Here is a 115,343-nt window from a genome sequence, read left to right on the forward strand (position 1 = left end):
TTCAAGAAAAATTAAACCACCTATCCCCTAAAGAATTTAGGGAACAGATGGTTTAGGTGTTTTGATATGTGTCCCGTTTTCGGGGTTCACTTCAAAATGTAAGGGTTTTAATATGTTACACAACCAGCAATTACAATTCCGATGGAAAGTGATAAAAACATAAGGAAAAGACCAACTGCTTGATTATCTTCTTCAAGGCTTTTATTAATATTAAAACGTGGTGTAAGCCATTCCGCTAAATAAAAGACAATAATTTGAGCTAATATCCCAACAGCCCCCCATGAAACCATATCAAGAATTGAAATAGAATTAGCAGCCGTTGAATATAAAACGATAGCAAGGCCAAGTAGTCTTCCTCCAAGTACATAGCTTACCGCTTTATTTCCTTGAGCCATTAACTTAAATTCCTTAACTTTCGTTGTCACTTCCATAAGAAAAAGACCGATACATAAAAGTGCAAGTGATACTGCTAAATATAGTAAAAAATTAATCATTTATTTTCCTCCTTCTTAATACCTACCGGTAAATAATACGATTCATTTCCCGTAATTTTTTCTCCAGCACGTATACCGATGCTACTCGCTTTTCCAGCAATTAAAAACGCCCCAAACACGTACGAAAGCTTCTCAATTCCTTTTTCAGTTTCCAAAAATACAACTGGAAGATCTGTATATTTCTGAAATATAGGAAGTGATGATTTATACGTTTCATGTGCATTTCGAATCATAACATTCGTATCCTTATCACGAATCGTAATCGTGTCACCTTCTCTACCGAACGAAGGTTTTTGAACGAAAGGACTTTTCCCAAAAAATAAATCTGGCTCTAAATATGTAGGAAGCATATATTCTTTAATCCACTTTTGTTCCTCACTTGTGTAAAAAGCACCTTCTTCTGCTAATCCCCAAATAAGACATTGAATTGATTTTGGCTGAAGTAAAAAGGCTGACAAAGGATTTATAATACAAAGCTTTCCTTCTTTTACAAGTTGCAAGAGTTCCACTCCCACCAAATCCCCCGTTTCGGGATCTTGATCTTCAATCAAGTCTTCAATTGGATATGTTTGGCGATATAAAATATCAATTGGTACACCATCTCTATCTACTAAAGCATCGGCTGTAATTCTAAGTTCTGTCATTGGCATTACTTTATTTTCAACATGACATAACCCACTCAAATACATAGTCGTATTCCAATCTTCTATATGTTCATGATGAGCTGTGAAAACAACATTTGGATCTTCCATTCCTTTTGCAAACTCCATTACGGCTTTTGTAATACCAGAAGAAAGTAAGCGCTCTTGATTTGCATTTGGATTATCATATCCTAATTCTTCACAAACTTTTCCATTCATTTGAAAGCATTCCACAATAAAAGTCGGAGTGTCACTATTAAACTCAAGCATTTTAATACGATTATCATCTGTTAAAGCAAAATCAAATCGTGAAATAACAGATTCAGGATACATTCTTTTCAGTCTAATAAAAGGCAAGCTTGCAGTTGGAAAACCGAGTTCAAGAAGCTGTTCATTAGATAAATTCCGAAGAATTCTAGCAGTCTTAAAAAATATTTTCCCCATTCTTTCAGTTGCTACTTGTAATTGTTTCATCGTTTGCTCTGTTATCGGGAAAACATGAAACAAACTATATTCACATTCATATAAATCCGACCAGAAATGAGGATAATTCGAATAAAATTCTTTTCGTTTCTTTATGTATTGCGACATATTTTAACCTCCAAATCCACCTTTTGAACCGCTTCCAATTCCACCTTTAAATTCGGCCGAAGATTGATAAGTTTTAAACTCTGATGAATTTTTGAAGGCGGATTTATTTTGATAGTATGTACCACCATAAAAGTAATGTCCACGATAACCTGAACTACTATCATCACACTGCCAAACACCAAGCTCATCATCCCAATCCCAATCAGAACAACTATTATCATTCGGTTCAGGGGGAATATCTTGCGCGCAGCCAAATAAAGTGCCCGTCATTAAAGATGTTAGGACACCACCTACTAGCCATTTCGTTTTTGTCACCTTTGCACTCCCCTTTTAAAATTATATTTCTATTATATAAGATACCATGATAAAGTAGAAGAAAAAGGAAGGAGAGGGATAAAATGAGATTGGAATATCGGCTCAATGATGAAACTAACGGGTATCCGGCTTTATGGAACTACACAAATATTTCTAATTCTGAAATTGTCGCGCGCATGACTTGTGAATATTTTACAAAAGATAGAAATACATATGTCGTTACTGCAACTTCAGTAGATCCAGACGGGACAGCAGTGTTATATATACAAAAAGAAGTTTTTTTCAACGACCCTTCAGATCCTACATACTCGCACATAGGTTTTGAAATTAGGGAACTAAAGGAAACAAGCTCAATTATGATAGAAAGTAAAGATGTTTGGAATTACGAGGATATCTTACCCTCTCTCCATTCAGATATTATATATATTCAACAGGATGGAATACATTTGGAATTCACCCTAGATTCAAGAGAAATTGATGAAGACCGCAAGTGCTATATTTATTATGGGAACTTTACAGGTAAATCGAGATAACATGAGCATATATATTCAACAAAAAAACCTTACGTATAAAACGTAAGGTTTTTTATATAGTCCCACATATGCCGTTATCTATAGATGTCCATAAACCTGCTCTCACAGGTGGATGTTCTCACAAATGTTTGTAACTTCCTTCTTAAAAAGATGGCCTGCTATCTACATTTAAATATTGAACTTCCATATTATACTTATTGGTTTAAGACATACACAAGCTACGTACACCGTAGGAATTTTATATACTATTAGTTGAAATAAGACCCCCGCAAGTGCCGTCTCTCGTAAATGTCCAAAAACCCGCTACTCGCAGGTGGATGCCCTCACAGTTACCGTATATCTTCCTCCACAAGGAAGGCTTGATAATGGTCACTAAATATTGAGCTTCCGTAAAACTAACATCGGTTTTAGACATAAATAAGTTACGCACACCGCAGGATGTATTATTTACTTGTCGTTATATTATCACATTGTTTCCAATGTGTAAAATATAATATTTTTGAAGCAATCTCTTGCTTGTGACCTTATTTTAATACAAATTATTTTTGCATGCAAGTGATTAATCTTCTTCTTTTGCAATTTGATTTTCTGGATAAGAAATCCAATCACTCCAGCTACCTGTATACAACTTAACATTTTGAAAACCAGCTAATGTTAATGCAACTATGTTCGGACACGCTGTAACACCAGAACCACAATATACGATTGTTTCCTTCTCTTTATCAAGATTTTGGAAACGCCCTTGCTGTTCCTCTTCGTTTTTAAAGTGTCCCGATTCTAAAATCCCATCTTTCCAAAAATAGTTTACTGCCGTCGGAATATGCCCTGCCTTCGAATCAACGAGCTCTTCCGCACCAGCATAACGTTTTGGTTCCCTAGAATCAATTAATGTCATATTTGCACCTGCACGAATTTTCCCTCTCACATCTTCCATCGTTACAAGCATATTTTCTTGTATTTCCGGTATAAAAGGTTTTCGTGCAATAACTGGGATATTCGGCGTTGTGTGTAATCCATTCTCTTTCCAAGCTGGAAATCCACCGTCTAATATATACACTTTCTCATGTCCTACATAGTTTAATAACCACCATAAACGAGAAGCCATTGCACCAGCTTGACTGTCATACGCAATCACTGTCGTATGTTCATCAATCCCGGCCTGTGAAAGCTTGTCTGCAAACTCCTCAATATTTGGCAACGGATGGCGGCCACCATGTTCTGCTACAGGACTTGATAAATCTAAATTTAAATCAAAATATAACGCATGAGGAATATGTTCTTCCTCATACTTCTCTCTACCCCAATTAGGATTCGCTAAATCAAATCGACAATCGATTATACGGACATTCTCATCTTCTATATGCTCACGTAACCATTCGACTGTAACAACCATCTTTAACGACCTTCTTTCTCTTGCAAACGACCTACATACTCCATAACCATATCTTTTGTAACAAGTTTACGCTGCAGTGCAACACCATTTTTTGCAAGCTCATTAATTTGCTTTGTTACAACATTAATGACATCAACCGAAAATTCTTTCCCATTTGACGCAAGAGATACGGCTGCTTCAATAGCTGCTTCACGCTGCGCATCTAATTGTAAACATGCTTTTACACTTTCATTTTGTTTACGAGAATGTGCTGTAATTGCTTTATGTACTTCCATCTTCTCTTCCCCCTAAATAAGTTATACGTTCTTATTCAATTCCATTGCAAGCCGAATCATATCACGACATACAATCCCATTTTCAATAATCTCTTCTTCATAATGCTTTGAAAAGTAATCAAAATCAATAGAAAAAATACGAAATCCACATTTTTGATATAAAGCAAGTTGTGAAACACTAGAATTGCCTGTACCAACTTCAAGTTTTGACATACCATATCCTTTAGCAGTTTCTATGGCATGACTTAATAGCTTCTTTCCAATCCCTTTTCCTTGCAAATGCTCTACAACCGCAACGTTCATAATTTCCATCGTCTTCGGCCTTGTTTCCAAAAGAACATATACACCGATAACACTCTCCTCTTGCTTAGCTACATATGTTAAGCCTCTTTGTGTATATGCATCAATTTGGCTTTCACTTGGATCAGCAAGAAGTAATAAAGATTTCGGTATAGCTTCTTTCGAAATACGCTCTATGACAACAGACATAAAAATTCCCCCTCCTCTATTGTTCTAAACCCCCCTTGTCTACCATAGATAATAGAAAGGAGGGATTCACCATGGACAACAATGAGAAAAAATGCAACGTCATCTCTATTGATGGAAAGAAAAAGAAGAGCGACACATATTCCTATCCAAAATTAGTAGTAGAAAACAAAACGTATGAGTTTTCTTCATTCGTCTTATGCGGTGAAACACCAGACGGCAGACGCTTAGTTCTTACCCATATGATTTCTACTGATGAGTTTGCAGGGTTTGTAAAATCTTTAGATACTGTACTACAAAAGAAAATTGAACGAATCTTTTTTTCATAACAGCTATTTAATATAAATTTCTTTTTCAATTTCTACTAACTGCTTTTGTAGCTCTTCTTTACTTTGTTCGTATAGTGATACATCAATTGTTTCAGCTAAAGCGAATAATATACTTTCATAATAATTCTCAACATCTTGCTGCATCACTTTTTGGAATAGGTTCCATTTTGCATCCCACTCTTGCTTATAATGATGAACGAATAAATCTTCTTCATCAACTACATAGTTTGATACGAAAGGTTCTAACACTCCTTTAGCGTCTTCTTGCATAAAAGCTTTATCATTTTTTTCAAAAAAGCTTTTCTCATTTTTAAAATGTGCTAGTGCCTTTTTAAAATCTTTTATTTCTATTGAAGGAAACGGCTCTTTATGTGTAATAATTTTATATTCATAATCCACTGTTCCACCCATAGAAATCGATTCATTTTCCACTTTGCAATTCACAACAATTTCATCCTTTGCACGCTTCATCGCTTCATCTATCCATTTTTCAAGACGTAATGATGTCGCACGCATTTCTTGTAATAAATCATGTTGAATAAATGAAACTAATTCCATTACACATTGCTGCAACTGCATTTTCACATTCCCATCTGTTCGTAACGACGCCGGATTAATAAATTCAGTAAACACATCGTTATAGCGTAAAAATAGACGTTGGTGTACATAATAAAGCAATTCTTTCACTTCATTTTGCATTGCTTGCTCTTCAGCAAGTACACTATATGATGAAATAATATGAAGTAGCTGATTACGCTCTGCTTCATATTTTTTTGTTTGCTTCTCTTTCTCATCATTTCCCTGCTTTGCGCCATTTATCATATTTACAAGAAGCTGATTCGCTCCTTGCAATGCACCATATAAAGCATGCACAGATACAAGCATTAAATCCCTCATCATAAAGGACGTAAATGATTCTTCAAACTTAGTAATCCCGGAGTTTTGTAAAATACCATACTTTTCTTTATCAATACTTTTCCCTTGCTTTTCTTCAAGCGCACATAAACTTGAAATTGCAAATAAACGTGGATTTCTAATACCGTATTGCAGGAGCTGATCAGCAATATAACCTTTTACCATTTCAAGTTCTTCTTCAGATTGTGCTAAATCGGCAGCATTTATTAAGAAGAACATTTTATCAAGTGCAAATGTATCCTTTACACGACCGAGCTGAATTAAAAATTCACGATCTGCACGAGAGAAAACATGATTATAGTATGTTACGAATAAAATAGCATCTGCGTTTTTAATATACTGGAATGCAACATCCGTATGGCGCGCGTTAATAGAATCCGCCCCTGGTGTATCTACAAGAGCTACTCCTTGCCTTGTTAAAGCACAATCATAATAAAGCTCCATATACTCAACAAAGCATGATTTTTCTTCATTAGCTACATAATCAGAGAACTCCTCTAACGTAACTTGTAATTGTTCCCCTAAATGATTAGCAACTGCCTCATATCCTTTTTGTACCGCTCGCAAAAAGCTAAATGTTGTTTTTTGCTTCCCACTTGGTGAAGGGTATTTCATAATTTGATCAATTTTCGTTAACGCTTCTTCCAATGTAGCAATTTCATAGTGAAACATTTTATAAACAGCTTTCATATCTTCTAACAGCGCTTGCTCTGATTTAAACTGGACAATTACCGTTCCATGTTGTTTATCTTCTGTAACTGGCAAAATTTGATTTATTGTTGCTGTCGTTGGGTTTGGCGATACAGGAAGTACCTTTTCACCGAGCAATGCGTTAGCAAATGATGATTTCCCAGCACTAAAAGCTCCAAATAACGCTACTGTAAATTGCTTCGTTTCTACACGCTGTCTTTTGCCAACTACCTCTTGCTGTAGATGTTTCAGTGTAGGCAATGGATCTAATATCGTTTCAGCTTTCTTCACTTTTTCTAATATACGCTGAATATTTAAAGCTTTCGTTCCTTTAATCTCTTCTTCACTAGCCGCTACGTTATCATTTACAATTTCTTGCTCTTGTAGTGTAAACTTCTCACTAACAACTTGTTTTTTACTTTGTAATATTTCGTCTATTTGCAATCCATCTGGTATAGAAATATTTTCATTCCAAATATCTCCTAAATAGCTCTCATATTCCTCATACGTCTTAATGTACTGTAATTTTGTTTCTTTTGCTGTTTGTAACATCGTGTATTTTTCAATTTCTTCTTCAATACGTGCAACTTCTATCTTCACTTTCTTCTGCAATATACCCGTACTTTTTCCAAAGATTTGCTGAGATTTCATAAAGTATCTTTTCTTTAACTCATTTGCAACGTCAGCAGTATAAAGAAGTAAGTAATCACCGGTAAATCCAGCCCCCTGTTTAATTGTTTCAGCCAACACTTCCGGTCCGAAAGCAATTTCTAACGCATATATGTCTTTCCCTATTTCCTCTGTAAATAACCCTTCTTCTTTTAAGAAGGCTACAATAAATTCTTTCACATGAAAATCAAGTTGCGTTTCAACAGTCTTTTGAAGAGCAGAATAAAAAGCATCTACACGTCTCTGTTTTTCTTGCTCCGTCTTTCCTTTCGCAAATAACAAGCCAACTTTAAACTTCGTTAATTTCGTTTCTAAATATTTATTTGCCAATTCTCTCATTTCAAATGGCATTAAATACGCGTTATCTAATATGGCTTGTAAACCTTTTATAAATTCATTTCTCACATCAGATTCTTTACTAGCCACCCGATTTTTATTTTCAGTTAACTCTTCCTTTTTTTCAACTATCTCTGAAAGTGACAGTGGTGATGTTAATTCTTCTTCATATTTCATGAGATGTTTTTCATTTTCAGAAAGAATAAACGAACAATGTTCTTGCAGTAAATATTCTGTTTCTCGCTCCATTCCCTTTCTTACATACTGCTCTTTTTCTTTCATGATAGAAAAGATTAATGCTTCTAAACTTTGAATTTCATTGTATGGATGATTCATCATTCGCAATGATGTATAAAAAATACCATCTACTTCAATATCCCAGTTAGAAAACGACTGTTTTACACTACCTCTATACTCTTCAAACGATAACTCATTTGCTTTATGTTTATCTATTTGGTTTACAACGAGATAAACCGTTTTATTACGTTCTTTCAATTCTTTAACAAATTGTAAGTTAACCTCTGATTGGACATGGTTATAATCCATCATATAGAAAATAACATCTGCAAGATGGAGTGTTGATTCTGTTGCTAATTGGTGAGCATCATCTGTAGAATCAATTCCCGGCGTATCAACTAACATAACCCCATCAGGAATTGGCGCATCATTTCGATAAATATGAACACCAATTACTTCATCACCGTCTTTACATATTTGTTTTAATTCTTCTGCTGAATATGCGCCGTCATATTCATACTGTTCTCCAGACTTAATCGTTACAACAACACGATCAGATCCTCTTTCAATTTTAACAACGTTAGCACTCGTTGGAATCGGACTTGTCGGTAATAATTGCGCTTTATATAGGTGATTCATCATTGTCGATTTCCCCGCAGAAAAATGACCACAAAAAGCTAGCATAAGCTGCTCTTGTTTATATTTTTGAATCACTTCAAACAACTTCAAACTATTCTCTACATCACCGTTTTTTTGCCACTCTTCATAAAAACAAACAAGTTTTTTCATACCGTTTGTCTGTACTATGTTCGTCATCCCCTTGTTCCCCTTTATCCAAGATGTATATACTTTATCCCGCTATTTGTGGGCAGTAAAAACCCGTTTCGTACGGGATAGTAATCAGTGAGGGATAGACCTCCCCGCTGATTAAAGTTTCACTTTATTATCATACTAAATTTTCAGCATATTCACATCAAAAATAAAAAATCCCTTTCATTCTTTTTACAAATGAAAGGGATTTTATGTAATATTATTCATTTTGTTGTTCCTACTCCATTTAATACATACTTTGTAACACCAACATATATAGCAATCGTTCCTGCAACAAGTGCATATACCATATTAACACACCAACCTTTTTTGATAATGATTATCACTTTTGAATACATTTTATCATTAAAGAGAATCATTATCAACAAATTTATAAAAAAAGAAAGCTCCTTCGGGAAAAGGAGCTTTACTGCCTGTTTTAAAGAAGTTTAAAACTTGCTGTGCACTCTTATTATATCTCATAATACACATCTTAGCAGTTTTAAAAATTGGAAATTACCTATATACCCTCCTCTTTACATTTTGTATAATAAAAGGGAATTACTTAACAAGGAGGAAAATAATGACACAAAATATTTCACAAGGCGAGAGGATACATTCCATCGATATTATTAGAGGAATAGCTGTACTAGGTATTTTTCTTGTTAACTGGCCTGTTATCGCTGGGATTGATTCTCGAGACATTTCCGGCGTTTATGATGGATTAGACAGCTATATTCGCTTGTTTTATGACATGTTTATTCAAACAAAATTTTATACTATTTTTTCATTTTTATTCGGATTAGGTTTTTATATCTTTATGAGTCGTGCTGAGGCGAAAACAGATCATCCGAAAACTTTATTTGTTCGCCGCTTGCTCATTTTATTATTATTTGGGTTCTTGCATTACGTTCTTTTATGGGACGGGGACATTTTACATAGTTATGCAATCGCTGGATTTTTCTTATTGTTATTTTATAAGAGAGAACCTCGTACTATTTTGATTTGGGCATTAGTTTTACTAAGCATTTTTCAATTTTTAATGCTAATTACTAGCATTGGAATTGCCTTAATGCCAAGAGATGAGCTAGGACTCTCCTTACCAATCATGCCATTAGAGGACTGGATGTTACAAATACAAAATCGTTTCCATGCGTTTTATTCTGAAGCAATTGGGCTAAGTGCATTCATGCTTCCAGAAACAGTTGGATTATTTTTGCTTGGTTTATATGCTGGCAAAAAAGATATTTTCCGCCGCTCAAAAGAATTAGATCCAAAGCTTAAAAAATGGCAAATCATTATGTTCGTTTTAACATTACCAATGTGGTTCTTTATGGTTCGTTATTTCTTGTCAAAACAACCTTATGATCCGATTTACATGAGTGCCTTTACAATGTTTAGCGGAAAAACATTATTCATCTTCTACATTTTCACACTCATGCGTTTATTACAAAAAGAAAGATGGCAAACATTATTACGCCCATTCCAATATGTCGGACGAATGGCGTTAACAAATTACATCACGCATACGATTGTTACGTTACTTGTATTCGGCCTATTTTTCAAAAAGTATTATCCCGCTCCATTATGGGTGGGACCACTATTTTGCATCGGCTTTTATACGTTACAAATCTTTATTAGCCGCTGGTGGCTTTCACGTTACCAATATGGGCCACTTGAATACATTTGGCGCCTTGGTACGTACGGTAAGATGATGCCACTTAAAAAGAAAAGCAAGGTCTCATAATGAGACCTTGCTTTTTACGCTTCTCTTACTGCACTTTGCATAGAGACTGGTTCTTCTTTTACTTTTACTTTGCGATGCGGCACCATATTAAATACGATATTTAAAAGTACTGCTGACGCACTTCCAAGTACAATTCCGTTATCTGTTAAAATACGGATGTTTTCCGGAAGCTGTGAAAATAACGTTGGAACAACTGTAACTCCAAGTCCGATTCCGACAGAACATGCGACAATTAATAAATTTTCTTGTTTTCCAAAATCAACACTGCTTAACATTTTAATACCATATGCCATAACCATGCCGAACATTGCTAGCATTGCACCGCCAAGTACTGATTTCGGAATAATTGTTGTAATGGCTGCGATTTTAGGAATAAACCCAAGAGCAATTAACATACCACCACAAGTATAGATAATGACGCGATTTCTTACTCCAGTTAATTGAACAAGTCCTACGTTTTGAGAATATGTTGTGTATGGAAATGCGTTAAAAATACCACCTAGAACCATTGCCAATCCTTCTGCGCGATAACCTTTTGTTAATTCTTTTTCACCGATCTTCTTATTACAAATATCAGATAATGCAAAATATACCCCTGTTGCTTCCACAATTCCTACGCAAGCAACGAGAATCATCGTAATAATTGGCGTTAATTCAAATGTTGGTGTACCGAAGTAAAACGGCTGAATACCGTGGAACCAATCTGCCTCTCCAACCGCTTGCAAGCTTACTTTCCCCATAAATGCTGCGACGATTGTACCGAACAAAAGACCAAGTAATATAGAGATTGAACGGATAAATCCATCAAAGAAACGATACATAATAATGATAAATAATAAAACACCAAATGCTAACGCTAAATTTTCTAGACTTCCGAAATCTTTACTTCCAACTCCTCCAGCCATATCATTAATAGCTGCTGGAACAAGTGTAACCCCAATAACTGTAACGACAGATCCTGTTACAACAGGAGGAAACAGTTTTACAAGCCTCCCAAATAATTTCGCGAAAATAACAACAAATAATCCCGCAGCAATAATTGCTCCATATATAGAGGACACGCCGTATTGTTTACCAATTGCAATCATCGGTCCAACCGCTGTAAATGTACAACCAAGTACAACCGGAAGCCCAATACCGAAAAAGCGATTTGATAATGCTTGTAAAATCGTTGCTACGCCGCACATTAATAAGTCAATCGATACTAAATACGTTAATTCTTGTTGATTTAAACCAAGTCCCCCGCCGACAATAAGAGGAACAATAATTGCGCCAGCGTACATGGCAAGCATGTGCTGAATACCAAGCGATGCGATTTTAAATGGGTGCTGCTTCATCGTTAGTTCACCTCCGCAGTTTCTTGCTGTACAAATGTAACTGTGCCGTTATCAAGTGATGCAATTTCTGCTAGTGATTCAACACGAACACCCTGTTCACGCAGCTTCTTTCCTCCATCTTGAAATGCTTTTTCAATAACAATGCCAATTCCCGCAATACTTGCCCCGGCTTGCTCTACTAAACTCATTAAACCTAAAGCAGCCTGACCATTTGCTAAAAAGTCATCAATAATTAATACATGATCATTTTCATCAATATGATTTCGAGATAATGAAATCTCGTTCGTTTCTTGTTTTGTAAATGAATATACGTTTGCAACATACATATTATCTTGTAACGTTAACGATTTACGCTTTCTTGCAAAAACTACTTTTACACCAAGCTCTAAAGCAGCCATAACCGCTGGCGCAATGCCTGAAGATTCAATCGTCACGATTTTTGTAATGTTCTCTTCTTTAAAACGCTTAGCAAATTCTTTTCCGATTTCTTGCATAAGTACTGGATCAATTTGATGATTTAAAAATGCATCTACCTTTAATACATCACCAGATAAAACCTTTCCTTCGTTCAAAATCTTTTCTTGTAATACTTTCATGTTAGTTCCTCCTCTTATGCAAATAAAAAACTCCAAAAGCCGCCACCACTCGTTACAAGTGAGAGACGTGCTTTTGGAGTTTCGCAAAAAAGAATGCTAAACAAGCAAATATATTCGTCCTCACTCATAGTCAAAGTATTTACGGTACTTCGGTAGAAACTTGCAGGCCATATCCCCGCGATTATATGAGTGTAGCTAACTTATTTATTTATAGAAGGATTATAACGCACTTTTTTCACTTTGAAAAGCATTTATCGAAAAAACACGTACGAATTTTATGAAAATACCATTTTTGTTCGAGTTTTTCAAACTTTCACATTTCATATTACAACGTCGTTAATATGATAGGACCATCCTTCGTAATCGCAATTGTATGCTCATACTGTGCAGATAATTTCCCATCCATCGTCCGTGCAGTCCATCCGTTTAAATCTACTTTAGAATATCGCATACCGGCATTTACAATAGGTTCAATTGTAATTACCATTCCTTCTTGTAATTCTGGTCCTTGCCTTGGCTTACCAAAATGAAAAATTGCTGGTTCCTCATGAATTTCTTTACCAATTCCGTGTCCCGTAAAGTCTCTTGCAACAGAAAACCCTTCAGAGGCTACATAACTTTCAATTGCGTATCCAATATCTCCAACATGGTTACCACTTATTGCTTGCTCAATCCCTTTATATAAAGCACTCTCTGCTACTAACAATAACCTTTTTGCTTCATCAGAAATATCTCCAACTATATACGTCCATGCAGAATCCGAAAGCGCACCATTTAAGTTTACTACCATGTCAATTGTCACAATATCTCCTTCACTTAAAGGAACATCTGTTGGAAACCCATGACACATTTCATTGTTCACAGATGCACATATTGCGTATGGATAATCGTTATACCCTTTCTGTTCGGATCTGGCACCATGCTCTTCTAAATATGCTTCAACAAACGTATCAATTTCTTGTGTAGTGATACCTGGTTTCATCATTTTTGCAATTTCTCTATGACAAGAAGCTAGTAACTTCCCCGATTCATGCATCAAATCTATTTCATTTTTCGTTTTAATTATAATCATACTACCTCTCCTTACTAAACTTGCTATTTGCTACTAAACTTCAATCATACACATCCTCTTCCAAAATTTCAAAACTTCTAATTACAACAAGTACAAAAACAAACATCATTTATTTCTACATCAAAATAAAAAAACAGAAGCTCTCCTCTGTTTTTTAATCATTTTCACATATATAATTCATTTTCAAAAACTCAAAACAACTACCATTTGTTTTCTGTATAAACGTTCCAACAGCTTCGAATCCTGCTCTTTTATACACTTTAATCGCTCTTTCATTAAATGTCGCTACTGATAGTGTTATATAATTGCATCCGTATTTTTCTTTACTAAAATCTAATCCAGCTTTTACGAACTGTAAACCTAATCCATTGTCTGTTATATCAGGTCTCATTCCAAGTCCTATATCAACTGTTTGATTATTTATGTTACTAAAACTAAAGAAACCAATGAGAGTACCATTTTCCTTCACAGAAAATGTATGATTCCCTCTACTCTCATCCTCTAAAAACTCAGCTAAATCTTCTTCATCTGCCTCTATATCATAAAAGGAATACTCCCCTTCATAATGCCAGTTGTATGCAATTTCTTCTGCTTCCGCTTGCGACATTACTGTAAACATATAGCCCATTTCTCTCACTCCCTCATAAAAAAAAGCTGCAATTAAGCAGCTCCTGTTTTATAACTCATAAATCTCTTTATATTTAGCTTCTAAATAATCAGCTAAGTAGTTTGCATTTAAACCTTCACCTGTCACATCTTTTAAAATTTCAAGTGGTTTTTTCGTTTTGCCATATTGGTGAATATTCTCTGTTAACCATTCACGAATTGGTGTCACGTTTCCTTCTTCTAATAATGCATCAAAGTTTGGAATATCCTTTAGCATCCTATGTTTAAATTGCGCTGCATACATATAACCAAGCGCATAAGATGGGAAGTATCCAAATGAACCACCAGCCCAGTGAACATCTTGCAATACACCTTGTGCATCGTTTTCCGGACGAATTCCTAAATATGCTTCCATCTTATCATTCCAAGCCGCTGGCAAATCCTTCACTTGTAATGTACCATCAAATAATTCTTTCTCAAGTTCATAACGAACCATGACGTGAAGCGGATATGTAAGCTCATCTGCTTCTATACGAATAAACGATGGCTTCGATTCGTTAATCGCATCATAAAACTCATCTACTGATATATCATTGAATTGACCATCGCTATACTCTTTTAATAAATCATAATTTTTCTTCCAGAATGATTTATTACGACCGATAAAGTTCTCAAAGAATAATGATTGTGACTCATGAATACCCATAGAAGTTCCACTACATAGCGGTGTACCTTCAAATTTCTCTGCAATATTTTGTTCATATACAGCATGACCACATTCATGAATCGTGCCGAAAACAGCCATACGGAAGTCTTTCTCATCGTAACGAGTCGTAATACGAACATCCCCTCTATTTAATGTAATTTCAAAAGGATGTACCGTTTCATCAAGACGACCCGCTTCAAAGTTATAGTTCAATTGTTTTAATAACTCTAAAGTAAAATTCTTTTGTTTTTCTTTTGAAAAATGTTCAGCTAAAGCATTTGTTTTTAACTCTTTTTTAGACTCAGAAATTTCTTTCACAAGCGGAACGATACGTTCACGTAGTTGACCAAATACATGATCTAACACTTCTACTGTGATTCCCGGCTCATACATGTCTAATAGCGTGTTATATTTGTACGTTTCGTAACCCCAATATGTAATAAACTTCTTTTTGAATTCAACAATTTTTTCTAAATACGGACGGAACATTTCGAAGTCAGATTTTTCGCGAGCTTCTTCCCATACACTTTCCGCTTTCGCTTCTAATTTCACATACGCTTCATATTCCGCTTGTGGAATTTTCTTATTTCTATCATATTCTTTACGACACTCTTCAACCATTTTCTTTGTCGTTTCAGAAAGTTTATTTTCAATAATTAAAGATTCTAGTTCAGTTAAATAGTTCCCCATCTCATCTGAAGTCGACATCGCAAACACTTCGGATGAAAGCATTCCAATTACTTCTGAACGCTGGTCTACTCCTTGCTTTGGTGCACCTGTTCTTAAATCCCAAAACATTAAGCTTAATGCCTCTCCGTAATTCTCTATCTTCTTCACATATGTTAAAAATTGTTTTTCCACTTCATATGTAGCAACTGTCATAGTATAAAAAACCTCCTTTTTCTACCTCAAACTTATTTCGACACTGAAACATAAATTCCTTTTCTAATAGAAAAAAAGCTTGGCAAATGCCAAACTTTTCCCTACAACATTTTTTCGCTTAAAGTACTTTTCCTTCTACCGGAAGTACTTTCTTCACTGCTTCTATCACTTTTTCATCTTCATTATCTGATAAGAATAATGATATAGCACCTTTATCTTCACTTGTACGAATTAAACGTCCAATTCCTTGGCGAAGACGTAAAATCATATAAGGCACATCTACGTCCCAGAATGGATCATTCACATGTTTACGCTTCGCCTCAAACACAGGATCGTTTGGAGGGAATGGTAATGACCAAATAATAACATGTGATAATGATGAACCTGGAATGTCTAAACCTTCCCATAAATGAACGGCACAAAGTACAGTCTCTTCTTCATTTTGGAAACGAGAAACGAGCTGACTAATTTCTTGATCTCCTTCATATAGAAACGGCACTGACATTTGCTCTTTACTTACATATTCTTTAAACGCTGCAAGTTCTTGCGTTGTACGGAATAATACGAGTGTACGTCCATTTGTTTTTTGTATATTTTCAAGTGTATATTGACACTTTCTTTCCCATTCATTTTCTTTCGTATACGGAAGTAAGTTTACTGTCATTTGCTCTTCATAATCAAACGGCGAAGCAACTGAGAATGATAAGTAATCTTTTACCCCTAGACTATTTGCAGTAAATGCGAACGAATCATTGTCAGATAATGTCGCAGAAGAGAAAATATATGGAATCTTCTTCGAGAATACTTTTTCTTGTAACACTTCTTCAACTGCACGCGGCATAATAACTAACGTGAAAGCACCATCGCCTTCTTCACCCCACGTAATTACATTTTTCTCGTGCATGAAAAGACGAAGTGAATGCTCTAACACATCTAAATGCTCATCAACAATATTTAAATCGTATGTGTTTACTGTATGCATTTCACTTTCAAATACTAATGCATCACCGACTTCACCGATTTTCGCATAAAGTCTTTTCGCTTCTGCAGTTACCTTTTCTGTCACAGTAATTTCTAAACGATCAGAACCTTCAATTTCCTTTTTATTCTCTTGTAGTACCCCAAAGAATTGTTCAGTTTGCCAAATTGTTTCTTCTACTAAATGTGCGAACTCTTCACGAATATCATTTTGTAATAATCTCGTTAAAAGTTGCTCCATCATCGTTTGTTTTAAACGGTACGTTAAAGCTTTTTGAGCTGCATATTCTACAAGATGCCCTTCATCGAATACAACGCAGCTACTTTCTGGTAATAACGGAATTTGTCCTTCACGTTTGCGAGCTTCGTACGTCCAAATATGATCCATATAGAAATCTTGAGAACAAATGATTAAATCTGCCGCTTTACGATAATGCTCGCGCGAAAGAGTTTGACCACAACGATGACGAGAATCACAAGTGAAGCAATCTTGGAAGTAATCCCAGTTTACCTTTGACCATTCCTCGTCATTTAACAGTGGAAATTCTTTTCGATCACCATAGTGAGTAAAGTTCTGCATCGTACCATGATCGAATACGAACTGAGGTAATTCGTAATATACATCTTCAATTACTTCTGGAGCTCGTCCACTCATAACATCTTCAAGTTTACGTAAACATAAATAATTATCCATTGACTTCGCAAGTCTAACATCAACAGATAGCCCTAATGCTTCAGATAACTTAGCAATGTCTCCTTCTTCTTTCACAAGCTGCTCAATTAACGTTTCATCTGCACAAGCGATAATAGCCGGCTTCCCTGTATAACGTGCATAACAAATTGCATATAGAAGATATACAATTGTTTTCCCTGTTCCTACACCTGCTTCTGCAAACATAACTTTCTTCTCTTGGAAAGCGCGCTCTAACTGAAACGCCATAAAAATCTGTTCATCACGCTCTTCAAAACCTTTTTCCGGAAGAATGTCGTAAAACACATCTCCAATCCACTCATTCAACTTATCATAAAAATTATCTTGTTTTCCTACTTCAAATGGTAACCTATTCTCAGTAAACATCCTTAGCCTCCAACCAAACAGTTTTTCTATAAAAAGATATAGCAACTGCTACTCACATGTGTGCAGCCACTTTCCCCTGTTACAATACATAGAAATACACGAAAAAAAATTTTCCTTTCGAAAAAGGAAAATTTTTTTCTATATTAATGACCTTAAATAACGTTTATCAATCGCTGTTTCATGTGAAAGAGCTGACAAATATTCTTCCTGCGCTTTTTGTATTCCCTCTACAATTGCACCTTGACTATCCACTTCTTTTCCGAGCTCATCATACGTACGGTGAATAGCTTTTTGAATCATCGAGAATTGGAAACTATCCATATCACTTCCTCCTTTACGCATTACATAATAGCCAGTATATGCGTGCTGGAGGAGTTTTATACTATGAATTACGCGGTGGACGCTTTCCGAAGTATTGATAGTAATCTGTACGGATAAATCCGTTAAACAGTTTACGCTTTTTCGATGCATCTTTCCCATAACATTTCTCAAATGCTTCATAACTTGTTAATAAATACATTGACCACGTATCTAATGGGCGGAATACCTCTCCCATTTCTTTATATAATTTTTCAACAAGCGCTCTTTCACTTAAACGTTCTCCGTATGGAGGATTCGTTACAACATAGCCATATTCCTCTTTTGTCGTGAAATCTTTTACTTGCATTTGTTTAAATGATATAAGATCCCCTAATCCAACTTCTTCTGCGTTATCTTGGGCAACTCTTATCATACGGTGATCGATATCTGATCCAATGATTTGCAATGGTTGATTATAATTAGCTAAATCTTCAGCTTCTTGACGAGCTTCGCGCCAATTTTGTTTACCAACCCAGCCCCATTCATCCGATGCAAAACCTCGGTTAAATCCTGGTGCGATATTTTGTCCAATTAATGCAGCTTCAATTGGAATTGTACCAGATCCACAGAAAGGATCAACGAAAGGACGATCCGCCTTCCAGTTTGTTAACTTAATTAAAGACGCAGCTAATGTTTCTTTTAAAGGCGCTTCACCTTGCTCAAGACGGTATCCACGTTTATGAAGACCTACACCACTCGCATCGATTGTTAACGTCGCAATATCCTTGAGCATTGCAATTTCAATACGGAATAACGGGCCATCTTCTTCAAACCAAGTTGTGCGTCTATACGTTGTTTTTAATTTCTCAACAACAGCCTTTTTAACGATACGTTGGCAGTCTGAAACGCTAAATAATGTTGATTTCAAAGATTTCCCAATAACAGGGAATTCTCCGTTCTCTGGAATATAATCTCCCCAGTTTAACGCTTTTGTTTTTTCAAATAACTCATCGAATGTTGTTGCTTTAAATTCGCCGACTTTAATTTTCACACGGTCTGCAGTACGTAACCATAAATTCGTACGACAAATCGCTTTTTCATCCGCTTCAAACGTTACCTTTCCGTTTTCCACTTCACATTCATAACCAAGATCGCGAACTTCTCGGGCAACTAACGCTTCAATACCCATTGCCGCTGTTGCAATTAAAGTAACTTTTCCCATTTGCATTCACCTCTTATGTATAATCAAACAATAATTAATAACATGTTTTCCTATTAATTATCACATATTACGAAGAATATTCTCATTTACCATTTTAACTCACAATTTATAACTTCATACAAATAAAAAGCCCTCCTCTAACAAAGGAGAGCTGAGTTATTTCATAGTTGGTTCATAACGTTCTGTAAGCCATGTTCTGTTCCTTTGTACTGCAAACGGCCCACGCCTCGTACTCCGGTGGTAATCATCTATCTACAGGTTACGAAAACCTGTCCTTTCCCATCGTTCATTTCCTTGGAAAAGATTCCCCTACCATTATTTGGGTTTCTCGCTCGTGGGGTTTACCTCGTTCCACTCCTATCATTTCTTCAAGGACTTCGTCACTGTGGCACTTTAAAGGTAGTCAAACCATATCCGAAAGGACTTAGGTTTTTTCCCTGCCGTTAAACCAGCCTTGCAGCCAGAATACCCTAGCTTATGACTTGGCTAGGCACGAACACTACAGCCATCTCAGGCCGTGCGAGCATGGACTTTCCTCTACAACGTTGGCGTTGCAGCGATTACCCAAACGTTATGACAAACATTAGTATAGTGGAAACAAAAAGATTTTGCAATGTTTTTTTCTATGTAAAATACTTTAACCTTTTTGTTACCTTAATTTATTCGTATAACTTACTTCCAAATACAGCTTTTTCTAAATTAGATAGACGTTTTAAAATATCCGTATTCGTATTGTTATACACTGGTTGTGCAACTGGTGTTTGTACCGGTTGTTGCGGAACTTGTGTTGCCGCTACTTTCTGCTCTTCTAATTCACGTTTCAAACGAACGTTTTGTTGTTTTAATTGATCAAATTCCTTATGAAAAGCTTCATAATCTTTAATAATCATATCAAGAAACTTATCTACTTCTTCTTGTTGATAACCTCTCATACCTGTTTTAAATTCTTTTTCTAAAATATCTTTCGCTGTTAATTTAATTTTATCCGAAATCATTTTCTTCACCTCTAATTTTTGCCAAAGCTTTCATTAACTAAATTTTTTCAGAAACAATGCCTTTTGTCAATCAAATATACGAGTACTATATTACATATTACTCTGCATTATTCCACTGTTCCTCTTCCATTATATCTTGTAAATCAGAAAAAAGAATAAAATAACTGTGATAATTTTCTATTTCTCCTTTTTTCTTAGCTGCTTCTACAATATATTTAGGGCTCCCAGACTTTTCTTCATCATATACAGCTAAAAGTGCATCGCTTTTTTCAATAAAAAACTGATTCTTTAATTTAAATTGCTCTGGGCTTTCGTACTTCCGTTTCGTAATACTATCAATGTGATCTGCTTGCGAAAGAATAAATTCGTAATATTCACGGTTATCTTCCTTCCAATTTTCTTCTTGTTCTAAAAAAGGAGTAAATACCGCTAATTTTAAATCTGGATATTCTACTTGAATTTCAAAAACAACTTCAGCAGCCCATAGCTCTACTCCTAACTGGCCGCTAATAATAACCCATTCCAAGCCTTCTTCTACAAAAACAGTTAATTTACGACGCAGCGCCTTTTTTATACACTCTACTCCTGGATGATCATTTTTAAATATTCCAAGTTCAAACGGCTTATATCCTGTTACAGCAACAACCTTCATATCAACACTCCAATTACAAAAAAAGAACTAGCATTTCGCTAGTTCTAACATATCATTTACTTTTTAAACATTCCACCAACGTTTGGTCCGATATTTGGTCCAAATGGTGATACATTCGGTCCTGGTCCAAATGGTGATACGTTCGGTCCTGGTCCAAATGGTGATACATTCGGTCCTGGTCCAAATGGTGATATTTGATGCCCCTGGTGATGATGGCCATGACCGCATGGTCCACATCCTCCGCCGAATCCCGGATCACCAGGATCTACAACGTTTACGTTCGAGTTTGTTTGTGGAAAGAAGCTTTGATTTTTAATTTGTTGATGATGAACATGCGTTGTATGGGTTGGAAAAATGTGTGGCACCACCGTTGTTGAAAAAGAATGTGTTACGCATTGTTTTGTTGGATGAATGACAGGAGCTGTCGTACAAATAGGTCCTACAGGCTTATGCCCTCCAAAGCAAGGATGACAATGATGCATAGTTTTTTCTCTCCTCTCTCATTAAAAAAATCTGACTACACTTTACAATATGAGCGAGGGGGTAAAGCCGCTTGTTATATATACCCATTTATTTCATGGAAATTTGTCTAGTATCCAAATTCATACGTAATACCTATTATAGACAACCCCCTACTATTATTTACCAAAAAAGCCCCCGACTTGCTTAACAATCCCTGTTACTTGATTCATCGCGTTCATCATTTGTCCAGCTGTGTTCATCATTTTATTTACATCGTAGTTACCATCTGATGATTTAAATTGTGAAACAAAACTAGAAAACTGACTTGGTTGCTGTTGCTGTTGCTTTTGTTTATTTATCGTTGGATATGGTTGTTTTGGTGGATAAAACATAGCTTGTTGATTTACATATTGAGCTGGCGACATGTAGTTTTGTGAATTCATATACGCTTGCTGTGGTTGATTCGTATACATTTGCTGCGGCTGATTCATATGCGGTTGTTGCGACTGATCCATGTGCGGTTGCTGCGGTTGATTCGTATACGCTTGTTGCGACTGATTCATATGCGCTTGCTGTGGTTGATTCGTATATGCTTGTTGCGGTTGATTCATATGCGCTTGCTGTGGTTGATTCGTATATGCTTGTTGCGGTTGATTCATATGCGCTTGCTGCGGTTGATTCCCAAAAGACACTTCAAATGGTTGATAATAATTTTGGTTTCCATAATGAGGCTCGAAAGGATACATATTATATCGTAAATATGTATCCTCATTATATTGGTACATATTTTGCTGTGCATATGGATTTGCTTGCTGATATACATTAGGTTGTTGAAACATGCATTCTCTCCTCCTTGGCATAAGTTTCTACATATAGAATATGTACCTATAAAATAAAATGTGTGACGGATTACCTGTCTGTTTTTGTCGGAAGTTTAAATTTTTAAAAAAATTAGAAAGTAAACCCTTCCATGCTATGATAATAAGGAAGAAGATTCTCATGGGGGAGGAATCAACATGGTATTAGGGGATTTAAAACAAGCGTTTTCTCAAAAAAAGGGGTATTACACAGAAAATTCGAATGAACTGTTAGACTTTGCAAGACATTGTTATCTTGAAGGAAAAATATGCATATCAGATTACCGAACATTAATACGTGAATTAGAAATAAACGGTGCAACAAAACCTACAACAGTGACCGAGGCATAAAAAAACAAGAGGGTTTTCCCTCTTGTTATTTACATTGATCTACGATATTTTGCAAAGTATACGAAATAGCTTGATGAGTTTCAAAGAAACGTTTACCTTTTCCCTTATTAACAAAACATTGTAGCACATTAGTTTGTAAATTATCATACACTTGATCAATTTGTTGTACATGTATATACTTAGGTCTTTCTTCCTTTATCCACCTATAAGCTAATTCTTTCCACATCTCTAACTCAGCATCTACAATATCAACAAATGGCTTCATATCCTTATAAAAATCATATTCAGCCATCTCTCTTTTTTTCACATTCGCTTCATCATTATACTGCATTAACTTCTCCGAAGACTGGATTAATGCTTCATGTCCCATTTTGTTCCCACCTTATTATGCACTCACTACGACGTTTTGAAATGTCTTTACCCAGCTCCCTTTTTCTTCGTGATGCACTAATTTATTTTCCATATGTTCTATATGCATTTCTGTTATTTCTATCTTATTGCATATTTTTTCACCTTTATCCTTCAATGCATGATTCATTCTAATCCCAATCTTCATTTCCAGCAAATCGAGAGAACTTAACATTTGATCCATTTTTTTCATAACATCTTCCTTCTGAACCATCGCCATATTTAAAACGCCCCCTTCTTTGCCTTTCCTTTGTCATGTAATTTCGCCGATTGATTAATTACTCCTTCTCACATGACAAAACTAGTTGATATTCGTCAAAGAAATCATTTAGTATGCCATTTTTAGAAATGGTAACAATACAAAAAGGAGGTGTATTACGATGGCAAAAAATAAAAACGAAAAAAAGAAAAAGCAAAACAAACAACAAAACAAACCTGAGACTGGGAATCCAAAGCTTGATGGTCCAAATTTCCCCGCTACATAAAGTGAAACTTTAATCAGTGGGGTTTTGTTCATCCCCCACTGATTATTAGCCCGCACCAATCGGGTGTTTACGGGCAGCAGGGCTTCCACCTACCTTCTTTGCTCCAGCCGAATTTTGAGGTGGGAGTTTTACTGTCCGCAAATAGCTTGATAAAATGACACTTTAATCAAAGTGGCTTTTACAAACAACTATTTTCTAGTCTACCTTACCTCTTCGCTTTCGATAAGTGTTGAAGTTAAAGTCGTACTGCCGGCAAATAGCCGATTAGAAAGTAACTTGTTGTAGAGCATATTACTTTTAATAAAGAAGTCCCGCCTTCATTTAAGAAGGCGGGACTTCTTTATTATATCATGAACTCATCTATTCTTTTAACAAAACTACTTAATATAGAAAGAGTATGTATTTGCTCCCTCTTCTTTCTATACCATTCTGTTATATTAATTTCCCCCTTAGGTTTTTCAAGTAAAAATAATGAATCTATTTCCAACCCGTCACTAAACCAATCTTTTTCAATTAATTTTTCATGAGTGACAATAGAATACACATCCCGAAGAGCCGGCGTACATGATTTTCTAATTCCCCTTATATTACATTCATAATCCATCCTAGATCCTGTATGCCTAGTTTGCACTGCAAATTTATAAAAAGAAGCCTTATACTTTGAATGAAATAATAACCAAGCTAATTGCTTCCCCAGTTCTATACGTTTTTGCAACGTTTCAAATTGATAAACTGAAAATCCATACATTCCCCCTTCCACCATTGGAAAAATAACTGCACTAACGTGAAATATTTCTTGAAATTTGAATAGTGCAGTATCAAATACATGTTTTTGAAAGTATGCATTCTCAATTACTGGTTTTTGAATTTTATTTTGTTCATTAATAATAAGTGCCGTCATAAGCCTATTTATATCTTTTTTCTCCCAAAACGCGACCCATTCTTTTTCCATAAAAATTGATATGTTGAAAAATTGTAACAAATGAAAGAGCGGTGCACATCTCTTTTTACTTTCCTCATACAGTAATAGTTGAGGAAATGCATCTAAAAAAATGAGCCAATTGGCTTTCTCATACAAAAGAAATAATCGTCTCTTAACTGTTTGAGATAAAAGATTAGAATAATATTCTCCTTCTAAATCTGTCATGTTCCATCCCCCATTCCTTGAAACCATGCTTGCTAAAAAAGACCATCTAATTTCTCTATTTCTCAAATAATATTCTTGGTAAGATTGTGTACGTGAAATATTATCTACGTTAGCTACATCCGTGCTCTCCTTAATATTAAGAACTATAGCTTTTTCCTCTTCTGTACAAAAAATATCATTACGGGTCTGTTTAATTTTTTCGTAATCATTCCATCGAAACATGAGTAAGTCACCATACCTTTCTTGAAAAAGGTCACATCTTTTTTCATTTTTTGATATAATCACCTTTGTAAGTAAATCTTATCAAGTTGGGAGTGGACAAAATATGACCATTCGTTACCCAAATGGAAAAAGGTACGATCAAGCTTCACAACCTCATAAAACACCAATAAAAAAACATACTTACAGTAATAGAGGTATGTCCCTTGAAGAGGAATTGAATGACACCAATCAATATTACTTAACCCATAATATTGCATGCGTACATAAAAAACCTACACCTCTTCAAATTGTAAAAGTAGATTACCCCGCTCGAAGTGCTGCAGTGGTAAAAGAAGCGTATTTCAAACAACCTTCTACAACAGATTACAACGGTGTATACAAAGGGAAATACATCGATTTTGAAGCGAAAGAAACTAAAAATAAAACCAGCTTTCCACTTCAAAACTTCCACCTTCATCAAATTGAACATATGAAGCAAGTAGTCGCTCATAATGGAATTGCATTTGTTATTATTAAATTTACACTTTTTGATGAATTTTATTTATTAGATGCAAAACATATTATTGCATTTTGGAATCGTCAAAATACTGGTGGACGTAAATCGATTACAAAACAAGAAATAGAAGAGCATGGGTCTTTATTATCATGCGGTTATCACCCTCGAATTGATTATATCCGCGTACTAGACACGGTTTATTTTTCGTGATAGAGTCATCACTAAGGCTCTTTTTTCGACTTTTGGGGGAGAGAATGAAAGGTAGGAGAAAGTATAATGTCAGATAATTATCGTTCTCGTACAGAACGAAATCATGTAAAAAATCAAACGAAAGAAACAAATAATAAAGAAGAAAAACCAAAGAAAAAAGGTTCCTTTTTCAAGAGATTTCTTATAGGTTGTCTACTTCTTGGTATCGTCGGTCTCGTAGCTGGCGTTTCGGCCTTCTTTGTTATGGTAAAGGACGCTCCAAAACTAGACAAATCAAAGCTAGTCAATCCTTTATCAACAAAATTCCTTGATAAAAACGGGAATTTCTTCTATGAATACGGTGCTGAAAAACGAACCCATGTTACATACGATCAAATTCCAAAAGTAATTGAAAGTGCATTCCTTGCGACTGAGGATGCTCGTTTCTACGATCATAATGGAATTGATTTTAGACGTACTGGAATGGCAGTCATGGAAAATGTCACTGGTGGTTTTGGATCACAAGGTGGTAGTACGATTACACAGCAAGTAGTTAAAAACTATTTTCTAACGATGGACAAAACTGCAAAAAGAAAAGTGCAGGAATGGTACTTATCTTATAAGTTAGAGCAACAGTACTCAAAACATGAAATTTTAGAAATGTACTTAAATAAGATTAACCTCGGTAATCGCTCTTACGGTATTTCAACAGCAGCAAAAAAATATTACGGCAAAGATTTAAAAGACATACAACTACACGAAGCTGCAATGCTCGCTGGTTTACCCCAAGGTCCTAACATTTATGATCCAACAAAACCAGATAACGTTGATAGAGCAACGAAACGTCGTAATATCGTATTAACATTAATGAACCGACACGGGTATATAACGAAACAAGAAATGAATGACGCAATGCAAATCTCTGTAACACAAGGACTTCTTCCATCTTCAGAAGTGACTGAAATGAAGTATCAAGCATTTATAGATGCTGCTGTAAAGGAAGTTGAAAAAGAATACCCTGATGTAAATATCGGTTCAGATGGTTTAACGATTCATACAACACTTGATCAAGATGCTCAAGATTACGCTGAAAAAATTATGGATGGGAATCTCATCAAGTATCCAAACGATCAATTCCAAGGATCATTCGTATTTATGGATACTCAGTCTGGAGAAGTTCGAGCAATCGGCGCTGGTCGTAAAGAAAGTAAGTCTACTTTCAAAGGTCATAATATGGCAGTTGATTTAAAACGCCAAGTTGGTTCAACAATGAAACCAATTTTCGACTATGGTCCTGCAATTGAAAACCTTCAATGGTCTACTTATCATCAATTAAATGACTCTGAATATACTTACTCTGATGGCACAAAGATTAAAAATGCTACGGGTAATTTTAAAGGTGACGTTTCACTTCGTGAAGCATTGAAGAAGTCATTAAACATCCCGGCTTTAAAAACAGCTCAAGCAGTCGGTATTCCTAAGGCACAAGAGTTTGCTGAAGGTTTAGGAATGACGTTTAAAGATGGGAAAGCATATGAATCTACTGCAATCGGTAGTAATGAAGGCTCTCCGTTAGATGTCGCTGGAGCTTATGCAGCATTTGGAAATGACGGTGTATACAATAAACCTCATTTCGTTAAAGAAGTTATTTTCCCAGATGGAAAAAAGAAAAGCTTTAAACCGAAAGAACAACGCGCAATGCATGACTATACAGCTTACATGGTCACTGACGTTCTTCGTGACGTAGTAAAACCTGGTTCTGGCGGTACAGGTCCAACAGCATATGTTTCAGGTGTAGACCTAGCAGGTAAAACCGGAACACAAAACTTTGATAAATCTGTTATTAAAAAATACGGTATTCCAGCAGATGCCAACAGAGATAGTTGGTTCGCAGGATATACACCACAATATACAATGGCTGTATGGACTGGTTATGAAAAAGATAGCCCAGAAAATTACATTAGCGATCGTTCTACTAGAATTGCTCAGCAAATGTTCCAAGCAATGATGAGCAAATTTGCTACGGATAATTCTCGTTTCGAGCGCCCTTCTTCTGTACAAGAATTAAATGGAGAACTGTACATTAAAGGTGCGAAAAAAGATGCAGTTAAAGAAATTAAAGTAGATCCACCTAGTGGCCTTAATGTCGCTTTCGATGGCGCTAGCACAGTGACACTGAACTGGTCTGGACCATCATCAAATGTTGATGCATACGCAGCAAGCTATAAAGCTACTGACGGTTCTAGTGGTAGCTTATCAGTAAGCGGTACGACAGCTACTCTTGGTGGTATTAAACCAGGTGTTACTTACAGTTTCTCTGTAGTAGCGAAAAAGGGTACTGGAACAAGCCCTGCAGTTGGTGCATCCTTCACTGCCCCTGGTGGAACTCCAGATGCGAAAAAAGCTGACGAAGAAGCTAAGAAAAAAGCTGACGAAGAAGCCCTGAAAAAGACCAATGAAGATAAACTAAAACAAGAAGAAGCTAAGAAAAAAGCTGATGAAGATCAGCGTAAACAGCAAGAACAGCAGCAACAGCAACAGCAAGAACAACAACGTAAACAACAAGAACAACAGCAGCAACAAGAACAACAACGTAAACAGCAAGAAGAAGCTCAAAAGAAAGCCGCTGACGAAGAGGCTAAGAAGAAAGCTGACGAAGAAGCTAAGAGAAAAGCCGACGAAGAAGCTAAGAGAAAAGCTGACGAAGAAGCTAGAAAAAAAGCTGAAGAGCAACAACACCAACAAAATACCGGAGGAGATACACCTCACGCGGACGGAAATGTTGTTACAACAGAGTCTTAATAAACAAAAAAAGAAGTCGGTTTCTCTTAATGAGAAATCGACTTCTTTTTTGTTATCATTTTCTTTACATATAGCTTTTCTATTTCGATATACAACTGTACTAATTGAATATACGAATGGTAATTACTCGGTTTCTTTATAATAAATGAATATCGCTCCATAAAGTTAACAGGTTGTACTTCCAATTTATTCGTATTTACTTGCATCTCATTCAAACTATGAACAGGCTGCTCATTTAACCAATATATAACCGATAGAAAGTGCGCTGCAAAAAGAATCATCGGACCCTCAGCTTCTTGTTTTTTTCTGTTCCGAAATAGTATAGCAATTTCTTCATGCTTGCTTTTCCATATATTTAACACCGCTGGAATACTTGTTTCAATTTCATTCCATGGTTCATATTGTCTTTCAATATCAAATATAAAGTAAGTATTTTGTATTATTTCTTCAAAAGATTGGTCTGTGTGATACGTAATCGAATTTGCACTCTCTTTAAAAAATGGTACGCACCGAAACTCTTTCGGTATTTCTATAACTCGCTCCATCCTTTATTTCCCCTTCATTCGTTTCTTTCCTTCACGACATATTTCTAGTAATCGACACTCTTCACATTGTGGTCGCTGCGCCTTACAGTAATAACGTCCGAAGAAAATCATACGGTGGTGTGTAACTCCCCACTCATCCATTGGAATTTTCTTCATCAATGTCTTTTCCACTTCTAACACAGAATCTTTCCATCTACAAATTGCTAACCGTTTACTCACTCTCTCTACATGCGTATCAACAGCAATCGCTGGAATCCCAAATGCTACCGAAACAACTACATTCGCTGTCTTTCTCCCTACTCCTGGTAATTTCGTCAGCTCATCACGGTCTTCTGGAACTTTCCCGTTATAATCATCTAGTAACATCCGGCACAATTTTTGAATATTTTTCGCCTTATTTCTAAACAATCCAATGGAACGTATATCTTGTTGTAATTCTTCTAAAGGCACACTTAAATAATCTTCTGGTGTTTTATATTTTTGAAATAAGTTTTTCGTCACCTTATTCACAAGTGCATCTGTGCATTGTGCAGATAATGCCACTGCGATTACAAGTTCAAATGGATTATCATGAATTAATTCACAATGCGCTTCTGGATACATATCCGCCATTGTATCTAAACAATAACGAATTTGCGTTTTGTTCAACATATCTTTCCTCCTACACTACTGCTCCAACCAATTATAAAAAGGCACTTTCCCAGTAAATTTCGTCTCTTGTTTTGTCGTTTGTTGTGTGCGTTGTTGATTCGCTCTAAATTTCTGGCCTTGATTTTGCGCTTGATCTACCGTTTTAATTCCGTTCTTTTTCCACTCAAACAAAATACGATCAATATACCGGAAATTAAGTTTACCACTCATAACAGCTTCACGAAGAGCCGCTTGAATTAAATTCGGATGGTGTTGATCTTGATCTTCCCACATCCCTAATGTTTCACATTCAAATGGCGAAAGTGGTCTTCCGAATTCTTTTTCAAATACTGTATATAAATTTACTTGAATTTGTTTTTGTTCTTTTTGCTCTTCCTCTATAGATTCATTCATTAAAAAGTGCAATATTTTTTCCCACAGTGGTTGTAAAGAATAACTTTCACACATCATCGCTTCAGATCTTCGTCCACCTTCTAGTGCTAAAAAACCTTTTTGGATTAAAGTCTGAATCACTTCCATGCATTTCATTTCTGTTATCGTCATCCGTTCTGAAATCTCCGAAGGAGTCGGGAACGAATTACCTGATTCTAAAAATGTGTGTACATGAAGTACTACCATAAATTCCGTCTCATTTAAACCTAGCTTTTTATAATGCATCATAAGCAATTTAGGAATCGCTATGCTTCCCTGTTCAAACCATTGTAACATCATTTTCTTTTTCATCACCAAACACCTCGTTCTCTAGTATAACACACCTTTAGCCATTTCTTTTTGCCACAATTCGTCAAAAAAACCTCCCTATATATAGGGAGGTTTTTTACCATTTACTACAAGAAACAGACGATTAAGCCTGTACCTTACTTTTCATGAACGTATGAATTCGTTCTAATGCTTTCTCAACTTGCTCAAGAGATGTCGCATACGATAATCGAACGTTATTTGGTGCACCAAATCCTGTACCTGGAACAAGAGCCACCTTTTCTTCTTCTAATAATGCTTTTGCCCACTCATCAACTGTATCATACCCAGCTAACGCTACGGCTTCTTTTACATTTGGGAATAAGTAAAAAGCACCGTGTGGTTTGATACAAGTGAAACCAGGAATTTGAATTAATTTATCATAAATAATGTTCAATCTTTCTTCAAACGCTTGACGCATTGTTTCTACGGGTTCTTGTGAGCCTGCATACGCAGCAATTGCACCGTATTGAGCAATTGAAGTAGGGTTTGACGTACTATGACTCGCTAAGTTCGTCATCGCTTTAATAAGCTGCTTATTTCCTGCTGCATATCCAATACGCCAACCTGTCATAGAATGTGATTTAGATACACCATTAATAATAAGTGTTTGTTCTTTTAGTGCATTAGAAAGCTGGGCAATTGAAGTATATTCCGCGTCACCATAAATTAATTTTTCATAAATCTCATCTGAAACGATTAAGATATCATGCTCTAAACATACTTCTCCAAGCTGTTGTAATTCTTCTTTGCTGTAAATCATCCCTGTTGGATTGCTCGGTGAATTAATAATAACAGCTTTCGTTTTCTCTGTAATTGCCTCACGCAGCTGCTTTGCTGTAATTTTGTACTCATTGCCTTCTAGACCTTCTACATAAACTGGCTTACCACCAGCAAGCTTTACTTGCTCAGGATAACTTACCCAATAAGGAGTTGGGATGATAACTTCATCTCCTTCATCAAGTAACACTTGGAATAATGTATATAATGCATGCTTGGCACCATTACATACAATAATTTCAGATGGATCATACGCAATTCCTTGATCACGAGTAAACTTCTTCACAATTTCTTGTTTTAACGCTTGTAATCCACCTGTTGGTGTATATTTCGTATGTCCTTCTAACATCGCTTTATGCGCAGCATCCATAATATGTTTTGGCGTATTAAAGTCAGGTTCTCCTGCTCCTAATGCAATTACATCATGACCTTCTGCTTTTAATGCTTGTGCCTTTGCTGTAATTTCTAAAGTTGCAGATGGTGTTAAAGCAGCTACTCGCTTTGCTAATTTCATTTGTAGTTCCCCCTACATCTATTTTTCAATGCTATAGTGTCCAGCATAAACCCCATTTTGAAACTCTAAATAGTAATACGTATAACGATCTTCCTGATCAATATATGTAATTTCCCACAATGGAATATCGTTTTGAGCACCTAATTTTACTTTTATAATTTCTTTTGGTTTCGGCTTCGGCTCAGCACCTTCTCCTGTAGCTTGTTCAGCCAATTTTTGCAAAGCTTCTTTTTTAGAAATACCTTCGCTCTTTTTCTTCACAAGGACATTTCCTTTTTTATCAGGCACCCAAACGATAAGTTGTTCTCCTTTTTCATCTGCACCTTGTACGACTGTATATGAAGATTTTCCATTATAATAATCAACAGTATTTACCTTTGTAAGCTTTGCCTTTTCTTTCGCAATTTCTACAGACTTTGACTCTTTTGGAATTTTCTTTTCCATCGCTTTATTATAAACATATGCCCCATATATTCCGCTAGCAACGATAACGATAATGATTGTAAAGATCCACTTTTTCATTGTATCACTACGTTCTGTAAATCGTAAATACAGCTGTTTCTTTATCTTTTTCGTCTAATGCTAATCCGAACATGAGGTCCTGCTCTTTTAACGTACGATTCAAACCATCAACAATTTTATACAAGTCAGACGAATATTTAATACGCGTCGTTGATAGGACTTCGATTTTCTTATCCATGAAAAAACTCCTCCGTTACACAAAAATTTCTAATTATAGAAGAACGCAATGCGGTTACAATAAGAGTACATTCTTTACAACCCCTGCTTCATCACCCATCTATTATAGCAGGACATGTACAGCAAAAAAAGGTTTCAAATCGAAAAGCAATATATTTTGTATACAAGAAGTAAGAAAAATAAAATTCCTCCTACCCACATTTTTTACGCCTGAAGTTTAAATGTACTTCAGGCGTATTTTTCTTCCAATTTTATTCATTTGACGATTCTTCTAACTGTACTAACAATTCTTCTAACGGTCCTTCATAGAGCGGTACAGTTGGGACTGATTGTAAAAATCGTTTTCCATAAGAAGAACTTGTCAAACGACGATCTAATACAAATACAGTTCCCGTATCTGTATTTGTTCTAATAAGACGACCAAACCCTTGTTTAAAACGCAAGATTGCTTGTGGGAGCGCCAACTTATCGAATACGTCTTCTCCTTGATTTTTTAACCACTCTCCTTTTGCTTCCATCATCGGCTGATGAGGAGGGGTAAAAGGCAGACGGACAATGACAAGACAACTCAGAGCATCTCCAGGTATATCTATCCCTTCCCAAAAACTACTTGTTCCTAACAAAATCGATTTGTCGAACTCCTGGAATTTGCGGATTAGACGACTTCGGCTCTTATTATTCACACTTTGCGTTAATAATAAATATCCTTCTAATGTCTCATCATTTTTCAAATTCGTATACGCTTCTTTCAACATTTCATACGAAGTGAATAAAACGAGCATTCTACCTTTTGTAGCTTTCGCTATTTTCGCAATATGTGCCGATATAGACTCAATATATTCTTCATTACTTGCTTTCTTAATAAAAGGTACATCCGTTGAAACCATTAATTTCATTTGCTCTTCAAAACGGAATGGTGATGGAACCTTTAATGTATTGGGAGCAAAATCATGTAAACCTAGCTCCTCTTTTATATAGTCGAATGAATCATTAACTGTTAACGTTGCTGATGTGAAAATAACACTCTTTTTCTGGGTTAAAAATTCATCAGCAAATCTTTCACCAATATGAATAGGCTGCGCATATAGAACTGTTGAATGAATCGTTCCCTTCGTTTCAGTCTCCATCCATGTCACGTATGAATTTTTTTCTAAAATGAGTAATTGTAAAGATTGTGCCATCTTTCTCAACAACTCAATTAAATGCATAAATTCACCTGTAACGACATGCATCTCCCATTCTAATTTACTTTGCAATATTTCAACTTGCTTCTCAAGTGTAGTCAATAACTTTCTTACATCATACACAAATCGATTTGTTAACTCGGTAATGCTATCCCATAACTTACCTTTCTCTACTTCCGTGTTATATCGATAAATGAGTGGCATATTGCTCATCCCTTGTTCCTGCTTTGTTTGTTTAAATACGAAAGTCCGTAACATTTGAAATAGTTCATCCGCATCAAATTTCAATTCCTTCAAACTATGACTCACCATACGGAAAGTCGAACGCGATGCTTGCTCTGATTTTTTCATCATTTTATATACTTTAGAAAGTACATCATCTGTTTCTAGCGTACCAAGACGAGATAAAGCTACTTGAAAATACATGCATGAGAACTGTTCACCTAATGTTCTACTCGCCGCTTCCTCGATATGATGAGCTTCATCAAAAATAATATGTTCACATGAAGCAAATAGTGGTTCTTCACTTGAAAAATCTTGAAATAATAACGCATGATTTGTAATAACGATATCTGCAAATAATGCTTTATTCTTTGCTCTTTGATAAAAACAACGACTATACCAGTTGCTTTGCATCCCGCCTGGACTATGTACATCACTACAAATACGGTTCCAAAGTAACTTGCCGCCCTCAGGAATATTTAATTCATCACGATCGCCAGTTTCCGTTTGCAATAACCACACTAAAATTTTTGCTTTTGTGAGCGCCATATCATAATTTTTCTCTTCCTCTTGCAAAGCATATTCAAATTTATGTAGACACAGATAATGCTTTCTTCCTTTCAGAAGAGCTACTTCAAATGAAAATGGCATTATTTTCTTTAATAAAGGAATTTCTTTTTCTAGTATTTGTTGTTGCAATTGTACAGTTTGTGTACTTATAATGACAGGTTCTTCTTTTTTCTTTGCGAAATAAATACTTGGAAGTAAATATGCAAGCGTCTTCCCCGTACCTGTTCCTGCTTCAATCAGTGAAAACCTAGAATCTCTTAGCGCTGTATATATTTCCTTCATCATAATCTGTTGGCTTTCTCTTTTTTCAAACTTTGGCATATTCAATTCAAGTTTATCGATTGTCTTATGTAAGAAAGCATCAAATTTAGATGAGTATATTTCACTGAGGCTTAAAGAATAATTCCGCTTTCGAAGCGCAATATTTCGATACACCTCATAATCCTCTGCCTCTTCTTTACCATGCATCATTTTCTTTAAAATATTTTCAGAAAGTACATCAGCTATATCACTTTGGAAAACATCACTTAATTCATAAAGCGATTGTAATGTGACAAGTGGTAACTTTTCAATTTCACTTAAAAATTGTAAAAACAACTCCGCTGTTGCAAGAGCATCACTATCCGCACGATGTGGTTGATCGTGCTCTAGTTCATGCTGCTTAGCTAAATCACGTAATTTATAACTATCAGCTGTCGGCAAAAGAATTTGCGCCAATTCAACTGTATCAATTTTAGGACAATGTACTTCTGTATATCCAGCCTGCCTTAATTCTTCATTTAAAAAATTCCAATCAAAGTGAACGTTATGTGCAACAAAAGCCGCACCTTGTAATAGCTCAACAATCATCGGGGCTACATCTCGAAATAACGGGGCTTGTTTTACAAGATCTTCATCAATCCCAGTTAATTCTGTAATAAATAGGGGAATCTCTCTCTTCGGATTAATAAAAGATGAAAAAATCTCTAATATCTCTCCATCTTCCACTACAACAGCTGCAATTTGGGTGATTTTATCCTTCCCATCCTTCCAGGAGTTCCCTGTCGTCTCTAAATCAACAACGACATAACGCTTACTCATATATGTAACACCTCAATTTCTTACCTATCAAACACAAAAATTATATAATGTTACTATACCACGTTTTACCTCATCTTAATGAAAAGATGCACAAAAAAGCTATCTCCTTAATTAGAGATAGCCTTCCTACTTATAATATCGTGCCAGCTTTTTCAGCACCTAACATTTCAATAATTTGATTATCATCGTCTAATACTGCAATTTTCGGCTCTTGTTTATGAATATTTTCTTCTGCCACTAAACCATAGCAAATAATAATAACTTTATCACCCGGTTGTACAAGCCTTGCAGCTGCACCATTTAAACACACAACACCGCTACCGCGCTCTCCTTTAATAACATATGTCTCTAAGCGAGCTCCATTGTTGTTATTTACAATTTGTACTTTTTCATTTTCTACAATATTTACCGCATCCATTAAATCTTCATCAATTGTAATACTACCTACATAATTTAAATTTGCTTCTGTTACAGTTGCACGATGTAACTTCGCTCTCATCATTGTGCGAAACATAGATGCTCCCCCTTATTTCCCCATTAATGTTATATTGTCAATTAATCGTACATTTTCAAACTTAACTGCAATCGCTAAAATGATTCTTCCTTCAATTCTATTTATTGCTTTTAAAGAAGGATATGCATATAAATCAGCATAATCTACAGTGCCTTTCGTATACTTCTCAATATGCTCTTTCACAAGATTCATAATGATTTCCGGATTACGTTCGCCTGCCTCAATTCGTTCTTTCGCTATACATAGACTGCCGTATAAATGAGGAGCCTCTTCACGTTCTTCTAGTGATAAATACACATTACGAGAACTTTTCGCTAATCCATCTTCTTCCCTTACAATATCAACTGGTACGATCGTAACGGGAATATTAAAATCAGTTACGAATCCTTCAATTACAGCTACTTGCTGTGCATCTTTCATACCGAAATAAGCACGCGTTGGCAATGTAATATTAAATAGTTTCATTAGTACAGTCGCAACACCAGCGAAATGACCAGGTCTTTGTTTGCCACATAATACGTCGGTACGCTTCACAACTTCTACTGTTGTCGTTTGTTCTGCTGGATACATCTCTTCTACACTCGGATAAAATAAATAATCAACACCATTTTCTTTTGCTACATTTTCATCTCTATCAATATCACGTGGGTATCGATCTAAATCTTCATTTGGTCCAAATTGTAGTGGATTTACAAATACACTTAAAACTACAATTTCATTTTCTTCCCTTGCCTTACGTAGTAACGTAGCATGCCCTTCATGTAAATACCCCATCGTTGGAACAAAACCGATACTTTTTCCACTTGCATGCAGTTCGTTTGTAATTTGCTGCATCTCTTGCACTGTAGTTATGATTTTCATTATTGTTTTCCTCCGTATAACGCTAAGCACTCTTCCTCTTTCATTGTGAATGAATGTTTTTCTTCAGGAAATTGCCCTGTCTTTACTTCAGTAACGTATTGCGAAATCCCTCGCACAATCTCCTCTTGAACAGACGTATATTGCTTCACAAATTTCGGAACACGATTTACGCCGTACGAGATAAGATCGTGGTATACAAGAACTTGCCCATCTACTTTTTGTCCTGCTCCAATTCCGATTGTAGGAATTGCTAACTGCTCTGAAATAAGTTCTGCTAATTGCATTGGCACACATTCTAGCACAAGTGCTATCGCACCAGCTTCCTCACATTTCTTTGCATCTTCTATTAATTTTTTTGCACTTTCAGCATCTTTCCCTTGTACTTTATACCCACCTAGCACTCCTACAGATTGAGGAGTTAAACCTAAATGCGCCACAACGGGAATTCCCGCATTCGTTAAGTAGTGAATAGTTGATATAACTTCTCCAGCACCTTCTACCTTTAATGCATGTGCCCCGCTCTCTTGAACAATGCGACGTGCATTAATCATCGTATCTTGCAATGAGACATGATAAGACATAAATGGCATATCAGTTACAATAAACGTCTCTTTCGCTCCGCGGCGTACAGCTTTCGTATGATGAATCATATCCTCTACTGTTACTGGAACTGTTGAATCATACCCAAGTACAACCATTCCTAGAGAATCACCCACTAAAATCATATCGACTTTAGCTTCTTCTGCTAATTTAGCAGATGGATAATCATACGCCGTTAGCATTGTAATCGGCTCACCTTGCTCTTTCATTTTCAAAAAATCTGTTGTTGTTTTCAAAAACTACTCCTCCTTTATGCAGGAGAGAGGAGATGGCCGAAATCATATAAAAAACCCCTCTGGCCATAAAAGGGCAGAAGGGTTGTGTGTTAGTCGGCATTATTCATCCCTCTGTCCCAGTCCGTTATTGGATCAAGGCAGAATCCAAATTATTATTTTTTCATACTGCGTAAAATAATGGTGCAGTTCGCTTTGATACTGCCCATATTCGAACTAATTATAGCAAACTCTGAAAAGGAATTGCTACATTTTTTCGAAAAAATAATTTTCTATCCCTATTACGGTATGTGAAATTTATTAGTATCTAAATGACAAAAAGAAGCTCCAAAATAGGAACTTCTTTTACTTAATTTCTATATCAGCAGAATGAATGTGGTGCACTTGTCCTTGATGATCCTCAAGTAACAATACACCATCCTCCGTAATTCCTTTTGCTAGCCCATTAATAGTTTCCTTCATCGTTCGAGCTGTAATTTCTTTTCCGATACTTACTGCGTAACTTTCCCAAAGAATTTTAATAACAGAGAAGCCATTTTTTAAATACTCTTCATACAATTTCTCTAGTTGCAAGAAAATTTGTTGCATAAGTTCCGCACGAACAATCGGCTTACCCGATTCAATTGCTAATGAAGTTGCAATTTGCTGAATTTCCTCATCAAAATGTTCTTGTTTCTGATTTGCATTAATGCCAATTCCCATAATAACAGCATTAATTTTATCTGGATCAGCTTGCATCTCCGTTAATATACCGACAGCTTTTTTACCTTGAATTAAAATATCATTCGGCCATTTAATCCCTACGTTTACACCGGTACATTTTTCAATTGCTTGCGCTACGCTAACAGCTGCTAATAAAGTAAGCTGTGGTGCATGATGAACTGGAATCGAGGGACGCAAAATAATACTCATCCAAATTCCTGTTCCTTTTGGGGAATACCATTTTCTACTTAAACGTCCTCTACCTGCTGTTTGTTCTTCAGCAACGACAATTGTTCCCTCTTCTGCGCCTTCATAAGCAAGTCTCGCTGCAATATGCTGAGTAGACTCAACCGATTCTTCAAAATAAACCGTTCTACCGATACGCTCTGTTTGTAATCCTAATTGAATCTCATTCGCAGTTACTTTATCTGGTTTACTAGCAATTCGGTACCCTAAGCGGCGTACAGCTTCTAGTTCATACCCTTCATTACGAAGGTCCTCCATATGCTTCCATACAGCGGTTCTCGAACAACCAAGTTTGTCACTAAGTATTTGACCAGATACAAATGCACCATCTGCTTCAGAAAAAACTTGTAATAACCGCTTTCTTATAGTAGATTGCATCTTTGTAGCCACTCCCTTATATCCTCTTTCTTATTAACTAAATCTCCTTGTACGATTGCTTCTTCAATATTTCGAAGCATTTCGGCAACCCACGGACCTGGCTTTTTATCTGTCCAGCTTAATAAATCATTACCAGTCACATTCATTTCTTGACGATTTTTTATCGGCAATGCATGAAATAATGATTGTACTTGCTTAACAGATGCACTATTATAACTTTCTATTATCGCTTCATATACTCTTTCCGCCATCTCAGCGATGCGAATCCCAGTTTTATAAAGAAGGATTGTATCCCACTCCTTCTCCTTTCTAGAACGAATTGCTAATATAACCGCTACGATATCTTTAATCTTTTTATTCGAGAACTTCCATTGACGCAAAAAGACAGATGGATGCTCTTCTCCGATACAATATAAGAAAAATGCCCATGCCTCAACGTCTGTTTCAAAAGAATCCCATTTATACTGCGTAGCTTTCAAGAGTCTTTCTTCTGACATTTGCAAATATGGCAGATGAGAAAATAGCTTAGTTTCTACTAACTCTTGAAGACCATTCACACAATATGTACCGGTCAACAATTTTTCAAATTCAACTGTAATTCTTTCAATCGCTATATGTTCGAGCAAATGCCCATACGTTTCAATTGCTTGTTTCGTCTTTATTTCCAAAGAGAAACCTAACGTACTTACGAACCGAATACCACGCATCATTCGCAGTGCATCTTCTTGAAAACGGTCTGCAGCATCTCCAACCGTTGTAATTTCCTTCAGACGAATCGCTTCTTTCCCAGCAAATAAATCAACCATTTCGCCTTCCTCTGTCATTGCAATTGCATTCATCGTGAAATCACGTCGTTTTAAATCCTCTTCTAATGAACGGACAAATTGAACACTACTAGGTCTTCGAAAATCTTCATATTCGCTTTCTGTTCGAAAAGTAGTTACCTCATACGGTTCACCATTTTCTACAACAATTACAGTTCCATGCTCAAGACCAACCGGAACATGTCTTGGGAAAATAGCCATTACTTCTTCTGGTAAAGCAGATGTTGCGATATCGATATCTCCAATCGGTCTATCGATAATAAGATCGCGTACACTTCCACCAACGAAGTAAGCCTCATGTCCGTGCTGTTTTAACATCTCAATAATTGAACTAGCTTTTTTAAATCTTTCCATTCTTGTCATCCCTTAGTATGTCATAATAAATCGCCTCATACTGTGAAACGATTTTTTCCGAACGAAACTGCTCATATACAGATTTCATCGCTCGCTCTCCCATATTACGGTGAAGTTCTTCATTTTCTAGTAGCTGAATTGCTTGCTTAGCTATTCCGTCTGTATCTCCAACTTCACATATATATCCTGTTTCACCATGTTGAATGACCTCTGGAATGCCCCCAACCCTCGTTCCGATACTAGGCACACCACACGCCATCGCTTCTAATATAACAAGACCAAAACTTTCCTTTTCTGATAAAAGTAGCATTAAATCACTCATCGCAAGAAGCTCTGCAACATTATCTTGCTTTCCTAGGAATAAGACACGTTCCTCAATATGTAAACTTTTCACCAATTGTAAAATAGTACAGAACTCTGGTCCATCACCAACAAGAAGCAATTTCGCATCTACTTCCTTTACAATTTTGGCAAATGACTGCACAACATCCTGTACACGCTTAACCTTTCGGAAATTTGAAATATGAATCAACACTTTTTCATTTTCTCGTATACCATATTCTTTTTTTAATTGAGACATATCACGTTTGAAATAAACACGTTCATCTACAAAATTGTATACCGTCTCAATTTCTTTATCTGGTTTTACAAGTTCATTTGTTTCTTCAATTAACGAATGTGACACAGCTGTAACAACATCAGATTGTTCAATACCAAAGCGAATTAAATTATTTAACGAAGGGTCGGAACCTAACACAGTAATATCCGTTCCATGTAAGGTCGTAACAATTTTAATACGCTCCCCAATCATTTGTTTTGCTAAATATGCACAAATAGCATGAGGGATTGCATAATGCACATGTAAAATATCAAGGTTTTCTCTTTGAGCAACCTCTGCCATTTTACTCGCTAATGCTAAATCGTAAGGTGGATATTGAAAAACAGAATATTGATTTACTGTTACTTCGTGAAAATAAATATTCGGGTACACTTTATTCAACCGAAATGGTACACCCGATGTAATAAAATGAATTTCATGCCCGCGTTCCGCCAATTGCTTTCCTAACTCTGTCCCAACAACCCCAGAACCACCTACAGAAGGATAACATGTAATACCTATTTTCAATTTCATTTACATCCCCCTATTAAATCAGCATGTAATAAAACCGGTTTCTTACTCATAAATCCTTCGGCATACAGCACTCCAACTTCTTTCCCAAACATCTTCTCCCGAGCGATTACAGTTTCAACGTATCCTTCGGTTAATGGCGTCTTAACACCATCACTCCCTGTTGAAAACTGACTTTCATACGCTTCTAACGCTTCCACCTTTTTAGAAAGGTATTCACTAATATCTATACAAAAATTCGGTTTATGAAAACCATTAATCATATAATTATAAAAAGACTCTACACGGTGCGGCGGAAGTTCAGGCATATATTTACGAATTCCCGCTGAAAAGATAGCTTCTTCCACAAGTTTCGCGCAATTAGCATGGTCTGGATGACGATCTTCGTAGTATGGTGCGAAAATTAGTGTTGGTTTATATGTACGAATAATCTTTACAATTTCACGTATATATTCTTCTTTCATATACAAACCACGGTCTGGCATTGCTAAATTAATTCTCGTTTTTACTCCCATAATACGAGCTGCAGCCTTTGCTTCTTCTTTTCTTAGTTCTACCGTTCCATTTGAAGAAAGATCAGCTTCTGTTAAATCGCAAATGCCTACTTCATATCCTTGCTTCGTATACTTTGCAATGGTACCTGCCATGCCGATTTCAACATCATCGGCATGAGCACCAAACGCTAATATATGTAATCCACTCATAATTGTTCCCCTCATTTTCTTAACTTTCGGTAATCTAAATCTCCCCGCTCTAATGCATGCATTAGCATTTCAGCACTTGCCATATTTGTTGCTAATGGGATGGCGTATACATCACATAAACGAAGTAACGCATTAACATCTGGTTCATGCGGCTGGGCTGTTAGTGGATCCCGGAAAAAAATCACCATATCCATCTCATTTTTTGCAATCATTGCACCAATTTCTTGATCGCCACCAAGAGGACCGGATTGATATCTTGTTACAACTAAACCAGTTGCCTCCATAATACGAAGTCCTGTCGTTCCTGTTGCAAAAAGTTCATGTTTTTCAAAAATTGGTTTATATGCGTATGCGAACGAAACCATATCATCTTTCTTTTTGTCATGTGCGATTAAGGCAATTTTCATCCGTTGTCTCCCCTTTAGTCGATAATATTTTCTAAACCGTACACAAGATGATCAAGGTTCATTACTGTTTCAATTGATAGTTTTACACCTGACATAAATGATGCACGGTTGAATGAATCATGACGAACTGTTAACATTTGTCCATCTCCGCCGAACATTACTTCTTGGTGTGCAATAAGCCCTGGTAGACGTACGCTATGAATGTGAATACCGTCTACATTTGCACCACGTGCCCCTTCTAATTGTTCCGTTTCATTAGGATGCCCTTGCTCTTTTGGCACACGATTTTGACGGATTAATTCTACTGTTTTTACAGCTGTACCAGATGGTGCGTCTAATTTTTGATCATGGTGTAATTCAATTACTTCAACATCTTGGAAGTACTTCGCTGCCATTTGTGAAAATTTCATCATAAGAACTGCACCAATCGCAAAATTTGGAGCGATAATTGTTCCTACTTCTTTTTCTTTTGCGTTTTCTGTTAATTGCTTTAGTTCTTCTTCAGTAAATCCAGTTGTACCAATAACTGATCGAAGTCCACGTTCAACTGCAAGTGTCACATGTTTCTTTCCAATTTCTGGTGTTGTTAAATCTAACAATACATCTGCTTCTACTTCATCTAAACAAGTATGTAAATCCGCGTAAATAGGTGCATCTAGCGCTGGCATTCCCGGTAAATCAGAAATTTTTTCTCCGCCATGCTTATAATCAATTGCTGCTACTAAATTGAAATGCGCTGTTCTTTCCATAAGAAGGACTGCTTCATATCCCATGCGTCCTCGTGGTCCAGCGATAATTACTTTAATTTCTTTCATGCGTCTTTCTCTCCCTCATCAATACGTGTCCAACGATCTTTATCACGTGTATTAAATTTATTCATTACAATGTTATGCGCTGTTTCTAAATCAATATTTAAACTATTTGCCATACAAATCATAACAAATAAAACATCTCCAAGCTCTTCCTCAACACTTCGTTCTTTCTCAGTCGTTTTCTTTGGTTTCTCACCATAATAATGATTAACCTCTCTTGCAAGCTCTCCCATTTCTTCAGTTAAACGAGCCATCATTGCAAGCGGACTAAAATAACCTTCTTTAAATTGACCGATATATGCATCTACTTCTTTCTGCATATCTTTCATCGTTTTTGCTTCCATACTAGTCACCTCTTATTCCTTCCTCTTTCATGTTAGCCAATTCATCGCGATTTGACAAATATTATTCCCTCATATCACTATTTACGACTCTTTTTAGGATAGACTATAGTCAACTCCCTCCACTGAGTTGAAACGTTTCAGTAGAGGCTTGAGTTAGAAATCTAGGTCTTTTCATCTATCGCTAGACAGTTTGACGCTCTAGAATTCATGCCACCTTACGGTAACACCCCAAGTATGTTTTTGGTTGGTACTGGCAACGAACTATTGTTTTCTCACTTGCACCACCCTTTCGAAAAAGAGCAGTTCTTCCTTATAGAAGAAGCCACCACTCAGATGAATCTGGCGTGTGCTACAAGCCCCGACAAGTCGAGTACACATGGATGGTTGACACACCCACTAAGCTATGCGCGAAGCAACAGCCTTACGTTTTTGCACTTCTAATAGAATCGGCGTTTTCACTTTGAGATTTTCATCCAATTCTACAACTTTTGATTTTTGCAATGTATTCAATGCACCATTAATATCAGCATGGATACATGTTCCTGCTTTACTTTGGTACAGACCACGCGTGATTCGTTTGCCACTAAAGTGATAATGCATCCTATCATCCTTAGACCAAACTGGAACCCTATCTTTATCAAGAAAACTAGCTTTTGAAGTATAGCTTTCTTCTTGTTTCAAAAATCGGATGCCTTCTTTTACACATTTATTCTCAATTGCTGCAATCAGTTTATGAAATGGGATTTGAACAAATGTTTGATTATTCTTTTTTCCCATATCAGATTTTTGTTTCCAACCAGCGTTATACCCTACGACAACCGTATCTATGTTAAATGCTTTCACTTTTTTGAACAACAGGCCTACAGTTTGTGAAATGTAACCATTTATTTGTCGTTCTCGTTTATGCCAAAGTGCAGCCATTTTATTCGTTACAACTCGTTTTGAAAGTCCATTCCCCCTATTTTTCTTTTGCAGATTACGTATCATTTTGTTGAAGTATTGGTTAATGGATTTTAATTTTTTTCCATCAATTAAGAATGTATCACCTGCATTTGTTGCACACCTTAATAATCTGTCTACACCTAAATCGCAACTCAAAGCGTTACTAGTAGTCGTTGATTGTTTCTTCATTTGAGAAACGTGCATCTCATATGTATAATGCACCTCAAAGAACCGACCTTTTTGCTTCGGTACAATCTCAATGTAGGAGATTTTTTTATTTCTTACATTTTTAGGCATACGTATTTTAATGGAACCGAATTTTTTTCTGCATGCAACATTCATCGGAATCATCCAATACCCGTTATCATCAACTTTTGGAACTTGATAGATTTCAATGATTCGTTTGTCAGTTGAACCAGAATAATTCGGAAACTTAGGACGACCTGTGAATATTTCAGGGTTTTTCGTCCACTGTTCCAATGCTTTAAAAAAGCTCTTCACTTCTGTAAATAAGGCTCTACGAATCGCTTGAACAGAGTTTGATTGCATACCCGAGTAGTTCATATCGGCTTGCATGGCAGTGTCCACTTCTTTTACAGTAGCCATTTTATTATGGTTCAAAAAACTTTGTTTTATGGTGTACAATCCAACATTTCGCAACGCTTTTGAACTATGCGACATGCGTTGAAGTAAACGAAATTCTTTTGCAGTAAGGCAAGCTCGTCCGATATTTTGTTTTTGAGTGAATCGTTGCAGGTTTTCTCTTTTCTTTTGTTTACGTAATACTTTCACTGCTTTCTTTTTAGCCATTGTTTTCACCACCTTTCTTAGAAGGTTCATTACTATTGACAAATCAATATTGGAACTGAACGGAACAAAATGTGAACATGGTCTTCATCGTGATTCCTTTTGATTCAAGTAACCGAATGATTATTATTATCCAATTTCGTTTTCTTACGATATATTCCCTCTTTATCTACGACAGATTATATCGTAAGATAAAAAGAAACAAATATTCGCCCTCAAAAAAATTGTTATGAACGAAAAAAAGTGTTTGGTCTACCTTCTGACGGCAATTCCTCTCCACCTTAATTGTTGGGTTTCACCCGTAACACAAATCAGATGGAATCTTCTTGCCTAAAGGAATAAAGTGAAACTTTCTTTTGCGATTTTTGCAAAAAATTAGCCCGTACCAATCGGGTTCCAACGGCTGGTTCGCCTTTCTTCTTTGCTTTACCTCCTACCAGGCGTTGGAACGGGAGAAAGTGAAACTTCTTTTGCACGCTTTTCGCAAAAGATTAGCCAAAACCAATCGGATTTTTTTAGCCTTCACTATTTTTACTAACAACTAGAAATTACTTATTATTATGTCTTACCGTTTAAGCGGAGCAATTCCAATCATTACATAACTAGGGGGATTTCTATATGAAAGCAAACTTGAAGATTCGAAATATCATTTTTATTTTAATCGGTTCCGCTATTTTTTCTTTCGGTATTGTGAATATCAATATTGAAAACCATCTTGCAGAGGGTGGATTTACCGGCATTACGCTATTATTATATTTTAAATTTTCACTTGATCCTTCCTATACAAACTTAATTTTAAACGTCCCTCTATTTTTCATTGGCTGGAAATTACTCGGCCGAACAACATTTTTATACACATTAATCGGTACATTTAGCGTCTCTTTATTCCTTTGGGTGTTTCAGCGCTACGAGGTTCTCAACTTACATTTAAACTTGCAAAATGATATGACACTGGCTGCTTTATTCGCTGGGGCATTTATCGGCATAGGACTTGGAATTATATTCAAATACGGCGGGACTACTGGCGGTGTTGATATTATCGCAAGGCTAGCTCACAAATATGTTGGCTGGAGTATGGGAAAAACGATGTTTATGTTTGATGCGGTCGTTATCATTATCTCTATTCTTACATATTTATCATATCGCGAGGGCATGTATACGTTAGTTGCTGTTTTTATCGGGGCTAAGGTTATTGATTTCATGCAAGAAGGTGCTTATGCAGCAAAAGGAGCAACTATTATTTCTGATAAAAACGATGAAATTGCTTCAAAAATTTTATCAGAAATGGAGCGCGGAGCAACCTTTTTAAAAGCAGTTGGATCCTATACAAAAATAGAACGTAATGTACTATATTGTGTTGTTGCTAAAAATGAAATCGTAAAATTAAAAAATATCATTATTTCAGTAGATCCACATGCCTTTGTCGCTGTAAGTGATGTACATGATGTAGTTGGTGAAGGTTTTACGTTAGATGAAAATAAAAATCCGTTACATAATTAAATTCAACTAGAAAAGCTCTGTAGCTTTTCTAGTTTTTTATTATAAATCTTTTAAGTTTCTCCAAATCCTCATAAATAAGCTCTAACAAACTCCGATTATAGAAAATAGAAGCTGGATGAAAGGTCGGAAAAATATGATATTCTTCTTCTGACCAAATAAATTCTGTACTGCTGCTATCTTTCAATCGCTGCACAGGTTGCTTTAACAATTCTCCATGAACATCCGTAATTTTATTATTTTTACCAACTAAACGCTGTAATGCAATATTACCAAGTGTGACAATAACCGGCTGCTGTATAAATTCCAGTTCATAATCTAGCAAAGGTGCATGGGCAAGTATCTCACCTTGATTCGGTGTTCTATTGTACTTCTTCTGTATTATTTCGCCATTTCGTTCCCTTTTCTCTCTCCATTTATAAGGTCTACTCCGGACCGCACTCGTAATATATACTTCTTCCCTTGTAACGTGAATAAGTTCTAAAAATTCCATTAAATGTTTTCCCGCTCTCCCACTAAATGGAATCCCATTATTAATTTCTGTTTCACCAGGTGCTTCTCCAACAAGCATTAATTTCGGGTTTTTAGGGCCCTGTCCACTTAAAAAACCTTCTAATTGGTATGTAGCACTACGCTCCTTCACTTGTTTAACTAAATAATATGGATATTCTATGTCCGTCACCTTCTTTCATCATTCCATACTTACCTTTATTTTAACTAGTTCTATACCCCATATTCTCTCTATTATTTCCATTTGTAACATATTATAAGATTCAATCCACAAAACAAAAAAAGACTATCAAAATTGATAGTCTTTAATCGTCGCTACGCTGCATACCAGTATAAATTAATACGAGACGTAATAATTCAAATACTGCTACAGCAGCTGCTGCTACATATGTTAATGCTGCCGCATTTAATACTTTACGAGCTTGACCGTACTCATCTGTTGATACGATACCAAGTGCTTCAATTTGTTGCATTGCGCGTTTTGATGCATCAAACTCAACTGGTAATGTAACAAGTTGGAAAATAACACCTGCTGCCATTAAAATAATTCCTAGTAACAACAAACCAGACATTTGCGCAAATACACCAATTAGGACAAAAACCCATGACATGTTTGAACCAAAATTAGCAACTGGCACTAACGAATGGCGTACACGCATAAAGTTATAATCTTTCGCATCTTGAATTGCGTGTCCTACTTCATGTGCTGCTACAGCTGTACCAGCAACTGAATGACCATAATAGTTATCTGTCGATAATCTAACCGTCTTTACACGCGGGTCATAATGATCTGACAAATGACCTGGCGTTTCTTCTACGGCTACATTGTACAATCCATTTTCATCTAAAATTTTTCGAGCCACTTCCGCTCCTGTCATACCTGATGTTGAATAAACTTGTGAATACTTGCTATAGGCACTACGTACTTTTGACTGTGCATACAACGGTATGATCAAAATGATCGCGAAGTAAATTAAATAAAACATCATAAACCTCCATTGAAGTTTTAATTATAGTACTTCTCATTCTATTTTTTTCTTCCACCGTTGTCAATAAATAAACCTTACAATCCGTATCTTTATTTATGCGTATTACCTATCTTTAGAATGCAAGTTGCTTCTCCGCTTCTCTCTCTCCCCTTTATACTTTCTCCATCCAACATACGTTAAAGTGAACAAAATAAGTCCTCCAGTAATTGTCATAAACCAAATGAGAGAGGGAGCAATCTCATCTTTTTTTACTGTATGAAATATTTTTTGCAAATCACCTTTAATAATCCCTAGTTGCATTTGTCCACCTTTCGTTTTTAACATAACGTTACGAAATTCATCCAAATAAGATAAATGTGCATTTACACGCTGCGCTTCGTTTTCTGGCAGAGCAATCATTAAACTAGGATAAATAATATTAAATTCATTTAAAAATGTATTTAGCGTCTGTTGGAACTGTCCATCATCTTCTTTTTCCATCGCCTTTTCTACTTGAGAAAAAGCATTCATTATCTTTCTTTCTCTTTCCATCCAAAGTGGCTGATATTTAGATACTTGTGCATCAACAGCAAGTTGTAACGCTAACATATTATCCACTTTAACTTGCCTATCTGAATCTTCCGCGAGAGATTGTTTCGCCTTATCGTATGCTAAAGAAACGACTCTAATTTGTCCCGGAGTTACTTTTGAATTATTTTCATTCTCCTTTGATAGAAATTGCTCTGAGAAATGGTACAGTACTTGTATTGCCTTTTCATCTTCTTTTTTCTTCACTAACTGCAAAGAGTCATCTAGCAATCCAGTTAGTTCGCTCCACTCTTCAGCATATATACGTACTGGAAACATTATAATTAGAAATGCTATCAGTCCAATTAATGTTCTCTTCATCCCGGTCCCCCCTATAACTACTAGTACAAAATATGTGGAATTGGACAAGAATAGAACAGAACAAAACCAAAAAATATATTATCTCTATGAAAACAAAAAAATTCTCTTTAAACAGAGAATTTTTTCTTTGAAACCCTTTTCTTTTTCACTAAATATTTATACACACCGTAACAAAGCATGCTACCACCTAAAATCAATAATAAAATAATACATGCAGCATGCATAAAGAATTCTTCCGGTAACATTAAAATAACCGGATCTGTTTCAATATCAAACATCCAATAATCATTGCTAAATAAAAGCTTATGAAATAATACGAAACTCTTTTCAAAATTAATAGCAATTGGTAACGTAAGAGCTATTGGAAAAATAATTGTAAGAATCGCTCCGTGAAGTAAAAACTTTTCTTTTTTCTTTTTTAATAAATACGCTCCTCCTAATACAGCAATTACAATCGTTCCATACATTATATATTGAATCTTTACTAAAATATTTTTAACATCTACAAAATGAATGCGTCCATTTGTGGACATATCTAATGTCGGCAATTGTAATGCACCTTCATAAAACGGCGATAAATATGTAATAAGCACATCATAGTTTCTCTTAATTTCATCTTTCGTCATATCCGCTAAATCTGGAATATTTAAAAAATCAATTTCAAAATAATACAACCATTTTCCATATACAACTACCGTTGTCGCGAGAGCGAAAACAGAAAATGCTATGCTATAGGAAACTACTAAAGTGATCAATCGATCCAATATGTTTATACCGCTCTTATTTTTCTTCATTTTCTCCCCCTAAATGTCCTCACCATCATAAAGAAAACTGTTTTCGGTTCTCACGTAAGCAATAATAATATGTAATACACAGTACAGCAATACTTAACCAAAACGTAAAATAACCAATTTTCTCTACAAACAAATGCATAATCCCATATCTCGGCATTTGCCAAAATAAATAATCAATTGCATCATTATGTAATGTCCATATGCCAGCTACAGTGAAGTGCCATTTTTTTATCCGATAAAACGGAGCATATAACATTCCCTGCACTGCCATCGCAAAATGAGATAACATTAACATATATCCCATAAGGCCAATAGGGCCTTTTACATAAATCATAATTGCATTTACAACAACAGCCCAAACACCATATTTTATTAAAGTAACTATCGCTAGCGCTTCTATTAACCCCCAGTTCTTCTTCATCAAAAAAGCAATTAAAACAAAGACAAAAAAGAGAGTCGCCATAGGGCTATCTGGTACAAACGGCCAAAATATAGGTGAGGTTTCTTTTAATTGATTTCCATACCATATGAATCCGTAAATTGTACCTAATATGTTAACAACCAATAAAAATAATAGTACCGAACGTTGCCTTAACATTGCATACAAGTAAGCCAAGCTGTATGTCCAACACCTTTCAAACAAAGTAATTCTTTCATCGAACTCTACTCTATTATATAGCAAACTTTCCGTCATCGTAGAGTAGAAAACTGAAACAGATTAAATTTTCTTTAGGGATGGCTTTGCTATCCCTTTTCTGTTTCAGCTTCCCCTCATCAAACCGTACGTGAGGTTTTCCCTCATACAGCTTTCCGATGCTCTTCCTTCTTTAGCTTTCAGTTTGTTCTAGCTTCCTACTTTCACGAGTGTGTATGTTATTTTCTACATCAAGTCCTTGATACGACCATGTTTCTTTTCTTATTCCAGAAAAGGTTAAGCCGTTCTAAGACGTACCAATTTATTTTACCGAGCCACTTCTGTCCAATTGAAGATAGACTATAATAATTTTTGAATCCTTGTAGAATTCTATTTAAACCTTTCACCATCAAACAGTGCCCAGCTTAGCTGGGCACGCAAAATAAAAAGCTGACCACAGATTTTGTAGTCAGCTTTTCTATTATTTTTTATTATACTTTGCAACGAATTCCGAAAGCTTTTTCAGTTCCTCATCTGTACCTTTAAATACACCTTTAGGCATTGAACCTTTTCCATCTTTCGCAATTTTAGCGATTTCTTCTGGTTTTAAAGTTAAGTTTTGCAAAGCCGGTGCTGCCGCTCCGCCCTGTAAATTGTCACCATGACATGTTAAACAAGTATTTTTTTGCATCAACTTGTAGCCGTCATCATTTTTATCAACTGGTGCTGTTTTTACAATTGCTCCTTGTTTTTTTGCAGCTTCCCAATCGTGGTGTGCTACAGATTCCCAAGTTAAAAAAATAATCGATGCAATTGCTAAAAGCATAAACCCCGTTGCTACAGGACGCTTCAATGGCGCTCTTTCTGGGCCTCGATCTAGAAACGGAGCTAATAGTAACGCTCCAAACGCAATCCCCGGCATAATAAACGCACCAATTACAGTAAATGAGCCTGAAGCATACGAATACTTTAATAACTGATACAAGAATAAGAAATACCAATCTGGAAGTGGTATATATCCTGCATCTGTAGGATCCGCCATTCTCTCAAGCGGTGACGGATGCGCCACTGTTAAACATAAATAACCGACTAAAAAAACTGCACCAACCATCCATTCTTTTAACAAGAAATTCGGCCAAAACGCTTCTGTTTTCCCTGGATATTCAGAATAATCTTTTGGAATATTTGGTTTCCGGGCTACTGGTACCCGAGAATCTCCTACAAACTTCATCCCTTTGCCGCGATGCATAATCTCCCTCCTTTTGTTCTTTCCCCTTTAATTTAGCAATCTCTTATAGCGGACCGGAAATACCTTGTTTGCGAATCATGATGAAGTGGAAGGCCATTAAACCTAGAAGTGCTGCTGGTAAGAAGAAGACGTGAATAGCAAAGAAGCGAGTTAATGTTTGAGCGCCAACGATTTCGGAATGACCAGCGAGTAATGTTTTAATATAAGGACCAATGAGCGGCGTTTGCTCTGCAATTTGAATCCCTACTTTCGTAGCAAATAACGCTTTCATATCCCACGGTAATAAATATCCGGTAAAACCAAGACCTAACATAACAAAGAAAATAAGAACACCAACAATCCAGTTTAACTCACGAGGCTTTTTATACGCACCTTGGAAGAAAACTCTGAGTGTATGTAAAAACATCATTACAATTACGAGACTAGCGCCCCAGTGATGCATACCACGAACAATTTGCCCGTAAGCTACTTCATTTTGTAAATAATAAACCGACTCCCAAGCATTTTTAATATCCGGCACATAATACATCGTCAAAAACATTCCGGACAAAATTTGAATTACTGTAACGAAAAAGGTAAGTCCTCCAAAGCAATAGACGAATGCAGAAAAGTGATGTGCCGGGTTAACATGCTCAGGTACTTCATGATCAGCGATATCACGCCATATCGGTGTAATATCTAAACGTTCGTCTACCCAATCATAAATTTTATTTAGCATCTACTTTGCACCCCCTCTTGGCTTCGCTTTTCCTAAATACAGCGTTCCATCTTTCACTTTAGACTCGTACACATCAAGCGGAGCAAGAGGCGGTGTGCCTTTAATGTTCATCCCATCTTTTGTGTAACGTCCCCCGTGACACGGGCAAAAGAATTGATTAGGATGTGCTTTGTCCGAATTCCAGTTCACTGTGCAACCTAAATGTTTACATACTGGAGAAAACGCAACAATTTCTCCACTTTCATCTTTATGCACCCAAGCAGATTTTGGCTCTTCAGACTTGTACCATCCGTCAACCTGCTTCACCTTAAAATCGAAGCGCTTCGGCTCTGTTGTAATATCCTTTACTTGCCCAACAGCAACCATATCTGTTCCCGCTTCTTTTCTTAACACCGGATCAAGCGCAAACCTCGTCATCGGCAGTAAAATACCCGCCGCCATAAAGCCTCCTACCCCTGTAAGTGTGTAATTTAAAAACTGTCTTCTTGACACACGATGTTCTTTCTCGCTCACGAAAATTTCCCCCCTCTATCAGAAATTGTCCCCTCGTGAAAAAATTATATAAAAAATAAAAACTAGGACACTATCATGATATAATACCCTCTTGTATAGGTCAATATCATACTACTCATAATAATAAGAACTTTCTGTTTATTATTGTTTTATCCATCTTTCTTCCAACATTTCCATAATATTTTTTATGTGTGCACGAATAACTTCCCTTTTCGCTTGGTCACTAAATTGCTCTAATGATAACGATGGAAACCAAAATAAATCACCCTGCACATCTCTCATATCTTCTTTCCATGAAAAGTCACTTGTCACATAGGCAATATGCTTAAAACCTTGCCTTTGCAAATGATCTGTCCATTCTTGCAAACGGTCTTTTTCATTCTTTTGGCTCTCTACCAAATACGTAAATGCGGGCAGTAAAAGCACTCTTCCTTTATACTCCCTTTCCAACTCCATACTCAAAGCCTCAATAAATTCGCCTTGCTCTACAACCATTTTCATCCCTTTTGCTGCCGAAATAGACAAAAGGGGTATAATCCCTGTATCTACATACTCCCTCGCTTGCTCAAACTGTTCTACATCTTTTACAATCCATTTCACCTTTTCTCCCCTCCTCCATTCGAAATAACAGAACTTTCACTTTATATATATTAAACCATACTAAAAGAGGTAAAAAAAGAAAAACTACCTATTATTAAGTAGTTTTTCTTAAAAAGTCTGAATTTCGTGAAGATTACATAATCAAAATGAATTCTATAAAATTTTCAACTCTGCTGTTAACCTATGAAATGCTTCCTTATCTTGCTTATCCAAAGCTTCATCAATTTGTTTCAAAAGACGTTCTCTTCTAAATGAGAATACACTTTCTTCTAAAAATCGTTCTGCAAGCAATCGATCTTTTTCATTCACTTCAATATGCTTTGGCAAATATGGGTTTTCTTCTAATACAGCTACATAGTTTGCATTTTGGAACGATGATTTAAAATTAAGCTGAATATAAATATCCTCATCTCGATTCAAACGAATATCATGAAACGATTTTTCTGCATCTGTTGTCATTACATTTTGTTTGAAAAAGTGAAACGGTGTGTCTTTCACACAATTTGCTGACATTACTAAGCCACGCGGACAATATTTTGCATGTTCTACGAAGTGGACTTTATGCATTAATTGATCGTGACTCATTAAATAATTCAAAATCCATACACATTCACGCTGTTTCAGTTGGTAATTATTCAAAAACCATTTTACAAAATCCTTCTTCTCGTTTACAGAAACAGGGGTATTCATAGCGATTAAGTCCCTCCTCTGTCTTTCTCTTTTCTTTTTAGATTCAAGAAGCGGCATTCAGTTTCCTTCCAACTTATGAAAAATCCTCTAAATTATATAACAATTCTTCAATATGAATTTGTGTCGGGTCTAGTTGTATTAACTGCGTAAATACTTCTTTCGCCTCTTTTCGCATTCCTTCTTCTAATAAGAAATAACCGTACTCTTCCAAGAAATCTGGATGATTCTTAAAAGAAGTATATGCACTTTCATAGTGTTTTAATGCATCCGAATACATTTCTAATTGTTTTTTTGCAAATGCAAGATCCCAAAGTAGTTGTGTATCTGGTTCTCCACTGTCAATTGCACGCTCTACAACTGCAATTAGCTCTTCGTATTTCTCTTGTTCTTTTAAAATATACGCATATTTTAATATCGCACCTAAATGTCCCGGATCTAGCTCCAGCGCTTTTTGAAGCACTTCTTCAGCCTCCGCTATTTTACCTAATTTCGCCGCAATATTCGCTAATTCTACATAGAAAGGAACAGACAGCTCATCTACTTTAATTCCTTCTTGAAGTGTTTCATAGCTTTCTTGAAGCATGCCTTCTTTTTCATAGCTTTTCGCTAAATACATGTATAACGATGCGTATTCAGGATCTAATTCTTTTAATTCTTGCCAAGCACCAATTGCTCTTTGATATTCTTCTCCTTGGTATAATGTGAAGGCATATCCAAATAATGAGTGAATATCTTTTTGCTCTTCTAACCCCGCTTCATAGTAAGAGATTGCCTCTTCCCAGTTTCCAATAGCACTTAAAGTTTCTGCTAGACGAAGCGCAATGACAACACCACCCATAACTTTATGTTCTGCTAGTAACGATTCATAATAAGTGATCGCCTTTTGCTCTTCACCTTTACTACTATATAATTCTGCTAACCCAAACGTAATAACAGGTTCGTCTGGCATCATTTCTTTCGCCTTTAATAGTTTTTGTTCTGCTACATCATCAAAACCTTGCATTTGGAATAAATCCGCTACAAGTAATAACGATTGAACATATAAATCATCGTTTTCTGGAATATCATGAAGCACTTCAATCGCTTCATCTTCTTTATCTAAATCAATATATAATTCTGCTAAAAATACCGTAAATTCACTTTCTTCCGGATATAGCAAGCGTAAGTCTTCAGTAATTGCTAACGCCTCATCCATAAACCCAAGTGTATGATAGTAACGAGCGATATCATACTTCTCTTCATCATTAGCAACTCGTAGTTGTTCTTTTAATAATTGTAATCCTTTTTCTGCTTCACCGTTTTCAATATAAGAAACAGCCTGTTCAAACTTTTGCATAAACGTCTCCTTTAATTCAAAAAATATTCTCTTCTGTTCATTTATCATAAGCAACTAGGTGTAAGAACGCAACCTTTTGAGTGAGCTACCTCTTCCTATACTTTCTCTCATAGCGCAGCTAATTGTTCGAAAAATTCCGGATACGATACAGCGATCGCATCACTATTCTCTATTTTCACTTCTCCATCTATAATACACGATGCGATTGCAAGCATCATCCCAATACGATGATCGCCGTGACTATTAACAGTATTTCCTTTTAAACTTTGTTTACCATATATAATCATACCATCTGGTGTAGCTTCAATCTTCGCACCTAATTTGCCTAATTCATCTACAACCGTATCGATACGATTTGTTTCTTTTACTTTTAACTCCTCAGCGTTTTTAATAACAGTAATTCCTTCTGCCTGCGTTGCCAATAAAGCAATTACAGGAATTTCATCAATTAATCTTGGAATAAGAGTTCCACCAATTTCTATTCCTTTTAGTTTAGATGTTTCAATCGTAATATCCCCGCACGGTTCAAACTCTTTATTTCTAATATGATCGATAGAAATAAGTGCACCCATCTTTGTTAATACATCTAAAATCCCTGTTCTCGTCGGATTTAAACCAACGTTTTCCAATACAAGCTTACTATTTTGGACAATTGCACCAGCTACTAAGAAAAATGCCGCCGAAGAAATATCTCCTGGAACTTCTATGTCTGCACCTTTAAGTTGTTGTCCACCTTGTAATGAAACGGTCCGTCCATTAACATCTACGGTACAACCGAATGCACGCAACATTCTTTCCGTATGATCACGAGATTGCATAGGCTCTGTTACCGTAGTAATCCCTTCTCCTTGCAAACCCGCAAGTAAAACTGCTGACTTCACTTGTGCGCTTGCTACTGGTGAATGGTAATGCATACCTTTTACTTTACCACCGCGAATAGATAAAGGTGTATATTGTCCGTTTTCTCTACCATCAATTTGAGCATTCATCTTACTAAGCGGGTCTGTAACACGTTTCATAGGACGTTTTCCAATTGATGCATCACCAATTATCGTACTATGGAACGGTGTATTTGCTAAAATCCCAAGCATAAGACGAATAGTCGTCCCTGAATTCCCCACATCTAATACTTCTTTCGGTTCTTGTAAATTATGTAATCCTTTACCGTAAATCGTGACATCGTTACCAAACTGTTCAATCTGGACACCTAGTTTTTGAAAACATGCAATTGTACTTAAACAATCTTCTCCTAATAAAAAATTTGATACTTTCGTCGTCCCTTCCGCTATCGCTCCAAACATAACAGAGCGATGCGAAATAGATTTATCTCCTGGAACAACAATTTTCCCATTCAAACTATTTTTTCGTCCTACTAGTTTCAAACTGTATCCTCCTCACATTTTAAATAAGTTATATGTACAATAGTTCTTCTTATACGTCTACTTCTATTGTAACGTTTTCTTTCTTGAACGTGCAAACAACTCCCCTTATTGCAAGTTCAAATGAAAAAGGCTCCTGTAACAGGAGCCTCCACCATTTCTTAAGAATACGTTTCTTCTTTCTTCACTTGTTCTTTTACAAGTTCCGTAAGTAATTCAATAATCTCATCATTTTCTTCTTTTAATCCAACAGTAATACGAATACCATCATGCATACCAAATGCTGCACCAGAACGAACGATATATCCTTTTTTCATTAATCGTTCGAAAGCTTCATTACCAGGTATACCAAGTTTCAAGAAAATGAAATTCGCTTGAGATGGATAGTAGAATACGTTATATTCCTTACAAAATCCATAATATTGATTTAATCCTCCGGCATTTTTCTTCACACACTCTTGTAAAAACTGTTGATCCTCTATTGCCGCTAATGCTACCGCTTGGGCGATAGTCGATGTGTTAAATGGTAGTCTTGCTACCTCTAGCTGCCCAATAAGCTTTGCATCACCAATCGCATATCCAATACGAAAAGCAGCTAATCCATATGCTTTTGAGAATGTGCGTAGCACCATAAGATTTTCGTACTTTTCAAGAAGAGGTAATGTTTGCGGATAATCTTCTGCCCCAGCATATTCATAATATGCTTCGTCCATAATAACGAGCGCTGACTTTGGAACTGATTCTAAAAATGAAAGTAATTTTTGTTTTTCTACATATGTACCTGTCGGATTATTCGGATTACAAATCCATACAATCTTCGTTTTCTCATCTACTTGTTGTAACATTGCATCTAAATCGTGAATGCCATCTTTAAGTGGTACTTCACGAACTTCTGCTCCTTCAATAACAGCATGGTGATGGTATTGCGAGAACGTAGGGTTCGCCATTACAACATTTGTTCCATTATGTAGCAAAGCACGACTAATCATTTGAATGACTTCATCTAGCCCACTACCAAATAAAAGTTGTTCCGCTTTTACACCTAAATGCTCTGCTACTTTCTCACGAAGCTCAAAAGCCGCCCCGTCCGGATAGAGTGCATATTGATTAGCTAACGAAGTTAATGCTTCTGTCACACGCGCAGAGCAGCCAAATGGGTTTTCATTCGACGCTAACTTCACAATTTTTGACAATCCATATTCTCTTTTTACTTCTTCAATATTTTTCCCAGGTACATATGCTCTCAAAGTTAACAATTGCTCTTTTACTCTCACTTTTCTTCCCCCAGTCATTGATATGATTTATAATGTCTTACTGTCACCTTTAATCATAACCGTCACCATTACGAGAATACCTTTAAATATGCATTTCATACCTGTTCTACGACTTTTTTACACCATATCCTTTTGAAATGCTTCTAACGCAATATGAACAGTCTCATCTGAAATAGATACGACATTCACTCCCCCATATTCCTGCATAAGCACCATATGAATTGTTCCAGCATTTGCTTTTTTATCTTGTTTCATCAACTGAACGAGACGTTCTACATTCAAGTCACTTGGCATTTTTGGATAACCGTATTTCAAGAACCACTGCTTCATTTCTTCATAAGAAAGATCAACTTTGTACACTTGCTCACTTAAAAACATAGCAAATAGCATGCCAACCGCTACTCCATCACCGTGAGTAATATTCCCATATCCTAACTCTTTTTCAAGAGCATGTCCTAACGTATGCCCAAAATTCAAATGGGCACGTACACCTTTTTCTGTTTCGTCTTGCGACACAATATTCGCTTTCACAGGAATCGCCTTCGTTAATATATGAATTAACTTTTCATCACGAAGATCCGTTAACGTTTGCACTTCTTCTTTTAACCAATGATATAGCTCTACATCACCAATAAGAGCATGCTTTATCACTTCTGCATAACCTGATCGCCACTCTTTTTCAGGAAGTGAATGTAAAAATGGCGTATGATATACAACAGCTTCTGGCTGATGAAATGCTCCAATCATATTTTTTCCTAGTGGATGGTTAATTGCTACTTTCCCGCCTACTGCGCTATCGTGAGCTAATAAAGTCGTTGGAACTTGGACAAAGCGAATACCACGCATAAACGACGCAGCAACAAATCCAGCCAAATCTCCAATCATTCCGCCTCCAAGTGCGATGATTAAAGAATTTCTATCTAATTTATTTTCAAGAGCCGAAGTGTGAGCCTCATAGAAATTTTCAAAAGACTTCTCTTTTTCGCCACTCGGTACAACAAACGAAAATACTTTTTGCTCTACTTGCAATGCATCAACAACTGTCTGTAAATGCAGTGATGCAACAGCTTCATCAGAAATGATCATTATGTTCGATACTGCAGGATTCATTTTTTGAATAAGCGTTGTTAAGTGTGACAACGCCTCCCTTCCAACATGTACATCATATTCTTTTGATTTCGTTTGAATATGTATGTTCTCCATTAAAATCCCCTCGCATATTCATTATGTTTCTCAATATTTTCACGTATAAGATCGATACGATCTAATCCAAATTGTTCAATTAAAGCTGTTGCGAGCTCCCAAGCCACAACAGCTTCAGCCACAACGCTAGCTGCTGGCACTGCACAACTATCTGAACGTTCAATACTCGCTGTAAAAGGTTCTTTCGTATCAATATCAACACTTTGAAGCGGTTTATATAATGTCGGTATCGGTTTCATAACACCGCGCACAACAACCGGCATACCAGTTGTCATGCCACCTTCTAATCCACCTGCATTGTTCGTTTTTCTTCTGTACCCTTGCACTTCATCCCAAAGGATTTCATCATGCACTTCACTTCCAGGTCTATGTGCTGCTTCAAAACCAATTCCAATTTCAACACCTTTAAAAGCGTTAATACTCATAATTGCCGCTGCTAATTTTGCATCTAATTTTCTATCATAATGTACATAGCTACCTACCCCAATTGGCATTCCTTCTACAACTACTTCAACAATACCACCGATAGAATCACCATTTGCCTTCGCATCATCAATTGCTTGCATCATCTTTTTACCGGCCTCTTCATCTAAACAACGTACAGGAGATGCTTCTGTAGTACTTTGTAATTCCACAATAGAGTTATATTTAATATTTGCTGCCTGTACACCACCAATCTCGATAACATGTCCCGCTACTTGTATACCTAATTCCGCCAATATTTTTTTTGCAACTGCACCAGCTGCAACACGAACTGTCGTTTCACGTGCTGAAGAACGCTCTAATACATTCCTCATATCTCTATGACCATATTTAATCGCACCATTTAAATCAGCGTGTCCAGGTCTAGGTTTCGTAACTTGTCTTTTCATTTCTTTCTCTTCCTGCTCAGTTAACGGCTCTGCACCCATAACCTTTGTCCAATGTGTAAAATCACGATTTTCAACAACAAGTGCAATCGGGGACCCCATCGTCTTCCCATGCCTAACACCACTTACAATTTGCACTTGGTCTTTCTCAATTTGCATGCGTCTACCGCGTCCATATCCTTTTTGTCTTCTAGCTAATTCTTCATTTATATCATTCGCTACTAAAGATAACCCTGCCGGAACACCTTCTAAAATTGTCGTAAGTTGCGGACCGTGGGATTCACCAGCTGTAATATATCGCATACGTTATTCCTCTTTTCGCATATGTATTTATCCCGCTACATAAAGCAGCTATATTATCTTCCATCACTCTTTAAAATACAAAGAAATTATATAGTAAATCGAATGTTTGCTTTCCCTACTTGTAATTGCTCGATTATTTTCATAATAGTAGACCTTTTACTTTACATACCAATATATCATAACAGTCCTAACTTCGTAACTGATCGAAATAAAAAAAGTGCAAGAAGAATACCCCTATTCTTCTCGCACTTTTTACTATTATCACAGTTATTAAAGCGTTTACAAATTATTTCAAAATAATTAGTAAATCCATTGATTCATTAATTTTGAGTAGTCTACTAATTCTTCTTCCTTAAAGAAAATAGCAATCTCGCGTTCTGCACTTTCTAAAGAATCCGAACCGTGGATAATGTTTTTCGCAACAGTTACACCGAAATCTCCACGAATTGTTCCAGGAGCAGCTTCATGTGGTCGTGTTTTACCCATCATATTGCGTGCTGTATCTACTACACCTTCACCTTGCCATACCATTGCGAATACAGGACCAGATGTAATAAAGTCTACTAATTCACCAAAGAAAGGTCTTTCTTTATGCTCACCGTAGTGTTGTTCAGCAATTTCCGGAGTAACTTGCATTAATTTTGCACCAACTAATTGAAAGCCCTTTTTCTCAAAACGAGCTACAATTTCCCCAATGAAGGCACGTTGTACACCGTCTGGTTTTACCATTAGAAATGTTTTTTCCATAAAAAATCTCTCCACTTCTGAATTATGTATGTAATTGTATATCCCCACACACATATTAACACCCTTATCACAATTGCGCAATAGTTTTGAAATAGAGAGATTATTTTATTTTTTAGACAAAACACTAAAATTTTCGTTTTCCAATATACTTTGCGACATTTTGCAACGCATACTTCGCCTGTCCACGAGGGAGTGGTTTTATTATTTCTAATGCTTTATGTAAATAACGTTCACTAAACGAAAATGCTTTATCAATAGCTTCGCTCGCTTTAATATCATCAATAATTTCTTTCATTTCACTTGCTGTTGTATTTTCATGTACAGATGTAATTTTTTGACGAAGAACTGGATCTTCCATGGCATACAAAACAGGTAATGTAATGTTACCTTGTAATAAATCACCACCAGCAGGCTTTCCAAGCTTCTCTTCTGTCGATACGAAATCTAAAATATCATCAATAATTTGATAAGACATACCAACAAAATATCCGTACCAAAATAGACGATTTACAGTATCACGATTAGCACCAGCAGCAATCGCTCCCAACTGACAACTTGCGGCGATTAACAATGCTGTTTTTCGTTTTATCCTTCTTAAATACGTTCTTAAATTTTGATCATAGTTATACTTATCTTTAATTTGTTCGATTTCACCTTTACAAACTTCTAAAATTGTATGAGACAACGCTTGATGTGCATCTGGAATTTCTATATTTGTTATACATTCAAGAGACTTCGCAAACAAGTAGTCTCCTGTATACATTGCAATACGATCTCCCCATTTCGCATTCACTGTTGCGCTACCGCGTCGTAAAAACGCAGCATCAATGACATCATCGTGAACAAGCGAAGCCATATGAATTAGTTCTAATGCAACCGCAACATGCTTAATTGCATCTAACTTATAATCCCCAAATTTCCCTGCAAGCAAAACAAAAACAGGGCGAATCCGCTTCCCACCTGCTTCAATAAGCTGTAATGCCGCTTCTTCTACTAACGGCTGCTCAGAAGCAACTGTCTTCTTCAATTCTTTTTCTATAACATTAATATCCGATCGTAAAAAAGAGTACATAAGTTGTAACTTCATATTGTTCACCTTAACCTAAAACGTCTTTTTTCTATTTTCTATTTTGATTCTGGTTTAATACCTAAATGCATAGCTGCTACACCAAAAGTAAATGGTTTCACTTGCACATTCTTAAGCCCAGCTTCTTCAAACATACGTGCTAACTCTTTCATCCCTGGGAATGTACTAGCAGATTCCTGAAGCCATGAATATTCTTTATAACTTTTCGCAAACATCTTTCCAAATAACGGCATGATATATTTAAAGTATAAGACATACCCTTGACGAAAACCTATCATCGTTGGTTGGGATGTTTCCAGGCAAATTACTTTTCCACCAGGCTTTACTACACGCGTCATTTCTTTTAATACTTGCATGTAATCCGGAACGTTACGTAACCCAAAACCAATCGTTACATAATCAAACGTATTATCTTCATAAGGAAGTTCCATTGCATTTCCATGCATAAGTTCTACTTGCTTTAATTCTAAAGCTTCTACCTTTTGTTTACCGACAGCTAGCATATTTTCGCTAAAGTCTAAACCGTAAACCTTCCCATCTTCACCTACAGCTCCCGCTAGTGCAATTGTCCAATCTGCCGTCCCGCAGCATACATCAAGTGCCTTACTCCCGGGTTTCACATCCATAATTCGCATCGTTTCTTTGCGCCATGCCTTATGCCTTTGAAAACTAATTACAGAATTCATCACATCGTATTTATCAGAAATTTTCTCAAATACGTCATGTACTCTTTCTTCTTTTGATTGTTGCATGCTCGTACCTTCTTCCAATGTAAAGTTGCTTATTTCCTTGATTTATCTCTTAACATAGAAATTATCTCATTAACTTCTGTATGATTCTCTAAAAAATTTTCTTCCTGCTTTCTCATTTCCATAAGCCATTCATTAATTACTGTTTCCAGATTTTTATCATCATCCAATGAGATTTTTTGGACTGCTTGAAAAACAGGTGAATTTTGTTTATCAGCATACAATTGACACTCTTTTTGAAGACGATTTTTTCCTAACACATAAGTTATATATGGTTTCCAATTAGATAACTGAAAATGATCACATGTTTTTTGCAAAAGCGCAGATTCAATTATTACTACACTTTCCATTATGTCTTGAATCGCCACATGTGCTTTTTGATATAGCATAATTTTATGTTCATTAATCTCCTTAATTCCTTCAGCAAGTGCACGAATTAAGATAATATCACAATTCATTGACAATAAGTAATAGTATAGACCACTATAATAATCCCCTGCAAGAACTGTCAATTGACGACGCTTATGGAATCCACTCGTCTCTTCGTTTGCTTTATTTGATACTTTTTCATGTGTATCAAGAGCAATTTGTACAAGCATAATCGTTACGACATAATGATCAATTTGTTCTTTATGTATATTTGCACTTTTTAATGCACCGTATAACAGCGCTATTTTTTCTTCATCAATAAATGGTTCTTCAATATAGTTTATAAAATAAGGATGGCGTAATTTCTCCATCAATTTCTCTTTAATACCCGCATACCCTCCGTAGATGTCACACACAAAAAATCACCCTTGTTTTCTAATTCATAAAATTTATTATAACACATACATTCTATTTTCTATAATCAAAACTTGGCTACTTCTGCCAAACTGCCACCGAATAAAGCCTCAACTTTTATTCATACAAGTTATCTTCGTCTCTAACAACTACAAACATTCATTTACACAAAAGGCAGAAGTAATTTTCAACCTTTATATTCTTGCTCTTTAACATTAAAACTATATCATTTTTTTGTATATAAAAAAAAGAAAAGCAGTTTCCCGCTCTTCTTTAATTCGTCTTAATAAACGATAAAATTTCACTACGTGCTGCTGCATCATTTTCTAACACGCCGCGCACCGCAGTCGTTACTGTTTTCGCACCAGGCTTTTTCACACCACGCATCGTCATACACATATGCTCTGCTTCTACTATTACCATTACACCATGCGGCTCTAGTACTTCCATAATAGAGTTAGCTACTGTTGATGTAATTCGTTCCTGTAGTTGTGGACGACGCGCAATCGTGTCTACAGTACGAGCTAATTTACTTAGTCCTGTTACTTTTCCACCTTGCGGAATATATGCAACGTGAGCAACTCCATAAAACGGAACAAGATGATGCTCACACATCGAATAGAATGGTATATCTTTTACTAGCACAAGCTCTTCGTGGTCTTCTCCGAATACTTTGTGTAAATGCTCTTTCGGATCCTCATGCATTCCTGAGAATACTTCTGCGTACATTTTCGCAACACGTTTCGGTGTATCAAGTACTCCCTCGCGATTTGGGTCATCTCCGATTGCCTCTAAAATAAGACGTACTGCATGTTCAATTTGTTCTAAATTAACTTTTGCCATCCGCTAGCCCTCCCGAAAAACCTAAAAGTGATACGAACACATTCTAGCATATTTATGTTTTTAAAAGCAAAAAGAAGAGTTTCCAAAAAGGAAACTCTTCTTCCCTGTTAATATGTAAGGATTATTTAACCGCATCTTTTAACGCTTTACCAGGTTTGAATGCAGGTACTTTACTTGCAGCGATTTCAATCTCCTCACCTGTTTGTGGGTTACGACCTTTACGAGCCGCACGCTCACGAACTTCGAAGTTACCGAATCCGATTAGTTGTACTTTATCACCTTGTTTTAAAGCTTCTAAGATAGAATCAAAAACAGCGTCCACTGCTTTTGTTGCGTCCTTTTTAGAAAGGGAACTTGCTTCTGCAACAGCATTGATTAAATCTGTCTTGTTCATGCCATTCACCTCCTCCCAAAGATAAGACTGTATAATGATCATAAAATGAGTCTTACTTTCATTTGTAGGCAATTTTTACAAATTCTATACTACAAAGATGTAGATAAATCATTATCAACGCCTATATTATACGATTCTCCTTTATAATTCAATATTTTTAAGGAAATTGTTACTCTAAAAATGTGAAATTCTGATGAAACTTGACAATTTACAACAAAATATTAGATAATGACTGTTTATTTTTCTATTACGTACTCAAAAAGAAAAAAATCCCTCTGCAATTAGAGGGATTTTTTTCTTATAATATAATCGCAATTAATCCGCCAGATCCTTCATTAATAATTCTTTCTAGCGTTTCTTTTAATTTATAACGAGCGTTTTCTGGCATTAGAGATAACTTCGCTTGAATTCCTTCTCTAACAATAGAGCTAAGAGAGCGCCCAAATATATCAGAATTCCAAATTGATAGCGGGTCATCTTCAAAATCTTGCATCAAGTAACGAACTAGTTCTTCACTTTGTTTTTCAGTACCGATAATTGGTTCAAATGTTGATTCTACATCCACTTTAATCATATGAATAGACGGCGCAACCGCTTTTAATTTAACACCGAACCTTGAGCCGTGACGAATAATTTCCGGTTCATCTAAGCTCATATCAGCTAATGCAGGCGCTGCTACTCCATATCCGGTTTGTTTTACCATCCGCAAGGCATCCGCCACTTGGTCATATTCTGTTTTCGCATGAGATAAATCGAGCATAAGCTTTAATAAATGATCTTTCCCTCGAATCTCTACTCCTACTACTTCTTTTAAAATTTGATCATACAATTCATCTGGCGCATATAAATCAATCTCTGCCACACCTTGCCCCATATCGATGCCAGCTAGACTCGCTCGATCAATAAATTCATATTGACTAAACTGCCAAACGACACGGTCCACATCACGAAGACGTTTTATATCCTTTACAGTCTCTTGAACCGCTTCCTGATAACTTTGGCGTAACCAATGCCCTTCATTTAGTACCATTACCCAGCTCGGAAGGTTTACATTCACTTCTAAAACCGGGAACTCGAATAATGCTTCTCGCAGTACGTTATACACATCTGTTTCTCTTAAACTCTCTACACTCATCGCAATTACTGGGATATCATATTCTTCTGATAAACTTTGACGTAACTGCTCCGTATCTGGATGGTATGGCTGTACAGTATTGATAATCATAATGAAAGGCTTTCCTACTTCTTTTAACTCATTTACAACGCGTTCTTCTGCCTCTATATAATCTCTTCTTGGAATTTCACCAATTGTTCCATCTGTTGTAATAACGACACCAATTGTTGAATGCTCTTGAATTACTTTACGTGTTCCGATTTCTGCAGCTTCATGGAATGGAATAGGCTCTTCATACCAAGGAGTATTAATCATGCGCGGACCATTCTCATCTTCATAGCCTTTTGCTCCTGGAACCGTATATCCAACACAATCTACTAATCGAATATTCACTTCAAGACCTTCATCTACTTCGATAGAAACCGCTTGGTTTGGAACAAACTTCGGTTCCGTCGTCATTATTGTACGACCAGCAGCACTTTGAGGCAGTTCATCCTGCGCTCTTTGACGGTCTGACTCATTTTCAATGTTGGGAATAACAACAAGTTCCATAAATTTTTTAATAAATGTTGATTTCCCTGTTCGAACAGCTCCTACAACTCCAAAATAAATATCACCGCCTGTGCGTTCCGCAATATCTTTAAAAATATCTACCTTTTCCAAGTGATTCCCTCCCTCAATATTTTTGGGAATAATTCCACGTTTATAGTCAACTAATACCTTCTCTAATGTTGCCTATAATATCTGATATAATATAATGGTATTCTAGAAGTTCGGACAATATATCATATAATTTTGTCCAATTTCATATGACTATTTAAAAATACCTTTTGTTTGCATCGCAAGTTGTATAACATAAAAAACCTTTCTTCTAGAACTTATTCACTAAAAGAAAGGTTCATGACTTATGATTTTAAAAAAATTGGTTCTCCATTTTTTACTGTGTACGGCAAAGAATATGCAGGAACAAACGGGGAATCCTTCGATAGTATACTCCGGATATCTTCACCTTCTTTAAATTGTCCTTCATTTTTTTTCAACGCTTCATATAAGTCGATTCTATAATCAACAAACAATTCTCCTTTTTCATTAATTACAAGAGGGAGACCTTTTCCTGAGTACGGACTTGTCACTTGTGGTACATCTTTATATCCTAGTTTTTTGAAGTCTAATTCATAAACACCATCTGTAATCACTTTTTTAAAAGGTGGATATTGATGTTCATCACGATACATCCTTAGCTTCAATGCCACTTCTTGAATTTGTTCCGCCATTCTCACATCAATTAACTTTACTGTCGGATTTTTTTCAACATCTATTAATACATATTGATATACCCCGCCACTTTCATACGCATTCCCTGGCGCCTCTTGTATGTACCTTGGAGCAATTTTTTGAAAATCAATTGGATACTTCTGATAAATCGGCGTACTCATATCACGCGTCTTAATTGGTAATAAACCATCCGTTTGCTCCTTATATGTATTAATGGCTTTTTGTACAACTTGCAACTGGTCTTCATAAGGAATAGCACTTTGTTTCATATTTTCTCTTGGATACATACACCCTGTTAAAATGCTCATGCAACAAAATATTAAAATAATATGGATTTTTTTCACTGACAATCACCTTTTCATGCTAGTATGGACTGTTGCTTTTGTAACATTTACCGACTACACATCCTTTATTGCTCAATAGGGCCACTAAATACAACAAGGAAAATAACAATTCCCGATACAATCATGAGGGTGTACGCTACTAAAGCTGTAATCCCTTTCAAAAATTTATTCTTCATTTTATGCCTACTCAATAAAATAAAACTTACTGCAAGAAACATAAATCCAATTGCCCCTAAAGCAAACCACATTTTCATAAGTCCTTCCGACATATATACACCCCTTTACTTTCAATCTATTTTTATACTATTTTAACAAATTAAAATCTTTAAACAAATAAAAATCATCATTTTTCCGTGAATTGATGATTTTTATTTAAAATAATAAAACCGAAGCACGAAATGATGCGCTTCGGTTGACCAAATATGCCCTTAACAGCTCTATTCCCATTCTTTCATAACTATCATATGCATTCTCTAAACTCTTTGTTTCTCATAATTTATTTTTTAAACATTTTACTTAACGAACCAAAATCCGCCGGCATATTATTGTTAATAATCGCTTTTACAATTTGATCCTCTTGCTCTTTCGGCACTTCGCGTCCTGCCATTAGAGCAACTTGATGAATCAATTGGCGAAGCACTGTCTCATCACGTAAGTTCGCATTTTGAACAGACGACGCTAATTTAAAAATATCTTCTTTGTTCACTTTCGCTTCTTTTTCAATGTTATTAAAAATGTTGTTATCCATTCTTTTCACCCTCTCCTCAAGTTACTCTTCATCCTATGCAGAGATGAAAAATTGGTGAAAAGACCCATAAAAAATAAAAAACGGTAGAAGTACGAAATGTACTTCTACCGCTTTCTTTATAACAAATCAGGTATCGCTTCAACTTCATGTTTTCGAACACGTCCCATCAATGAGCCTACTGCATCTTTCACATTATTCCCATTGAACAGCACGTCATATAAAGCAGCTGTAATCGGCATTTCAACTTCCATTTTCTCTGCCAATTCATGAGCAGCTTTCGTTGTTCTTACACCTTCTACAACCATACCCATACTTTCTAGCACTTCTTCTAAAGAGTGCCCTTTTCCAAGCATATTTCCAGCGCGCCAATTTCGGCTATGCACACTTGTACAAGTTACAATTAAGTCTCCCATACCAGTTAGACCAGCAAACGTTAACGGATTTCCGCCCATTTTTCTTCCTAAACGAGCAATCTCTGTTAAACCACGTGTCATTAATGCCGCTTTCGCATTATCACCTAATCCAAGCCCGTCAGATATCCCCGCAGCTAGTGCAATAATATTTTTTAAAGCACCACCAAGTTCAACTCCAACGATATCTGGGTTTGTATATACACGGAAATAGCTATTCATAAACAAATCTTGTACTCCCTCAGCCGCTTCCATACGCTTTGCTGCAGACGTAACAGTTGTCGCTTGACGCAATCCAACTTCTTCAGCGTGACTCGGCCCAGATAGTACAACAACATCCTTAATCAAGCTCTCTGGAATTTCTTCCTCAATCACTTCCGAAATACGTTTTGACGTACCTGGTTCGATTCCTTTACTTGCATGAATCCAAGTAATTGGCTCTGTAACAATTTCTTTCATCTCTTGCAATACGTCTCTGTACGCTTTCGTCGGTACTACTAGCAGTACTGTATTTACATCTACTAATGCTTCTTCTAAAGAAGAGTAGGCTACGATTGTGCTTGGCAATGTAATCCCTGGAAGATATCTACTGTTCTCACGCTTCGTATTAATTTCATTCATGAGTTCAGGACGGTTTCCCCAAATACGTACATCATGCCCATTGTCAGCTAATACCATCGCTAACGCTGTTCCCCAGCTACCTGCTCCTATTACTGTGATTTTTGTCATAAAATCACATCCTCTCCATTAGTCTCTTGCTCTAGCGATAATGTGAATCGGCGTTCCTACAAAACCGAACGCTTCACGTAAACGGTTCTTTAAGAAGCGCTCATATGAAAAGTGCATTAATTCTGTATCGTTTACAAATATAACAAATGTTGGTGGTTTTACCGCAACCTGTGTCGCATAGAAGATTTTCAGACGGCTACCATTATGTGTCGGCGTTGGATTCATCGCTACCGCATCCATAATTACATCATTTAATACATTCGTTTGTACACGGATGCTATGGCTTTCATTTACCTCATTGATAACCGGTAATAACGTTTGTGTACGCTTTTTCGTTTTCGCAGATAAGAATACAATCGGTGCATACTCTAAAAATTGGAAATGAGCACGGATGTTTTCTTCAAATGCTTTCATTGTTTTTTCATCTTTTTTCACTGCATCCCATTTGTTTACGACGATAATAACAGCACGTCCTGAATCATGAGCATATCCAGCGATTTTTTTATCCTGTTCAATAATTCCTTCTTCTCCGTCTAAAACGACTAAAACAACGTCAGAACGTTCAATCGCTCTAAGTGCACGAAGTACACTATATTTTTCTGTACTTTCGTATACTTTCCCTTTTTTACGCATACCAGCTGTATCGATGATTACATAATCTTGATCATCTTTACTATATGGTGTATCGACAGCATCACGTGTCGTTCCCGCTATATTACTTACAATTACACGTTCTTGACCAAGAAGTGCATTTACAAGTGATGATTTCCCTACGTTTGGACGTCCAATTAAAGAGAAACGGATTGTTTCATCGTCATACGCTTCTTCTTCAATCTTTGGAAAATGATTTGCAGCTTCATCTAACAAATCACCAAGTCCTAAACCGTGTGTACCTGAAATCGGGAATGGCTCGCCAAATCCTAATGCATAAAAATCATAAATATCACTACGCATGTCTGGATTATCAACCTTATTTACCGCAAGTACAATTGGTTTTTTAGAACGGTATAAAATTTTAGCAACTTCTTCATCTGCTGCAGTTACACCATCGCGACCATTCGTCATAAAAATGATAACATCCGCTTCATCAATCGCTACTTCCGCCTGTTGACGAATTTGTGTCAAGAACGGCTCGTCTCCAATATCAATTCCACCTGTATCAATAATGTTAAACTCATGATTTAACCATTCTCCCGCACTATAAATACGGTCTCGCGTTATACCTGGTATATCTTCTACGATTGAAACTCTTTCTCCAACAATTCTATTGAAAATAGTAGATTTCCCTACGTTCGGGCGGCCTACTATTGCTATTACTGGTTTCGGCATATACTTTCATCCTTTCAACTTGCTTCTGTTTATTATGTAAAAAACCCTTCTTTGTGCAAGAAGGGATTTGCATTCCAGAATATTTCTCAACGTATCAAAACACCTCACATTATACCACACGTTACTAATGTTTCACAATAATATATACATTATCTTGTAAGCGATGTGCAATACCATCTAAAATAGCCTCTAAATTATTTGCAACAAATTCCAGTTCCTCTGTCGACTCGCAAATAAATAAAGGAGCACCACCTGCAAATTTCTCTGGCGTTGTTGTAATGACTGCGAGAATAACACTTTCTAACATCATCTCTTATCTCCCCTTCCTTTCGGAGCTTCTGATGACATATGAACAGCACTCTCTAATGTTGGTACATTTCCGATTACCCCTATCGCTTTTTCTGCATCTTGATCTTGCGGCAGAACAAAAACCCCAACTCTCCCATCCTCTAAATCACGCTTCGCTAACGGTACAAGTGCCGGCGTTCCAGAATCTCTATATATTCCTAAAGCAACCGAAACATCATGTAAAATAGCTTGCCGTTGTCCTAAGTTTGAGATTGTAACCATCGCATCTATCGATTTTGGTTTTAAAATAAATCCCATTCCATATTTCATAATTTCTTCTTGCCTTGCTGGCAATCCAATATTCATAATGTAAATATTATCAATATAAAGTCCCGCTCCTTCAAAACGAAGTGGAACATGCTCTATTTCTACAAGGTCATGAAGTCTTTTACCTGACATTAATTTTTTCGCAATGAAAAAACTTACTATACCAGTAATTACCCCGGCAATCCATGAATCGAATCCTATATACGCAAACGTTGTTATAAACGACGTTAACATCGCCAAGTAGTTACGACTTTCAAATACTAATGCAATTCCTTCAATGTATGTATTACCACGTGGTACGAGCTCATATCCATCTAATTGTTGAAGTGTATTTCTTTCCATATTGCGCACATCACGAAATTGCGTCGCTGCTAACGTAAGAAATGTAATTGCAGAGAAATCTTTTTTCAAAACAGACGGAATCGCAATTGCTCCTAAGGCAGCCGCAATTAATCCCATCGCGATATGAATAATTTTCCCGTGAAGCCTCGTCGGATATTGCCTCGTATCGGTACGAAGCATTAACAACCTAGTTATTGTACCTGCAATTACGCCACATAAAATAGCTGGTGTATATTCAGTCATGTATTACCCTCGCCTTTCTTTTACGTGTTTTCCTCTTAAATTGTTCCATATATACCGATGCCTTTGTAATCCAAAGTAAAATCGCCATAAATAAAGTGGAAACAGCAGCAACATCTAAAAAAGCTAAACTGCCGTATTCATAAGGAAAATGTAATTTACGAAAAATCAGCGTCACCAATAATTCTCCTTGTAACATCCCTATATATAAGGAGCATAATCGTAATATGCGATCCCCGTGCAATAAAACCGATGCATACACAAGTGCACCACTTAACAGCAACAACCTATCAACCACAATCCAAATTGGATCATATACTTCTAACAAATGAAAGCTTGTATATAACATTGCGATAATAAGTGCCGAAAGTAAGGTATACAATTTTTTCCAAATAGAATATAACGCGATACCTACAAAAGAAATAATACAAAGCAAAAGGGCATTTACCGATATCGTGAAAGAAGCAATCGTCACATTTAACGGAGAACAAATAATAAAAATTAATATACAAGCACTTATCTTCCAACGAATAGATTCCTTTTTCATAAAAAAGGTCACGACAATCCACCCTATCCAAGCAACAAAATAAAAAGTACTCCCATCCATCATTTCACCTCCTATGATTTCCATTATGGGAACTTTTTATGAAAGTTAATCCTCCTTTTCTTTGTGCATAGTTTTTCTCATAACAGCAAAACTTTTAATAAGGAGGTGTAACTCACAATGGGTAAAGATCGCCAAGAACGAAAGCTAAGAGAATCACGCCGCGTTGAATCTGATCGCGACCAATCACTTCAATATCCCGGTGCAACAAGTCTTGATACACCGGAGCAAGCTCGAAAGCAAAATCAGCATTAAATAAAGTGAAACCTCAGTGGGGGGGGATCCATCCCCACTGATTATTAGCCCACACCAATCAAGCTGCCCTCAAATAGGCAATACAAAAAGACGGTTTCGATATTGTACGAAACCGTCTTTTTACACAATTATTTTATTTATTTCTACTCGTAATATAATTCTTTTGTTTTCGCATTATAAACCCTATCACTCAACGAGGCATCAATCGTAACTACACCTGTTGTTTTTTTAGAATATGTAATAACATAATACGTATGTAGAGAAGGATTTTTACTCTTTACCTCTACACGTACATAATCCGTCTCTCCTATCTCATTTAACTTTCGCTCAACCTCTTTTTTCGCACCTACAATATCTTCTTTTTCTCCTTTAATTTCCCTACTCACAATGGTATTTCCTTGATCAGAAAGTAATACTACTTCAGCATTACTTAAACTCACTTCATTTGGTATATTAAAATAATAAATTGCATACGAATCTTCCGATGGATTTTTGTCTTCTCCTAATTCCCTTGGCAAAATTAGTGCTTCTATTCCCCTTCCTTCATTCACCGTTGGATTCCTATACAATTTATTCCCGACTGCGATTGCAATATTCGCCATTTTAATTGCTAATTGTGCTGTTGTTGAACTAGAATCTCCTTCTCTTACATTTGAAGTTAATGAAATTTCAACCTTTTTATTATATCCAGAAACCGCTGTATCTTCTCTTATATTTCGTGCATGGATGTTAACATCTTCACTATTATATGTAATGCGTCCTATTGTATTTTTACTATTTGAAGATACATTATCTCCTTTTTTATTAACATCCTCATCCCCTAAATTATCGTAAATTTTTCCTTGTTTCTTTTGACTCTTAAATAGCAATCTCTTATCTTGTTTTATCGCTAACCAGCTATATAGAGAGGAATACTTTCTTACTTTTACCATGTTTTTCTCCACAAACATGGCAAAAGTAAGATTCCTCCAATAATTCAGCAGCACATTTTCTACATTTCTTCATTTTTATAACCCTTTTTTCAATTTTAGCTTTTCTGCACGATATTTGTATATACTTTTATTATAATATAAATTCTCTCTTTTTTCCATTTATAGAATTATATAGAATGATAATTTCTCGCCCTCCCTCTTCATTTTACGAAAATAAAACGCAAAAAAATCAACCGGATGGTTGATTTTTTATCGCCTACTATAATGTGCAGTGTCAATCCCTCGCTGAGCTAACCAATGGTACGTTTCACCTTTTACAACAAGAGGTACAGATTGTAACTCTTCTATCGTCTTCACGCCAAGAGCTGTCATAATAAATTTTAAATCTGTATGTAAAAGATCAATTTCATCCACTAAATTCTCAACACCATCTTGCATTAAAATACGTAAAAAGTATCCAGCAAACGCAGTTGTATTCGCCCCTAATGCGATTGCCTTCGCCACGTCAAGTGCTGTTTGTATACCCCCAGATGCAATAAAAGAGAGGTTATTATTTGTAGAGGTTGCTTCAATAATCGAGGTAGCTGTTTGTATGCCCCAGTTATTAAAATAAGAAAGCATTCGCTGTCTTCTTTCATTTTCAACAGCAGCAAAATTCGTACCACCTTGTCCGCCAATATCAATTGCTGTTATACCTATATTCGCTAACTGTTGTACTGTTTCCTTACTCATTCCAAAACCGACTTCTTTTACGATGACAGGTACTTTACTTTTTAAAACTATTTTCTCAATCCGCTGAAGTACACCAGTAAAATCACGGTCTCCTTCTGGCATCGTTAACTCCTGTATGACATTTAAATGAATTTGCAGTGCATTCGCTTCGATCATATCAACGGCACGCTCTGCCTGTTCGACAGTTGCCTCACTTCCTAAGTTTGCGAAAAAAATCCCATTCGGATTTACTTTCCTAACAACTTTATACGAAGCCGCTTCACTTTCATCTTTTAAAGCTGCCATTTGCGAACCTACAGCCATAGCAAGGTTATGATGTTTCGCTACATATGCTAATTGCTCATTAATATGTAATGTTTGCTCTCCTCCACCACCAGTCATCGCATTGACAAAAATCGGCGAACTTAGTGAAAGTTCGCCGATTTTTGTTTCACATGTTATAGTGTCATAACTTGAATTTGGCAAGCTTTGATGCACAAAATCAATATCATGAAAGCCATGCGTACGAGACTGACCAGTAGAAAGAGCATATTCAATATGATCTAATTTACGTTTTGCCCTTACCACTTGTACCCCTCTTTATTTCTTTAATTTTTTCAGTTGTTCACCAATAATATCACTTAACTGGAAAGTAGCAGAATCAGCATTTGGCTCATATTGGCTATAATCTTCTGTTACATTATTTTCTTCAAGCGTTTCTTTTATGCTTAAAGAAATACGTTTTTCTGCTACATGGACTTCAAGTACTTTCACTTTTACTTCTTGTCCCATTTCCAATACTTCATTTGGATTTTTCACGTGACGATTTGCAATTTGAGATACATGCACAAGCCCTTCAACACCAGGTAAAATTTCAACAAATGCGCCGAATGTAACAAGGCGTTTTACTACTCCCTCACGAATATCTCCAGCCTTTATTTCGCCAGCAACATTTTCCCAAGGTCCCGGCTGAGCTGCTTTAATTGATAAAGAAATACGTTGCGTATCAGCATCAACAGATAACACTTTTACCTTTACCTTTTGACCTTGCTCTAATACCTCAGAAGGTTGCTCTACACGTTCGTGTGAAATTTGTGAAATGTGAACTAAACCGTCCACACCACCAACGTTAACGAAAGCACCAAAATCCGTTAATCGTTGTACTGTTCCTTCAACAATATCCCCTTCTTTTAACGAAGAGATTGCTTCTTTTTTCTTAGAATCTAGTTCTAGTTCTACTACCGCTTTATGTGAAAGAATAACACGATTTTTTTCACGGTCTAATTCAACAATTTTCACCGCTAATGTTTTTCCTTTATAGTCAGCAAAGTCTTCTACATAATGTACCTCTACAAGTGAAGCTGGGATAAAACCACGAACACCAAGGTCCACAACTAACCCACCATTCACGATATCTTTTACCGTAACATCAAATACATGACCAGAATCAAATTTTTCTTGTAATTCTACCCACGCTTTTTCTGCGTCAACAGCTCTCTTAGATAAAACAAGATCATCATCTTCTAATTTAATAATTTTCAATTCAAGTGTTTGATCTAATTCTACAACATCGCTTGCTTTTTCAATATGAACGTTAGCTAATTCACTAATCGGAATTACGCCATCTGTTTTGTATCCAACATTTACAAGAACTTGTTTCTCTTCAACTTTCGTTACAGAACCTGTAACAACGTCACCAACTTGTAATTCTTTTGAATTCATAACTTCTTCATTCATTTTCTCTACCATGGAAATACCTCCCTACAGAATTGACAAAGCATTTTTATGTATATACGAAATGAAAACAAATGTTTTCATTTGCATGTTTAAGAATTTATCATCACATATTCTGTTTCAATACAGTTCACAAGAAACTATATTAAATCTATATAAATAGTATACAGCAAAATCATCTTGAAGAAAGTATGATTTGAAATATAATAGCGAATATATTCTGACAGTTTTTTTCCTCTGTAACTAACTTCTTACAAATTAGCCCATTTGTCAAGAAAAGAGACTTATAATTAACTTATCCTTTACATTTCAAAAAAAAAAAAAAAAGAAAGAGGATAGTCCTCTTTCTTTATTTCGCAAATACTCCTAAAACAATACCCATAATTTTTTGGACAACTTCTTCAATTGATAAAGAAGTTGTATCTAATTCCAATGCATCATCAGCTTTTTTCAAAGGAGAAACTTCGCGTTCTGAATCTAATTTATCACGCCTAGCAATTTCTTCTTTTAACTGCTCTAAATTAGAATCGAAACCTTTATTCATATTTTCTAAATGTCTTCTTTCCGCTCTTTCTTCTACAGAAGCAAGCATAAAGATTTTCACTTCAGCATCTGGTAGTACATGTGTACCAATATCACGGCCATCCATTACTACGCCGCCTTTTTTAGCTAATCCTTGTTGACGACGTACCATTTCTTCACGAACAAGACGATGCTTTGCTACAATAGATACGCGATTCGTCACATCTGGCGTACGAATCACCTCAGAAACATCTTGTCCATTTAAAAATACAATTTGTGTATTTTCCCCTTGCTGAAATTCAATATTTACATTTTTTACGACTTCCATTAACTTTTCTTCATTTTCAATATCCACTTTTTGTTCAAGGGCTGCATATGTAATAGTACGGTACATTGCGCCTGTATCAATGTAAACATATGAAAGTTTTTTTGCAACAACTTTTGCAACTGTACTTTTCCCAGCAGCCGCTGGACCATCTATAGCAATCGAAATTCGTTTATCCATTGTAACACCTCATTTTTCACTTATAAAACAAAACGAAAAGCAGGTATTCTCCCCCTGCTTCTTCTCATTTGCCTCACGACATTAAATCCTCAATAATTGTAGCATAATCCATCATAGAAGAAAATGAAAACTACTTATTCACCTGTAAGATTTCCGCCTTATTTTTCGTGACGACACCTTCGTAATAAACAATTTTCGATAAATATTTCACTGAAGATTTATGTATAAAAAGCAGTTGGACGACAGAAAGAAAAATAAATTGAATCAGTAATATACGAATTATAATTTTCTCCACTTTTTTCAAAAAAACTCACTCCTTCCCTCTCTACACTTACACATCTACTCTCATAAATTTCCATAAACAAAACCTAACCTAATAACCACTTACCGGAGCACACTTAAAGTAATTTATTTTATTGTCATTTTCTAAGCATACTTTTATACATTTTCATTGTCGAATTTACTCAAAACATGTTATGTTCTAAATGTATTTTTCAACTTGAAAGGGGTATAAGCATTGAAAAGAATCCTAGTTTTACACACAGGTGGAACAATTGCAATGGAGGAAGATAAAGAAACTGGGGTCGTACAACCAGGTAAAAAGAATCCTCTTTTAAAATTTATTCCTGATTTAGAAGGCGATGTTGATTTAATTGTCGAAGATGTGTTCCATCTTCCATCTCCTCACATGACTCCTAGCGAAATGCTACAATTGCAAGTCATCATTGACGAAAGAGTAAAACAAGACGATATTCACGGCGTAGTCATCACGCATGGTACCGATACATTAGAAGAGACAGCTTATTTTCTTGATTTAACAGTTCAAGCAACTATCCCAATCGTTGTGACAGGGGCAATGCGTTCTAGTAATGAATTAGGTGCCGATGGTCTATATAATTTCTTATCAGCTGTAAAAGTTGCTAGTAGTAATGAAGCTGCTGAAAAAGGCGTTCTAGTCGTATTAAATGACGAAATACATTGTGCTACAAATGTAACAAAAACGCACACAAGTAATGTCGCGACCTTCCAAAGTCCACAGTACGGACCAATTGGCATGGTAACAAAACGTGGTGTTGTTTTCCATCATGCTTTAGTGCATCACGAAACATGCACAGTACGACAGATTTCTAAAAACGTTGTCGTTCTAAAAGCATACGCAGGTATGGATGATACATTATTATCAGCAATCGAAACACTACCAGTAGACGGAATTGTTATTGAAGCACTTGGACAAGGTAATTTACCTCCAAGAACACTTCCTAGTCTAGGGCGATTAATAGAAAAAGGCATTCCAATTGTATTAGTTTCACGCTGCTTTAACGGTATCGTTCAAGACGTATACTCTTATGAAGGTGGCGGAAAACAATTAAAAGATATGGGCATTGTTTTCACCTACGGTTTAAACGCTCAAAAGGCGCGAATTAAATTACTAGTCGCACTAGAAAACACAAACTCTCACGAAACAATCCAACATATGTTTATGCACGATTAAAAAGAAGCTGTCGAAGATTTCGACAGCTTCTTTTTATTCTTCTCTTGATGCAATGGTTTGCGCAATCGCATCTCCATGGAATCTACCGTTCTCGATAAATATTTCATTTGCGTTATTCCCCGCAGCAATTACACCTGCAATAAAAATATTTTCAGCGTTTGTTTCCATACTACCCTCTATATAAATCGGGCGCCCTGTTTCTTCATCAATCCGAACTCCCATTTTTGTTAAGAAGCTGTGGTCTGGATGGTAACCCGTCATAGCAAATACAAAATCGTTTTGAATTGTATTTGCCTCACCATCTACTGTATACGTCAACGTATGCTCAGTAATTTCTTTTACATGCGCATGGAAATGCATTTGAATTATCCCATTTCGTACTAACGCCTCAAATTCCGGCAAAATCCACGGCTTAATACTTGGCGAGTATTCCCCACCACGGTATAGAACTGTTACACGTGCACCCGATTTAACAAGCTCTAACGCTGCATCTATACTTGAATTTTTACCACCTATTACAACGACATCTCGATCAAAATAAGGGTGTCCTTCTTTGAAATAATGAGCTACTTTCTCAAGTTTCTCACCAGGTACATTCATATAATTCGGATTATCATAATATCCAGTTGCGACAACAATATATTTCGCAACATATATTTCTTTGTTTCCGTCACGCTTCGTCGTTTCAACTTTAAAAACATCACCATCTTTTTGAACTTGTTCCACTCGTTCAAATGCATTTACACGTATAGATTTACGCTTTACTACTTCACGATAATACGCAAGCGCCTGATTACGAAATGGCTTACGATTTTCTGTAATAAAAGCAACTTCACCAATTTCTAATTTTTCACTAGAGGAGAAAAATGTTTGATGAGTTGGATAATTATAAATTGCATTTACAATGTTTCCTTTTTCGATTACTAACGGATTTAACCCCACTTTTTGCAACGAAATCGCCGCTGCTAATCCGCATGGACCGCCTCCGATAATAATAACTGTTTCTTTTTGCATACTTAGTTCACTCCTAGTCTTCTACCTCTGCTCTATTTATATAAACAAGAAAAAACCTACTTACAGCAGTAGGCATCTATCTTTATTGTATTCATTTTTCATATATTTGTCATCTAAACGAAACATACATCCGATAGACATCTGCTAAAAACTGCTGAAATTTAATTCCTTGTTGCCCTAATACATTCTCAGGATCGATTTTCCGAGTAGGATCCAACGTTTTGTGTGACACAATAGCCTTTTTAGGATTTAAACCGAAATTTTGACATAAATAAGCGTGATACCACGTAAAACGAGTATACGCCTCCCAAAAGTTTACGTCGCCACCATAGCAAAGTTCAACCCCAATTGCAGCCTTATTCGCATCATAACCGAATAACTCATTATCCGTTGGCACATTGTATCGAACATGGTACGCAACTTCATTTATAGGGACAATTTCTAATATTGTTTTATCATCAATAAATGTATGCGCTGAAGCTTTCGGTTGTATTTCATTAAAGTAATCCCGATTTCCTATCGCATTGCTACCAGGGTTCCCCGTGTCATGACTTACAATAAATCTTACTTTTGAAAGAGGAATTCCTGGTCGTGAATTTCCATACCCAATATAGTTACGCTCTATAGGGAACATCGCCATTACTACCAACTCCCGCTCTAAAAAATTACCTTACTTCCTTATATATGTATTCGGTGGCAATGTCCTTATGGCATATTTCTTATGCGAAGAGAACATCGAAAATATTTGATGTGAATACCATAAATAATACAATACTTACAGCCACTCCGTAAAAACCGTAAAACCAAATACAATCTTCTTTCGTATCTAAACCGAAAAATTTATTTACCGATTGTAATAATGTGCCACGCTTGCTTTGTTTGTTTCGTAATACTTCCACTCGTTCTACAACATCTGCTGGCATCATAAATCTTTGGTCTACTGTCATTTTCATCATTTATCTCTCCTTAAAATCATTTCCGTTTTGCTTATCTAAGGAAAGTATAGCACGTTTGTTCGTGTAGAACAAGCGTTCTTTTTTTATTTTTTATTCTATTTTTCAACAAGCCAAGTAATAATTGTGAATATAAACGCGATAATTGGTCCAACTACAACTGCACCAAATATTAAAAATAATAATCCTTCGCCGAACACCCGAACGACACTTGTTTTTCGGGCTCTCTTAGCTCTTGCAAGTTCACCCTCTAACACCTTAACCTTTTCTTCTAATTGGTCTACTCGTTCCATTATTTCATTCCCCATATACAACACCTCATTTAATACTTCAACAAAAAAACGCGATTCCCTCGAAAGGAAATCACGTTTTCTCAAAACATTATATATTATACCCAACCTCTGAAGCGACTAGCCTCAGCCATTTTACGAACACCAATCATGTATGCAGCTAAGCGCATGTTCACTTTACGAACTTGTGATGTTTCATAAATTGAATCGAATGATTTTACCATTACTTTTTCTAAACGTTGTTCTACTTCTTCTTCAGTCCAGTAGTAACCTTGGTTATTTTGTACCCACTCAAAGTAAGATACCGTAACGCCACCAGCACTTGCTAATACGTCTGGAACAAGTAAGATACCACGATCTGTTAAGATTTTTGTTGCTTCTAATGTAGTTGGACCATTTGCAGCTTCAACCACAATTTTCGCTTTAATCTTATCAGCATTTTCTTCTGTAATTTGGTTCTCAATTGCAGCAGGAACTAAAATGTCGCAATCAAGTTCTAACAGTTCTGTATTTGAAATTGTATTATTAAATAGTTTTGTTACAGTACCAAAGCTATCGCGACGATCTAGTAAGTAGTCAATATCTAATCCATTCGGATCATGTAATGCACCGTAAGCATCTGAAATTGCAATTACTTTCGCGCCTGCATCATGCATAAATTTAGCTAAGAAGCTACCCGCATTACCAAATCCTTGAACAACAACGCGTGCACCTTTAATATCAATGTCACGTTTTTTCGCAGCTTCACGAATACAAATTGTTACACCTTTTGCAGTCGCTGTTTCACGTCCGTGTGATCCACCTAATACAAGTGGTTTACCTGTAATAAATCCTGGTGAATTAAATTCATCGATACGGCTATACTCATCCATCATCCATGCCATAATTTGTGAGTTTGTAAATACATCTGGAGCCGGAATATCTTTTGTCGGACCAACAATTTGGCTAATTGCTCGTACATAACCGCGGCTTAATCTTTCTAATTCACGGAAAGACATCTCACGTGGGTCACAAATGATTCCACCTTTACCTCCACCATATGGTAAATCAACAATACCACATTTTAAACTCATCCAAATAGAAAGTGCTTTCACTTCATTTTCTGTTACGTTTGGATGGAAGCGAATTCCACCTTTCGTTGGACCAACAGCATCATTATGTTGTGCACGATATCCTGTAAATATTTTAACAGTCCCGTCATCCATACGAACTGGAATTTTCACTGTCATCATACGAATTGGTTCTTTCAATAATTCATATACTTCGTTTGGATAACCCAATTTTTCTAATGCTTCATTAATTACAATTTGTGTTGAATTTAACAATTCAAAATGTTGTTCCCCTTGTTGTTGTGTTTTCATTTGAGTTCCCTTTTCGGCTACCATAGTAAGTAAACCCCCTGTAATTTCACTTGTTTAGTAAACCTTCATTGCCTAGTATACACCGTTAAATTTGGAATGCAATAGAAAACGCTAACAAATATATACAAACTATTTTGTATTGCAAGCGTTTTCACTATTATTATAGTCCTTTTATTGCTTTTAGAAAAGTAAAATACTTAAATATTTAAATATTTTTTATTTTCATCAAAATACATTCGATAAAACAATTATTTCATCAAGAAATACTGATTACATTTTAACATACAGATCGGCTAGTCTTGTTACCTACACTTCGTTTTATAGATTTTAGATTTTCAGCTGAATAAAAATAAAACCTCAAGCTACGTTACATTAGCTGAGGTTTTGTTTTTTCACAAAGTAATTGTATATTTGTTCAATCGCTTGAGAATCCATTAATTCTTTACCATATTCCATTACGCGGTAAATTGTTGCTGTTGACGGATTACCGTACTCCGCTAAAATAGCTATAAAATCCGCCTTCAATAATTGAAATTGCTCTTCTTCTTCTATCCAAAGATAAAAACGATCATCCCACGTATACAACTTCCCATCAGTTACACCAAGGTTATATAAGCGATTTGACAAATTGATTACATCATCTAATGTAGCAAACTCGTAAAGTATATGTTCACTTTCATCAAGAGTCACTTGCATTTCAATAAACTCGTCACGGAACTCATCTTCTGTGTCCACTTCGTGATTTTCTTTTGTTACAATTACAACCATACCTTGAGCTTGTAGAGAAAATACTTCAACAGCAATCGGTCCATCCGCTTCAAACCCTAATTCTGTATTTGCTTCTTGCATCATATCACGGAATAGTTGCTGTACTTTCGGTGCATTTCTCCACAAATCTTCTTTCGTTAATCCTCGTTCAGATAAATCATCAAATGTTAGGAAAATTTTAATCTTATTATAATTTAAACGTTCCAGTCTCATCTCATACCCTCCCTACGTAACCATTGCATCTAATTTTTATTATATGAAATAGAAAATAGATGGTTCTTTTCGAACGACTATTCCGACATCTTTAACCATCCATCCCATTCTTCTTTCGTGTTACCAATTAGGATATTTTGAAGATTTAATTGATCTCCAATGCCTTTTCTTCCTATAAAACCACCAGAGATGTTTTCATTTTTTTCTTGTAACAAGTCAATAAATTCTACTGCCTCTTCAAGTTCTCGTTCATCATCAAAAGATATAAACAAATATTTAGGTTGTAATTGTTCAATAGCTAGTAAAATACCTTCTTCATCTAAACTTGTCCCCATATACATTGTTTGATATCCTTTTAGTCGTAAATACGTCGCGAAAATAAATCCTTTTAATATATTATTTTCTAAGACGAAAACTTTGTTAACGGAAGAATACACCGACGCATTATGATAGATCATTCCTAAACGTGTTTGTAAGAATGATACAACATATTTGAATTGCGACATTGTAATCTCATTATTACTTTTTAAAGTTAACAACTTGTTTGCCACTTGAAGAATGATGCTTGCAACAACCTTTTCCGTTGAATATATACTAAAAACCTCGTTTAATAATGCAGAAATTGTAATTTCATCAAATTCTAACAAAGCTTGTAGTATATCGTCCACTAAAACAACTTCTGTATCAGTAATTTTTTCTTTTTGAACGTTGTTCTGCAACCGATTCCCTTCTAATAACTGAACTGCTTGTCCAATCATCATCCCCTCAGAAACTTTGTTCATTAACCATTTCAAAATATGAATATGCTCTTCTGTATATAAACGATGCCCCGCACGATTTCTCTTTGGGGCAATAATATGATAGCGTCTTTCCCATGCGCGAAGTGTACTCGGTTGAATTCCGAGTATATTTGAGACAGCTTTTATATTATATTTTCCATTTGAATTCGGCATTATTTCCCTCCGCATAACGTAATGATATGTGTTTGGGAAGGTGCCCGAAAACGAAGAGGGAACAATGTTGTTCCATACCCATTACTAACAAAGAGAGTCGTATTAGAATGCTTATATACGCCACCCTTTAAATACTTTTCAGATGGAAACAACCGAATCTGGCCTCCATGTGTATGTCCACTTAATACGAGCGAAATTTGTTCATTACCAGACATTTTCTTTATTATATCTGGGTTGTGACTAATTAAAATGCGAAAACCTTCTTCTTTACAATCAGACAACGCTAAATCTAAACGATCTCGTTCTAATCCAACATCATCGATACCGAGTAAGCAAATTTTCTCTCCTAATTCAGACTCAAATACAACTCTTGTATTATCTAATACCTTCACATTATTTTCTATTAATAAAGCATCTAATTCGTGATATTCAATTTCATAGTCATTATTTCCCCATACAAAATATACAGGGGCTATTTCTCTTAACTTTTGAATATTTAAAGAGATTTGCGATAAAGGTACTCCTTTTTCAGCTAAATCACCGCCAATAATTACGATATCTGCTTTTCCTTTCACTCGTTCAATTAGCGAGCTAGAAATGATCCTTCTATGAATATCCGAAATAAAAAAAACTTTAACTTTTTGAAAACTTTCCGGAAATTCTTCGAATACTAAAGTATGTTCCAACACTGTATTACGCATCGCTTCTTTATACATTCCAAGAAGACATACAAAACCAATGCATATGAGAGTACATAATAATATAATCCATGACATATATTTTTTACTCTCCCTCCTCGTAAAGTATAGTCCTTAATTTTATGTGGAGCTATATATCACTCATTTAGCTAGCTCTCATACTTCGTGGACTTATCTTTTATAGGAATTTTCAATTCTTGTCCTACCTTCACTTCGTCTTCTTGTAAATCATTATACTTTTTTATTATTTCTATCCCATCTTCATCTGAGAAATATTGCTTCGCTATACTTTCTAAAGTTTCTCCATCTTTCACAACATGAGTTGCTACTTTCTCAGACTGCTTCTTTGATTCAGTCTTAGCGGAATCAAAGAAAATTACTTCAAACGCACTTTTCTCAGCATTATTACTATCACTTTTTACCTGTATATATTTATCCGTATACCATAGGATACTAATAGGTAACAATATGAACAAAAATGTTAACACTCGGACGAAAATGTGATTCATTTTAAACTTTGGTTTATTCTCTTTATTTCTATGAATTTCACTACGCGGCGGTAAACTTTCATCTTCTTCCACTTGCTCAACTTCTAACTCCTCTTCAAAATCAGGAATTCGTTTTCTCATGTTGTTCACCACCACCTTCCATTTATTTTCTTAATTGGAGCCCCATTATAAAATCAACAAGAAAGTGTGCAAAGATTGTTATAAACAAATTTCCTGTCCACTCGAATACATACCCAAAAACAAAACTAATAAAGCAGACGAAACAAAACAAAAAAGGCTTCGTTATATACCGAATATGTAACACAGCAAAAATTAAACTCGCTATTACAATTCCGAAATGAGTCTGCACTACACCTCTAAATAAAAACTCTTCCGCAAAGCCAATAATAAACGTGATAACGAGTAAATGCATGACAGAAATCCCTTGAAACATTCTATCGTTAATGCCACCATCATCAAACCAAGATTCTGGAAACACTCGCATTGCAACATAATCTAATAACACAATACAAATCGCTAACAAGCTACCTATTAAAAGTATAGAAACCGGTTCCCATTTCCATAAACTATAAACTTCTCTTTTATCTTGAAATAATATATATGCTAGTAAACAACCGATACCAATAATGATTAGTTGTGTTATGTAGAGATTCAGTCTTATTTCTCTCGGACTCATATCTTCAACATTATGCCTTTGAATGTTCATCATTCCTCCATCTTTCCTAGGCCGAAAAGCTTTTGTAACTCTGTTTCCCAATTATAGTCGAAAACTAACTGTTGCGCTCGTCTTTTTTTATAATCCGTTTTTGTAATACCACAGTAATCACAACAGTTTTCTATCTCTTTTTCTTTTCTATAACCGAATTGTTGTAATAAATATTCACGTCTACATCCTTGAACTTGTATCCATGACTTCATATTTTCTAGCTCACTATATTTATTACGCATTCTCACTTCCACTTCCGCTATTAATCTGTGCATTATTTCATCTGACAAGCTCTCTAACATGAGATTTCGCTGTTGTATGATTCCAAGATGTTCGAGATGATAACGTGTAAAGCGCCAATACTGTTCATTAAATCTTGCTGCATTATAACAAATTTCTTCTACATCTTCTAATGGTAATACTTTCGTTTGAAACATTCTTTCTTGTAGTAACGAAAATAAAAATTGTATTTGCGATTTACTTGGTAATTCATCTTCAATGATTGAAATTGGCAAATCGTGATCCAATGGACTACATAATAAAATGGCTATACTCAATTCTCCATCTCTTCCCGCTCTTCCAATTTCTTGTAAATAGGAAGCTACATTTGTCGGATATTGAAAATGAATAATATATCTTGTATTCGCCTTATTTACCCCCATCCCAAAAGCACTTGTACATATTACAATTTGCAACTGGTCATTCATAAACTGTTGTTGAATTAACATACGCTCTTCATGTTCCATACCACCATGATAAAAAGCTACACCTGTAATTCCTTTTCCTCTTAAATACTCGGTTAAACGCTCTGTCCAGGCCCTACTTGAACAATAAACAATACCAGGCCCTTGCAAATACATTACATGCTCAAAAAGCGCCTCTTTTTTTTCTTCTATTGTTTCCACAAATTGCACTTCCATCGCAATATTTGGACGATCAATTGAGTACACATGCTCAGCAATATTTTTTAGATTTAAACTTTCCGCTATATCTCGCAGTACATCCTTTGTCGCAGTTGCTGTTAATGCTAGTACTGTCGGAGATCCGATACTCTCAATTACTTTATCTAATTTTTTATAATCTGGCCGAAAATCATAGCCCCATTGTGAAATACAATGCGCTTCATCTACGACAAATAATGAAATATGAATTTTTTTCAATTCTCTTATTAGAAGTTCCGACTGCAACATCTCTGGTGATACGAAAACAAATTTATAAAAAGATAGCTTTTTCATTGCTTCTCTTTTTTCAATTAACGTCCGAAAACTATTCAATGCAATAACTCGATTTTTCACGACATACTTTAATTGCGTAACTTGGTCTTCCATTAAAGATAATAATGGTGATACAACAAGCACCGTACCCTCTTGCAGAAGCCCCGGAAGTTGATAACACATTGACTTTCCCCTTCCAGTCGGAAGCATTGCTACAACATCTTTTCCTTCCAATAAGTCCGTAATAACTCCTTTTTGCCCCGGACGAAATTCAGAATATCCAAACCACTTATATAAATATTCCTCAAGCTTCATTTATACCCTCCATCCGTGCCAATACAAGACGTACTTCAAAATAAGAGATTTCCTCTCCAACCGCTTGCTTCAACACACGCAATTTACGTGTTTGTAATGCTTCAATTACTTTTGTTACTTTTTCCATTTTTTCTTTTTCCATAAACATTTCAATAGAAAATTCTTTTTCTCGTAAAGCAATTTCTACAAAATGGTCTTCTATCGTGGCAACCTTCAAATTCCGAATTGTTGCTATTTCTTCTAAAGAGCGTCCTTGTCTCCAAAGATTATATGTTTTTTTCGTTGATAAACTAAATAAATCAGCTTTCTCATTTGGATACGATATAATTTCAGCTAATAATGGAAACTCGTTTTCTTTATTGCGAACTTCTTGAATAAGGAAATGAATTGTACCCCAAAATAAAAAATACACTCGAAATATATCTTGTTTCGTAATTTCCGCTAATTGTTGTAAAGTACACCCAATACGTTTATACCCAGTTAACCGATATATTACGATCGTCGCCTCTACTGGATTATTTTTTTGTAAAAGAGTATGCATTTCCTTCCATAATCTTTTAGCCAATTCACTTCTCATATACGGTATTCCAGTGAGAAAACGTTTCACCCACATCATTATTTCTGTATCCTGTTGAATTGGAATAAATTTCGTATTCGCCTGTTGTAAATTCGAAATGGTTTGAACGATCAATGATAATCTCTTCCAAAACGTTTCACCTATTTCCCCATAGTGTAAACCATTTAAATATGTCGGAAAGGCAAAGTCACCTTCCCATTTGTTTAATTGCACGTTACCAGCAGTCGTTAACACATATGTATTATCATGTATACCTTGAACTAAATCCGTTTGTAACAACTTTGCAACTTCTTGATCATAATCAGCTCTATTTAATGACTTATAAATCCCAAACAAAAAAGAAATTTGAAACATATTCCCATCTTGTAATGTTTGCGACGATCTCTTTCCTTTTAGTAAATAATAAATTGAAGAAACGGTTCTTTCACCATTCAATTGTTTTAAACAATATAATAAAGTATATTGTAGCTGCATTACCGCTTCCACCTCTCAGTCTAACTTCATTCCTTTTTCAATACGATTGCACATTAACTGCTATTCATTCAACTTATCATATTCACACTACATGCTTTTATATATTCTATTGTATCAAACGAAATAACATTTAAGTATTTTGAAAATCTTATGAAATAATTCAAAAATAAGTTGACACTCTAATTGATAAGCATTATCATTATAATTTTATGTTGAAAAGTTTTAAAAACCGTTTTACAATAAGATTATAATTTTTTGGCGAACTTTTCACATACATATTATCAGGAGGGAAAAAATATGGCAAAATATACAATCGTTGACAAAGATACTTGTATTGCATGCGGTGCTTGTGGTGCTGCTGCACCAGACATTTATGACTATGATGATGAAGGCATTGCATTTGTAATATTAGACGATAACCAAGGTATCGTTGAAATTCCAGATGTATTAATTGAAGATATGATGGATGCATTCGAAGGTTGTCCAACTGACTCAATTAAAGTTGCTGACGAATCATTTGATGGCGACTCTTTAAAATTCGAATAGTCTTTTATTAACTTCAAAAAATCCCCCTCATAAGTATGAGGGGGATTTTTCGAACTCTTTTTCATTCTCACTAACAAAAAAACCATTAGCAGTTACGCTGCCAATGGTTTAATATTTTTAAGCATTTTTCATTTTTGCAAATACCCATACTTTCAAGCGTGAAAATAATGCTACAAATACAATTGTTACAACAATTCCTTTAATTACATTAAACGGTAATATCGCCGTTACAATAGTTTGTCGCATAATATCACTAGACATAGCTGGTGAATTTAAAAACCAAGTGTACGCTGGTAAAATAATAAAGTAGTTTAACACACTCATAATAACTGTCATAGTAATTGTACCTAACATTAATCCTGTCGTTAAACTTTTTACTGTGCGATACTTTCGGAATAAGAATGCTGCTGGACCAATAAATAAACATCCCGCTATAAAGTTTGCTACTTCTCCTACTGGTACTCCCGTTAAACTTCCTTGAATTCCGTAATGCAAAATATTTTTTATCGCTTCTACAATTACACCTGCAATTGGACTAAAAATTATTGCCGCAATTAAAGCTGGCACATCACTAAAATCAATTTTTAAAAATGGCGGAAGCCCTGGGAATGGAAAATCCAACATCATTAGTAAATACGCAATACTACTTAGCATCGCTACACTCACCATCTGCACTACACTGTTTTTTTGTTTCATCTTTCTCTCTCCTTTTCCATCGATCTTCTCATGGAAAGTGGAAAGGTTCTGCTATGCCTATTTTTCATAGAACGAAAAAACCCTTTGTGATTTACACAAAGGGAGAATTTTAAGGCACATCAAACAGACGTTCAAATACTTATCTTTTTTGAACGCTTGAACCTCCATCTTCTCCCATCCAGACTGTACTGTCGGCTTTGGAATCACACCAAATCCTGCCTTAACGGCTCGCGGGCTTAGAACGAAATTATTAACTGTTCATCACCGCCGGTCGGGATTTTCACCCTGCCCCGAAGATAGACCGATATTCTATTTTCCACTTCATTATACAACAACATGATCGTATTGTGAACAAAAAAAGTGTAACTTACTAAAAATAAGTTATTGATTTTATATAATTAAAGAAACGATCACTATATTTTACAATACAACCCATATTTTTTATAATTCGGTATTTCTCCTATGAATCCCCCTAGTCATATGTCGTCAAAAGTGATAAGATGTTGAATTGTTAAGATAAGAACATTTTCTGAGTTATGGAGGAAATGTCATGAAGAAAGATAAAAGACACTCTATTCGAGAAGCAATGAAAAAGAACTTAAGAAAAGAATACTTTTATTTGAAAAAAGAATTACTTTTCTACTGTCCAATTGATCTAGGCACATTCTCAAGAGAGACATACTACGCTACTTTTGACCAAGATGGCATAAGTATTTATCAGTATGATAAAAAAACAGAAAGTAAATTAAAATTGTGTGAGCGTCATCCATGGAAGAGTTGGAATAAGGTAAAAGTTGATCACTATTTAACAACTTCTCAATTTATTTTCCAAGGTGAGCGAAACTGGATTTTATCCCTTTTCCAAAAAGGAAAAGAAGCTCAAAAAATAATTGAAGAACATACATCTTTACAAACGGAAGTTGTTTCCCGTCCGTTTTCCAAGAAGCTTCCTGGTTTCCGTTCTGATACACCATTGAATAAATACATCGGTAGCATTTGTTACACTGCACTTATTGCATTTTTATTAAAATGGATGATTCCATTTCAAGCACCACAAATCGCCCTGTATTCTCTTTCAATTGGCTTTATGCTTCTTGGTTTACTTTGTCTTACAATTGGTCTAATCGAACCAACTATCGTACTATTTCGGACAAAAGAAAAAACAAGAACAAAAGTCTTTTACTTATATAGCTACTTAGCTATTACTGGATTTATATGTGTCTTTATTTTTTGGTAAAAGAAGCCGTCCCAAAAGATCTTTTGGGACGGTTTTTCGTTAAGGATAGGTTGCTCTTACTGTCGCATTTTATTGTTAGTCGATATTTCTTGTCGAAATGTCGATATAATTTCATTTACTATCGCAATCTTAAATAAGAAGAAAATAAATTTATTCAAAAGTTATGCTTTTGGGACGTTGCCTTTACTTGACGTATAGTTGTTGGTTCGGATAGATTTGCTCTTGTCGCAATCCATTCCTCACTTTAATTTCCTCAACTGTCATACTAAATTTCCGGGCAATACCAACTAAAGTATCACCTTTTTGTACAATATATAGTGATGATGACACAACTTGATTTTTTTGTTCATTTAAAACAAGCAACGGATTCATCGCATTCCTTTTCTCCATCGTCCATCTCCCTTGATGCACTTCTAAATGTAAATGAGCTCCTCGCGATTCTCCTGTATTCCCTACCTCTCCAATTAGCTCTCCTTTTGAAATGTTATCACCTTGAACTACATATCTCTTATTTAAATGCGCATAAACAGCCTCATATTCTCCATGTTTAATAAACACAACATTTCCATAACTACTTGAAAAATAAGACTTTGTCACCTTACCATTTTGAATAGCTGCAACAGGCGTTCCAATAGGCGCAGCTATATCAATACCATAGTGTTTCCCATGTCTTGTCCCGAAATAATCACTTATCTGCCCATCAACAGGCCATATCCACTGATTCCCTTCAGCGTAAACATGTAATTGAGATAAAAATAATACACTCAATATCACCACGCCACATTTTAACGCTTTCATATACATCCTCCATTTTCTAATAACCGTCATACCTTCTCTATTGTGGGATATTACAGAAAAAAGTATACAAAAAAAAGAAAGTGGATTACTCCACTTCCTTCTCTTCTTTATTACGAAAAACAAGTGCACTGCGGTTATACTCCACATCTTTCACTTGTAAACGCGCATTTATTACTCTAGCAAGCGCAAATAAATAATCAGATAACCTATTTATATACTTTAGAACAATTTCATTGGTTTCTCCTTCTTTTTGCAATGACACTATACAACGTTCTGCTCTTCTTATAACTGTACGTGCAATGTGTAGTGCAGCCGATATCTCGCTACCGCCTGGTAAAATAAAACGCTCTAAAGGCGGCGCTTCTTCTGTATACGAATCAATTCGTCTCTCTAAATACTCGACCATCTCTATCGTTACTTTATAAGGGATTTTCTTCTCTACTATTGCTAAATCCCCTCCACAATCAAATAGTTCATGTTGAATATTTTCAAGTTCGTTATAAATGTTACGAAAACATTCCTCTTGTAATTTAGACATGGCATATCCGATATGAGAATTCGCCTCATCAATTGTTCCATAGGCTTCTACACGTATATGATCTTTATCCACTCGGCCACCTATGACACTCGTTTCCCCTTTATCACCTGTTTTTGTATAAAGTTTCATTTCATTATGACACCTCTCTTTTTATTTTCATTCTGATTATTAAAGAAAAAAAACTCTACCATTCTTTATTTAATTGCACTTACAAAAAAATAAAAAAACAGTAAAGCTTTTATTCATGATCAACTTTTAAAAAACATATATATCTAAATTATACGATTTGGTAAATATACAGAGAATGTAGTTCCTTCTCCAACGACACTTGATACAGAAATTTTCCCGTCATGACCTTGAACAATATTTTTAGCAATCGCAAGCCCGAGTCCTGTTCCAACTTTTTTCCCTCGCGTTCTTGCTTTATCAGCTTTATAGAATCGATCGAACAAGAACGGAATATCTTCTTCTGGAATACCAGCACCTGAATCTTGCACTTCGAAAGTAAGGCCACTATTTTTCGTATTAATTACAAGTGTAACATGTCCACCTGCATTTGTATGACGGATTGCATTATCAATTAAATTCGTCAGTACTTGTTCCATACGGTCTGCATCAAACGGATATTGTTCAATTGGACTTTGGAAATCCACTGTTAATTGGACTTCTTTATCCTTTGCAATCCCCTGGAATTTACGGCCAATTTTTTCGACAAATGGATGAATATCTACTTCACCTATATGTAACTCTACATGTCCACTCTCCATACGGGCTAAATCTAATAACTCATTTACAAGTTTACCTAAACGAACAGATTCATCATAAATAATTTGAACAAACTCATTAATTTCTTCTTTCGTTTGCACAATATCATCTAAAATTGCTTCACTATATCCTTGAAGCATTACCATCGGTGTACGAAGTTCATGTGATACATTCGCAATAAAGTCTTGACGCATTTTCTCAAGACGACGCTCCTCCGTCATATCTCGCAATACTGCTACAGCTCCACGAATTTTTGTTTGATTGTAAAGCGGTGTCATAAGAACTACGTAGTTACCTTTTTGCAAATTAATTTCAACAACTTGTTGTTGCTCGCTTTCTACAACGAGATGGAATAGTTCAACAAGTTCAAAAGGCAGTTTTTTACTTAACTCTAATTCTTTTTCTTCTTGCCAAACTTGTAAGAAGTTTTCTGCCGGTGGGTTGATAACAACGACTTCACCTTCTTGATTTAACGTAATAACACCATCTGCCATACTACTCAAAATGCTAGCTAACTGCTCTTTTTCTTGCTGCAGGGCATTCATATTAAACTTCAACTGTTTCCCCATTTGATTTAAAGCAGTTGCAAGCTCACCAATTTCGTCCTGCGACACCATAGGGGCTTTCGTATCAAATTTCCCGCGCGCTACCTCAAATGCAACCTCACGCATTTTACGAAGCGGTGCCGTAATTCGAGTAGATAAGAAAAATGCAAAGAAAGTTGTTAAAATAATCGCAATCCCGGCTGATAAGAAAATAAAATCAGTCGTTCTCTCCATACCTTGTATTGGAACTTGCAATGATTCATATACAAACACTGCACTTTGATTTTTTGACTGTACTGGTTTCCCGACGATCATAATATCATTTTCAGTATTTTTATTCTTCCTACTATTAGAAGCTTTTCTAATATTATTCTTAATATCCTTTTTATCTGTAAAAACAGCTGCTAATTCTTTATCATTTTTCAAATCATCTATTGTAAGAGTAACTAATCCTTCTTGTTTCGGCGAAGAAGAAATTTCCTTACCGTCTTCTACAATGATAATCCTTGAAAGTGGATCAGAAAATTTGTAAGCAATATTCTCAATCGTTTTTACATCGGCACCTTCTTCAATTAATTCCGTGACACTTGTTGCAACTTTCTGAAGCCTAGCTTCACTCATATCAACATAATACGTTCTAAAAAACTGTGAAAGTAAAATAGCAACAAATCCAAGAACAAACGAAACGAGAAGTAATATGGTCATCCATAACTTCCCTACTACACTTCTCCAAAGCATCAGTCGTTCACAACCTCAAACTTGTAACCTACGCCCCAAACGGTAACAATCATTTTCGCTGCATCTGGTGATTGTTTACTTAACTTTTCACGTAAACGCTTTACATGCGTATCAACTGTACGTAAATCTCCGAAGAACTCATATTGCCATACTTCTTTTAACAATTGCTCACGGTCAAAAACTTTATCCGGGGATTTCGCTAAGAATAATAGTAATTCATATTCTTTCGGTGTTAAGTTTACTTCATTACCATCCGCTGTAACGCGGTGCGCATCATTATCAATTGTTAAATGAGGGAAAACAGTAACATCTTTCGTCGTTGTATCTTGTGTAAAGAATGTCGTTGGTACAGCGCGGCGTAATACCGCTTTCACACGAAGTACTACTTCACGCGGGCTAAACGGCTTTACAATATAATCATCAGTTCCAACTTCAAACCCTTGTACCCTATTTACTTCTTCACCTTTTGCTGTCAGCATAATAATTGGCGTCGCTTTCTTCTCACGAATCCCTTTACACACTTCGATACCATCTTTACCAGGCATCATAATATCCAGTAGGATTAAATCATAATCATTTTGTAACGCCATTTCTAAAGCTGTATCACCATTATCCGCTTCTTCAATTGTGTATTGCTCTCTTTCTAAATACATCTTTAATAAACGACGAATACGATCCTCATCGTCTACAATTAAAATTCTTGATTCATTTTCCATTTCTACCCGCTGCGTACTTTTACCACAACGGTTTACACCTACCCTTCTACAATATAATGTTGCACCTATCCTCGTTTAATTAAGCATTTTTTAACGTTCCACTTCCCATATTATGCTTCACAAGAATAATAAAGTTTGTTCATTTTTTTTCCAAAACTATGTATTTTTTTTGAACAGTATATTTGGTCCTCGACATCATTTTACAGAATCAACCGCTACTTTGTCATGTTTTTCTCAAAAAAGAAGAAAATTTGACAAAAATAAAATAGGAAAGTGACATACACTCTCCTATTTTAGTTCTCTATGCATATGAATGTAAACCCGCGATAATTAAGTTTACTACAATAAAGTTAAACATAATGATTGCAAAACCAATCACTGCAAGCCAGGCGGATTTTTCTCCATGCCATCCTTTAGATAAACGTAAATGTAATACCGCAGCATAAAAGAGCCAAGTAATAAGCGCCCAAACTTCTTTTGGATCCCAACCCCAAAAGCGCGTCCAAGCGATTTGAGCCCAGATCATTGCAAAGATTAATGCTCCTAATGTAAACACCGGGAATCCTATCGCAATAGAACGATATCCGATTTCATCTAATAAATCACTATTCGTATTCTTTACTAACGGCTGAAGTGCCGCTGACACTCGCTTACGTAAAACAAGTCTTAATACAATATAAAGTAGCGTTCCGACTAACACTGACCAAATAACAGTATTTAACTTTTTCGCATTTACAATCGCTGGAACTTCAACCGCCGGTTCTAATTTATTTTCTGTCATTAACTTCCCTTCATGCGGTCCAACTAAAGCAGGGAGATTATACTTCATTTCAACTTGTTGTTCATTTTTATCAATCCATTGAAACTTCGCTTCGTATTTCATACTAGAAAATACCGTTGTTATTCCAATAAACCCAACTGTACAAACAAGTGTGAAAACTACTGTCTCTAACCAAAATGTACGCTTACTTCTTGTTGATTGATCTACATTTTTCAGTAAATACATTACGCCTGTAATAAAACTAATTGCTAATATTGCTTGTCCCGCTGCCGCTGTCGTTACATGAATATGTAGCCAATTACTCTTTAAAGATGGGATAAGCGGCGAAATTTCTCTCGGGAACATACTTGCATAAGCGATTAATAAAAGAGCTACCGGTAAAGCAAATAAACCAATAATACTTACACGATATACAAAGTACATAATGATAAAAGCTCCCACAAGCATCATGCCAAAAAATGTACCAAATTCAAAAAAGTTACTAACCGGTGCATGTCCTGATGCGATCCATCTTGTAACAAAATATACTATTTGTGCAATAAATCCTAAAATTGTTATAGTTATACCTATATTTGCCCACTTGTTACCTTTTTCTTTAATTGCTCCTCCAAAAAATAAAGTTGCAATTAAATATAAGATAAACGCCGCGAACAGAAAATTACTACTTATTTGTACCATATCGTTTCCCCACCTTAACTAATTTTTTTCATTCATTTTATCGTGTGGTTGTGGAATCGCTGTTCCTTCTAGTACTCTTTCAATATCTTTCTTTAAGCCGAACCAATTTTTATTCGTATGGCCTGCAACCCACCATTCATCATTAACACGTTGTATCCAAATACGGCGATGGTTCCAATACATACCTTGAATCACACCAACCATAAATATAAATCCTCCAATACCGAGAATCAAAAGCGTCAAATCTTTTCTTACTGTAAGAGCTGTTGCATTTTGCATTTCCACACCTGCAAATGACATTTTATATTTATTATTCCCGTCAGGCTCTATGTTTTGCTGAATACCGACGAAACTAACCTCACCATCTGGTGTTTCCGGGGTAAACATTTTAAAGACGAATGCAGGATTATTCGGTAATTTTGTTTTCGTATTCGGCCTTCCATTCTCATCAAAATAAAAATCAGGAAAATAGCTTAATAGTTCTAGAGAATACCCATTTCCTAAATCATATTTTTCTGTAGGATTCGCTAAATCTACTTTAATCGGTCCCAACTTTTGATTATTTTCTTTGTTTTGCAAATGGAAAGACATGCTTTTAAATTCACTTTCTTTGTAATCCACTTGATAAACAGCAAATTGATCAAATTTCAGTGGCTCATTCACTCGAATTTCAGCTTCTTTTACCTTTTCTAATTTTGGTTTTTGACCCGCTATATTTTCTCCTACCGCTTTATATAATACAGCATTTGTTTGGAAGTTTTTCGCAATCATTTTATCACCAACACGATCAATTGCTTCATCAAAAACTTCTTTATCCTTACTCTTATCATAAACTTCCTTGATAAACTTTTCGTTTTTCAAATAGTATTGACCTTCTGTTCCTGGTATTTCTTTCGTTTCACCGTCACGTAACCAAAGTGCTTCATCTACATACATACTCGGTAAAAAACGTAGCATTGCACCGAATAGAAAGATAATAAGACCAATATGGTTTACATATGGACCCCAACGTGAAAAACGTCCCTTTTCCGCTAAAACGTTCCCGTCTTCCACTTTCACATTATAATTACGTTTCTTTAAATTAATTTGAACTCGTTCTAAGTCACCTTCATGCGGCGTACCAGTCCCGTGCACTCTCTGTCTTTTCAAAAAACTTGGGTGTCTTTTCACCCCTTGTTTTTTTAAAGCTTTATAAAGAGGAATGACACGGTCTAAACTACATATAACAAGTGAAATACCAATAGAAGCAATTAAAATCATGTACCACCATGATCCATATAAATTATTAAATCCTAATTGATAGTATAATTGTCCTAAAAATCCATACTCGGTCTTATAATATTCAGCTGGTTCGATTCCTGGAGTTATGTACATTTCTTGGGGAAAGATAGTTCCTATTGCCGATGCAGCTAAAGTTATTACGATTAACCATACACCTACTTTTACAGAAGAGAAAAAACTCCAAATTTTATCGACTATCGTTTTTGTATGTGTGAGAGATCTCCGAGCACTCCCCTCATATCTCATATCCAATAATTTTATATTTTCATTACTTTCAAATGGTTTCCCACATGCTTCACAAAAAATGGTTCCTATCGGATTAACATGTCCACATTCACACTTAATTTCTTTCAAAGCTCTCACCGCCCTTTTATCTATATGTACTATTGTATATTCCAGCTTAGAGTTACCGCAATACTCAGAATTTTTAAAGCGAAGGCGCTATACGTAAGCACCTCTTATGTAAAGGCTTTCTTAATTATGGAGTGATTTTCTTTAAGTACTCTTCCAATTGTTCCTTCGTTTGCTCACCTATAATTTGCTCTACTACTTTTCCTTCTTTATCAATTAAAAAGGTTGTTGGTAATGGTCCCACTCCATATGTACCTATGATCTTTTGCCCTTTATCAATTGCAACTGGGAATTTCAAATCATATTGTTTCACAAAGTTCTTCACTGCGATATCCGTTTCATCTGCATCTAAGGCAATAATTTCAACGCCTTTTTCTTTATATTTCGGATATAACTCATTCATATAAGGCATTTCTTTTTCACAAGGTTTACACCAAGTTCCCCAAAAATTTAAAAATACACCTTTTCCCTTTAAATCTTTTAATTCAATATTCTTTCCTTCTAAATCAGTTACAACAAAGTTAGGTGCTTCTTTTCCAATTTGCATTTTCTCTTTATCAGTAAAAAATCCTTGATATAGCGTAAACCCTACCGCACCGCTTAAAATGAGCAAAATGATAACACGAAATAATAAGCGATTTTTTTTCATGTTGTCTCCCCTCTCTTCGACGAGTGATAAATATATGTATTTTTTAATAAATCACCAGCGGAGCATTCCACTGGTGAAAGTTTCACAATATAGATTAGCGAGGCTTTGTAGAAGCCAATGCACGTAATTGTTTCACCTCATGTGGTGTTAATTCTCTTGCATCACCAGGACGCAAGCTACCCACTTCTAAAAAGGCATAACGTTCACGTTTTAATTTCATTACTTTACAATCTAACGCTTCAAACATGCGGCGTACTTGACGGTTACGTCCTTCATGAATCGTTAATTGTACAATCGCCATCTCTTTACGCTTGTCCCAAGAAATAATTTTCACTTGTGCTGGTGCTGTTTTCCCATCTTCTAATGCAACACCTCGTTCTAACATGCGAATTTTATCACCTGTTAATGGCCCTTTAATTTTCGCAACATACGTTTTTTCAACCTTATATCTCGGATGCATTAATACATTTGCAAATTCACCATCATTTGTCATCAATAATACGCCAGACGTATCATAATCTAAGCGTCCGATTGGGAATAAACGTTGTCTAATTTCAGGGAAAAAGTCTGTTACAACATTTCTTCCTTTATCATCTGATACACTTGAAATTACACCAGTTGGTTTATATAGTAAAAAATAAACAGGTTCTTCTTTTTCAAGAGGGATGTTATTTACTTCCACTTTATCTTGAGGAGTTACTTTTGTTCCTAACTCCTTCACTATTTTCCCATTAACTTTCACTTTTCCTTGCTGAATTAATTCCTCAGCCTTTCTTCTCGATGCAATACCTGCTTGCGCAATCACTTTTTGTAATCGTTCCATTTCTTTTTTTCACCTCAAATTTATCTTACCTTACATTAGAAAGACTTGGCAACCGCCTAAGCTTTATGCCATTTACTTCGCCTACCTTTAACAACATAGCAATGATAATAAACGTATAAAGGCCATATCACGTTTTCACCCTTTATTATTATTTACACTTTTTCATGTTGTCCACGATAAAAGTTCACCATTTTGTCAAAAATACCGCATAAAAAAACCACTATTAAACTACACGTTAATAGTGGTCGTATACGTATTATAAGCGAAATAGCGCAAAAAATGAATAGCATTACCGAAACAATAGGGAAACAAACACAATCGAACAAATAATTCCGATTAAATCTGCAAAAAGTCCTACCTTTAATGCATCTCCCATTTTTCTAATACCGACAGCCCCAAAGTATACTGTTAATATATAAAAAGTCGTATCTGTGCTACCTTGCATCGTTGAAGCTAACCTACCAATAAACGAGTCTGGCCCATATGTAGCGATTAAGTCGGTCGTAATACTTAAACCAGCAGATCCCGAAATCGGACGTATAAGTGCAAGTGGAACGATTTCGGCTGGTACATGAATAAAGTCTAACATCGGCTTCATTACCGATATCATTGCATCTAAAGCACCTGATGCCCGAAAAATAGAAATAGATACAAGCATTCCAACCATAAACGGCAAAATGGAAACCGCAATTTGAATCCCTTCTTTTCCGCCCTCAACGAACGATTCGTACGTTGGAACTTTCTTTATCGTGCCATACAAAAGGATAAAACCAATTACACAAGGAATTACCCATAATGAAATTGTATTTACAATACTCATTTTTTCCGCCCCTTTCTACTCCTTCTCCGGTAAAAATAGCGGTCAATCCAAATCGCTCCAATCATCGATAACACTTGTGCTATAAATGTTACGCCAACGATTTCAGTAGGGTTTGCTGATTCATAAGTCATTCGAATCGAAATGACAGTAGTCGGAATTAATGTAATCGCTGAAGTATTTAATGCTAGAAACGTCACCATAGAACGACTTGCTGAATCCTTTCCACCATTTAACTCTTTCAGTTGTTCCATTGCTTTAATACCTAAAGGTGTTGCTGCATTACCTAACCCAAAAAAGTTCGCCATCATATTTGATAAAATGAATCCCATTGACGGGTGATCCTTCGGTATTTCTGGAAATAATCTTTTTACTATCGGCATAAAAAGTGATACTAACTTCTTTAACAATCCAGCTTCCTCAGCAATTTTCATTAAACCGAGCCAAAATACTAAAACACTAATAAGTCCAATACAAATCGTTACAGCATCTTTTGACCCTTCAAACACTGCTTTGGTCACTTCTTCCATCGTTCCATTTATCATGGCATACACAATCCCTATAACTGCCATCGCTGCCCATACGAGATTAACCATCTATCCCAACACCTATCATGTAAGAGAAGATTTCTTTTACGTTATTCCAATACATTCCCGTTGTAGCTACTAACTTTCGTTTACTGTAAAACAAATTTCGTTCTCCGACTTTCTCGTTCCCTACATAAATTTCTGTCTTCCCAATCTTTACTCCATCCGTAAGTTTTGCACTTTTATCGAGCTCAACTTTCAATAACACGCTCTTTCTTTCCTCTTCAGTTAAAGGTACAGAAAAACTATTTTTCGTATAAACATGATTGGCATATTTCTTTTCATTTATTTCAGCGAGTGCGCCTTGTCCTAAAACTTTCGCTTGCTTATAGCGTTCAAAGCCTTTATCAAACAAATTCATATGATCATCCCAGTCACTAGAAGCACTCAAAGTTACGACAATTAAATCTAGTCCATCTTTTGAAGCTGTTGTGACAAGCGTCCGTCCTGCTTTCTTCGTAAAACCTGTCTTTCCCCCTGTTGCAAATTCATAATAAGATGTCACAAGCTTATGTTTATTTTTCCACGGATAATCCCAAGAATCTGATTTATACGTTTTTGTTCCAAAAATTTTCTTAAAGGTCTCGTTCCCCATTGCATATTTCGTTAATAATGCCATGTCATAAGCCGACGAATAATGCGATCCATCCCCATCCAAGCCATGCGGGTTTGAGAAATGCGTATCTTTCATTCCGATTTCTTTCGCCTTTTCATTCATTAAATATACAAATCCTTCTATACTCCCTCCCACATTTTCAGCAATTACTTGTGCTGCATCATTACCAGATCTAAGCATTAATCCGTAAACTAAATCTTCTAACTTAACTTTTTGTCCAGGTTTTAAATAAATTGCCGATCCTTCTACTCGTACCGCTTCATTACTAACCGATACTAATTCTTTCATTTTTCCTGATTCAGCAGCTAACAATGCTGTCATAATTTTTGTTATACTAGCAATTTTTTGTGGCTCATGTTCTAATTTCCCATATAGCACACGACCGGATTGTTGTTCCATTAAGACTGCGTTACGAGCACTGACACCACCGTTCATTTTTGCATATGCAGGAATTGGCATAACGCTTGCGTACATTATAATTAGCGTAATTATTATACAAATTCGTCTCATATTTCCCCCCACGTCCTTTTGGCACTTTTTGTACAAGTGTATGCTTGGCCTTTTAAAATATGAACGAAATCTTCCTTCCACCTCCACTAAAAAAGACGCATGAGATATGCGTCTAATACGGTGTCCATTCAATTTGCTTCGCACTTTCAAATCTCTTTTCTACATCTGGCCAATTTACAACATTCCACCAATTTTTAATATATTCATCTTTTCGATTTTGATATTGTAAATAATACGCATGTTCCCATACATCCAGTACAAGGAGTGGTATCGTATCCCACTGCGTAAACAATTGATGAAGCGTACTTTGCAAAATTTCTAACCTTCCTGAACGGGGTACCCATACAAGAATTGCCCATCCTGAACCTTCCACTTTAGAAGCGGCTTCCGTGAAATGCTTTTGAAAACGTAAAAAACTTCCGAAATCTTGCTCAATTTGTTGTGAAAAAGCCCCTCTCGGACTTCCACCACCATCTTTTTTCATGTTATTCCAAAATATCGTGTGTAAGTAATGACCTGATCCATGAAAAGCCGCTTCTCTTTCCCAATGCTTAATTAAATCAAATTGATTTGTTTTCCTCGCTTCTTCCATCATCTTCTCTGCTTTATTTAATCCTTCCACGTAACTACGATGGTGTTTATCATGGTGTAACATCATAATTTCTCGTGAAATGTACGGTTCTAGCGCATTATATGGATAAGGTAATGGCGGAAGGGTATGCCCCCCAATCGGAACAGCTCGTTCGCTATCCCCTCTTTCACATAGTTCATATTCCTCTCCTTCTTGCATAAATACTTCCTGTAAATGGTGTTGAATATGTTCTACATCATCACTTATTTCATACATAAACTCGGCATCTGTGTCGTATTCATGCTCTTTCATACGCTCTAATAACGTTTGAATTTTATAAGCAAGCATATGGACATCATACACTTCCATTGCACGGCTATCTAATACTTGAAGAACACTTTCACACCAGCTTTCTACTTCATGAAAGTAATCTGTAAATACACCTTGCTGACTCATGTCACACCTCCTTGATGCTATCCACTTTAACTATATTCAATTAAAATCCCTTATATAACTGGACAAAAGGAAAAGAAGCTAAGTATCCTTAGCTTCTTTTCCTTAATTAATATTTGTGCAACATTTTTGTTTGGTAATCTGTCTCATAATATTCTAGTTCTTCACGCATCAATTGAAATTTCCCTTCTAAATCCTTCATCATTCGTTCTATAGATCTAGGGGGGATTTGCTGAAAAACAATAGAATTTTTCCCTGTATAAGCAGAACGACTATTTTCATACCAATGATCATTCTTTGGCGAAAAAAACTCTGCAATTACTTGATGGTAAATCTTATATAAAACTGTTTCAGCTGCGGTCTTTCGAAATGGTTGGCTATTCAGCAAAACAAAACATGCATCAAGTCCTTCTTCACAAAAAACAAGAAGTCTTCTTATTGATGCTAATATCCCTTTATAGTATTGCTCGTTTCCTGTTGGTGTCTCCTCCAATAAAGAAGGTAACGTATGATAATTTACATAATTAGTTATCAAGGAAATTACATCTTCTAAAAATATAGAAACTTGTTCTGTTTGATTTTCAACCATCAAATTAGACATGGCTTCTCTCTCCTTTGCCGTTTTACGCTATTTCTACTCTTTTATTTTTATGTAATTCAGCTAATATTTCTTGTACTTTCACCACTGTTCCCTCATCAAAGTATCGTTGAAAGTCTGTTACTTCATTGAGATACAAGCGCTTCTGCGCGCGTAGCTCTTTATCTTTCAGTAAACAAGCGATCGCTACAATATCTCGTAAATATACGTCTTGTTCTTCTACTTTATAAACTGGATTTCCTTCAAAAGGGGTAATTTCTTGTAAAATTTCTTCAAAATATCGAACATATAAGACAGAAAAGGTTTTCTCTTGATTATTTAATATATATGTCACTTCAGATCTATTAAAAAAATCTTCTGATGTATTCGGTTTTGCTTTTTCTAACTCATATCCTGCATAACCTATTATAATCATCTACTTCCCCTCTCTTCCTTCTTTCATCTTATCTTAACTTAATTTTCTGATAAACGAAATATTCTTTTAAATATAACCTATATAAAAAATAGCTTCCCTATACAGGAATTTACCTTTTTATTTTTCTTGAAGTTTGTCATAATAATATTATTGTCTCAGTTTTCTTACACAAGGAGAGTTGTATTTATGTCGTTTTCATGGAAACGTTTCTTACAAATCGGGAAAATAATCTTCCCATTTGTTGTCTTAACAATTGTTTTCTTTCAAGCTAAAAAAGAATTAGCAGGCATTTCTTTTTTAGAAGCAATTGAAACAATTAAAAACATTCCAACTGGTGGGGTATTTTTAGCGATTACACTCGGTGCATTTGCCGTTTCAACAATGTTCTTTTATGACTTTGTTATGCTTCGTTACTTAAAAGCAGACATACCTGTACAAAAGATTTTCCGTATCTCATGGATTGCAAACACTTTAAATGGATTTATCGGTTTTGGTGGTCTTGTTGGTGCCGGTGTACGTACAATGCTATATCGTCCGCATATAAAAGATAATGGAAAACTTATTAAAAGTATTGCTTGGATGACAACCGCTTTTATTAACGGATTAGCCATTCTGTCATTCCTCGGCCTTATTGGAATATTAGACACTAGTTTTATTTTGCACGAAAAACCGTGGTTATGGCCTGTTCTTATCTTCTTTGCTCTTTTCGTTCCTATATATATTGGGTTTTCTAAAATTAAAAATAGAAAAACAAAACAGCTAGACGGACAAGAGGAAGAAGAAGAAGAGAAAAATCCAACTGTTTTATATTCATTAGTTTCATTAGTCGAGTGGGTATCTGCCGGTATCGTTATGTACGTCATTTTAATATTGTTTGGAATTGATATCGAATTTCAAAAGTTTTTAGGTGTTTACGTAATCGCTGCTTTAGCTGGTGTCGTAAGTCTTGTTCCTGGTGGCCTTGGTTCATTTGACCTTGTTTTCTTAACTGGACTAGGACAATACGGCGTTGATACAGGCGTATTACTACCTGCTATGTTATTATACCGACTTGTCTATTACATCTTACCATTCTGCCTAGGTCTCATTTTTGCAGCCTTTGAAATGACAGGAGCGGCCATAAAAAAAATTGAAGATAAACCCTTTATTGCACCTGCGTTAGAAACAACTGGTGTAATTTGGACTTTACAACGTGATTTTTTAGGGAAATTAGGTTCATGGGCATCCGCCGCTTTAACAGTATTCGCTGGCTTAATGGTTATTCTATCAACAATTTTACCGACTAGTATAAATCGAGCTCACGCCTTACATATTTTAGCTCCAAAGCACCTTATTCAATTTTCTTTTAGCTTATCATTAACATTCGGTATTCTCCTCCTGATTCTTTCGCGAGGCATATATTATGGAACAAAGCGTTCTTACTATATGACGATTGTTTCTTTAATTGGAGCAGCAATCTTTAATACCCTAAAAGGAATTGACATTGAAGAAACCTTTATTTTATTAATCGTACTTGCTGTGTTGTATATGCTTCGTAAAAGATTTATACGCGAGAAAATGGAAGTCTCACTTTCTGATATCGTAAAAGTATTTATCTTCTTATTACTTACGCTATATTTATATAAAAACTTAGGTATTTTATTTGCGGGTGCAAAAGAAGCGTTCCAACCTGATTTTGTCGTTCGAAATATTACACAAGTTAAACGAAGTGCATTAGCAGCAGCCTTTTTCGTTCCTACTTTTTTACTTATCGGCTCACTAATTGCCAATCGTTATCGTAGTCAATTTCCCGGGCAACCAGCTAATGATAAAAGGTTAGAAAACTTCTTAGATGAACATGGCGGGAATGTACTTAGTCATTTAGGTTTTTTAGGAGATAAACAGTTCTTCTTCAGTAGTGACGGAAAAGCACTTCTTCTCTTTTCAATTACTGGAAAACGTCTTGTTGTACTAGGTGATCCAATTGGTGATCCATCCTCCTACCGCACTGTGTTGCAAGAATTTTTGACTGAAGCTGATCGATTTGGGTATATTTGCGTATTCTATCAAATTGAAAGCATATGGATGAGCTTATACCACGATTTTGGCTACAACTTCTTTAAACTTGGTGAAGAAGCTGTCGTTGATTTAAATACGTTTACAATAACAGGAAAGAAACGTGCTGGTATGCGAGCCACTTTCAACCGTTTTGAACGAGAAGGTTATACATTCTCTATTCATGAGCCACCATTCTCAGACGAATTATACGAGGAATTAAAGAAAGTGTCTGACGCTTGGCTCGGCGGAAAAAAAGAGAAAGGATTTTCACTTGGGTACTTCGATCGTGAGTATATTAGTCGTGCCCCTATCGCTACATTATCTGATGCAGAAGGAAAAATCATTGCATTCACAACCTTTATGCCAGTATATCAAAGTGGCATATTATCTGTTGATTTAATGCGTTATTATCCAGATGCCCCTAGCGGAATTATGGATGCAATTTTTATCCACTTATTCCACTGGGCAAAAGAAAATGAATACCATTCCTTTAATATTGGTATGGCACCACTCTCAAATGTCGGTTTATCAACGCAATCGTTCTGGTCTGAACGAGTTGCTGCTGCAATATTTAATAACGTTCGTTACACATATAGCTTCAGCGGTTTACGACATTTCAAAGAAAAATATAAACCTGCATGGAGTGGAAAATATTTAGCATTTCGAAAGAATCATTCTTTACCAATTACAATGCTCTCTGTAACAAAATTAATAGGAAAACGAAAAAACAGCTAAGTACTTAGCTGTTTTTTCGTTTTTGCACTTGTATACTAAACTCCTTTTCATACTTCTTACCATTTATATAGAAATCCCCCCATATTTTATATGTTCCTTCTTCTGGAAATGTAATACGATATTGTAATTGCTCATCCGTATCAACAGGAATGGCATATAAAAAATGTCCCCTCGTTTCATCAACGATATATAGCGCGTTGACTTCGCCTCTCCCTGAATTTAATTTCAGCTTTTCTCCCTTTTTCGCTTGAAACTGAAATGTTAATGTCGTTGCCTCATTCGGATGTAATGCACCAAATAAAAGAGACACTTGATGCTCTCCTATATTTTTTGTAAGTACAGTATCGACAGGTAGTTTCTTTTTATTCTTGTCCTTGTTTGTCTCCTTTTTTTCTTCACCAAAATCTTTCTTAGCAAATGATTCCACGGACTTGTTTTCATTTTCATACAAAAATATCGTGTACCCTTCACCTTTTGCTACATCTGAAGATAGCTTATACGATCCATTTCCAGCAAATATAGGCTTCGTTTGTTGTATGTTTTTCAAATTCCCATCCACTATCACTGCTCGAATTTGATCGTTCACACCACGAACTTCATTATTCATTTTATTTAGCAATTGAAACGAAATATCGGCTTTTTCATTTCCCTTTTTATTTTTCACATCCCATTTCACTTCTTGAACATCTCCGGTCGTTTCTACAGTTTCTTGATATTTTTTTATGTAAAATCCTCCTGCCACAATAAGTACTAGTGCAATAAGCCCGATGACAAGATTTTTCAAAATATCACCTACCATTTTTATTGTCTTTATCCATGCAAAACCTCTTAAATATATATTCTAGATTATGATTTATGAAATCCTCCTCTTTTGCACATATTACAAATAAAAAAGATTTTAATTGAAAGGAGTCGTAGTGTATAATGCAAATGATATTGATTTCTATCAATACATTATAAGGAGGATTTTTCATGAGTGTACATATTGAAGCAAAACAAGGCGAAATTGCTGAATCTATTCTATTACCTGGTGATCCATTACGTGCAAAATATATTGCTGAAACATTTTTAGAGGATGTTACTTGTTATAATAACGTGCGTGGCATGTTAGGTTTTACTGGAACTTACAAAGGAAAGCGTGTATCTGTTCAAGGTACAGGTATGGGTGTTCCTTCTATTTCTATTTATGTAAACGAATTAATTCAAAGCTACGGAGTGAAAAATTTAATTCGTGTTGGGACATGTGGTGCAATTCAAAAAGATGTTAAGGTACGTGACGTTATTATTGCGATGACGGCTTGTACAGATTCTAATATGAATCGCTTAACATTCCCGGGTTTTGATTTTGCTCCTGCTGCAAACTTTGATCTTTTAAAGAAAGCTTACGATGCTGGAACAGAAAAAGGATTACACGTTCGTGTTGGTAACGTATTAACAGCAGATGTATTTTATCGTGAGAGCATGGACATGGTTAAAAAACTTGGAGATTACGGTGTATTAGCAGTAGAGATGGAGACGACTGCTCTTTACACATTAGCAGCTAAATATGGTGTAAATGCATTATCTGTATTAACAGTAAGCGACCATATCTTCACTGGTGAAGAAACAACATCTGAAGAGCGTCAAACTACATTTAACGAAATGATTGAAATCGCTTTAGATGCAGCAATTCAGCAATAGTACACTAAAGAACTCGTCATACGTCTGGCGAGTTCTTTTTTATGCTAAAATACTTCCATAGTCACTGTACCGTCTCTTTATGTGACTTTCTATAAAAAACTACTTTAGAGAGAGACAGATTTATCCCCTCTACTTTTTTGTAACCTTTGTTATAATTAAGAAATCATTTATATTACAGTATTTTTCATACGAGGTGAAACAGTGAAGAACAGAAGCATCGTCTTTAAACTATTTTTATTAACATCAACTTTATTTACAATCATATTTCTCCTTTTTTTCCTTGGACAATCTCTATTTTTAGAGAAGTTTTATATTAATAAAAAAGTAAAAACCGTTCAAACGGCTTTTGAAAAATTCGTAGATAATTATGAAAAAAGCGACAAAAGTTTTGAGGAAATCAGAAAGCTAAAACAAGAATTTCACGATAAAACGAATGCTGAAATGCAATTTTTAGATTCTAACGGCATTATTAAAAGTGAAAACAATTACTACATTGAGGTAATTAACCCTAATAACAATAAAACCTATTCCATCCCACTTAATAATCTTTTAACACCCGAAGAATATAATAAATTCGAAAATTTAGGCTTAAAAAAAGAGGGCATGATTCACGTAGAGGGATTTTTACAAGATAATATAATAACGCCACTAGAACTGACGACTAATTATAATCGATGGCGAAATGAAAATGTCAATTCGGATTTTCAAACAATTAGTGGTAACCCCTCTAAAAATAGACTCACAAATCGATATAAAACTACGTCTCAGATCAGTTTTACCGGTGTGATATCTAAATTACATATCCCTTCCAAATCTGAGGTTCGCCTTGCAAATGATTTTGAAACATTACAAGCTGTTGAATATTTTGCAAGCACTATTAGACAAGGTACTTCTAATTCAAATCAATTAAACACGTATATTTTAGATAGTGGGGAAAATATAAAAAACAGTGTCTTTGTAAAGCCTATTATGGAAAACGGAAAAACTAAGGAGTACGCTTTTGTGATAGCATCTTTACAACCTGTGAATGAAGCAATGCTCGTTTTAAAAGATTATTATGTCTATGCCTTAATTATCGTGTTTCTCGTTATTATTTTGTTATCCTTCTACTACTCAAAAATCATTGTTAAACCATTAATTAAGATAAATCGTGTTACAAAAAAAATGGCCAACTTTGATTTTAGCGAGAAGTTACCTGTTACAGCAGACGATGAAATTGGCGGGTTATCAAGTGGTATTAATACACTCTCTGTAAATTTAAAAGATCGAATCGACCGATTAAATGTTGCTAATACAAAATTACAACAAGATATTGAACGCGAACGTCAATTGGAAAAAACGAGAAAAGAATTCATTTCTGGTGTATCTCATGAATTAAAAACACCACTTAGTGTTATTCGTAGCTTCGCTGAAGGTATTCAAGATGGCGTAAGTAAAGATACGACATATTATACAAATGTTATTTTGGAAGAGACAGATAATATGAACAGGCTCATTGTTGAAATGTTAGAATTAGCAAAACTAGAATCAGGTACGTACAAACTAGAAATGTCGACATTCTCGATCGGTGAATTAATTCAACAAGTCTATACAAAATTATTATTTAGCATGGAGGAAAAACATTTACAAGTGGACATCCATGCTGACTCTTCTCTATTTGTTAAAGCAAATCGTAGCCGTATTGAGCAAGTCGTTGTAAACTTACTTAGCAATGCAATTCGATATACTCCAGATGGTGAAAAAATACACGTCTCTATTATAGAAACGGAAGATACAGTGAAAATCAAAATTGAAAACACAGGTAATCCTATTCCAGAAGAAAGCCTTGAAAAAATTTGGGATCGCTTCTACCGTTTAGACGCTTCTCGTAGCCGTCATACTGGAGGTACTGGCCTTGGGTTATCCATTGTGAAAAACATTTTAGATCTCCATCACGCTGAATACGGCGTGTATAATACCACTAATAGCGTTGTATTTTATTTTAATTTACAAAAAGTAAAAGAAGTCAAATAATTTGTCTTAATTTCACTAGGAGTTCACATGAAATTCACACTCTCCCTTTATAGTAAGAAACAAGTTAATCCTTTCCTTTACACATATAAAAGAGGAGAGTGCGTGAAATGAAACAAGCAGGACAACCTATTCAAAATGAAAAACAATTAGAAACTATCAAAAATATACTTTTACAATCTTCGAAACGTGATGGCTTATTATTCGTATTAGCTGTAAATTCTGGCTTAAAAGTAAGTGAAATCTTACAATTAAAAGTTAGTGATGTAATCGATGAAGACGAAAATGTTCGCCATTCCATTTTATTTTACAATGAAAAAGTAAAGAAACATAAATGGTTTGCTGTAAATGAAGACTTACAGCACGCAATCGAAGACTACATGAAAGAACGTAAAACTTGGAAACGTAATGAACCATTATTAAAGTCTCAAAAAGGAACAAAGTCTATTACGAGACAACATGCATGGTACATTTTAAACAAAGCTGCAAAAGAAGTTGGATTAGAAGGGATTAGCTCACATACACTTCGAAAAACTTGGGGCTATTGTGCATACAAATCAGGTGTTGATATTGCATTTTTACAACACTTCTTTGATCACAGTACTCCATCCAAAACTTTAAAGTATATCGGTATTGCTTAATAACTCTTATACATAAAAAGGTTACCATTTGTAAATTTGGTAACCTTTTTTATGTTTCATATTCTCTTTTCTTGTCTCTCCTATACTGTAGTGGTACTCTAATAGTAAGGGGGAGAAATTATGAACACATTAACAATTGAATTACCGAAAGAAACGGCTGAAAAACTTGATTTATTAAAGAAATCTTATGAAAAGAAAACAGGTGCTACAATTTCTGAAAGCACTCTCGTTCAAACACTTATCTCAAAGGAATTTATCCAAGCGATAACTCCTTTTGATTTACAACAAATCATCAATGGAAAAGAACAGCAGTAATTGCTGTTCTTTTTTTATTACTATTTAAAATATAAAGTGAAACTTTAATCAGTGGGGGTCTTGTTCATCCCCCACTGATTATTAGCCTTCACCAATCGAGCGTTTACGGGCAGCAGGGCTCCCACCTAACTTCTTTGCTCCAGCCGAATTTTGAGGTAGGAGTTTTACTGCCGTAAATAGCGGGATAAAAAGTTTTTTATTTATTTTCCGAAAAACTATTGACTATGATAATGATAACCATTATCATTTATTACGAAGCCAACAATTGATGAATCAACCAAACGCTCAGTAACATTGTTACCCCTCTTTTTCATATAGAAAGGCACTGTACATTCCCCCTGTTTGTACAGTGCCTTTCTTGTTTATCATCATTCAAACAAATTTAATTGCTCAGGCTTCGGCTCACCATATGTAATGTTCATCATTTTCATAAGCTGTTTCGCATTATCCGCTGCATCTCCGCCCGAATTATTATTAAACAATACAAATATATCCTTCGTCTTCTTTTTCAATCGCTCTAATCGTTCTACCCATTCCGCCAATTCTTTACTATTATAACGATATAGACAGCGAACCGCTCTCCAATTTTCTCCTTTATCCAGCCAACCATGAATATTTCGGCCATGAAAACGTATTAACGCCATGTCCGAGTTTGTTGCCTCTAATATAAGCGGTACTGATCCTATTCCAGCCTGAGGCTCATCGCAAATTGTATGAATCCAGTTTTCTTTTTCTAAAAACTGTAACGTCTTATCTCTCATTTCTGGATAAAACCATGTTTGATTTCGAAATTCTATTGCACATGGTAAATCTTCCATTTTTTCTTTCGTGTATCGAAGTAAATCTACATTTTTCACTTTACAATCAAACCATGGTGGATATTGAAATAAAATCATTTTTAATTTATTTGCTTCTATTAAAGGAAGAATGGATTGTTTATACACATCAAACATCTCATCGAACGTAGAAAAAGGGATTTCCCCTTTCATATGTCCTGTCATTCCTTGATAGGCTTTTACTATAAAAGAAAAATCTTTCGGCGTTTCCATCGCCCATTTTGTATAATTCCGCGCAGGTTGTATCGCATAAAATGAACTATCTACTTCCACAATGGGAAAATGTTCACTATAAGTTCGCAATTTATTTCTATTTTCATAGGGATTTATATATAAAGAATCATGATCTCCCCACCCTGTCACTCCAATGAAAAGCAAATATATCCCTCCCTTTTTAACTTCACCTTCTATCCATTCTACTCACTTCCCGGACATTTCAGCTAATCAATTTCATTAAGTAGCCCCTTCTTTAAGAGTATCCGTATAAAAATATGATATACTAAATGGAAGAATTTTTAAATTGAGGGGTTATTTATTTATGCTTCCAAACGATGATATTGTATCTCATGAAAAACGAATAGAAGAACTAGAAAATAAAGTGCGGTTATATGAAGAGCTTGTGAATCAATTACCACATCATTTCACATACAAAAATCCACATATTGGTTTACAAATAAAGAAAACGAGAACGACTCATTCCATTCAAAACATACAAAAAGAGAATAAAAAGGCTGATTTTCAACTTACTTGCGATTCATTATTTTTATTTGAACAACTTGAAACATACTTTGTTCATATTTTTGATGCTTTTTCACATCATGTCACCTTTGTTGATAGTAAAGGAAATATAACTTTATGTAATCAAGCTGCAGCAGATGATTTTGGTGTAGTACGAAATGATATAATTGGAAAGCCAATTCAACAATTACTAAACTTGCCAGAAGAACAAATTAAAGCGATTGAAACATTAAGAACAGGAACAGAAATATATAATGAAGAAGTGTTAGACAAAAACTATGGTATTTTAAACAATCGAATTATTCGGGATTATAACGGAGAGATTTTTAGAGTTATTAGTGTCTTCCATTATTTAAACACAGAACGTGATGCAGAAAAATTTTCATTAGCAGGACGAATCGCAGCTGGGATTGCTCATGAAGTACGAAATCCCCTTACAACGGTACGTGGATACTTGCAATTTCTACAAGATAACGTTTCTCCATCCAATAAAGAATTGTTTAAAAGTCTACTCATTCCTGAACTAGATCGTGCAAATAGTATTATCACAAAATTTTTAGCCATTTCAAAAACGCGTGAATTTACTAGAGAACCTTTTCCCATCAATACGTTTTTACGCGAATATATTCAACAACTACTTGCTAGTGAAGTTTTTTTACACAACATTTCTATTGACTATGAATTTTCTACGGAATTAGATGGTGTACTTGTCAATATCGATCGTCATGAACTTGTGCAAGTTTTTTTAAATTTATTTCAAAATGCTATCGATGCTCGAGGCGAAAGACCTCTTTCCATTCAAATCTCTAGTTATCGCCTAGATAACTTTGTTCGGATTACTTTCACAGATAACGGAACTGGGGTTCCTCCAGCTATTCAAGAATATATCTTTGATCCATTCTTCTCAACAAAAGATTCAGGAACAGGACTGGGCTTGTCAGTAACGAAGAAAATTATTCAAAATCATAACGGTACATTAAAAATGTCTAGTAATCAAAACGGTACAACTTTCACTATTTCTATTCCAATTTTACCTAAAGCGAACTATGAACGAATTAATCATTAAAAAGGTTGGGCTGTTCCACGAACTGCACGCAAATTGTTAGATATAATCTAACAATTTGCGTGCAGTTTTTTTATTCTAACCTATTCTTTTTTAACTCATATAAATCTTTCTCTATCTCTTAATTGTTCTTTGTTTTACAAGATAGGTAAACTTCTTATTTTTTTAGAAATAGTAGTTTGTCCCTCACGAATTCAGTTTAGTTTTCATTTTATTATATAGTCACGACTATTTATTCTATAAAAGAAAGGAATGAACAAATGTCCAACAAAAATAAAGGGAAAGTGTTTTATGGTAATGATTGTTGCGAAGTAAGAGCTTGCAGTTATATTAACATCTCTAAGGCAGAACTAAAAGAGTATGCTAGACTTCTTCAAGCTCTTGGTCAAAGTATTCAAGCTGTATTTCAAAACCCTTCTCAAGATAACATCGATAAACTA

Annotated in this window: 124 protein-coding genes, 3 other RNA genes and 2 riboswitches (1 of these 129 running past the window's edge); of the genes, 19 read left to right on the top strand and 108 right to left on the bottom strand. The window is 35.7% G+C overall.

All coding sequences use genetic code 11. The features are described from left to right. Positions 1-107: 107 nt before the first annotated feature. The 3 genes from ABH960_RS18365 to ABH960_RS18375 are packed head-to-tail and all read right to left on the bottom strand — an operon-like array spanning position 108 to position 2,041. Positions 108-494 carry a DUF350 domain-containing protein gene (locus ABH960_RS18365; RefSeq protein ID WP_002117799.1) on the bottom strand — a complete coding sequence of 129 codons (387 nt, stop codon included), beginning with the start codon at positions 492-494 and terminating at the stop codon, positions 108-110. Continuing rightward, complete coding sequence (locus ABH960_RS18370) at positions 491-1,726, bottom strand: glutathionylspermidine synthase family protein (RefSeq protein WP_404447361.1); 1,236 nt, start codon at positions 1,724-1,726, stop codon at positions 491-493. The genes ABH960_RS18365 and ABH960_RS18370 overlap by 4 nt, the downstream gene beginning before the upstream one ends. Before the next feature lie 3 nt (positions 1,727-1,729). Then, entirely contained in the window at positions 1,730-2,041 is a 312-nt protein-coding gene (locus ABH960_RS18375; protein WP_113937080.1) for a hypothetical protein, read from the bottom strand. 83 nt (positions 2,042-2,124) lie between these two features. On the opposite strand from ABH960_RS18375, the gene ABH960_RS18380 reads away from it, so the two are divergent. Then, complete coding sequence (locus ABH960_RS18380) at positions 2,125-2,574, top strand: hypothetical protein (RefSeq protein WP_404447364.1); 450 nt, start codon at positions 2,125-2,127, stop codon at positions 2,572-2,574. A 55-nt stretch (positions 2,575-2,629) separates the two neighbouring features. Here ABH960_RS18380 and ssrS (ABH960_RS18385) read toward each other — a convergent pair. From ssrS (ABH960_RS18385) to ABH960_RS18405, 5 genes are all read right to left on the bottom strand, one after another. Continuing rightward, positions 2,630-2,813, bottom strand: a non-coding RNA gene (ssrS, locus tag ABH960_RS18385) — 6S RNA. A 21-nt stretch (positions 2,814-2,834) separates the two neighbouring features. After that, positions 2,835-3,017, bottom strand: a non-coding RNA gene (ssrS, locus tag ABH960_RS18390) — 6S RNA. 116 nt (positions 3,018-3,133) lie between these two features. Beyond that, positions 3,134-3,967, bottom strand: coding sequence for a sulfurtransferase (locus ABH960_RS18395; RefSeq protein WP_242309099.1), 834 nt, complete (start codon positions 3,965-3,967; stop codon positions 3,134-3,136). 2 nt (positions 3,968-3,969) lie between these two features. Further along, positions 3,970-4,242: a YpbS family protein gene (locus tag ABH960_RS18400; protein ID WP_113937077.1), complete on the bottom strand. Its 273-nt coding sequence runs from the start codon at positions 4,240-4,242 to the stop codon at positions 3,970-3,972. Positions 4,243-4,263: 21 nt separating this feature from the next. After that, on the bottom strand, positions 4,264-4,731 hold the full coding sequence (locus tag ABH960_RS18405) for a GNAT family N-acetyltransferase (RefSeq protein ID WP_404447368.1): 468 nt from the start codon (positions 4,729-4,731) through the stop codon (positions 4,264-4,266). Between the two features lie 71 nt (positions 4,732-4,802). On the opposite strand from ABH960_RS18405, the gene ABH960_RS18410 reads away from it, so the two are divergent. Next, the gene (locus tag ABH960_RS18410) at positions 4,803-5,057 is read left to right on the top strand and encodes a DUF3931 domain-containing protein (RefSeq protein ID WP_000369740.1); all 255 of its coding nucleotides are present in this window, start codon (positions 4,803-4,805) and stop codon (positions 5,055-5,057) included. Between the two features lie 3 nt (positions 5,058-5,060). On the opposite strand, the gene ABH960_RS18415 is transcribed toward ABH960_RS18410, so the two are convergent. Further along, the gene (locus ABH960_RS18415) at positions 5,061-8,720 is read right to left on the bottom strand and encodes a dynamin family protein (protein WP_404447373.1); all 3,660 of its coding nucleotides are present in this window, start codon (positions 8,718-8,720) and stop codon (positions 5,061-5,063) included. Positions 8,721-8,938: 218 nt separating this feature from the next. Beyond that, a complete protein-coding gene (locus ABH960_RS18420) occupies positions 8,939-9,094 on the bottom strand; it encodes a hypothetical protein (protein WP_002011935.1) in 156 nt (51 codons plus the stop codon). A 203-nt stretch (positions 9,095-9,297) separates the two neighbouring features. Between ABH960_RS18420 and ABH960_RS18425 the strand changes: the two genes are divergently transcribed. Further along, entirely contained in the window at positions 9,298-10,461 is a 1,164-nt protein-coding gene (locus ABH960_RS18425; RefSeq protein WP_404447376.1) for a DUF418 domain-containing protein, read from the top strand. 14 nt (positions 10,462-10,475) lie between these two features. Here the strand turns inward: ABH960_RS18425 and pbuX are convergent, their stop codons facing one another. The 13 genes from pbuX to ABH960_RS18490 form a co-directional block, all read right to left on the bottom strand. Then, entirely contained in the window at positions 10,476-11,798 is a 1,323-nt protein-coding gene (gene pbuX / locus ABH960_RS18430; RefSeq protein ID WP_404447378.1) for a xanthine permease PbuX, read from the bottom strand. 2 nt (positions 11,799-11,800) lie between these two features. Beyond that, positions 11,801-12,394, bottom strand: coding sequence for a xanthine phosphoribosyltransferase (locus ABH960_RS18435; RefSeq protein ID WP_002086571.1), 594 nt, complete (start codon positions 12,392-12,394; stop codon positions 11,801-11,803). 107 nt (positions 12,395-12,501) lie between these two features. Next, positions 12,502-12,603: riboswitch (purine riboswitch) on the bottom strand. A 116-nt stretch (positions 12,604-12,719) separates the two neighbouring features. Then, positions 12,720-13,466, bottom strand: coding sequence for a type I methionyl aminopeptidase (locus ABH960_RS18440; RefSeq protein WP_016101466.1), 747 nt, complete (start codon positions 13,464-13,466; stop codon positions 12,720-12,722). 154 nt (positions 13,467-13,620) lie between these two features. Then, complete coding sequence (locus tag ABH960_RS18445; protein WP_404447383.1) at positions 13,621-14,094, bottom strand: GNAT family N-acetyltransferase; 474 nt, start codon at positions 14,092-14,094, stop codon at positions 13,621-13,623. A gap of 48 nt (positions 14,095-14,142) precedes the next feature. After that, positions 14,143-15,660 carry a carboxypeptidase gene (ypwA, locus tag ABH960_RS18450; RefSeq protein WP_404447386.1) on the bottom strand — a complete coding sequence of 506 codons (1,518 nt, stop codon included), beginning with the start codon at positions 15,658-15,660 and terminating at the stop codon, positions 14,143-14,145. A 118-nt stretch (positions 15,661-15,778) separates the two neighbouring features. Next, the gene (locus tag ABH960_RS18455; RefSeq protein ID WP_002011942.1) at positions 15,779-17,716 is read right to left on the bottom strand and encodes an ATP-dependent DNA helicase; all 1,938 of its coding nucleotides are present in this window, start codon (positions 17,714-17,716) and stop codon (positions 15,779-15,781) included. Positions 17,717-17,854: 138 nt separating this feature from the next. After that, entirely contained in the window at positions 17,855-18,037 is a 183-nt protein-coding gene (locus ABH960_RS18460; RefSeq protein ID WP_113937070.1) for a DUF3921 family protein, read from the bottom strand. Between the two features lie 61 nt (positions 18,038-18,098). Next, the gene (locus ABH960_RS18465) at positions 18,099-19,238 is read right to left on the bottom strand and encodes a THUMP domain-containing class I SAM-dependent RNA methyltransferase (RefSeq protein WP_002011868.1); all 1,140 of its coding nucleotides are present in this window, start codon (positions 19,236-19,238) and stop codon (positions 18,099-18,101) included. A 180-nt stretch (positions 19,239-19,418) separates the two neighbouring features. Beyond that, positions 19,419-19,810: RNase P RNA component class B (gene rnpB, locus ABH960_RS18470), an RNA gene on the bottom strand. Positions 19,811-19,897: 87 nt separating this feature from the next. After that, positions 19,898-20,233, bottom strand: a complete 336-nt coding sequence (gpsB, locus tag ABH960_RS18475; protein WP_000622428.1) for a cell division regulator GpsB — start codon at positions 20,231-20,233, stop codon at positions 19,898-19,900. Positions 20,234-20,330: 97 nt separating this feature from the next. Next, complete coding sequence (locus tag ABH960_RS18480) at positions 20,331-20,885, bottom strand: SLOG family protein (protein ID WP_002011870.1); 555 nt, start codon at positions 20,883-20,885, stop codon at positions 20,331-20,333. Positions 20,886-20,941: 56 nt separating this feature from the next. After that, complete coding sequence (locus ABH960_RS18485) at positions 20,942-21,367, bottom strand: spore coat protein (RefSeq protein ID WP_404447391.1); 426 nt, start codon at positions 21,365-21,367, stop codon at positions 20,942-20,944. 156 nt (positions 21,368-21,523) lie between these two features. After that, entirely contained in the window at positions 21,524-22,186 is a 663-nt protein-coding gene (locus ABH960_RS18490) for a YppG family protein (protein WP_404447394.1), read from the bottom strand. Positions 22,187-22,363: 177 nt separating this feature from the next. On the opposite strand from ABH960_RS18490, the gene ABH960_RS18495 reads away from it, so the two are divergent. Beyond that, positions 22,364-22,555 carry a YppF family protein gene (locus ABH960_RS18495; RefSeq protein WP_012260642.1) on the top strand — a complete coding sequence of 64 codons (192 nt, stop codon included), beginning with the start codon at positions 22,364-22,366 and terminating at the stop codon, positions 22,553-22,555. 25 nt (positions 22,556-22,580) lie between these two features. Here ABH960_RS18495 and ABH960_RS18500 read toward each other — a convergent pair whose 3' ends face one another. Together ABH960_RS18500 and ABH960_RS18505 are read right to left on the bottom strand one after the other, a co-directional pair. After that, entirely contained in the window at positions 22,581-22,925 is a 345-nt protein-coding gene (locus ABH960_RS18500) for a YppE family protein (RefSeq protein WP_002011864.1), read from the bottom strand. Between the two features lie 15 nt (positions 22,926-22,940). Next, a complete protein-coding gene (locus tag ABH960_RS18505) occupies positions 22,941-23,183 on the bottom strand; it encodes a hypothetical protein (protein WP_002011865.1) in 243 nt (80 codons plus the stop codon). A gap of 118 nt (positions 23,184-23,301) precedes the next feature. On the opposite strand from ABH960_RS18505, the gene ABH960_RS18510 reads away from it, so the two are divergent. After that, a complete protein-coding gene (locus tag ABH960_RS18510) occupies positions 23,302-23,448 on the top strand; it encodes a phage portal protein (RefSeq protein ID WP_306475192.1) in 147 nt (48 codons plus the stop codon). Positions 23,449-23,791: 343 nt separating this feature from the next. On the opposite strand, the gene ABH960_RS18515 is transcribed toward ABH960_RS18510, so the two are convergent. Next, positions 23,792-24,817, bottom strand: coding sequence for a DUF2515 domain-containing protein (locus ABH960_RS18515; protein WP_219301832.1), 1,026 nt, complete (start codon positions 24,815-24,817; stop codon positions 23,792-23,794). Positions 24,818-24,920: 103 nt separating this feature from the next. On the opposite strand from ABH960_RS18515, the gene recU reads away from it, so the two are divergent. Then, complete coding sequence (gene recU / locus ABH960_RS18520; protein WP_002030800.1) at positions 24,921-25,523, top strand: Holliday junction resolvase RecU; 603 nt, start codon at positions 24,921-24,923, stop codon at positions 25,521-25,523. A gap of 66 nt (positions 25,524-25,589) precedes the next feature. Further along, on the top strand, positions 25,590-28,304 hold the full coding sequence (locus ABH960_RS18525) for a PBP1A family penicillin-binding protein (RefSeq protein WP_404447399.1): 2,715 nt from the start codon (positions 25,590-25,592) through the stop codon (positions 28,302-28,304). A gap of 26 nt (positions 28,305-28,330) precedes the next feature. On the opposite strand, the gene ABH960_RS18530 is transcribed toward ABH960_RS18525, so the two are convergent. The 18 genes from ABH960_RS18530 to ABH960_RS18615 form a co-directional block, all read right to left on the bottom strand. Next, positions 28,331-28,849, bottom strand: a complete 519-nt coding sequence (locus tag ABH960_RS18530) for a YpoC family protein (protein ID WP_113937066.1) — start codon at positions 28,847-28,849, stop codon at positions 28,331-28,333. 3 nt (positions 28,850-28,852) lie between these two features. Continuing rightward, positions 28,853-29,500, bottom strand: a complete 648-nt coding sequence (gene nth, locus ABH960_RS18535; protein WP_061688853.1) for an endonuclease III — start codon at positions 29,498-29,500, stop codon at positions 28,853-28,855. 15 nt (positions 29,501-29,515) lie between these two features. Next, positions 29,516-30,223, bottom strand: coding sequence for a DNA replication protein DnaD (dnaD, locus tag ABH960_RS18540; RefSeq protein ID WP_000728546.1), 708 nt, complete (start codon positions 30,221-30,223; stop codon positions 29,516-29,518). A 121-nt stretch (positions 30,224-30,344) separates the two neighbouring features. Next, positions 30,345-31,532, bottom strand: coding sequence for an aspartate transaminase AspB (aspB, locus tag ABH960_RS18545; RefSeq protein ID WP_113937065.1), 1,188 nt, complete (start codon positions 31,530-31,532; stop codon positions 30,345-30,347). 18 nt (positions 31,533-31,550) lie between these two features. Next, positions 31,551-32,054 carry a cell wall elongation regulator TseB-like domain-containing protein gene (locus tag ABH960_RS18550; RefSeq protein WP_113937064.1) on the bottom strand — a complete coding sequence of 168 codons (504 nt, stop codon included), beginning with the start codon at positions 32,052-32,054 and terminating at the stop codon, positions 31,551-31,553. A gap of 7 nt (positions 32,055-32,061) precedes the next feature. Further along, the gene (locus ABH960_RS18555) at positions 32,062-32,232 is read right to left on the bottom strand and encodes a YpmA family protein (RefSeq protein ID WP_002086589.1); all 171 of its coding nucleotides are present in this window, start codon (positions 32,230-32,232) and stop codon (positions 32,062-32,064) included. Positions 32,233-32,482: 250 nt separating this feature from the next. Next, positions 32,483-35,287: an ATP-dependent DNA helicase DinG gene (gene dinG / locus ABH960_RS18560; RefSeq protein ID WP_404447406.1), complete on the bottom strand. Its 2,805-nt coding sequence runs from the start codon at positions 35,285-35,287 to the stop codon at positions 32,483-32,485. A 130-nt stretch (positions 35,288-35,417) separates the two neighbouring features. After that, entirely contained in the window at positions 35,418-35,801 is a 384-nt protein-coding gene (gene panD / locus ABH960_RS18565; protein WP_000490176.1) for an aspartate 1-decarboxylase, read from the bottom strand. Positions 35,802-35,813: 12 nt separating this feature from the next. Then, the gene (gene panC, locus ABH960_RS18570) at positions 35,814-36,662 is read right to left on the bottom strand and encodes a pantoate--beta-alanine ligase (RefSeq protein ID WP_404447411.1); all 849 of its coding nucleotides are present in this window, start codon (positions 36,660-36,662) and stop codon (positions 35,814-35,816) included. Continuing rightward, entirely contained in the window at positions 36,662-37,498 is an 837-nt protein-coding gene (gene panB, locus ABH960_RS18575; protein ID WP_404447414.1) for a 3-methyl-2-oxobutanoate hydroxymethyltransferase, read from the bottom strand. Before panB ends, panC begins: the two co-directional genes overlap by 1 nt. 342 nt (positions 37,499-37,840) lie before the next feature. Continuing rightward, a complete protein-coding gene (locus tag ABH960_RS18580; protein ID WP_404447603.1) occupies positions 37,841-38,821 on the bottom strand; it encodes a biotin--[acetyl-CoA-carboxylase] ligase in 981 nt (326 codons plus the stop codon). Continuing rightward, a complete protein-coding gene (locus tag ABH960_RS18585) occupies positions 38,806-39,999 on the bottom strand; it encodes a CCA tRNA nucleotidyltransferase (protein WP_404447416.1) in 1,194 nt (397 codons plus the stop codon). Before ABH960_RS18585 ends, ABH960_RS18580 begins: the two co-directional genes overlap by 16 nt. Beyond that, on the bottom strand, positions 39,986-41,131 hold the full coding sequence (gene bshA / locus ABH960_RS18590; protein ID WP_002086596.1) for an N-acetyl-alpha-D-glucosaminyl L-malate synthase BshA: 1,146 nt from the start codon (positions 41,129-41,131) through the stop codon (positions 39,986-39,988). The genes ABH960_RS18585 and bshA overlap by 14 nt, the downstream gene beginning before the upstream one ends. Then, positions 41,128-41,832 carry a bacillithiol biosynthesis deacetylase BshB1 gene (gene bshB1 / locus ABH960_RS18595; RefSeq protein ID WP_002011848.1) on the bottom strand — a complete coding sequence of 235 codons (705 nt, stop codon included), beginning with the start codon at positions 41,830-41,832 and terminating at the stop codon, positions 41,128-41,130. The genes bshA and bshB1 overlap by 4 nt, the downstream gene beginning before the upstream one ends. 11 nt (positions 41,833-41,843) lie before the next feature. Continuing rightward, a complete protein-coding gene (gene mgsA, locus ABH960_RS18600; RefSeq protein ID WP_000684753.1) occupies positions 41,844-42,239 on the bottom strand; it encodes a methylglyoxal synthase in 396 nt (131 codons plus the stop codon). Positions 42,240-42,253: 14 nt separating this feature from the next. Next, positions 42,254-43,054: a dihydrodipicolinate reductase gene (gene dapB, locus ABH960_RS18605; RefSeq protein ID WP_002126457.1), complete on the bottom strand. Its 801-nt coding sequence runs from the start codon at positions 43,052-43,054 to the stop codon at positions 42,254-42,256. Further along, on the bottom strand, positions 43,051-43,395 hold the full coding sequence (locus ABH960_RS18610) for a nucleotide pyrophosphohydrolase (protein ID WP_002011846.1): 345 nt from the start codon (positions 43,393-43,395) through the stop codon (positions 43,051-43,053). Before ABH960_RS18610 ends, dapB begins: the two co-directional genes overlap by 4 nt. Before the next feature lie 396 nt (positions 43,396-43,791). After that, positions 43,792-45,147 carry an RNA-guided endonuclease TnpB family protein gene (locus ABH960_RS18615; protein ID WP_404447421.1) on the bottom strand — a complete coding sequence of 452 codons (1,356 nt, stop codon included), beginning with the start codon at positions 45,145-45,147 and terminating at the stop codon, positions 43,792-43,794. Between the two features lie 615 nt (positions 45,148-45,762). Between ABH960_RS18615 and ABH960_RS18620 the strand changes: the two genes are divergently transcribed. Beyond that, positions 45,763-46,644 carry a YitT family protein gene (locus ABH960_RS18620; RefSeq protein ID WP_404447424.1) on the top strand — a complete coding sequence of 294 codons (882 nt, stop codon included), beginning with the start codon at positions 45,763-45,765 and terminating at the stop codon, positions 46,642-46,644. Positions 46,645-46,672: 28 nt separating this feature from the next. On the opposite strand, the gene ABH960_RS18625 is transcribed toward ABH960_RS18620, so the two are convergent. The 30 genes from ABH960_RS18625 to ABH960_RS18770 all read right to left on the bottom strand — a co-directional run bounded on the left by ABH960_RS18625 (position 46,673) and on the right by ABH960_RS18770 (position 72,946). Beyond that, positions 46,673-47,323, bottom strand: a complete 651-nt coding sequence (locus ABH960_RS18625; RefSeq protein WP_404447426.1) for a uracil-DNA glycosylase — start codon at positions 47,321-47,323, stop codon at positions 46,673-46,675. Between the two features lie 133 nt (positions 47,324-47,456). Further along, positions 47,457-48,137 (bottom strand): zinc metallopeptidase, encoded by a 681-nt coding sequence (locus ABH960_RS18630; RefSeq protein WP_002086606.1) that lies wholly within the window; start codon positions 48,135-48,137, stop codon positions 47,457-47,459. A 105-nt stretch (positions 48,138-48,242) separates the two neighbouring features. Next, the gene (gene ypjB / locus ABH960_RS18635) at positions 48,243-49,028 is read right to left on the bottom strand and encodes a sporulation protein YpjB (RefSeq protein ID WP_002141040.1); all 786 of its coding nucleotides are present in this window, start codon (positions 49,026-49,028) and stop codon (positions 48,243-48,245) included. A 107-nt stretch (positions 49,029-49,135) separates the two neighbouring features. After that, the gene (gene lit, locus ABH960_RS18640) at positions 49,136-49,822 is read right to left on the bottom strand and encodes a lipoprotein intramolecular transacylase Lit (RefSeq protein ID WP_002064533.1); all 687 of its coding nucleotides are present in this window, start codon (positions 49,820-49,822) and stop codon (positions 49,136-49,138) included. Between the two features lie 25 nt (positions 49,823-49,847). Next, the gene (gene lhaT, locus ABH960_RS18645; RefSeq protein ID WP_002086612.1) at positions 49,848-50,438 is read right to left on the bottom strand and encodes a lipoprotein heptaprenylglyceryl N-acetyltransferase LhaT; all 591 of its coding nucleotides are present in this window, start codon (positions 50,436-50,438) and stop codon (positions 49,848-49,850) included. Positions 50,439-50,937: 499 nt separating this feature from the next. Continuing rightward, positions 50,938-51,705 (bottom strand): menaquinol-cytochrome c reductase cytochrome b/c subunit, encoded by a 768-nt coding sequence (qcrC, locus tag ABH960_RS18650; protein ID WP_002011836.1) that lies wholly within the window; start codon positions 51,703-51,705, stop codon positions 50,938-50,940. A 43-nt stretch (positions 51,706-51,748) separates the two neighbouring features. Then, entirely contained in the window at positions 51,749-52,423 is a 675-nt protein-coding gene (gene qcrB / locus ABH960_RS18655; protein ID WP_000932700.1) for a menaquinol-cytochrome c reductase cytochrome b subunit, read from the bottom strand. Next, on the bottom strand, positions 52,424-52,936 hold the full coding sequence (qcrA, locus tag ABH960_RS18660) for a menaquinol-cytochrome c reductase iron-sulfur subunit (RefSeq protein ID WP_002135282.1): 513 nt from the start codon (positions 52,934-52,936) through the stop codon (positions 52,424-52,426). It lies immediately after the preceding gene. A 141-nt stretch (positions 52,937-53,077) separates the two neighbouring features. After that, positions 53,078-53,536, bottom strand: a complete 459-nt coding sequence (locus ABH960_RS18665) for a YpiF family protein (RefSeq protein WP_002011834.1) — start codon at positions 53,534-53,536, stop codon at positions 53,078-53,080. A gap of 153 nt (positions 53,537-53,689) precedes the next feature. Then, on the bottom strand, positions 53,690-54,226 hold the full coding sequence (locus ABH960_RS18670; RefSeq protein WP_002086615.1) for a ReoY family proteolytic degradation factor: 537 nt from the start codon (positions 54,224-54,226) through the stop codon (positions 53,690-53,692). 73 nt (positions 54,227-54,299) lie between these two features. Next, positions 54,300-55,562 carry a tetratricopeptide repeat protein gene (locus tag ABH960_RS18675; protein ID WP_002086616.1) on the bottom strand — a complete coding sequence of 421 codons (1,263 nt, stop codon included), beginning with the start codon at positions 55,560-55,562 and terminating at the stop codon, positions 54,300-54,302. Between the two features lie 107 nt (positions 55,563-55,669). Further along, on the bottom strand, positions 55,670-56,944 hold the full coding sequence (aroA, locus tag ABH960_RS18680; protein WP_404447436.1) for a 3-phosphoshikimate 1-carboxyvinyltransferase: 1,275 nt from the start codon (positions 56,942-56,944) through the stop codon (positions 55,670-55,672). 158 nt (positions 56,945-57,102) lie between these two features. Continuing rightward, positions 57,103-58,215 (bottom strand): histidinol-phosphate transaminase, encoded by a 1,113-nt coding sequence (gene hisC / locus ABH960_RS18685; protein WP_404447439.1) that lies wholly within the window; start codon positions 58,213-58,215, stop codon positions 57,103-57,105. A gap of 117 nt (positions 58,216-58,332) precedes the next feature. Continuing rightward, positions 58,333-59,418, bottom strand: coding sequence for a 3-dehydroquinate synthase (gene aroB, locus ABH960_RS18690; protein ID WP_002011826.1), 1,086 nt, complete (start codon positions 59,416-59,418; stop codon positions 58,333-58,335). Further along, complete coding sequence (aroC, locus tag ABH960_RS18695) at positions 59,418-60,590, bottom strand: chorismate synthase (RefSeq protein ID WP_002030766.1); 1,173 nt, start codon at positions 60,588-60,590, stop codon at positions 59,418-59,420. The genes aroB and aroC overlap by 1 nt, the downstream gene beginning before the upstream one ends. A gap of 300 nt (positions 60,591-60,890) precedes the next feature. Then, on the bottom strand, positions 60,891-61,337 hold the full coding sequence (gene ndk, locus ABH960_RS18700) for a nucleoside-diphosphate kinase (RefSeq protein WP_000415879.1): 447 nt from the start codon (positions 61,335-61,337) through the stop codon (positions 60,891-60,893). Positions 61,338-61,461: 124 nt separating this feature from the next. After that, positions 61,462-62,424, bottom strand: coding sequence for a heptaprenyl diphosphate synthase component II (gene hepT / locus ABH960_RS18705; RefSeq protein WP_002011823.1), 963 nt, complete (start codon positions 62,422-62,424; stop codon positions 61,462-61,464). A gap of 38 nt (positions 62,425-62,462) precedes the next feature. Further along, positions 62,463-63,176, bottom strand: coding sequence for a 2-heptaprenyl-1,4-naphthoquinone methyltransferase (menG, locus tag ABH960_RS18710; RefSeq protein WP_002086620.1), 714 nt, complete (start codon positions 63,174-63,176; stop codon positions 62,463-62,465). A gap of 29 nt (positions 63,177-63,205) precedes the next feature. Then, positions 63,206-63,958 (bottom strand): heptaprenyl diphosphate synthase component 1, encoded by a 753-nt coding sequence (locus ABH960_RS18715; protein ID WP_215587527.1) that lies wholly within the window; start codon positions 63,956-63,958, stop codon positions 63,206-63,208. 271 nt (positions 63,959-64,229) lie between these two features. Continuing rightward, complete coding sequence (gene folE, locus ABH960_RS18720) at positions 64,230-64,799, bottom strand: GTP cyclohydrolase I FolE (RefSeq protein ID WP_113937052.1); 570 nt, start codon at positions 64,797-64,799, stop codon at positions 64,230-64,232. 121 nt (positions 64,800-64,920) lie between these two features. After that, positions 64,921-65,193: an HU family DNA-binding protein gene (locus ABH960_RS18725; RefSeq protein WP_001043860.1), complete on the bottom strand. Its 273-nt coding sequence runs from the start codon at positions 65,191-65,193 to the stop codon at positions 64,921-64,923. Positions 65,194-65,491: 298 nt separating this feature from the next. Further along, on the bottom strand, positions 65,492-66,970 hold the full coding sequence (gene spoIVA, locus ABH960_RS18730; protein WP_000416521.1) for a stage IV sporulation protein A: 1,479 nt from the start codon (positions 66,968-66,970) through the stop codon (positions 65,492-65,494). A 242-nt stretch (positions 66,971-67,212) separates the two neighbouring features. Next, positions 67,213-67,926, bottom strand: a complete 714-nt coding sequence (locus ABH960_RS18735) for a hypothetical protein (RefSeq protein WP_002126422.1) — start codon at positions 67,924-67,926, stop codon at positions 67,213-67,215. A gap of 65 nt (positions 67,927-67,991) precedes the next feature. Beyond that, the gene (locus ABH960_RS18740; RefSeq protein ID WP_002011815.1) at positions 67,992-68,195 is read right to left on the bottom strand and encodes a DUF2768 domain-containing protein; all 204 of its coding nucleotides are present in this window, start codon (positions 68,193-68,195) and stop codon (positions 67,992-67,994) included. 227 nt (positions 68,196-68,422) lie between these two features. After that, positions 68,423-68,674, bottom strand: coding sequence for a stage VI sporulation protein F (locus tag ABH960_RS18745; protein WP_000369753.1), 252 nt, complete (start codon positions 68,672-68,674; stop codon positions 68,423-68,425). A 116-nt stretch (positions 68,675-68,790) separates the two neighbouring features. After that, entirely contained in the window at positions 68,791-69,813 is a 1,023-nt protein-coding gene (locus ABH960_RS18750; protein WP_002011813.1) for an NAD(P)H-dependent glycerol-3-phosphate dehydrogenase, read from the bottom strand. 18 nt (positions 69,814-69,831) lie between these two features. Further along, positions 69,832-71,142, bottom strand: coding sequence for a ribosome biogenesis GTPase Der (der, locus tag ABH960_RS18755; protein ID WP_002011811.1), 1,311 nt, complete (start codon positions 71,140-71,142; stop codon positions 69,832-69,834). A gap of 124 nt (positions 71,143-71,266) precedes the next feature. Continuing rightward, positions 71,267-71,452: a capping complex subunit for YIEGIA gene (locus ABH960_RS18760; protein ID WP_002086624.1), complete on the bottom strand. Its 186-nt coding sequence runs from the start codon at positions 71,450-71,452 to the stop codon at positions 71,267-71,269. Next, the gene (locus tag ABH960_RS18765) at positions 71,449-72,342 is read right to left on the bottom strand and encodes a YIEGIA family protein (RefSeq protein ID WP_404447454.1); all 894 of its coding nucleotides are present in this window, start codon (positions 72,340-72,342) and stop codon (positions 71,449-71,451) included. Before ABH960_RS18765 ends, ABH960_RS18760 begins: the two co-directional genes overlap by 4 nt. Further along, positions 72,335-72,946, bottom strand: a complete 612-nt coding sequence (locus ABH960_RS18770; protein WP_002086626.1) for a YphA family membrane protein — start codon at positions 72,944-72,946, stop codon at positions 72,335-72,337. Before ABH960_RS18770 ends, ABH960_RS18765 begins: the two co-directional genes overlap by 8 nt. Positions 72,947-73,063: 117 nt before the next feature. Here ABH960_RS18770 and ABH960_RS18775 point away from each other — a divergent pair, with 117 nt between their 5' ends. Next, on the top strand, positions 73,064-73,198 hold the full coding sequence (locus ABH960_RS18775) for a YpzI family protein (protein WP_000513901.1): 135 nt from the start codon (positions 73,064-73,066) through the stop codon (positions 73,196-73,198). A 143-nt stretch (positions 73,199-73,341) separates the two neighbouring features. Here the strand turns inward: ABH960_RS18775 and ABH960_RS18780 are convergent, their stop codons facing one another. The 5 genes from ABH960_RS18780 to ABH960_RS18800 form a co-directional block, all read right to left on the bottom strand. Further along, entirely contained in the window at positions 73,342-74,130 is a 789-nt protein-coding gene (locus ABH960_RS18780; RefSeq protein WP_404447458.1) for a hypothetical protein, read from the bottom strand. Between the two features lie 249 nt (positions 74,131-74,379). Continuing rightward, positions 74,380-75,429: a type 2 isopentenyl-diphosphate Delta-isomerase gene (gene fni / locus ABH960_RS18785; RefSeq protein WP_404447461.1), complete on the bottom strand. Its 1,050-nt coding sequence runs from the start codon at positions 75,427-75,429 to the stop codon at positions 74,380-74,382. 12 nt (positions 75,430-75,441) lie between these two features. Then, positions 75,442-76,590 carry a 30S ribosomal protein S1 gene (gene rpsA, locus ABH960_RS18790; RefSeq protein ID WP_404447464.1) on the bottom strand — a complete coding sequence of 383 codons (1,149 nt, stop codon included), beginning with the start codon at positions 76,588-76,590 and terminating at the stop codon, positions 75,442-75,444. A gap of 334 nt (positions 76,591-76,924) precedes the next feature. Next, entirely contained in the window at positions 76,925-77,602 is a 678-nt protein-coding gene (gene cmk / locus ABH960_RS18795; protein WP_404447467.1) for a (d)CMP kinase, read from the bottom strand. A 130-nt stretch (positions 77,603-77,732) separates the two neighbouring features. Further along, a complete protein-coding gene (locus ABH960_RS18800) occupies positions 77,733-77,906 on the bottom strand; it encodes a DUF5359 family protein (RefSeq protein WP_002135263.1) in 174 nt (57 codons plus the stop codon). A gap of 213 nt (positions 77,907-78,119) precedes the next feature. Here ABH960_RS18800 and ansA point away from each other — a divergent pair, with 213 nt between their 5' ends. Continuing rightward, positions 78,120-79,094, top strand: a complete 975-nt coding sequence (gene ansA / locus ABH960_RS18805; RefSeq protein WP_002030754.1) for an asparaginase — start codon at positions 78,120-78,122, stop codon at positions 79,092-79,094. A 33-nt stretch (positions 79,095-79,127) separates the two neighbouring features. On the opposite strand, the gene ABH960_RS18810 is transcribed toward ansA, so the two are convergent. The 12 genes from ABH960_RS18810 to ABH960_RS18865 all read right to left on the bottom strand — a co-directional run bounded on the left by ABH960_RS18810 (position 79,128) and on the right by ABH960_RS18865 (position 89,139). Beyond that, positions 79,128-80,108: a YpdA family putative bacillithiol disulfide reductase gene (locus ABH960_RS18810; RefSeq protein WP_002126406.1), complete on the bottom strand. Its 981-nt coding sequence runs from the start codon at positions 80,106-80,108 to the stop codon at positions 79,128-79,130. Between the two features lie 109 nt (positions 80,109-80,217). Next, on the bottom strand, positions 80,218-80,748 hold the full coding sequence (locus tag ABH960_RS18815) for a peptidoglycan recognition protein family protein (protein ID WP_002011791.1): 531 nt from the start codon (positions 80,746-80,748) through the stop codon (positions 80,218-80,220). A gap of 79 nt (positions 80,749-80,827) precedes the next feature. After that, positions 80,828-81,064, bottom strand: coding sequence for a DUF3961 domain-containing protein (locus ABH960_RS18820; protein WP_002011789.1), 237 nt, complete (start codon positions 81,062-81,064; stop codon positions 80,828-80,830). 95 nt (positions 81,065-81,159) lie between these two features. Next, the gene (locus ABH960_RS18825) at positions 81,160-81,369 is read right to left on the bottom strand and encodes a hypothetical protein (RefSeq protein ID WP_404447472.1); all 210 of its coding nucleotides are present in this window, start codon (positions 81,367-81,369) and stop codon (positions 81,160-81,162) included. Positions 81,370-81,449: 80 nt separating this feature from the next. After that, on the bottom strand, positions 81,450-82,712 hold the full coding sequence (gene gudB / locus ABH960_RS18830; RefSeq protein WP_219921144.1) for an NAD-specific glutamate dehydrogenase: 1,263 nt from the start codon (positions 82,710-82,712) through the stop codon (positions 81,450-81,452). Positions 82,713-83,084: 372 nt separating this feature from the next. After that, the gene (locus tag ABH960_RS18835; RefSeq protein ID WP_002011786.1) at positions 83,085-83,693 is read right to left on the bottom strand and encodes a genetic competence negative regulator; all 609 of its coding nucleotides are present in this window, start codon (positions 83,691-83,693) and stop codon (positions 83,085-83,087) included. 77 nt (positions 83,694-83,770) lie between these two features. Then, a complete protein-coding gene (locus tag ABH960_RS18840; protein ID WP_002166076.1) occupies positions 83,771-84,646 on the bottom strand; it encodes a MerR family transcriptional regulator in 876 nt (291 codons plus the stop codon). Further along, the gene (locus ABH960_RS18845; RefSeq protein WP_002126398.1) at positions 84,646-85,422 is read right to left on the bottom strand and encodes a metallophosphoesterase; all 777 of its coding nucleotides are present in this window, start codon (positions 85,420-85,422) and stop codon (positions 84,646-84,648) included. Before ABH960_RS18845 ends, ABH960_RS18840 begins: the two co-directional genes overlap by 1 nt. 71 nt (positions 85,423-85,493) lie before the next feature. Next, on the bottom strand, positions 85,494-85,973 hold the full coding sequence (locus ABH960_RS18850; RefSeq protein WP_002030746.1) for a LysM peptidoglycan-binding domain-containing protein: 480 nt from the start codon (positions 85,971-85,973) through the stop codon (positions 85,494-85,496). A 22-nt stretch (positions 85,974-85,995) separates the two neighbouring features. Next, positions 85,996-86,559, bottom strand: coding sequence for a CPBP family intramembrane glutamic endopeptidase (locus ABH960_RS18855; RefSeq protein ID WP_002064506.1), 564 nt, complete (start codon positions 86,557-86,559; stop codon positions 85,996-85,998). Next, complete coding sequence (locus tag ABH960_RS18860; protein WP_002086642.1) at positions 86,559-88,088, bottom strand: RecQ family ATP-dependent DNA helicase; 1,530 nt, start codon at positions 88,086-88,088, stop codon at positions 86,559-86,561. Before ABH960_RS18860 ends, ABH960_RS18855 begins: the two co-directional genes overlap by 1 nt. Further along, a complete protein-coding gene (locus ABH960_RS18865) occupies positions 88,078-89,139 on the bottom strand; it encodes a YpbB family protein (protein WP_002086645.1) in 1,062 nt (353 codons plus the stop codon). Before ABH960_RS18865 ends, ABH960_RS18860 begins: the two co-directional genes overlap by 11 nt. Positions 89,140-89,436: 297 nt before the next feature. Here ABH960_RS18865 and ABH960_RS18870 point away from each other — a divergent pair, with 297 nt between their 5' ends. After that, a complete protein-coding gene (locus ABH960_RS18870) occupies positions 89,437-89,685 on the top strand; it encodes a ferredoxin (protein WP_404447477.1) in 249 nt (82 codons plus the stop codon). Positions 89,686-89,802: 117 nt separating this feature from the next. Here the strand turns inward: ABH960_RS18870 and ABH960_RS18875 are convergent, their stop codons facing one another. Next, positions 89,803-90,381 (bottom strand): ECF transporter S component, encoded by a 579-nt coding sequence (locus ABH960_RS18875; protein ID WP_002011769.1) that lies wholly within the window; start codon positions 90,379-90,381, stop codon positions 89,803-89,805. Positions 90,382-90,543: 162 nt separating this feature from the next. After that, a riboswitch (FMN riboswitch) is annotated at positions 90,544-90,683 on the bottom strand. A 248-nt stretch (positions 90,684-90,931) separates the two neighbouring features. On the opposite strand from ABH960_RS18875, the gene ABH960_RS18880 reads away from it, so the two are divergent. Next, positions 90,932-91,618 (top strand): hypothetical protein, encoded by a 687-nt coding sequence (locus ABH960_RS18880; RefSeq protein ID WP_002011767.1) that lies wholly within the window; start codon positions 90,932-90,934, stop codon positions 91,616-91,618. Between the two features lie 183 nt (positions 91,619-91,801). Here the strand turns inward: ABH960_RS18880 and ABH960_RS18885 are convergent, their stop codons facing one another. From ABH960_RS18885 to ABH960_RS18950, 14 genes are all read right to left on the bottom strand, one after another. Beyond that, the gene (locus ABH960_RS18885; RefSeq protein ID WP_002141020.1) at positions 91,802-92,416 is read right to left on the bottom strand and encodes a peptidoglycan DD-metalloendopeptidase family protein; all 615 of its coding nucleotides are present in this window, start codon (positions 92,414-92,416) and stop codon (positions 91,802-91,804) included. 85 nt (positions 92,417-92,501) lie between these two features. Then, positions 92,502-93,083, bottom strand: a complete 582-nt coding sequence (locus ABH960_RS18890) for a cob(I)yrinic acid a,c-diamide adenosyltransferase (RefSeq protein ID WP_002086651.1) — start codon at positions 93,081-93,083, stop codon at positions 92,502-92,504. Positions 93,084-93,226: 143 nt separating this feature from the next. Beyond that, entirely contained in the window at positions 93,227-95,002 is a 1,776-nt protein-coding gene (gene resE / locus ABH960_RS18895) for a sensor histidine kinase ResE (RefSeq protein ID WP_404447482.1), read from the bottom strand. Next, a complete protein-coding gene (gene resD, locus ABH960_RS18900) occupies positions 95,002-95,718 on the bottom strand; it encodes a DNA-binding response regulator ResD (RefSeq protein ID WP_002011758.1) in 717 nt (238 codons plus the stop codon). The genes resE and resD overlap by 1 nt, the downstream gene beginning before the upstream one ends. 301 nt (positions 95,719-96,019) lie before the next feature. After that, positions 96,020-97,177, bottom strand: coding sequence for a cytochrome c biogenesis protein ResC (gene resC / locus ABH960_RS18905; RefSeq protein ID WP_219301816.1), 1,158 nt, complete (start codon positions 97,175-97,177; stop codon positions 96,020-96,022). 18 nt (positions 97,178-97,195) lie between these two features. Next, complete coding sequence (gene resB, locus ABH960_RS18910) at positions 97,196-98,812, bottom strand: cytochrome c biogenesis protein ResB (RefSeq protein ID WP_404447486.1); 1,617 nt, start codon at positions 98,810-98,812, stop codon at positions 97,196-97,198. Between the two features lie 124 nt (positions 98,813-98,936). Continuing rightward, on the bottom strand, positions 98,937-99,458 hold the full coding sequence (gene resA / locus ABH960_RS18915; RefSeq protein WP_002064495.1) for a thiol-disulfide oxidoreductase ResA: 522 nt from the start codon (positions 99,456-99,458) through the stop codon (positions 98,937-98,939). Between the two features lie 94 nt (positions 99,459-99,552). Continuing rightward, complete coding sequence (rluB, locus tag ABH960_RS18920) at positions 99,553-100,281, bottom strand: 23S rRNA pseudouridine(2605) synthase RluB (RefSeq protein WP_002064494.1); 729 nt, start codon at positions 100,279-100,281, stop codon at positions 99,553-99,555. Positions 100,282-100,570: 289 nt separating this feature from the next. Beyond that, positions 100,571-101,101: a spore maturation protein SpmB gene (spmB, locus tag ABH960_RS18925; RefSeq protein ID WP_002086660.1), complete on the bottom strand. Its 531-nt coding sequence runs from the start codon at positions 101,099-101,101 to the stop codon at positions 100,571-100,573. Beyond that, positions 101,098-101,694 (bottom strand): spore maturation protein SpmA, encoded by a 597-nt coding sequence (gene spmA / locus ABH960_RS18930; protein ID WP_002086662.1) that lies wholly within the window; start codon positions 101,692-101,694, stop codon positions 101,098-101,100. Before spmA ends, spmB begins: the two co-directional genes overlap by 4 nt. After that, positions 101,687-102,811 carry a D-alanyl-D-alanine carboxypeptidase family protein gene (locus ABH960_RS18935; protein WP_002086664.1) on the bottom strand — a complete coding sequence of 375 codons (1,125 nt, stop codon included), beginning with the start codon at positions 102,809-102,811 and terminating at the stop codon, positions 101,687-101,689. Before ABH960_RS18935 ends, spmA begins: the two co-directional genes overlap by 8 nt. Positions 102,812-102,923: 112 nt before the next feature. After that, positions 102,924-103,838 (bottom strand): superoxide dismutase, encoded by a 915-nt coding sequence (locus ABH960_RS18940; RefSeq protein WP_002030730.1) that lies wholly within the window; start codon positions 103,836-103,838, stop codon positions 102,924-102,926. A 106-nt stretch (positions 103,839-103,944) separates the two neighbouring features. Next, positions 103,945-104,436 (bottom strand): YpuI family protein, encoded by a 492-nt coding sequence (locus ABH960_RS18945; RefSeq protein WP_002135239.1) that lies wholly within the window; start codon positions 104,434-104,436, stop codon positions 103,945-103,947. Between the two features lie 22 nt (positions 104,437-104,458). After that, positions 104,459-104,848: a hypothetical protein gene (locus ABH960_RS18950; RefSeq protein WP_002135238.1), complete on the bottom strand. Its 390-nt coding sequence runs from the start codon at positions 104,846-104,848 to the stop codon at positions 104,459-104,461. A 186-nt stretch (positions 104,849-105,034) separates the two neighbouring features. Here ABH960_RS18950 and mprF point away from each other — a divergent pair, with 186 nt between their 5' ends. After that, complete coding sequence (mprF, locus tag ABH960_RS18955) at positions 105,035-107,620, top strand: bifunctional lysylphosphatidylglycerol flippase/synthetase MprF (protein WP_404447494.1); 2,586 nt, start codon at positions 105,035-105,037, stop codon at positions 107,618-107,620. A gap of 4 nt (positions 107,621-107,624) precedes the next feature. Here mprF and ABH960_RS18960 read toward each other — a convergent pair whose 3' ends face one another. Further along, positions 107,625-108,419, bottom strand: coding sequence for a hypothetical protein (locus tag ABH960_RS18960; RefSeq protein ID WP_044438004.1), 795 nt, complete (start codon positions 108,417-108,419; stop codon positions 107,625-107,627). A 173-nt stretch (positions 108,420-108,592) separates the two neighbouring features. On the opposite strand from ABH960_RS18960, the gene deoD reads away from it, so the two are divergent. The 4 genes from deoD to ABH960_RS18980 all read left to right on the top strand — a co-directional run bounded on the left by deoD (position 108,593) and on the right by ABH960_RS18980 (position 112,266). Then, positions 108,593-109,300, top strand: coding sequence for a purine-nucleoside phosphorylase (gene deoD / locus ABH960_RS18965; RefSeq protein ID WP_000110707.1), 708 nt, complete (start codon positions 108,593-108,595; stop codon positions 109,298-109,300). Between the two features lie 201 nt (positions 109,301-109,501). Next, positions 109,502-111,313 carry a sensor histidine kinase gene (locus tag ABH960_RS18970; protein WP_002141011.1) on the top strand — a complete coding sequence of 604 codons (1,812 nt, stop codon included), beginning with the start codon at positions 109,502-109,504 and terminating at the stop codon, positions 111,311-111,313. A gap of 107 nt (positions 111,314-111,420) precedes the next feature. Beyond that, entirely contained in the window at positions 111,421-111,951 is a 531-nt protein-coding gene (locus tag ABH960_RS18975; RefSeq protein ID WP_000806230.1) for a tyrosine-type recombinase/integrase, read from the top strand. A gap of 120 nt (positions 111,952-112,071) precedes the next feature. Further along, positions 112,072-112,266: a DUF3924 family protein gene (locus tag ABH960_RS18980; protein ID WP_002011737.1), complete on the top strand. Its 195-nt coding sequence runs from the start codon at positions 112,072-112,074 to the stop codon at positions 112,264-112,266. 368 nt (positions 112,267-112,634) lie between these two features. Here the strand turns inward: ABH960_RS18980 and ABH960_RS18985 are convergent, their stop codons facing one another. Next, complete coding sequence (locus ABH960_RS18985) at positions 112,635-113,480, bottom strand: DUF72 domain-containing protein (protein WP_002166082.1); 846 nt, start codon at positions 113,478-113,480, stop codon at positions 112,635-112,637. A gap of 160 nt (positions 113,481-113,640) precedes the next feature. On the opposite strand from ABH960_RS18985, the gene ABH960_RS18990 reads away from it, so the two are divergent. Continuing rightward, the gene (locus ABH960_RS18990; RefSeq protein ID WP_002126365.1) at positions 113,641-114,906 is read left to right on the top strand and encodes an ATP-binding protein; all 1,266 of its coding nucleotides are present in this window, start codon (positions 113,641-113,643) and stop codon (positions 114,904-114,906) included. Positions 114,907-115,163: 257 nt separating this feature from the next. Continuing rightward, a protein-coding gene (locus ABH960_RS18995; protein ID WP_404447502.1) for a Gly-Xaa-Xaa repeat protein crosses the window boundary here: on the top strand, positions 115,164-115,343 show its beginning. The gene runs 1,659 nt beyond the window's last position; only the first 180 of its 1,839 coding nucleotides appear in the window; its start codon is at positions 115,164-115,166; its stop codon lies beyond the right edge, outside the window.

The sequence above is a fragment of the Bacillus sp. RC252 genome, from assembly GCF_044909215.1.
Classification (GTDB): domain Bacteria; phylum Bacillota; class Bacilli; order Bacillales; family Bacillaceae_G; genus Bacillus_A; species Bacillus_A mycoides.

Bases quoted from the DNA above. Each gene is read 5' to 3' on its own strand.
- panC (WP_404447411.1), bottom strand. From the start codon at position 36,662: ATGAAAATCATAACTACAGTGCAAGAGATGCAGCAAATTACAAACGAA.
- ABH960_RS18940 (WP_002030730.1), bottom strand. From the start codon at position 103,838: ATGAGTCAGCAAGGTGTATTTACAGATTACTTTCATGAAGTAGAAAGC.
- ypwA (WP_404447386.1), bottom strand. From the start codon at position 15,660: ATGACAGTTGCTACATATGAAGTGGAAAAACAATTTTTAACATATGTG.
- rpsA (WP_404447464.1), bottom strand. From the start codon at position 76,590: ATGGTAGAGAAAATGAATGAAGAAGTTATGAATTCAAAAGAATTACAA.
- mprF (WP_404447494.1), top strand. From the start codon at position 105,035: ATGTCGTTTTCATGGAAACGTTTCTTACAAATCGGGAAAATAATCTTC.
- hepT (WP_002011823.1), bottom strand. From the start codon at position 62,424: ATGAAGTTACAACTTATGTACTCTTTTTTACGATCGGATATTAATGTT.
- der (WP_002011811.1), bottom strand. From the start codon at position 71,142: ATGCCGAAACCAGTAATAGCAATAGTAGGCCGCCCGAACGTAGGGAAA.
- ABH960_RS18780 (WP_404447458.1), bottom strand. From the start codon at position 74,130: ATGGTAAAAGTAAGAAAGTATTCCTCTCTATATAGCTGGTTAGCGATA.
- panD (WP_000490176.1), bottom strand. From the start codon at position 35,801: ATGTTTCGCACAATGATGAGAGCGAAGTTACATCGTGCAACTGTAACA.
- dapB (WP_002126457.1), bottom strand. From the start codon at position 43,054: ATGAAAGAAATTAAAGTAATTATCGCTGGACCACGAGGACGCATGGGA.
- ABH960_RS18365 (WP_002117799.1), bottom strand. From the start codon at position 494: ATGATTAATTTTTTACTATATTTAGCAGTATCACTTGCACTTTTATGT.
- ABH960_RS18555 (WP_002086589.1), bottom strand. From the start codon at position 32,232: ATGGATAAGAAAATCGAAGTCCTATCAACGACGCGTATTAAATATTCG.
- resA (WP_002064495.1), bottom strand. From the start codon at position 99,458: ATGAAAAAAAATCGCTTATTATTTCGTGTTATCATTTTGCTCATTTTA.
- ABH960_RS18500 (WP_002011864.1), bottom strand. From the start codon at position 22,925: ATGGGACATGAAGCATTAATCCAGTCTTCGGAGAAGTTAATGCAGTAT.
- cmk (WP_404447467.1), bottom strand. From the start codon at position 77,602: ATGGATAAACGAATTTCGATTGCTATAGATGGTCCAGCGGCTGCTGGG.
- ABH960_RS18835 (WP_002011786.1), bottom strand. From the start codon at position 83,693: ATGAGACTGGAACGTTTAAATTATAATAAGATTAAAATTTTCCTAACA.
- ABH960_RS18850 (WP_002030746.1), bottom strand. From the start codon at position 85,973: ATGAGAAAACGAATTCCTGATTTTGAAGAGGAGTTAGAAGTTGAGCAA.
- ABH960_RS18675 (WP_002086616.1), bottom strand. From the start codon at position 55,562: ATGCAAAAGTTTGAACAGGCTGTTTCTTATATTGAAAACGGTGAAGCA.
- rluB (WP_002064494.1), bottom strand. From the start codon at position 100,281: ATGGAACGATTACAAAAAGTGATTGCGCAAGCAGGTATTGCATCGAGA.
- ABH960_RS18725 (WP_001043860.1), bottom strand. From the start codon at position 65,193: ATGAACAAGACAGATTTAATCAATGCTGTTGCAGAAGCAAGTTCCCTT.
- ABH960_RS18380 (WP_404447364.1), top strand. From the start codon at position 2,125: ATGAGATTGGAATATCGGCTCAATGATGAAACTAACGGGTATCCGGCT.
- ABH960_RS18455 (WP_002011942.1), bottom strand. From the start codon at position 17,716: ATGTTTACTGAGAATAGGTTACCATTTGAAGTAGGAAAACAAGATAAT.
- ABH960_RS18990 (WP_002126365.1), top strand. From the start codon at position 113,641: ATGCTTCCAAACGATGATATTGTATCTCATGAAAAACGAATAGAAGAA.
- ABH960_RS18860 (WP_002086642.1), bottom strand. From the start codon at position 88,088: ATGAAGCTTGAGGAATATTTATATAAGTGGTTTGGATATTCTGAATTT.
- recU (WP_002030800.1), top strand. From the start codon at position 24,921: ATGACCATTCGTTACCCAAATGGAAAAAGGTACGATCAAGCTTCACAA.
- ABH960_RS18820 (WP_002011789.1), bottom strand. From the start codon at position 81,064: ATGATGAAAATGACAGTAGACCAAAGATTTATGATGCCAGCAGATGTT.
- ABH960_RS18525 (WP_404447399.1), top strand. From the start codon at position 25,590: ATGTCAGATAATTATCGTTCTCGTACAGAACGAAATCATGTAAAAAAT.
- ABH960_RS18415 (WP_404447373.1), bottom strand. From the start codon at position 8,720: ATGACGAACATAGTACAGACAAACGGTATGAAAAAACTTGTTTGTTTT.
- ABH960_RS18485 (WP_404447391.1), bottom strand. From the start codon at position 21,367: ATGCATCATTGTCATCCTTGCTTTGGAGGGCATAAGCCTGTAGGACCT.
- resD (WP_002011758.1), bottom strand. From the start codon at position 95,718: ATGGAAAATGAATCAAGAATTTTAATTGTAGACGATGAGGATCGTATT.
- ABH960_RS18825 (WP_404447472.1), bottom strand. From the start codon at position 81,369: ATGGGGAATGAAATAATGGAACGAGTAGACCAATTAGAAGAAAAGGTT.
- ABH960_RS18960 (WP_044438004.1), bottom strand. From the start codon at position 108,419: ATGGTAGGTGATATTTTGAAAAATCTTGTCATCGGGCTTATTGCACTA.
- ABH960_RS18460 (WP_113937070.1), bottom strand. From the start codon at position 18,037: ATGGATAGTTTCCAATTCTCGATGATTCAAAAAGCTATTCACCGTACG.
- ABH960_RS18855 (WP_002064506.1), bottom strand. From the start codon at position 86,559: ATGAACATTCAAAGGCATAATGTTGAAGATATGAGTCCGAGAGAAATA.
- spmB (WP_002086660.1), bottom strand. From the start codon at position 101,101: ATGAGTATTGTAAATACAATTTCATTATGGGTAATTCCTTGTGTAATT.
- ABH960_RS18840 (WP_002166076.1), bottom strand. From the start codon at position 84,646: ATGCCGAATTCAAATGGAAAATATAATATAAAAGCTGTCTCAAATATA.
- ABH960_RS18975 (WP_000806230.1), top strand. From the start codon at position 111,421: ATGAAACAAGCAGGACAACCTATTCAAAATGAAAAACAATTAGAAACT.
- aroC (WP_002030766.1), bottom strand. From the start codon at position 60,590: ATGCGATATATTACAGCTGGTGAATCCCACGGTCCGCAACTTACGACA.
- ABH960_RS18875 (WP_002011769.1), bottom strand. From the start codon at position 90,381: ATGAAACAAAAAAACAGTGTAGTGCAGATGGTGAGTGTAGCGATGCTA.
- ABH960_RS18845 (WP_002126398.1), bottom strand. From the start codon at position 85,422: ATGTCATGGATTATATTATTATGTACTCTCATATGCATTGGTTTTGTA.
- ABH960_RS18435 (WP_002086571.1), bottom strand. From the start codon at position 12,394: ATGAAAGTATTACAAGAAAAGATTTTGAACGAAGGAAAGGTTTTATCT.
- resC (WP_219301816.1), bottom strand. From the start codon at position 97,177: ATGGTACAAATAAGTAGTAATTTTCTGTTCGCGGCGTTTATCTTATAT.
- ABH960_RS18750 (WP_002011813.1), bottom strand. From the start codon at position 69,813: ATGACAAAAATCACAGTAATAGGAGCAGGTAGCTGGGGAACAGCGTTA.
- bshA (WP_002086596.1), bottom strand. From the start codon at position 41,131: ATGAAATTGAAAATAGGTATTACATGTTATCCTTCTGTAGGTGGTTCT.
- ABH960_RS18810 (WP_002126406.1), bottom strand. From the start codon at position 80,108: ATGCAAAAAGAAACAGTTATTATTATCGGAGGCGGTCCATGCGGATTA.
- ABH960_RS18670 (WP_002086615.1), bottom strand. From the start codon at position 54,226: ATGAATACCCCTGTTTCTGTAAACGAGAAGAAGGATTTTGTAAAATGG.
- gpsB (WP_000622428.1), bottom strand. From the start codon at position 20,233: ATGATTTCGGATAAAATTAAATTAACAGCGAAAGATATTTTAGAAAAA.
- ABH960_RS18405 (WP_404447368.1), bottom strand. From the start codon at position 4,731: ATGTCTGTTGTCATAGAGCGTATTTCGAAAGAAGCTATACCGAAATCT.
- qcrC (WP_002011836.1), bottom strand. From the start codon at position 51,705: ATGCATCGCGGCAAAGGGATGAAGTTTGTAGGAGATTCTCGGGTACCA.
- lit (WP_002064533.1), bottom strand. From the start codon at position 49,822: ATGAAGAAAAATAAGAGCGGTATAAACATATTGGATCGATTGATCACT.
- folE (WP_113937052.1), bottom strand. From the start codon at position 64,799: ATGGCAAAAGTTAATTTAGAACAAATTGAACATGCAGTACGTCTTATT.
- ypjB (WP_002141040.1), bottom strand. From the start codon at position 49,028: ATGAAGAGAACATTAATTGGACTGATAGCATTTCTAATTATAATGTTT.
- ABH960_RS18870 (WP_404447477.1), top strand. From the start codon at position 89,437: ATGGCAAAATATACAATCGTTGACAAAGATACTTGTATTGCATGCGGT.
- ABH960_RS18980 (WP_002011737.1), top strand. From the start codon at position 112,072: ATGAACACATTAACAATTGAATTACCGAAAGAAACGGCTGAAAAACTT.
- ABH960_RS18610 (WP_002011846.1), bottom strand. From the start codon at position 43,395: ATGGAAGCAAAAACGATGAAAGATATGCAGAAAGAAGTAGATGCATAT.
- deoD (WP_000110707.1), top strand. From the start codon at position 108,593: ATGAGTGTACATATTGAAGCAAAACAAGGCGAAATTGCTGAATCTATT.
- ABH960_RS18400 (WP_113937077.1), bottom strand. From the start codon at position 4,242: ATGGAAGTACATAAAGCAATTACAGCACATTCTCGTAAACAAAATGAA.
- ABH960_RS18440 (WP_016101466.1), bottom strand. From the start codon at position 13,466: ATGATTATAATTAAAACGAAAAATGAAATAGATTTGATGCATGAATCG.
- ABH960_RS18580 (WP_404447603.1), bottom strand. From the start codon at position 38,821: ATGCAATCTACTATAAGAAAGCGGTTATTACAAGTTTTTTCTGAAGCA.
- ABH960_RS18370 (WP_404447361.1), bottom strand. From the start codon at position 1,726: ATGTCGCAATACATAAAGAAACGAAAAGAATTTTATTCGAATTATCCT.
- ABH960_RS18935 (WP_002086664.1), bottom strand. From the start codon at position 102,811: ATGAGACGAATTTGTATAATAATTACGCTAATTATAATGTACGCAAGC.
- bshB1 (WP_002011848.1), bottom strand. From the start codon at position 41,832: ATGAGTGGATTACATATATTAGCGTTTGGTGCTCATGCCGATGATGTT.
- ABH960_RS18950 (WP_002135238.1), bottom strand. From the start codon at position 104,848: ATGATTATAATAGGTTATGCAGGATATGAGTTAGAAAAAGCAAAACCG.
- ABH960_RS18445 (WP_404447383.1), bottom strand. From the start codon at position 14,094: ATGGGCTATATGTTTACAGTAATGTCGCAAGCGGAAGCAGAAGAAATT.
- ABH960_RS18765 (WP_404447454.1), bottom strand. From the start codon at position 72,342: ATGACTGAATATACACCAGCTATTTTATGTGGCGTAATTGCAGGTACA.
- ABH960_RS18615 (WP_404447421.1), bottom strand. From the start codon at position 45,147: ATGGCTAAAAAGAAAGCAGTGAAAGTATTACGTAAACAAAAGAAAAGA.
- ABH960_RS18865 (WP_002086645.1), bottom strand. From the start codon at position 89,139: ATGCAGCTACAATATACTTTATTATATTGTTTAAAACAATTGAATGGT.
- ABH960_RS18530 (WP_113937066.1), bottom strand. From the start codon at position 28,849: ATGGAGCGAGTTATAGAAATACCGAAAGAGTTTCGGTGCGTACCATTT.
- ABH960_RS18945 (WP_002135239.1), bottom strand. From the start codon at position 104,436: ATGTCTAATTTGATGGTTGAAAATCAAACAGAACAAGTTTCTATATTT.
- ABH960_RS18480 (WP_002011870.1), bottom strand. From the start codon at position 20,885: ATGAAGGTTGTTGCTGTAACAGGATATAAGCCGTTTGAACTTGGAATA.
- ABH960_RS18740 (WP_002011815.1), bottom strand. From the start codon at position 68,195: ATGTCGGAAGGACTTATGAAAATGTGGTTTGCTTTAGGGGCAATTGGA.
- ABH960_RS18420 (WP_002011935.1), bottom strand. From the start codon at position 9,094: ATGATTCTCTTTAATGATAAAATGTATTCAAAAGTGATAATCATTATC.
- menG (WP_002086620.1), bottom strand. From the start codon at position 63,176: ATGCAACAATCAAAAGAAGAAAGAGTACATGACGTATTTGAGAAAATT.
- ndk (WP_000415879.1), bottom strand. From the start codon at position 61,337: ATGGAAAAAACATTTCTAATGGTAAAACCAGACGGTGTACAACGTGCC.
- ABH960_RS18880 (WP_002011767.1), top strand. From the start codon at position 90,932: ATGAAGAAAGATAAAAGACACTCTATTCGAGAAGCAATGAAAAAGAAC.
- ABH960_RS18760 (WP_002086624.1), bottom strand. From the start codon at position 71,452: ATGATGTTAGAAAGTGTTATTCTCGCAGTCATTACAACAACGCCAGAG.
- ABH960_RS18745 (WP_000369753.1), bottom strand. From the start codon at position 68,674: ATGGATAACAACATTTTTAATAACATTGAAAAAGAAGCGAAAGTGAAC.
- aroB (WP_002011826.1), bottom strand. From the start codon at position 59,418: ATGGAGAACATACATATTCAAACGAAATCAAAAGAATATGATGTACAT.
- nth (WP_061688853.1), bottom strand. From the start codon at position 29,500: ATGTTGAACAAAACGCAAATTCGTTATTGTTTAGATACAATGGCGGAT.
- gudB (WP_219921144.1), bottom strand. From the start codon at position 82,712: ATGAAAACACAACAACAAGGGGAACAACATTTTGAATTGTTAAATTCA.
- resE (WP_404447482.1), bottom strand. From the start codon at position 95,002: ATGCTTTGGAGAAGTGTAGTAGGGAAGTTATGGATGACCATATTACTT.
- ABH960_RS18395 (WP_242309099.1), bottom strand. From the start codon at position 3,967: ATGGTTGTTACAGTCGAATGGTTACGTGAGCATATAGAAGATGAGAAT.
- spmA (WP_002086662.1), bottom strand. From the start codon at position 101,694: ATGGTTAATCTCGTATGGGCAGCGATGGCAGTTATAGGGATTGTGTAT.
- ABH960_RS18515 (WP_219301832.1), bottom strand. From the start codon at position 24,817: ATGTTTCGATGGAATGATTACGAAAAAATTAAACAGACCCGTAATGAT.
- ABH960_RS18410 (WP_000369740.1), top strand. From the start codon at position 4,803: ATGGACAACAATGAGAAAAAATGCAACGTCATCTCTATTGATGGAAAG.
- qcrB (WP_000932700.1), bottom strand. From the start codon at position 52,423: ATGCTAAATAAAATTTATGATTGGGTAGACGAACGTTTAGATATTACA.
- mgsA (WP_000684753.1), bottom strand. From the start codon at position 42,239: ATGAAAATTGCCTTAATCGCACATGACAAAAAGAAAGATGATATGGTT.
- ABH960_RS18885 (WP_002141020.1), bottom strand. From the start codon at position 92,416: ATGAAAGCGTTAAAATGTGGCGTGGTGATATTGAGTGTATTATTTTTA.
- ABH960_RS18465 (WP_002011868.1), bottom strand. From the start codon at position 19,238: ATGGGAAAAGTTACTTTAATTGCAACAGCGGCAATGGGTATTGAAGCG.
- aspB (WP_113937065.1), bottom strand. From the start codon at position 31,532: ATGAAATTAGCAAAGCGAGTAGCTGCTTTAACACCATCTGCAACTTTA.
- ABH960_RS18425 (WP_404447376.1), top strand. From the start codon at position 9,298: ATGACACAAAATATTTCACAAGGCGAGAGGATACATTCCATCGATATT.
- ABH960_RS18550 (WP_113937064.1), bottom strand. From the start codon at position 32,054: ATGAAAAAGTGGATCTTTACAATCATTATCGTTATCGTTGCTAGCGGA.
- dnaD (WP_000728546.1), bottom strand. From the start codon at position 30,223: ATGAAAAAGAAAATGATGTTACAATGGTTTGAACAGGGAAGCATAGCG.
- ABH960_RS18620 (WP_404447424.1), top strand. From the start codon at position 45,763: ATGAAAGCAAACTTGAAGATTCGAAATATCATTTTTATTTTAATCGGT.
- pbuX (WP_404447378.1), bottom strand. From the start codon at position 11,798: ATGAAGCAGCACCCATTTAAAATCGCATCGCTTGGTATTCAGCACATG.
- ABH960_RS18770 (WP_002086626.1), bottom strand. From the start codon at position 72,946: ATGGATGGGAGTACTTTTTATTTTGTTGCTTGGATAGGGTGGATTGTC.
- ABH960_RS18490 (WP_404447394.1), bottom strand. From the start codon at position 22,186: ATGTTTCAACAACCTAATGTATATCAGCAAGCAAATCCATATGCACAG.
- ABH960_RS18585 (WP_404447416.1), bottom strand. From the start codon at position 39,999: ATGGAAAGATTTAAAAAAGCTAGTTCAATTATTGAGATGTTAAAACAG.
- ABH960_RS18630 (WP_002086606.1), bottom strand. From the start codon at position 48,137: ATGTTTTATTTAATTTACTTCGCGATCATTTTGATCATACCGTTGTAT.
- ABH960_RS18815 (WP_002011791.1), bottom strand. From the start codon at position 80,748: ATGGCGATGTTCCCTATAGAGCGTAACTATATTGGGTATGGAAATTCA.
- ABH960_RS18890 (WP_002086651.1), bottom strand. From the start codon at position 93,083: ATGAAACTTTATACAAAAACAGGTGATAAAGGGGAAACGAGTGTCATA.
- ABH960_RS18495 (WP_012260642.1), top strand. From the start codon at position 22,364: ATGGTATTAGGGGATTTAAAACAAGCGTTTTCTCAAAAAAAGGGGTAT.
- dinG (WP_404447406.1), bottom strand. From the start codon at position 35,287: ATGAGTAAGCGTTATGTCGTTGTTGATTTAGAGACGACAGGGAACTCC.
- ABH960_RS18775 (WP_000513901.1), top strand. From the start codon at position 73,064: ATGGGTAAAGATCGCCAAGAACGAAAGCTAAGAGAATCACGCCGCGTT.
- ABH960_RS18505 (WP_002011865.1), bottom strand. From the start codon at position 23,183: ATGGCGATGGTTCAGAAGGAAGATGTTATGAAAAAAATGGATCAAATG.